This window comes from Stutzerimonas chloritidismutans (assembly GCF_020783375.1).
Lineage (GTDB): Bacteria > Pseudomonadota > Gammaproteobacteria > Pseudomonadales > Pseudomonadaceae > Stutzerimonas > Stutzerimonas kunmingensis.
In genome coordinates this window covers 4,288,884-4,404,226 of record NZ_CP086067.1, presented here as the reverse complement: position 1 = coordinate 4,404,226, position 115,343 = coordinate 4,288,884, and the positions used below count along the sequence as shown (strand labels likewise).

94 protein-coding genes, 1 tRNA gene and 1 pseudogene (2 of these 96 cut by a window edge) are annotated in these 115,343 nt (G+C 64.3%); 27 read left to right on the top strand and 69 right to left on the bottom strand.

Features of this window, described 5'->3' with window-relative positions; genetic code table 11:
* The 3 genes in view from znuB to zur are tightly spaced (at most 1 nt apart) and all read right to left on the bottom strand, a layout consistent with a single transcriptional unit that may run on beyond the window.
* Positions 1-715, bottom strand: partial view of a zinc ABC transporter permease subunit ZnuB gene (znuB, locus tag LLJ08_RS20655; protein ID WP_125897957.1) — the 5' portion only. It extends 71 nt beyond the left edge of the window; 715 of the gene's 786 nt are visible here — the first part of the coding sequence; it begins with the start codon at positions 713-715; the stop codon falls past the left edge of the window.
* A gap of 1 nt (position 716) precedes the next feature.
* Positions 717-1,487 (bottom strand): zinc ABC transporter ATP-binding protein ZnuC, encoded by a 771-nt coding sequence (znuC, locus tag LLJ08_RS20650; RefSeq protein ID WP_014822192.1) that lies wholly within the window; start codon positions 1,485-1,487, stop codon positions 717-719.
* Positions 1,484-1,969, bottom strand: a complete 486-nt coding sequence (zur, locus tag LLJ08_RS20645) for a zinc uptake transcriptional repressor Zur (protein WP_014822191.1) — start codon at positions 1,967-1,969, stop codon at positions 1,484-1,486. The genes znuC and zur overlap by 4 nt, the downstream gene beginning before the upstream one ends.
* Positions 1,970-2,033: 64 nt before the next feature.
* Between zur and LLJ08_RS20640 the strand changes: the two genes are divergently transcribed.
* Positions 2,034-3,104, top strand: a complete 1,071-nt coding sequence (locus tag LLJ08_RS20640; protein ID WP_228207862.1) for a zinc ABC transporter substrate-binding protein — start codon at positions 2,034-2,036, stop codon at positions 3,102-3,104.
* Between the two features lie 53 nt (positions 3,105-3,157).
* Here LLJ08_RS20640 and aptA read toward each other — a convergent pair whose 3' ends face one another.
* Entirely contained in the window at positions 3,158-4,483 is a 1,326-nt protein-coding gene (aptA, locus tag LLJ08_RS20635; RefSeq protein ID WP_228207861.1) for an omega-aminotransferase AptA, read from the bottom strand.
* A 191-nt stretch (positions 4,484-4,674) separates the two neighbouring features.
* On the opposite strand from aptA, the gene LLJ08_RS20630 reads away from it, so the two are divergent.
* The gene (locus LLJ08_RS20630) at positions 4,675-6,168 is read left to right on the top strand and encodes an aldehyde dehydrogenase (protein ID WP_228207860.1); all 1,494 of its coding nucleotides are present in this window, start codon (positions 4,675-4,677) and stop codon (positions 6,166-6,168) included.
* 104 nt (positions 6,169-6,272) lie between these two features.
* Here the strand turns inward: LLJ08_RS20630 and LLJ08_RS20625 are convergent, their stop codons facing one another.
* The 10 genes from LLJ08_RS20625 to LLJ08_RS20580 form a co-directional block, all read right to left on the bottom strand.
* Positions 6,273-7,676, bottom strand: a complete 1,404-nt coding sequence (locus tag LLJ08_RS20625; RefSeq protein ID WP_228207859.1) for a glycosyltransferase family 2 protein — start codon at positions 7,674-7,676, stop codon at positions 6,273-6,275.
* Positions 7,673-8,797 carry a HEAT repeat domain-containing protein gene (locus tag LLJ08_RS20620; RefSeq protein ID WP_228207858.1) on the bottom strand — a complete coding sequence of 375 codons (1,125 nt, stop codon included), beginning with the start codon at positions 8,795-8,797 and terminating at the stop codon, positions 7,673-7,675. Before LLJ08_RS20620 ends, LLJ08_RS20625 begins: the two co-directional genes overlap by 4 nt.
* Complete coding sequence (locus LLJ08_RS20615; RefSeq protein ID WP_228207857.1) at positions 8,787-9,923, bottom strand: YaiO family outer membrane beta-barrel protein; 1,137 nt, start codon at positions 9,921-9,923, stop codon at positions 8,787-8,789. The genes LLJ08_RS20620 and LLJ08_RS20615 overlap by 11 nt, the downstream gene beginning before the upstream one ends.
* The gene (locus LLJ08_RS20610; RefSeq protein ID WP_103457602.1) at positions 9,920-10,309 is read right to left on the bottom strand and encodes a response regulator transcription factor; all 390 of its coding nucleotides are present in this window, start codon (positions 10,307-10,309) and stop codon (positions 9,920-9,922) included. Before LLJ08_RS20610 ends, LLJ08_RS20615 begins: the two co-directional genes overlap by 4 nt.
* Positions 10,306-13,182 carry a CHASE3 domain-containing protein gene (locus tag LLJ08_RS20605; protein WP_228207856.1) on the bottom strand — a complete coding sequence of 959 codons (2,877 nt, stop codon included), beginning with the start codon at positions 13,180-13,182 and terminating at the stop codon, positions 10,306-10,308. Before LLJ08_RS20605 ends, LLJ08_RS20610 begins: the two co-directional genes overlap by 4 nt.
* A 132-nt stretch (positions 13,183-13,314) precedes the next feature.
* Positions 13,315-14,952, bottom strand: coding sequence for a diguanylate cyclase (locus LLJ08_RS20600; protein ID WP_228207855.1), 1,638 nt, complete (start codon positions 14,950-14,952; stop codon positions 13,315-13,317).
* Complete coding sequence (locus tag LLJ08_RS20595; protein WP_014822181.1) at positions 14,945-15,331, bottom strand: response regulator; 387 nt, start codon at positions 15,329-15,331, stop codon at positions 14,945-14,947. The genes LLJ08_RS20600 and LLJ08_RS20595 overlap by 8 nt, the downstream gene beginning before the upstream one ends.
* Positions 15,331-17,742, bottom strand: a complete 2,412-nt coding sequence (locus tag LLJ08_RS20590; protein ID WP_228207854.1) for a PAS domain S-box protein — start codon at positions 17,740-17,742, stop codon at positions 15,331-15,333. The genes LLJ08_RS20595 and LLJ08_RS20590 overlap by 1 nt, the downstream gene beginning before the upstream one ends.
* Positions 17,743-17,816: 74 nt before the next feature.
* Complete coding sequence (locus tag LLJ08_RS20585) at positions 17,817-18,203, bottom strand: response regulator (protein WP_014822179.1); 387 nt, start codon at positions 18,201-18,203, stop codon at positions 17,817-17,819.
* A gap of 46 nt (positions 18,204-18,249) precedes the next feature.
* Positions 18,250-21,213: a PAS domain S-box protein gene (locus LLJ08_RS20580; RefSeq protein WP_228207853.1), complete on the bottom strand. Its 2,964-nt coding sequence runs from the start codon at positions 21,211-21,213 to the stop codon at positions 18,250-18,252.
* Positions 21,214-21,529: 316 nt separating this feature from the next.
* On the opposite strand from LLJ08_RS20580, the gene desA reads away from it, so the two are divergent.
* Positions 21,530-22,720 carry a delta-9 fatty acid desaturase DesA gene (gene desA, locus LLJ08_RS20575; protein ID WP_125860732.1) on the top strand — a complete coding sequence of 397 codons (1,191 nt, stop codon included), beginning with the start codon at positions 21,530-21,532 and terminating at the stop codon, positions 22,718-22,720.
* A 124-nt stretch (positions 22,721-22,844) separates the two neighbouring features.
* Positions 22,845-23,843 carry a GGDEF domain-containing protein gene (locus LLJ08_RS20570; RefSeq protein ID WP_041015512.1) on the top strand — a complete coding sequence of 333 codons (999 nt, stop codon included), beginning with the start codon at positions 22,845-22,847 and terminating at the stop codon, positions 23,841-23,843.
* 44 nt (positions 23,844-23,887) lie between these two features.
* Here LLJ08_RS20570 and LLJ08_RS20565 read toward each other — a convergent pair whose 3' ends face one another.
* The 7 genes from LLJ08_RS20565 to LLJ08_RS20535 all read right to left on the bottom strand — a co-directional run bounded on the left by LLJ08_RS20565 (position 23,888) and on the right by LLJ08_RS20535 (position 30,085).
* Complete coding sequence (locus tag LLJ08_RS20565) at positions 23,888-24,268, bottom strand: hypothetical protein (protein ID WP_228207852.1); 381 nt, start codon at positions 24,266-24,268, stop codon at positions 23,888-23,890.
* Positions 24,269-24,348: 80 nt separating this feature from the next.
* The gene (locus LLJ08_RS20560; protein ID WP_228207851.1) at positions 24,349-24,948 is read right to left on the bottom strand and encodes a lytic murein transglycosylase; all 600 of its coding nucleotides are present in this window, start codon (positions 24,946-24,948) and stop codon (positions 24,349-24,351) included.
* 115 nt (positions 24,949-25,063) lie between these two features.
* On the bottom strand, positions 25,064-25,741 hold the full coding sequence (locus LLJ08_RS20555) for a hypothetical protein (protein WP_228207850.1): 678 nt from the start codon (positions 25,739-25,741) through the stop codon (positions 25,064-25,066).
* Between the two features lie 50 nt (positions 25,742-25,791).
* Positions 25,792-26,907, bottom strand: a complete 1,116-nt coding sequence (aguA, locus tag LLJ08_RS20550; protein ID WP_228207849.1) for an agmatine deiminase — start codon at positions 26,905-26,907, stop codon at positions 25,792-25,794.
* 65 nt (positions 26,908-26,972) lie between these two features.
* Entirely contained in the window at positions 26,973-27,854 is an 882-nt protein-coding gene (gene aguB, locus LLJ08_RS20545; protein WP_014822172.1) for an N-carbamoylputrescine amidase, read from the bottom strand.
* A 132-nt stretch (positions 27,855-27,986) separates the two neighbouring features.
* The gene (locus LLJ08_RS20540) at positions 27,987-28,637 is read right to left on the bottom strand and encodes a TetR/AcrR family transcriptional regulator (protein ID WP_228207848.1); all 651 of its coding nucleotides are present in this window, start codon (positions 28,635-28,637) and stop codon (positions 27,987-27,989) included.
* 74 nt (positions 28,638-28,711) lie between these two features.
* On the bottom strand, positions 28,712-30,085 hold the full coding sequence (locus LLJ08_RS20535; RefSeq protein WP_014822170.1) for a glutamine synthetase family protein: 1,374 nt from the start codon (positions 30,083-30,085) through the stop codon (positions 28,712-28,714).
* Between the two features lie 240 nt (positions 30,086-30,325).
* On the opposite strand from LLJ08_RS20535, the gene LLJ08_RS20530 reads away from it, so the two are divergent.
* From LLJ08_RS20530 to LLJ08_RS20495, 8 genes are all read left to right on the top strand, one after another.
* Positions 30,326-31,072, top strand: coding sequence for a gamma-glutamyl-gamma-aminobutyrate hydrolase family protein (locus LLJ08_RS20530; RefSeq protein ID WP_228207847.1), 747 nt, complete (start codon positions 30,326-30,328; stop codon positions 31,070-31,072).
* 42 nt (positions 31,073-31,114) lie between these two features.
* Positions 31,115-32,473, top strand: a complete 1,359-nt coding sequence (locus LLJ08_RS20525; RefSeq protein WP_041015505.1) for a glutamine synthetase family protein — start codon at positions 31,115-31,117, stop codon at positions 32,471-32,473.
* Between the two features lie 86 nt (positions 32,474-32,559).
* Entirely contained in the window at positions 32,560-33,918 is a 1,359-nt protein-coding gene (locus tag LLJ08_RS20520; protein WP_014822167.1) for an aspartate aminotransferase family protein, read from the top strand.
* Between the two features lie 218 nt (positions 33,919-34,136).
* Positions 34,137-35,234: a polyamine ABC transporter substrate-binding protein gene (locus LLJ08_RS20515; protein WP_228207846.1), complete on the top strand. Its 1,098-nt coding sequence runs from the start codon at positions 34,137-34,139 to the stop codon at positions 35,232-35,234.
* Between the two features lie 207 nt (positions 35,235-35,441).
* Complete coding sequence (locus tag LLJ08_RS20510; protein ID WP_023445772.1) at positions 35,442-36,527, top strand: polyamine ABC transporter substrate-binding protein; 1,086 nt, start codon at positions 35,442-35,444, stop codon at positions 36,525-36,527.
* 151 nt (positions 36,528-36,678) lie between these two features.
* The gene (potA, locus tag LLJ08_RS20505; protein WP_023445773.1) at positions 36,679-37,830 is read left to right on the top strand and encodes a polyamine ABC transporter ATP-binding protein; all 1,152 of its coding nucleotides are present in this window, start codon (positions 36,679-36,681) and stop codon (positions 37,828-37,830) included.
* Positions 37,827-38,723 (top strand): ABC transporter permease subunit, encoded by an 897-nt coding sequence (locus tag LLJ08_RS20500; RefSeq protein WP_023445774.1) that lies wholly within the window; start codon positions 37,827-37,829, stop codon positions 38,721-38,723. Before potA ends, LLJ08_RS20500 begins: the two co-directional genes overlap by 4 nt.
* Positions 38,720-39,622, top strand: coding sequence for an ABC transporter permease subunit (locus LLJ08_RS20495; protein WP_014822162.1), 903 nt, complete (start codon positions 38,720-38,722; stop codon positions 39,620-39,622). Before LLJ08_RS20500 ends, LLJ08_RS20495 begins: the two co-directional genes overlap by 4 nt.
* Before the next feature lie 201 nt (positions 39,623-39,823).
* On the opposite strand, the gene LLJ08_RS20490 is transcribed toward LLJ08_RS20495, so the two are convergent.
* From LLJ08_RS20490 to LLJ08_RS20465, 6 genes are all read right to left on the bottom strand, one after another.
* Positions 39,824-41,080, bottom strand: coding sequence for an NnrS family protein (locus tag LLJ08_RS20490; RefSeq protein ID WP_228207845.1), 1,257 nt, complete (start codon positions 41,078-41,080; stop codon positions 39,824-39,826).
* A complete protein-coding gene (locus tag LLJ08_RS20485) occupies positions 41,074-41,898 on the bottom strand; it encodes an ABC transporter ATP-binding protein (protein ID WP_228207844.1) in 825 nt (274 codons plus the stop codon). The genes LLJ08_RS20490 and LLJ08_RS20485 overlap by 7 nt, the downstream gene beginning before the upstream one ends.
* Positions 41,895-42,686 carry an ABC transporter permease gene (locus tag LLJ08_RS20480; RefSeq protein ID WP_228207843.1) on the bottom strand — a complete coding sequence of 264 codons (792 nt, stop codon included), beginning with the start codon at positions 42,684-42,686 and terminating at the stop codon, positions 41,895-41,897. The genes LLJ08_RS20485 and LLJ08_RS20480 overlap by 4 nt, the downstream gene beginning before the upstream one ends.
* Positions 42,683-43,675 (bottom strand): ABC transporter substrate-binding protein, encoded by a 993-nt coding sequence (locus LLJ08_RS20475; RefSeq protein ID WP_228207842.1) that lies wholly within the window; start codon positions 43,673-43,675, stop codon positions 42,683-42,685. Before LLJ08_RS20475 ends, LLJ08_RS20480 begins: the two co-directional genes overlap by 4 nt.
* Positions 43,675-45,738, bottom strand: coding sequence for a TonB-dependent receptor plug domain-containing protein (locus LLJ08_RS20470; RefSeq protein WP_228207841.1), 2,064 nt, complete (start codon positions 45,736-45,738; stop codon positions 43,675-43,677). The genes LLJ08_RS20475 and LLJ08_RS20470 overlap by 1 nt, the downstream gene beginning before the upstream one ends.
* A 115-nt stretch (positions 45,739-45,853) precedes the next feature.
* Positions 45,854-46,423 carry a DUF6436 domain-containing protein gene (locus LLJ08_RS20465; protein WP_041015499.1) on the bottom strand — a complete coding sequence of 190 codons (570 nt, stop codon included), beginning with the start codon at positions 46,421-46,423 and terminating at the stop codon, positions 45,854-45,856.
* A gap of 84 nt (positions 46,424-46,507) precedes the next feature.
* On the opposite strand from LLJ08_RS20465, the gene bipL reads away from it, so the two are divergent.
* Complete coding sequence (gene bipL / locus LLJ08_RS20460; RefSeq protein WP_104098309.1) at positions 46,508-47,446, top strand: phospholipase BipL; 939 nt, start codon at positions 46,508-46,510, stop codon at positions 47,444-47,446.
* 5 nt (positions 47,447-47,451) lie between these two features.
* Here the strand turns inward: bipL and LLJ08_RS20455 are convergent, their stop codons facing one another.
* Positions 47,452-48,216, bottom strand: a complete 765-nt coding sequence (locus LLJ08_RS20455; protein ID WP_023445782.1) for a hypothetical protein — start codon at positions 48,214-48,216, stop codon at positions 47,452-47,454.
* Positions 48,217-48,370: 154 nt separating this feature from the next.
* Here LLJ08_RS20455 and LLJ08_RS20450 point away from each other — a divergent pair, with 154 nt between their 5' ends.
* The gene (locus tag LLJ08_RS20450; protein ID WP_228207840.1) at positions 48,371-48,979 is read left to right on the top strand and encodes a 2OG-Fe(II) oxygenase; all 609 of its coding nucleotides are present in this window, start codon (positions 48,371-48,373) and stop codon (positions 48,977-48,979) included.
* Positions 48,980-49,055: 76 nt separating this feature from the next.
* Here LLJ08_RS20450 and dctM read toward each other — a convergent pair whose 3' ends face one another.
* The 31 genes from dctM to LLJ08_RS20295 form a co-directional block, all read right to left on the bottom strand.
* Entirely contained in the window at positions 49,056-50,336 is a 1,281-nt protein-coding gene (dctM, locus tag LLJ08_RS20445; protein ID WP_228207839.1) for a C4-dicarboxylate TRAP transporter large permease protein DctM, read from the bottom strand.
* On the bottom strand, positions 50,336-50,962 hold the full coding sequence (locus LLJ08_RS20440) for a TRAP transporter small permease (RefSeq protein ID WP_023445785.1): 627 nt from the start codon (positions 50,960-50,962) through the stop codon (positions 50,336-50,338). The genes dctM and LLJ08_RS20440 overlap by 1 nt, the downstream gene beginning before the upstream one ends.
* 265 nt (positions 50,963-51,227) lie before the next feature.
* On the bottom strand, positions 51,228-52,223 hold the full coding sequence (gene dctP / locus LLJ08_RS20435; protein WP_228207838.1) for a C4-dicarboxylate TRAP substrate-binding protein DctP: 996 nt from the start codon (positions 52,221-52,223) through the stop codon (positions 51,228-51,230).
* Positions 52,224-52,568: 345 nt separating this feature from the next.
* On the bottom strand, positions 52,569-53,963 hold the full coding sequence (locus LLJ08_RS20430) for a sigma-54-dependent transcriptional regulator (RefSeq protein ID WP_228207837.1): 1,395 nt from the start codon (positions 53,961-53,963) through the stop codon (positions 52,569-52,571).
* On the bottom strand, positions 53,960-55,768 hold the full coding sequence (locus LLJ08_RS20425) for a sensor histidine kinase (RefSeq protein ID WP_228207836.1): 1,809 nt from the start codon (positions 55,766-55,768) through the stop codon (positions 53,960-53,962). Before LLJ08_RS20425 ends, LLJ08_RS20430 begins: the two co-directional genes overlap by 4 nt.
* Before the next feature lie 125 nt (positions 55,769-55,893).
* On the bottom strand, positions 55,894-56,808 hold the full coding sequence (gene rfbD, locus LLJ08_RS20420) for a dTDP-4-dehydrorhamnose reductase (protein WP_101276559.1): 915 nt from the start codon (positions 56,806-56,808) through the stop codon (positions 55,894-55,896).
* Entirely contained in the window at positions 56,805-57,350 is a 546-nt protein-coding gene (gene rfbC, locus LLJ08_RS20415; protein ID WP_023445790.1) for a dTDP-4-dehydrorhamnose 3,5-epimerase, read from the bottom strand. Before rfbC ends, rfbD begins: the two co-directional genes overlap by 4 nt.
* Positions 57,347-58,219, bottom strand: a complete 873-nt coding sequence (gene rfbA, locus LLJ08_RS20410) for a glucose-1-phosphate thymidylyltransferase RfbA (protein ID WP_014822145.1) — start codon at positions 58,217-58,219, stop codon at positions 57,347-57,349. The genes rfbC and rfbA overlap by 4 nt, the downstream gene beginning before the upstream one ends.
* Positions 58,216-59,286: a dTDP-glucose 4,6-dehydratase gene (gene rfbB / locus LLJ08_RS20405; RefSeq protein ID WP_228207835.1), complete on the bottom strand. Its 1,071-nt coding sequence runs from the start codon at positions 59,284-59,286 to the stop codon at positions 58,216-58,218. The genes rfbA and rfbB overlap by 4 nt, the downstream gene beginning before the upstream one ends.
* 214 nt (positions 59,287-59,500) lie before the next feature.
* The gene (locus tag LLJ08_RS20400; RefSeq protein ID WP_228207834.1) at positions 59,501-60,628 is read right to left on the bottom strand and encodes an ABC transporter permease; all 1,128 of its coding nucleotides are present in this window, start codon (positions 60,626-60,628) and stop codon (positions 59,501-59,503) included.
* A gap of 1 nt (position 60,629) precedes the next feature.
* Positions 60,630-63,371 carry a ribosome-associated ATPase/putative transporter RbbA gene (gene rbbA, locus LLJ08_RS20395; protein ID WP_228207833.1) on the bottom strand — a complete coding sequence of 914 codons (2,742 nt, stop codon included), beginning with the start codon at positions 63,369-63,371 and terminating at the stop codon, positions 60,630-60,632.
* Positions 63,368-64,444: an HlyD family secretion protein gene (locus LLJ08_RS20390; protein WP_101276551.1), complete on the bottom strand. Its 1,077-nt coding sequence runs from the start codon at positions 64,442-64,444 to the stop codon at positions 63,368-63,370. Before LLJ08_RS20390 ends, rbbA begins: the two co-directional genes overlap by 4 nt.
* Before the next feature lie 117 nt (positions 64,445-64,561).
* On the bottom strand, positions 64,562-65,188 hold the full coding sequence (locus tag LLJ08_RS20385; RefSeq protein ID WP_228207832.1) for an ABC-type transport auxiliary lipoprotein family protein: 627 nt from the start codon (positions 65,186-65,188) through the stop codon (positions 64,562-64,564).
* Positions 65,185-66,123: an MlaD family protein gene (locus tag LLJ08_RS20380; RefSeq protein ID WP_041015484.1), complete on the bottom strand. Its 939-nt coding sequence runs from the start codon at positions 66,121-66,123 to the stop codon at positions 65,185-65,187. Before LLJ08_RS20380 ends, LLJ08_RS20385 begins: the two co-directional genes overlap by 4 nt.
* Before the next feature lies 1 nt (position 66,124).
* Complete coding sequence (locus LLJ08_RS20375) at positions 66,125-66,910, bottom strand: ABC transporter ATP-binding protein (RefSeq protein WP_228207831.1); 786 nt, start codon at positions 66,908-66,910, stop codon at positions 66,125-66,127.
* Positions 66,907-68,055, bottom strand: coding sequence for an MlaE family ABC transporter permease (locus LLJ08_RS20370; RefSeq protein WP_031297882.1), 1,149 nt, complete (start codon positions 68,053-68,055; stop codon positions 66,907-66,909). Before LLJ08_RS20370 ends, LLJ08_RS20375 begins: the two co-directional genes overlap by 4 nt.
* Positions 68,056-68,182: 127 nt before the next feature.
* Positions 68,183-69,319 (bottom strand): catalase family protein, encoded by a 1,137-nt coding sequence (locus tag LLJ08_RS20365; RefSeq protein WP_228207830.1) that lies wholly within the window; start codon positions 69,317-69,319, stop codon positions 68,183-68,185.
* Positions 69,320-69,345: 26 nt separating this feature from the next.
* Positions 69,346-71,217, bottom strand: coding sequence for a di-heme-cytochrome C peroxidase (locus LLJ08_RS20360; protein WP_228207829.1), 1,872 nt, complete (start codon positions 71,215-71,217; stop codon positions 69,346-69,348).
* A gap of 584 nt (positions 71,218-71,801) precedes the next feature.
* Entirely contained in the window at positions 71,802-72,467 is a 666-nt protein-coding gene (locus tag LLJ08_RS20355) for a hypothetical protein (protein WP_228207828.1), read from the bottom strand.
* A gap of 449 nt (positions 72,468-72,916) precedes the next feature.
* Positions 72,917-73,777: an XAC2610-related protein gene (locus LLJ08_RS20350; protein WP_141396800.1), complete on the bottom strand. Its 861-nt coding sequence runs from the start codon at positions 73,775-73,777 to the stop codon at positions 72,917-72,919.
* Positions 73,774-76,092, bottom strand: a complete 2,319-nt coding sequence (locus LLJ08_RS20345) for a hypothetical protein (RefSeq protein WP_228207827.1) — start codon at positions 76,090-76,092, stop codon at positions 73,774-73,776. The genes LLJ08_RS20350 and LLJ08_RS20345 overlap by 4 nt, the downstream gene beginning before the upstream one ends.
* A gap of 53 nt (positions 76,093-76,145) precedes the next feature.
* Positions 76,146-78,194 carry a type VI secretion system Vgr family protein gene (locus LLJ08_RS20340; protein WP_042928707.1) on the bottom strand — a complete coding sequence of 683 codons (2,049 nt, stop codon included), beginning with the start codon at positions 78,192-78,194 and terminating at the stop codon, positions 76,146-76,148.
* Positions 78,195-78,215: 21 nt separating this feature from the next.
* Entirely contained in the window at positions 78,216-79,193 is a 978-nt protein-coding gene (locus LLJ08_RS20335) for a serine/threonine-protein kinase (RefSeq protein WP_228207826.1), read from the bottom strand.
* Entirely contained in the window at positions 79,190-79,921 is a 732-nt protein-coding gene (locus LLJ08_RS20330; protein ID WP_228207825.1) for a PP2C family protein-serine/threonine phosphatase, read from the bottom strand. Before LLJ08_RS20330 ends, LLJ08_RS20335 begins: the two co-directional genes overlap by 4 nt.
* On the bottom strand, positions 79,921-83,460 hold the full coding sequence (gene tssM, locus LLJ08_RS20325; RefSeq protein WP_228207824.1) for a type VI secretion system membrane subunit TssM: 3,540 nt from the start codon (positions 83,458-83,460) through the stop codon (positions 79,921-79,923). Before tssM ends, LLJ08_RS20330 begins: the two co-directional genes overlap by 1 nt.
* 1 nt (position 83,461) lies before the next feature.
* Positions 83,462-84,343: a type IVB secretion system protein IcmH/DotU gene (gene icmH / locus LLJ08_RS20320; protein ID WP_103457645.1), complete on the bottom strand. Its 882-nt coding sequence runs from the start codon at positions 84,341-84,343 to the stop codon at positions 83,462-83,464.
* Positions 84,344-84,348: 5 nt separating this feature from the next.
* On the bottom strand, positions 84,349-85,680 hold the full coding sequence (gene tssK, locus LLJ08_RS20315; RefSeq protein ID WP_228207823.1) for a type VI secretion system baseplate subunit TssK: 1,332 nt from the start codon (positions 85,678-85,680) through the stop codon (positions 84,349-84,351).
* A gap of 2 nt (positions 85,681-85,682) precedes the next feature.
* Positions 85,683-86,165 carry a type VI secretion system lipoprotein TssJ gene (gene tssJ, locus LLJ08_RS20310; protein WP_228207822.1) on the bottom strand — a complete coding sequence of 161 codons (483 nt, stop codon included), beginning with the start codon at positions 86,163-86,165 and terminating at the stop codon, positions 85,683-85,685.
* Between the two features lie 4 nt (positions 86,166-86,169).
* Positions 86,170-87,366, bottom strand: coding sequence for a type VI secretion system-associated FHA domain protein TagH (tagH, locus tag LLJ08_RS20305; RefSeq protein ID WP_228207821.1), 1,197 nt, complete (start codon positions 87,364-87,366; stop codon positions 86,170-86,172).
* A 20-nt stretch (positions 87,367-87,386) separates the two neighbouring features.
* Positions 87,387-87,521, bottom strand: coding sequence for a type VI secretion protein (locus LLJ08_RS20300; RefSeq protein WP_221104304.1), 135 nt, complete (start codon positions 87,519-87,521; stop codon positions 87,387-87,389).
* Positions 87,522-87,867: 346 nt separating this feature from the next.
* A tRNA-Arg gene (locus tag LLJ08_RS20295) sits at positions 87,868-87,944 on the bottom strand.
* A gap of 168 nt (positions 87,945-88,112) precedes the next feature.
* Between LLJ08_RS20295 and LLJ08_RS20290 the strand changes: the two genes are divergently transcribed.
* Positions 88,113-88,808, top strand: coding sequence for a cytochrome b/b6 domain-containing protein (locus LLJ08_RS20290; protein WP_172602790.1), 696 nt, complete (start codon positions 88,113-88,115; stop codon positions 88,806-88,808).
* A gap of 37 nt (positions 88,809-88,845) precedes the next feature.
* Here the strand turns inward: LLJ08_RS20290 and LLJ08_RS20285 are convergent, their stop codons facing one another.
* Complete coding sequence (locus LLJ08_RS20285; RefSeq protein WP_228208967.1) at positions 88,846-89,298, bottom strand: c-type cytochrome; 453 nt, start codon at positions 89,296-89,298, stop codon at positions 88,846-88,848.
* Positions 89,299-89,611: 313 nt separating this feature from the next.
* Between LLJ08_RS20285 and gabD the strand changes: the two genes are divergently transcribed.
* The 5 genes from gabD (at position 89,612) to LLJ08_RS20260 (ending at position 97,156) form a co-directional block, all read left to right on the top strand.
* On the top strand, positions 89,612-91,060 hold the full coding sequence (gene gabD / locus LLJ08_RS20280; protein WP_003282461.1) for an NADP-dependent succinate-semialdehyde dehydrogenase: 1,449 nt from the start codon (positions 89,612-89,614) through the stop codon (positions 91,058-91,060).
* 155 nt (positions 91,061-91,215) lie between these two features.
* Positions 91,216-92,421 carry an HDOD domain-containing protein gene (locus LLJ08_RS20275; RefSeq protein WP_228207820.1) on the top strand — a complete coding sequence of 402 codons (1,206 nt, stop codon included), beginning with the start codon at positions 91,216-91,218 and terminating at the stop codon, positions 92,419-92,421.
* 234 nt (positions 92,422-92,655) lie between these two features.
* On the top strand, positions 92,656-94,761 hold the full coding sequence (locus LLJ08_RS20270) for a 3-hydroxyacyl-CoA dehydrogenase NAD-binding domain-containing protein (protein ID WP_228207819.1): 2,106 nt from the start codon (positions 92,656-92,658) through the stop codon (positions 94,759-94,761).
* 43 nt (positions 94,762-94,804) lie between these two features.
* Positions 94,805-96,001 carry an acyl-CoA dehydrogenase family protein gene (locus LLJ08_RS20265; protein WP_228207818.1) on the top strand — a complete coding sequence of 399 codons (1,197 nt, stop codon included), beginning with the start codon at positions 94,805-94,807 and terminating at the stop codon, positions 95,999-96,001.
* A 12-nt stretch (positions 96,002-96,013) separates the two neighbouring features.
* A complete protein-coding gene (locus LLJ08_RS20260; RefSeq protein ID WP_228207817.1) occupies positions 96,014-97,156 on the top strand; it encodes an acyl-CoA dehydrogenase family protein in 1,143 nt (380 codons plus the stop codon).
* 353 nt (positions 97,157-97,509) lie between these two features.
* Here LLJ08_RS20260 and LLJ08_RS20255 read toward each other — a convergent pair whose 3' ends face one another.
* The 5 genes from LLJ08_RS20255 to LLJ08_RS20235 all read right to left on the bottom strand — a co-directional run bounded on the left by LLJ08_RS20255 (position 97,510) and on the right by LLJ08_RS20235 (position 104,058).
* On the bottom strand, positions 97,510-98,553 hold the full coding sequence (locus LLJ08_RS20255) for a hypothetical protein (RefSeq protein WP_228207816.1): 1,044 nt from the start codon (positions 98,551-98,553) through the stop codon (positions 97,510-97,512).
* Positions 98,550-100,457, bottom strand: a complete 1,908-nt coding sequence (locus LLJ08_RS20250) for a hypothetical protein (RefSeq protein WP_228207815.1) — start codon at positions 100,455-100,457, stop codon at positions 98,550-98,552. Before LLJ08_RS20250 ends, LLJ08_RS20255 begins: the two co-directional genes overlap by 4 nt.
* Entirely contained in the window at positions 100,457-101,341 is an 885-nt protein-coding gene (locus tag LLJ08_RS20245; protein ID WP_041015460.1) for an SH3 domain-containing protein, read from the bottom strand. Before LLJ08_RS20245 ends, LLJ08_RS20250 begins: the two co-directional genes overlap by 1 nt.
* Positions 101,342-101,681: 340 nt before the next feature.
* Positions 101,682-103,028, bottom strand: coding sequence for a spinster family MFS transporter (locus LLJ08_RS20240; RefSeq protein WP_228207814.1), 1,347 nt, complete (start codon positions 103,026-103,028; stop codon positions 101,682-101,684).
* A gap of 145 nt (positions 103,029-103,173) precedes the next feature.
* Positions 103,174-104,058, bottom strand: a complete 885-nt coding sequence (locus tag LLJ08_RS20235) for an alpha/beta hydrolase family protein (RefSeq protein WP_228207813.1) — start codon at positions 104,056-104,058, stop codon at positions 103,174-103,176.
* Positions 104,059-104,157: 99 nt separating this feature from the next.
* Here LLJ08_RS20235 and LLJ08_RS20230 point away from each other — a divergent pair, with 99 nt between their 5' ends.
* The gene (locus LLJ08_RS20230; RefSeq protein ID WP_101276497.1) at positions 104,158-104,736 is read left to right on the top strand and encodes a TetR/AcrR family transcriptional regulator; all 579 of its coding nucleotides are present in this window, start codon (positions 104,158-104,160) and stop codon (positions 104,734-104,736) included.
* A 3-nt stretch (positions 104,737-104,739) separates the two neighbouring features.
* On the opposite strand, the gene LLJ08_RS20225 is transcribed toward LLJ08_RS20230, so the two are convergent.
* Positions 104,740-105,525: an IclR family transcriptional regulator gene (locus LLJ08_RS20225; RefSeq protein ID WP_101276495.1), complete on the bottom strand. Its 786-nt coding sequence runs from the start codon at positions 105,523-105,525 to the stop codon at positions 104,740-104,742.
* Positions 105,526-105,694: 169 nt separating this feature from the next.
* On the opposite strand from LLJ08_RS20225, the gene LLJ08_RS20220 reads away from it, so the two are divergent.
* The 6 genes and pseudogenes from LLJ08_RS20220 (at position 105,695) to LLJ08_RS20195 (ending at position 112,356) form a co-directional block, all read left to right on the top strand.
* Entirely contained in the window at positions 105,695-107,341 is a 1,647-nt protein-coding gene (locus tag LLJ08_RS20220; RefSeq protein ID WP_228207812.1) for an AMP-binding protein, read from the top strand.
* Positions 107,342-107,611: 270 nt separating this feature from the next.
* The gene (gene rpmB / locus LLJ08_RS20215) at positions 107,612-107,848 is read left to right on the top strand and encodes a 50S ribosomal protein L28 (RefSeq protein ID WP_003284186.1); all 237 of its coding nucleotides are present in this window, start codon (positions 107,612-107,614) and stop codon (positions 107,846-107,848) included.
* 11 nt (positions 107,849-107,859) lie between these two features.
* On the top strand, positions 107,860-108,015 hold the full coding sequence (rpmG, locus tag LLJ08_RS20210) for a 50S ribosomal protein L33 (RefSeq protein ID WP_003284185.1): 156 nt from the start codon (positions 107,860-107,862) through the stop codon (positions 108,013-108,015).
* Between the two features lie 193 nt (positions 108,016-108,208).
* The gene (locus LLJ08_RS20205; protein ID WP_228207811.1) at positions 108,209-110,359 is read left to right on the top strand and encodes an adenosylcobalamin-dependent ribonucleoside-diphosphate reductase; all 2,151 of its coding nucleotides are present in this window, start codon (positions 108,209-108,211) and stop codon (positions 110,357-110,359) included.
* A gap of 61 nt (positions 110,360-110,420) precedes the next feature.
* A complete protein-coding gene (locus LLJ08_RS20200; protein ID WP_003284183.1) occupies positions 110,421-111,128 on the top strand; it encodes a TSCPD domain-containing protein in 708 nt (235 codons plus the stop codon).
* Between the two features lie 359 nt (positions 111,129-111,487).
* Positions 111,488-112,356: pseudogene (locus LLJ08_RS20195) on the top strand (DMT family transporter).
* A 38-nt stretch (positions 112,357-112,394) separates the two neighbouring features.
* Here the strand turns inward: LLJ08_RS20195 and ppnN are convergent.
* From ppnN to LLJ08_RS20180, 3 genes are all read right to left on the bottom strand, one after another.
* Positions 112,395-113,768, bottom strand: a complete 1,374-nt coding sequence (gene ppnN / locus LLJ08_RS20190; RefSeq protein ID WP_014822111.1) for a nucleotide 5'-monophosphate nucleosidase PpnN — start codon at positions 113,766-113,768, stop codon at positions 112,395-112,397.
* Between the two features lie 202 nt (positions 113,769-113,970).
* Positions 113,971-114,900, bottom strand: a complete 930-nt coding sequence (locus LLJ08_RS20185; RefSeq protein WP_023444202.1) for a phosphatidate cytidylyltransferase — start codon at positions 114,898-114,900, stop codon at positions 113,971-113,973.
* Position 114,901: 1 nt separating this feature from the next.
* Positions 114,902-115,343, bottom strand: the 3' portion of a protein-coding gene (locus tag LLJ08_RS20180; protein WP_023444201.1) for a lysophospholipid acyltransferase family protein. Its footprint extends 179 nt past the window's final position; 442 of the gene's 621 nt are visible here — the last part of the coding sequence; its start codon lies beyond the right edge, outside the window; its stop codon occupies positions 114,902-114,904.

Sequence of the window (115,343 nt, the reverse complement as noted above, 5' to 3'; positions counted from 1 at the left end):
CGGGGGTGTCTTCGAACCAGGACAGCGTCAGACCCAGGCACACCGCGACGATGCCCAACACGCTGGCGCCAAAGGCCATCTGCTCCGGCGTGCGCGCATGGCGTTGCGCGGCGGCGGCGGGAATGATCAACAGCGAGGTGATTAGCAGCACGCCGACGATCTTCATCGCCACGGCGATCACCACGGCGATCAGCAGCATCAGCGCCAGGCGGATACCGGCCACCGGCAACCCTTCGACCTTGGCCAGCTCCTCGTGCACGGTGATCGCCAGCAACGGCCGCCACAGCGGAATCAGCATCAGCAGCACCAGGGCGCTGCCGCCGATGATCCAGGCCAGATCGCTCGGCCCGACGGCGAGCAGATCGCCGAACAGATAGCCCATCAGGTCGATGCGCACGTCATCCATGAAGCTCAGCGACACCAGGCCCAGCGACAGCGTGCTGTGCGCGAGAATGCCGAGCAGCGTGTCCGAGGCCAGCGGCTGGCGCTGCTGCAGGGTGACCAGCAAGAGCGCGAGCAGCACGCAGCCGACGGTCACCGCCAGGGTCAGGTTGACGTCGAGCATCAGCCCGAGGGCGACGCCGAACAGTGCGGCGTGGGACAGGGTGTCGCCGAAATAGGCCATGCGCCGCCAGACGACGAAAGAGCCGAGCGGGCCGGCGACCAGCGCCAGGGCGAGGCCGGCGAGCAGGGCGTTGAGAAGGAAATCGGGCATGTCAGTGCTTGCAGTTCGGGCCGTGGACGTGGGGTTTGCCGGTCACCACGCTGCCGTGCAGGTCGTGGCTGTGGTCGTGCTGGTGGTGGTAGATCGCCAGACTGCGCGCGTCCTGGCCGAACAGTTCGACGAAGGCCGGGTCGCTGCTGACCTGCTCCGGGTGCCCCGAGCAGCAAACGTGGCGATTGAGGCAGACCACCTGGTCGGTGGCGCTCATCACCAGGTGCAGGTCGTGGGAGACCATCAGCACGCCGCAGCCGTAGCGGTCGCGCAACACGCCGATCAACCGGTACAGCTCGGCCTGGCCGGCGACGTCGACGCCCTGCACCGGTTCGTCCAGCACCAGCAACTCCGGCTCGCGCAGCAGCGCGCGGGCGAGCAGCACACGCTGCATTTCGCCGCCGGAAATCTTCTGCAGCGGGCTGTCGATGACGTGTTCCGCACCGACTTCACCCAGCGCCGCCAGTGCGCGGGCACGATCGACGCCAGGTACCAGGCGCAGAAAGCGCAGCACCGACAAGGGCAGGGTGGCATCTACGTGCAGCTTCTGTGGCATGTAGCCGACGCGCAGCTTCGGCTTGCGCCAGACCTGCCCGCGATCAGGTTTCAGCAAGCCCAGCACGGCGCGGACCAGGGTGGTCTTGCCGGCCCCGTTGGGGCCGATCAGGGTGACGATCTCGCCGCGATGCACCTGCAGTTGCGCGCCTTCCAGCACATTCTGGTTGGCGAAGCGCACGTGGATGTCATCCAGCCGCAGCAGCACCTCGCTCATGCGGCTTCCCGGCAGTTCGAGCAGAGGCCGACCACTTCCACGGTCTGCCCCTCGACGGCGAAGCCGACGCTGCCGGCGGCGCTGTCGATGGCCTCGGCGATGGCGCGTTGCTCGAGTTCGATGGCGGTGTGGCAGTGCCGGCAGATGAGGAACTGGCCCTGGTGCGGATGCTCCGGATGGTTACAGCCGATGAAGGCGTTGAGCGACGCGATGCGATGCACCAGGCCGTTCTCCAGCAGGAAATCCAGCGCGCGGTAGACGGTGGGCGGCGCGGCGCGGCGGCCATCCTGCTCGCTCAGTACGGCGAGGATGTCGTAGGCGCCGAGCGGCCTGTGGCTTTGCCAGACCAGCTCCAGCACACGCTTGCGCAGGGCGGTCAGGCGCACGCCCTGGCGCGCGCAGAGGCTGTCGGCTTCGGCCAGCGCGTGGCTGACGCAATGGTCATGGTCGTGGGGCGTACAGGCCAGCGGGGTCTTGGACATGAGCGGCGACGTGTTGGGGTAGAGACGTTATTATGTACCAATTCCCTCCGTACGAGTGACGCCCGTGAATCGTCTTTTTTCCCTTCCCTTGCTCGCGGCGCTGGTTGCTGGCGCCGCGTCTGCCCACGCCGAAGTCCGCGTGCTGACCAGCATCAAGCCGCTGCAGCTGATCGCCGCGGCGGTTCAGGATGGCGTCGGTGAGACTGACGTTCTGCTGCCGGCCAGCGCTTCGGCGCATCATTACTCGCTGCGACCGTCCGACGTACGGCGTATCCGCGATGCGCAGCTGTTCTACTGGATCGGCCCGGATCTGGAGAGCTTCCTGCCGCGCGCACTGAGCGCTCGCGAAGGCACGACCGTGGCGGTGCAGGACCTGCCGCAGCTGACCCTGCGTCGTTTTGGTGATGCGCACGCGCACGACGGGGCTGAACATCACGATCACGACGATCACGACGATCACGACGATCACGACGATCACGACGATCACGACGATCACGACGATCACGACGATCACGACGATCACGACAGCCATGACCATGATGCTCACGAGCATGACGAAGCCGCACATGGCGAGACCGCCCATGCCGACGAGCACGACCACGACCATCGGCCGGGCACGCTCGATGCGCACCTGTGGCTGCTGCCAGCCAACGCACTGGTGATCGCCGAGCGCATGGCTGCGGACCTGGCCACCGCCGACCCGGCCAACGCACAGCGCTACCAGGCCAACTCGGCGGCCTTCGCCCAGCGTATCGAGGCGCTCGACGCCCGCCTCAAGCAGCGCTTCAGCAAGGTGCAGAACAAGCCGTTCTTCGTTTTCCACGAGGCCTACGACTACTTCGAGGCGGCCTACGGCCTGCGCCATGCCGGCGTGTTCAGTGCCGGTGGCGAGTCGCAACCCGGCGCCCGGCATGTCGCGGCGATGCGCGAGCGCTTGCAGCAGGCCGGGCCGAGCTGCGTGTTCAGCGAACCGCCGGCGCGTCCGCGACTGGCCGAAACGCTGACCGCCGGCTTGCCGGTGAAGATGGCGGAGCTGGATGTGCTCGGTGTCGGCCTGGCGACCGATGCGCAGGGCTACGAAAAGTTGCTGGAAGGCCTCGGCGACACCCTGGCCGGCTGCCTGGAATCGCTCTGATCCAGTGCCCGGCCTGATCCGTCAGGCCGGGCCACGCTTCTCGGGGCGCTGCGTCAGCCGGCCTTGCGAATACCGTCGGCGAGCAACTCCATCATCTGGTCGATCTCGGCCTTCTCGACGATCAGCGCCGGCGACAGCGCAATGGTGTCGCCGCTGGCGCGTACCAGCAGGCCCTTCTCGAAACACTCCCGGAACACCTCGTAACCGCGCTTGCCGACGCCATCGGCATGGGCAGCGAACTGGATACCCGCGACCAGCCCGACCGTGCGGATGTCGATCACGTTGGGCAGGTCCCTGAGGCTGAACAGTGCTTCCTGCCAGTAGGGCTCCAGGTCGATGGCCTTCTGGAACAGGTTTTCCTGCTGATAGATCTGCTGGGTCGCCAACGCCGCCGCGCAGGCCACCGGATGCCCGGAGTAGGTGTAGCCGTGGAAGAACTCGATGACGTTTTCCGGTCCCTTCATGAAGGCATCGAACAGGTGGTCGGCGACCAGCACCGCGCCCATGGGAATCGCGCCGTTGGTCAGGCCCTTGGCGCAGGTGAGGATGTCCGGCGTCACGCCCCAGCGCTGGGCGGCGAAGGCTTCGCCGACACGGCCGAAGCCGGTGATGACCTCATCGAAGATCAGCAGGATGCCGTGCTTGGCGGTGATCTCGCGCAGACGCTGCAGATAGCCCACCGGCGGCAGGATGACCCCGGCCGAGCCGGACATCGGCTCGACGATCACTGCGGCGATGTTCTCCGCGCCATGCAGCACCACCAGCCGCTCCAGTTCATCGGCGCGCTCCACGCCATGCTGCGGCAGGCCCTTGCTGAAGGCGTTGCGCTGCAGATCGAGGGTGTGCGGCAGGTGATCGACGCCCGGCAGCATCGGGCCGAAGGCGCGGCGGTTGTTGGCCATGCCGCCCACCGACATGCCGCCGAAACCGACGCCGTGATAGGCCAGCTCGCGGCCGATCAGCCGCGTACGCGAGCCCTGACCGATGGCGCGCTGATAGGCGAGGGCGATCTTCAGCGCGGTATCCGCCGACTCCGATCCGGAGTTGGTGAAGAACACCCGGTTCAGTCCTTCGGGGCTGATGGCGGCGAGTTTCTCGGCCAGCTCGAAAGGTAGCGGATGGCCCATCTGAAAGGTCGGCGCGAAGTCCATCCTGGCGATCTGCTTGCTCACCGCTTCGCTGATCTCGCGCCGGCCATGGCCGGCATTGCAGCACCAGAGCCCGGCCGTGCCGTCGAGTACCTGGCGGCCGTCGCTCGCCGTGTAATACATGCCCTCGGCGCTCTCCAGCAGGCGCGGCGTGGCCTTGAACTGGCGGTTGGCGGTGAAGGGCATCCAGAAGTGATCGGGCGAGGCGTCGGGGTGGAAATCCTGTGACATGGGGCTGGCTCCGGGTGGCGAGCGGCTATGCTGCGACGGCGAGCCGCAGGGTTTTCATCGAGTCTATGTTTAATAAAACGAACAAAACAAGGCGATAGACCGGCCGTTCGTAAAAAATATTGATAGGGTCCGCGCCGCTGGTTTAGGGTGCCTTTTCCACAGCCCGAAGACCTGACTAGAGAGGATGCACCATGCCCACCCTGACCCTCGCCGACTGGCAACAGCGTGCCCGCGACCTGCACATCGAAGGTCGCGCCTTTATCCAGGGTGAGTATTGCGCCGCGGCGGACGGCGGCCAGTTCGACTGCATCAGTCCGGTGGACGGGCGGGTGCTGGCGCAGGTCGCCAGCTGCGACCAGGCCGACGCCGAGCGCGCGGTGGCCAGTGCCCGTGCCGCATTCGATGCCGGCAGCTGGTCGCGTTTGGCACCGGCCAAGCGCAAGGCGGTGCTGATCCGCTTTGCCGGTCTGCTGGAAGCCCACCGCGAGGAGCTGGCGCTGCTGGAGACCCTCGACATGGGCAAGCCGATCGGCGACTCGCTGGCGGTGGACATCCCCGGGGCCGCGCGGGCGCTTCGCTGGAGCGGCGAGGCGATCGACAAGATCTACGACGAAGTGGCGGCCACGCCCCACGACCAGCTCGGCCTGGTCACCCGCGAGCCGGTCGGCGTGGTGGCGGCCATCGTGCCGTGGAATTTCCCGCTGATGATGGCCTGCTGGAAGCTCGGCCCGGCGCTGGCCACCGGCAATTCGGTGGTGCTCAAGCCGTCCGAGAAGTCGCCGCTGACCGCCATCCGCATTGCCCAGCTGGCGATCGACGCCGGCATTCCGGCCGGCGTGCTCAACGTGCTGCCGGGCTACGGCCACACCGTCGGCAAGGCGCTGGCGCTGCACATGGACGTCGATACCCTGGTGTTCACCGGTTCCACGCGGGTCGCCAAGCAGCTGATGATCTATGCCGGCGAATCGAACATGAAGCGCGTCTGGCTGGAGGCCGGAGGCAAGAGCCCGAACATCGTCTTTGCCGACGCGCCCGATCTCGAAGCAGCAGCGCAAGCCGCGGCCGGCGCCATTGCCTTCAACCAGGGCGAGGTCTGCACCGCCGGTTCGCGCCTGCTGGTGGAGCGCTCGATCAGGGAGCGCTTCCTGCCCATGGTGGTCGAGGCCCTCAAGGGCTGGAAGCCGGGCAACCCGCTGGACCCGGCGACCAATGTCGGCGCGCTGGTGGACAGCCAACAGCTCAACACCGTGCTTGGCTACATCGACGCCGGGCGCCAGGCCGGCGCGCAGGTGCTGATCGGCGGCCAGCGCACGCTTGAGGAGACTGGCGGACTGTATGTCGAGCCGACCATCTTCGATGGCGTCGACAACGCGATGAAGATCGCGCAGGAGGAAATTTTCGGTCCGGTGCTGTCGGTGATCACCTTCGACAGCGCCGAGGAAGCGGTGGCGATCGCCAACGACACGCCCTACGGCCTGGCCGCGGCCGTGTGGACCGCCGACCTGTCCAAGGCACACCGCACCGCGCGGGCGCTGCGCGCCGGCAGCGTGTGGGTCAATCAGTACGACGGCGGCGACATGACCGCGCCGTTCGGCGGCTTCAAGCAGTCCGGCAACGGTCGCGACAAGTCACTGCATGCCTTCGACAAGTACACCGAGCTGAAGGCGACCTGGATTCAGCTCTGACGGCATCCGTAGGGTGGATGTCGCCTTTTACATCCACCTTGTTGCACAGCCAGTGGATCGATGAAGCGTGATCCACCCTCCGATTTGGTTTTTTGAGCGTTCAGCTAGCTTTGCCCCCACTGCCCGCTGCGGCGCATCGCGCCCCAGTGGTGCTTGCGTCGCGAGAACCATTGCCAGAGGCCACGACAGCGCCAGACGGTGTTCAGCTGGCGGTAGCCGAAGTTCTCCAGCACGGCCATCAGAAACAGCTGCAGCATGTCGCGCCGACGGCTGTAGACGCGGAACGACATGGTTTCCAGCAGCAGGCCGTTGACCGACAGCAGGATGCCCATGCCGATCGCCACCAGCAGGAAGGCCGCCAGCGCCGCGTAGGACACCGCACCGAAGGCGAAGCCGGCGAGCATGAAGCCGTAGCCGACCAGCTCGATCAGCGGGCCGATCCATTCGAACAGCGCCATGAACGGCCAGGCCAGCCAGCCCGGCGTGCCGCCACGCAGGCTGAAGGCCAGCCGGGCATGCCGACTCAGGCTTTCGGCCAGGCCGCGTTGCCAGCGGCTGCGCTGGCGGCCCAGGGTGCCGAGGTCTTCCGGGCATTCGGTCCAGCAGATCGGATCGGGCAGGTAGCGGATGCGGTAGGGGATGCGCTTCTCGCGGTGATAACGGTGCAGCCGCACCACCAGCTCCATGTCCTCGCCGACGGTATCGGTGCGATAGCCGCCGACCGCCATCACCCGTTCGCGGTCGAACAGGCCAAAGGCGCCGGAGATGATCAGCACGGCGTTGAGCGGCGACCAGCCGAGACGGCCGAAGAGAAACGCACGCAGGTATTCGACGATCTGGAAGCGCGCCAGCCAGTTGCGTGGCAATCCGGCTTGGATAAGAAAGCCGCCGCGCACCTGCGAGCCATTGGCGATGCGCACGGTGCCGCCGGCGGCGATGGTGCGTTCGTCCTCGAGGAAGGGCTGCACCACGCGCAGCAGGCTGTCGCGCTGCAGGATCGAGTCGGCGTCGACACCGCAGAACAGGCCGTAGCGCGCGGCATTGATACCGGCATTCAACGCATCGGCCTTGCCGCCGTTGGCCTTGTCCACCACCCGCAGATTGGCGTAGCGCCGCGAACGATAGATGGCCTGCACCGGTTGGTGGGCCACGGCCTGGCGCAGCGGCTCGGGGTGCGGCACCAAGTCGAATTCCTCGATCAGCACGGCGAGGGTGTTGTCCTTCGAACCGTCGTTGATCACCACGATCTCGAACTCGGGGTACTGTAGCTGCAGCATCGAGCGCACCGAGGTGCGGATCGTCGCCTCCTCGTTGAAGGCCGGCATGAGCACCGACACCGGCGGTTCGACGCCGAGATAGGGCGCCAGCTCGCCGGTTTCCGCGCGCTGGCGGATGTAGCCCATCAGGCTTGCCATCGACAGCATGTTCAGCAGCAGGTACATGCCGTTGAGCAGCAGGAAATAGAGGATGAATGCGACCTGCAACCACCACAGCCAAGTATCGGTCACCGGCGCACCTCCGCGATGGCGCGGCGCAGGGCGTCCCTGCCGTAACGATCACGAACCTGTTCAAGCATATGCTGCAGCCCCTCCAGCGTTGCGCCCGGCATCGCCGCCAGGCTGTCGGCCGCCGCCTGGCGTACCCACCAGCTGCTGTCCGATAGCAGCGGCAGGAACAGTTCGCTGTCTTCGCGGCGTGCCTGTTTGTGCAGCGCCTGCAGCGCCGCCAGACGCACGGTGTCCTGTTCGTGCTGCAGGGCGCGTAGCAGGCGGTGGCGGTCGCGCGGGTCGCCGAGTTCGCACAGGCAGCGCAGCGCTACCTGCAGATATTCCGCCGGTGCGCCTTCGTCCAGCCGAGCTCGGGCCCAGGGCGCGGCGTGGCGGGGATCGCCCTGCACGAGCAGCGGTACCAGACGCTCGCGACGCGGATCTTCCGAGGAGGACAGCACGATCAGCAGCGGCGTGGTCACGGCCTGTTCGCCAGCCTGCTGGCAGAGGCTGATCAGCCGCGGCAGGGCCCAGTCGGGGCGATTCACCGCCGCCGGCAGGATCAGCTCCATGGCTTTGCTGGCGTCCATCGCCACCAGGGTCTGGGCGGCGGAGAGGGCGACGATGGAGTTGCGGCTGAGCAAGAGCGACTGTACTGCGTCCCAGTGTGTCGGTTCAGCCAGATGGCGCAGGCAGGTCAGGCCGATCAGCTTGCTGCGCACCCGCCCGCGCAGCAGGTTCAGGGCCTGGCGGTCCATGCCCAGGGCGATCAGGGCGCGGTTCATGCGCTCGCGGGCGGCGCCGCGCAGCTGCAGCTGGGTGCGGTTCCACTGCAGCAGGAACCACAGCTGCCGCCGCCTCGGCAGCGGTGCATGGCTGGGCGGGAGTTCGTCGCTCAAGCTGCAGAGGGCGAAGAAGGGCCGCCACTGTTCGTTGAACTGCTGCCGGCGTACGGTGCGCCGGCGTGATACCTCACCGAGCAGAAGCACCTGCAGCAACACCAGCACGGTCAGTGTGCCGAGGCCGAGGGCGCAGTACAGCGCCAGTTGCAGCATGCGGTCTTCCGGCCAGAGCTGCGTCCAGGCGTTGGCCAGTGCTTCGCACAGCCAGGGCGGACAGCGCGCCAGCCATTCAGAAAGCATGACGCAGGCCGAGCTGCAGCCATTGCCGGTCGTAGTAGCTGCCCTGCTGGTGATGGCCGATCTCCCAGCTCAGCGCCCAGCGGCTGTCGAACCAGTGGCGACCTTGCAGGCTGATGGCGCGCACGTCGCTGGTGATCAGCTGCTGTTCCTCCACCGCTTCTTCCTCGCCGACGGTCAGGCGCAGGCCGGCGTAGCTCAGGCCCTGGTAGTAGTAGTCCAGTGCCAGGTCATGGCCGATCGGCGTGCCGGCGTTGGCGACGTCGGTGACGTTCAGCGTGTAGCCGGCGCGCCAGGCATTCCAGTAGCGCTCGGCGCTCAGCGCCAGGCGGTCGACCCGGGTCGTCTCGTATTCGGTGCGACGGACACTGACGGCGCCGAGGTAGCCGCCCGGTAGCCGCCGCTGCAGGCGCAGATCGGCATGCCACTCGGGAAGGAAATAGGGCGACGGCTGGTAGCCGACCTCCGGTTGCAGGGTCCAGTTCTCGTCCAGCGCAATGACGGCGCCGGCTTCGACGCCTTCGTCCCACTCGCCGAAGCGTTGCTCGCGTGTCAGCGCGCCATACCAGCCGAGACTCTCCGGTTTCGTCGAGGCGTAGTCCAGGCGCTGGCTGCGCCAGTTGTCAAAGCCGCTGTCGAGCCAGTCCTGGCGAGCGGATATTTCCAGTTCGTGGCGTCGCCTGGTCGCGGCGTCGACCACCGGCACGGGCGCCGCTGCGGTGCTGGGCACGGTCAGCGCAGCACGGGCCTGCTGGATCACCTGCTGCACCTCGGCATAGTCCGGGGCGAGCTGGGCGGCGCGCTCGAGCGATTCCAGCGCCCGTTGCGGATGACCAGCCCAGAGTAGCGCCTGGCCCTCGCCGAGCAGATAGTCGGCGTTGTCCGGCTGTTGCTGCAGCAGGCGGCGATAGATCGGCAGCGCCTGTTCAGGGCGGCCTTGCCAGCTCAATACGCGGGCTAGCAGGAACTGCGCCGCGGTGTCGTCCGGCTGCCCGGCCAGATGCGCCTGCAGCGTGGCCTCGGCCGCGTCCAGTTGTTGCGCCTGGACCTGCCGCTCGGCGGTAGCGACGTCCGCCAGCGCCGCACTGCACGGCAGCGCCAGGGCAATCAGCATGGCCGCTCGCTTCATCGGCGGCCCCTCAGCAGTCGGCGGATGCGCGCCAGCAGTTCCTCCGGCTGGAAGGGCTTGGTCACGTAGTCGTCGGCGCCGAGTTCCAGCGCTCGGACGATGTCCACTTCACGGGCCTTGGCCGTCAGCATCAGCACCGGCACGCTGTCCCAGCCGGGCTGCGCCCGCAGCCGTTCGATCAGCTCGAGGCCGTCGTGGTAGGGCAGCATGATGTCCATCAGCGTCAGGTCCGGCGGTTCGGCCCGGGCGAAGTGCTCCAGGGCCTGGCGGCCATCGGCGGCGTGGTCGACCACGAAGCCGTGACGTTCGAGCATGTAGCGGATGAGAAAGGCGATGTCCTCTTCGTCTTCCACCATGAGAATGCGTTTGCTGGCGGATTCGCTCATGGGTGAGCCTCGTCGGTTTCGTGTGTGTGCCCCGGCGGCCAGTGTTGCAGCAGGTGCTGGATCAGCCTGGCCAGCTCGTCGCCGTCGTGACGGGATTTCACCAGTTGGCGCAGCGCCAGGCGGTTGTCCTGAATCGGGGTGTCGAGCGCGGAAAAGATGATCACCGGCGGCGGTGGGACGCTCTGCGCCAGCTGGTCGAACAGCTCGGTGCCCTGGCCGTCCGGCAGCATCAGGTCAATGATCGCCAGGTCGAAGGTTTGTGCCGCGATCAGCTCGCGCGCGTCGTGCAGCGTCGCGGCGCCGGAAAGATCGACATCGAGCGCGGCGATCTGCCTGGCCAGCAGCACCCGCAGGTCGTCGTCGTCCTCGACGTGCAGGATGCGCGGTTTGTGCCCGCCGAGCTGCAGACAGGCGCGGATCACGTCCATGACCCGCGAGGGGTCGATCGGTTTGTGCAGCCAGTCGATCACGCCTACCGCGCCGCCGCGCAGCGTGCCGTCGTCATCATCGCGGCGCTGCGGCTGCAGGCTGACGATCAGCACCGGCAGGTTGCGGTAGTTGTGCTGGCTGCGCAGGCTCTGCAGGAAGGCCGCGCTGTTTTCGTCATCCAGCGCCGGGCTGAGGGTCAGTGCCTCGACGTCGAACCGCTGCAACAGCTGACGCGCCTCGGCTGCGCTCCCGCTGATCAAGGTGGCGTAGCCATGTTGTTGCAGCGCTCTGGCCAACTGCTCGGCGGCCCGCGCATCCGGCTCGAGGATGAGGATCAATGGCGCGTCGTCACGCTGAGCGGCGCTGGCTGGCGCTGCGGCGGGTCGCTGCAGCGGCGTCGCTGGTTGCTCCTCCAGCGGCAGCTGCAGCCAGAAGCGCGAGCCGTGACCTTCCTGGGAGTCGAAACCGATCTGTCCGTGCATCTGCTGCACCAGCGAGCGGGTGATCGCCAGTCCCAGCCCGGTGCCGCCGCGCTGGCGGGCGTCGGAGGAATCGGCCTGGGCGAAGCGCTCGAAGATGCGCCCACGGAAAGCCTCGGGAATCCCCGGCCCCTGATCCTGTACGCCGAGTTCCAGCACGTTGTCATGGTGACGTAGATCGACCGTCACGCTGCCGCCGGCGGGGGAATGCTTGATCGCGTTGGACAGCAGGTTGGCCATCACCTGGGCGAAGCGGTCGGGGTCGACCATGGCGTCGCTCGACAGCGACTCATCGGCGCCCACCAGCCTGAGGTTGACGTCGTAGTCGCGGGCGTACGGCTGGATATCCGACAGCGCCTGCTGCACCAGCGCGCGCACGTCATGGTGGCCGAAGTTGAAGGCCAGGCGTCCGGCTTCGAGTTTTTCGATGTCGAGGATGTCGTTGATCAGGCGCACCAGGCGTTCGCTGTTCTTGTGAGCGATATCCAGCAGCGGGCGGGCGTCGTCGCCGATATGTCCGGCAATGCCTCCGATCAGCATACCGAGGGCGCCGCGGATGGCGGTCAGCGGCGTGCGCAGCTCGTGGCTGACGGTGGAGATGAATTCGGTCTTCATCTGCTCCATGCGTCGGCGCAGGGAGATGTCCACCGCCACCGTGACCACATGACAGGTACGTGTCGAGATCCGCAGCGGGCGCTTGACCACCTGGAACCAGTGCTCCGCTCCATGGGCGTCGGTCAGCGCGACCTCGGTGCTGCGCAGATCGCCGCTGCCTCCCGCCAGTTCGGCCAGCTCTTCGTCACCCAGCAGCAGCGGTTGCAGCCGCACGGCAGACGGCACCTCGTCGGGGCGGCGCTGCTCGATGTCCTGCGGGCGCACGTCCAGCAGGGCCGCGAGCGCCGAATTGCAGAGCAGGAAGCGGCCCTGGGCGTCGCGAACGAAGATCAGGTTATCGTCGGTGTCGACCACGCGGCGGAGAAAGACCTGCTGGTCGTGCAGGCTGTCGCGGTTGCGCTGCAGTTCGCTAACGTCGCGCGCGATGGCCAGATGATCGCCCAGCCCGGTGGGCATCAGACGAACCTCGAAGGTGCGCTGGGTCTGCAGCTCGCACCAGGTCTTCTGGCGCAGTGCGCCCTCGTCGGTCTGATAGAGCAGCTCGATGAGCAAGGGTTCGATCGCTTCCGGCGGCGGTGCGCGGCGCGGGGTGCCTCGCGAAATGCTCGACACCTGCTGCCGCTTATCGACCGCGTAGAGATGGTCCGGGATGGCCTGCAGCAGCGCCCCGAGGCGTGCCTCGCCGGCCTGGGCGCTGCGGGCGAGCTGCTGGCGAATCTGCAGATTCCGCTGCAAGGCCCAGAAGGCCGCCAGAAACAGCCCGATCACCACCAGCGTGCCGATCAGTGCCAGTTGCTGCGCGCGCTCGGTGGTGCGTGCCACGGCTGCGCTGGCGGCGGCCAGGTGGCTGCGCTCGTGCTGCTCGACGGCGTTGAGCAGTGCGCGCAGGCGGTCCATCAGCAGGTGCCCGCCGGCCTCGCGCAGACGCTCCACGGCAGCCTGCAGCCCGGCCTCGCGGCGGGTTTGCATGTTGCCGGCGGCAACTTCGAGGCGGTCGGCGATGGTCGCATCGAGGGTCCGGAACCAGCGTCGGTCGGGATAATCACGTCCTTCGACCTGGCGCTGCAGGCTGCGTCGGTTGCCTTCCAGTTGTCTGAGGCCACGTTCGTAGGGTTCGAGATAGGTGGGGTCGCCGGTGAGGATGAAACCGCGCGAACCGGTTTCGATGTCCTGTAACGAAGAAAAGATCGCCTGGACCGAGGTGATGATTTCCAGGCTGTGGCTGACCGAGCGATTGGTCTGCAACAGCGCTTCCTGCGTGCGCTTGCCTTGCCAGCCAAGCGCGACGAGCAACAGAAACGCAGCGAGAAAGGCGATTGAATGCCAACCGATCGCGAGTCTTGCGGGCAAATCGGACTCCTTCCGCCGGGGATGACTGCACAGAATCCCCAGTTGCCTCGCTACCGCGTGGTCACCGGGATGAACTCAGTGTAGTCAGACCTGCACGAACCACAGCGGTTCGCCGCCGAAAGGGCCGGGCGCTCAGCGCTGGGCGATCTGCACCTGGTTGCGGCCGTTGTGCTTGGCCACGTACAGCGCCTGGTCGGCATGCTCGAGCAGCAGGCCGGAGGCGCTGTGGCCGTCGGTCTCGCAGATGCCGGCACTGAAGGTCACGCGGAATTCCTGGTCGCCGGCATTGAAGCTCAGCGCGGCGAAGCGCACACGGATTTCGTCGAAGATGCGTCGGGCCTGCAGGGCCGCGCATTCGGGCAGCACGGCGACGAACTCCTCGCCCCCGTAGCGGCCGAGGCTGTCGATACGCCGCAGACGCTGACGCAGCAGGTTGGCCAGGGCGCGGATCACGTTGTCGCCGGCGGCGTGCCCGTAGGTGTCGTTGATCTGCTTGAAATGATCGAGGTCGAGCATCACCACGCTGGCGGGTTTGCCGGTGCGGGTGGTGCGCTGCACTTCCAACGCCAGCTGTTCCTTGATATCGGCGTGCTTGAGCAGGCCGGTCAGGCTGTCGCGGGCCAGCGCCGTACTCAGCGAGCGCGCACGCTGGGCGTGGGAATACACCGCGGCCACCAGCGCGGTATCGCTGATCGGCTTGGTGATGAAATCGTCGCCGGCCTTGAGCAGCGCCGCCATCTGCCGGTGGGTATCGGTCTCGGCGGAAAGGTAGATGATGGTCACCCGCAGCCATTCGTCATGCAGGCGGATCATCTGCGCCAGCTCTGGCCCCGAGCAGTCCGGCATGTTGACGTCCAGCAGCAACACCTCGGGGTTGAAGCTGCGCATGGTCTCCAGCACGCGGGTCGGTTCGGTAAGGATCTGCACCTGCATCTGCGCGTTGCGCAGCACCAGGCTGTAGCGTGCTGCCAGCTCGGCGTCGTCATCGACGATCAGCACGCGGAAGGGTTCGCCCTGCTGCCGATCGAGGCAGCGCTCCAGGCTGTTCTCCAGCTGGGTGATATCCAGCGGGCGGACGAAGAAGCCCTGGGCGCCGGCACGCACCGCGGCCAGCTGGCTGGCGAAATCGGCCCGGTCGTGGATGACCAGCAGCGGTAGTGGTTGCTCGAGGCCTTGCTGCAGAGCGGTCAGCGCCTCGAAATCGCCTTCTTGTTCCACGCTGACGATCAGCGCGTCGGGCAGTTCATCGGCCACGGCCTCTTGCAATGCGGCGAAGTTGGGCCACTGGCTGACCAGATAACCGAAGTTGCGCAGGGTCACCGCCATGCTGGCGCCCGCGACCGGATCGGCCTTCATCAGGTAGATGCGACAGCCGGGTGCAGGCTCCTCGTGGTGCTCGGGCAGTTCCGCCGCGCCGTCGCGTTCCTGGCCGGGGGTTTCGCTGGCCAACTGCAGCACCGCGCGGGCGAAGGCTTCGGCCGCGCGGCTGCCGGGCTTGGCCGAATCCAGCCAGCGATCGGCGCGCTGCTCCAGCTGCCTGGCGCGCTCCCCGAGCTTGGCGAAGCCGAAGGTGCCGGCGGCACCGGCCAGCCGATGCAGGCGCTCGCGGATGCTCAGCATCACCAGCCGACGGCTGGCGGTGGCACGGGTCTGCTGCAGGTCCTGGGCGAGCGCGGCGAGGTCGGTCAGGTCGGCCTGCAGGCGCTCGCCGAACTGCTGTTCCAGCTGCGCCAGCTGCTCCTGCAGCACCAGGCGGGTGCGATCATCCATGCTCGGCCTCCCAGATCTGCCGCAACTGGGTGGCAAGTTGCAGCGGGTCGAAGGGCTTGCCCAGCACCTGGCGCACGCCGAGCTGACGCAACTCCTGCAGCCGTTCGGGCTGCAGATGGCCGGTGAGAAACACCACCGGCGTCTGCTGCAGGTCGACCAGATCGGCCAGTTGGCGAACCAGCTCGATGCCGTCCATCTGCGGGAGCATCACATCGAGCAGGATCAGGTCCGGAGCGAAGGCCTGCACCTGGTCGAGCGCGGCTTGGCCGGACTGACAGCTGAGCACTTCGAAGCCGCCGAGCTTTTCCAGAGCAATGCGCGTCACTACCTGGATGGACGGTACGTCTTCGACGTGCAGGATGCGCTTGAGCTGTTTCATCACGGGCTCTCCTTGGCCTGGTCTTGTGCGGGTAGTTCGAACCAGAAGCAGGCGCCCTGGCCGGGCTCGGATTCGAAGCCGATCTGCCCGCCCATGTGCTCGATCAGCTCCTTGCTGATCGCCAGGCCCAGCCCGGTTCCGCCTTGCTGGCGGCTGTCGGACGAGTCGGCCTGGGCGAACTTCTGGAATACCCGCGCACGAAATTCATCGGAAATTCCCGGGCCCTGGTCTCGGACGCTGACCCGTACCCGGCCGTCACTGACCCGCGCCGACAGCTCGACCCGTTCTCCGGCAGGGGAAAACTTCGCTGCATTGGACAGCAGGTTGCTCAATACCTGCTGCAGGCGCATGGCATCGACCGTCACGCTCACTGCCGGGCAGGCGCCGAGGTGCAGCTGCACGCCATGCCGTTCGGCGTAGCTGCCGTTGCTGCGCAGGGCCAGCTCCAGCTGGGGTTGCAGCGCTTGTTCGAGCATGTCGAAGCGCATCTTGCCGGCGTGCAGCTTGTCCATGTCCAGCAGGTCGTCGATCAGCGCGCTCAGGCGCTGGCTGTTCTGCTGGGCGATCTCCAGCAGTTCGTGCATCGACTCGGGCACTTCGCCCATGACGTTCGAGCAGATCAGCGCCAGCGCGCCGGTGATGGAGGTCAGCGGCGTGCGCAGCTCATGACTGACGGTGGAGATGAACTCGCGCTGCAGGCGTTCGATGCGCTTGCGTTCGGTGATGTCGTGCAGCACGACGACCGCGCCCATTCGCTGGCCATCGGAGGTGTACAGCGGGTCGGCGTTGGACAGTACGTGCCGCGGTGCGCCATTGCTCAGCAGTACCATCTCGTGGTCGATGACGTGCTCGCCATTGAGGGCGCGGCGCAGCGGAATCTCTTCGGGTTCCAGCGGGGTGACGCCATCGGCGCGGTACAACCGGTAATGGCGGGCCCATTCGCTCGGCGATAACGGGGCGACATCGGCGCCATGCCACTGCTTGGCCTTCTCGTTGAACAGGGTCAGATTGCCCTCGGCATCACAGGCGATCACCGCTTCGCTCAGCGCCTCGAGCAAGCGCCGGTTCATTTCCTGCTGCTTGTCCAGCTCCAGCTGCTCGGCCTTGCGCGCGGTGATATCGGTAACGAAGCCGTGCCAGAGCACCGAGCCGTCGACCTGCTGCAGCGGGGTTGCCCGCGCCTCGACCCAGATCAGCCCCTTGTGCGGGTGCTCGACACGGTGCTCGCTGTGCCAGGGCGTGAGTTCACGAGCCGCCTGGCGGATGCTGAGCAACAGGGCGCTGCGGTCGGGGCCGTGGACCCGGCCGACGATCGGCGCAAAGCTGCTGGCCAGCTGCGCCGGGCTGAGCCCGTAGATCTGCTCGACCCCTTCACTGACATAGGGAAAGCACGCCGGCCCATCGGCGCGCCAGTGGAACTGGAAGAGCATGCCCGGGACCTGCGCGGCGATCTGCTGCAGGCGCAGTTGCAGCTGCTCCTGATAGGCCAGGTCGTAGGCGTTGATCAGGTAGCCGCGCAGGTGCTCCTGCTCGTCATGGATCGCAGTCACGCCCAGCAGCACCGGCACCTCGTTGCCGTTCTGGTGGCGCAGGCGCCATTCGGACATGTCGCGCCGCCCGCGGTGAAGCGGCGCGGTCAGCACCGAGAAATCGGCCTCGAGCGGCATCTGCAATTCGCTGGAAAGCAGCAGCGCCCGGCGCTGCAGTGCCTCCGGGCAGAACAGCGCGGCGGTCAGCGGATGGCCGACCAGCGCCTGTTCGCTGTAGCCGAGCAGACGCTCGGCGGTCGGGTTGACGCTGGTGACGACGCCGTCAGGTCGGGTCACCAGTACCGCGCTGGAGGCACTGTCGAGGATGGCCTGTTGCAGCGCCGCCTGCTCGGCGTGGCGGTGCGCCAGCAGATGCTGTTCGAACAGGCGGATCACCTGGCGTCCGAGGCGCTCCAGGGTCTCGCGCTGTTCCGCGCTGAGCCGCCGCGGCTGGCGGTCGATCACGCACAGGGTGCCGAGGTTGTAGCCATCCGGCGAGGTCAGCGGCGTGCCGGCGTAGAAGCGGATCTGCGGGTCGCCGAGCACCAGCGGGTTGTTGCAAAAACGCGGGTCCTGCAGCGTATCCGGTACCTCGAAGATCTCGTCGCCGGCGATGGTGAAGGTGCAGAAGGAGATCTCCCGCGAGGTCTCGCTGACGTCGAGGCCGACCCGGCTCTTGAACCACTGGCGGCGGTCGTCGACCAGCGAGATCAGCGCGATCGGCGTGTCGCACATCTGCGCGGCAAGCGCTGTGAAGTCATCGAAGGCGCTGTCCTCGGGCGTGTCGAGGATTTCGTAGCGCAGCAACGCTGCCAGGCGTGACAGCTCGCGCGGCTGGGCGGTCGATGGCATCGGCGTCGTGCTTTGTTGCGGTGACTCCATCGTCGCGCCTTGCTGGTTCGGTGGGGGGCGTCCGGTCGGCAGCGTTTCACGACCGGGGGATTAAGCAGTTCTGCCTAGTATCGGCCACTCAGCCAGATGCTGCGAATCTGCTCGGCCAGCTGCATCGGGTCGAACGGCTTGACGATCACGTCGCGCGCGCCCAGCTTGCGCAGGTGCTCGATCTCGCTCGGCTGCACCTTGGCGGTCATGAATGTTACCGGAATCCGTTCCAGGTCGATGCGCTCGCGCAGCCTGAGCAGCGTCTGCGGGCCGTCCATGCCCGGCATCATCACGTCCAGCAGGATGAAGTCGGGGGCGAAGGCTTCGACTTCCTCCAGCGCCTGTGCGCCAGAGGAGCAGGACAGCACCTCGTATCCGCCAACGGCCTCCAGGGCCAGTTTGGTCACCGCCTGAATCGACGGATCGTCTTCAACGTGCAGGATGCGCCTTAGCTCGGCCATTGTGCCTCCGGGGGTCGTTTGCGTGCGCGTCCGCTTAACGGAAGCATCAGGATCGATCTTGCGCCAGCGGCGCGACTGGTAATTCGCACCAGAAACAGGCGCCTTCGCCAGGCTCGGAATCGAAACCGATCCGGCCGTGCATGTGTTCGATCAGTTCCTTGCTGATGGCCAGGCCCAGGCCGGTGCCTTCCTTCTGGCGGCTGTCGGAGGAATCGGCCTGGGAGAATTTCTGGAAGATTCGTGTGTGGAATTCAGGGGCGATGCCCGGTCCCTGATCGCGTACCGAGATTCGCACCCAGTCATCGCGTCGCTCGCTGCCGAGCGTAACGGTGCCACCCTGCGGCGAGAATTTGACCGCATTGGAGATGAGATTGGCCAGTACCTGCTGCAACCGGTCGTCGTCTGCCATCAGCTGCACGTCCGGCGCGGGCAGCAGCTCCAGCGTGACGCCATGCTTGCTGGCGTAGCCCTGATTGGCGGCGATTGCCTGTTGCAGCTGCGCCGGCAGCGCATGCGCGCGCAGGTCGAGGGTCATCTTGCCGGCGACCAGCTTGTCCATGTCCAGCAGGTCGTCCACCAGGCGCCCCAGGCGCAGGCTGTTCTGGTGGGCGATGCTTATCATCTGGCGCATGTTTGGCGAGGGTTCGCCCAAGGCACCGCCGACGATCAGGCCGAGGGCACCGGAGATCGAGGTCAGTGGCGTACGCAGCTCGTGGCTGACGATGGACACCAGTTCGCTCTTCATCCGCTCGATGCGCTTGCGTTCGGTGATGTCGCGCACCAGGCCGATGAATCGGCGCTCGCCGTGGTGGTTGATCTGCGACACGCGCAACTCGATGGTGAAGGTTTCGCCGGTACGCCGCAGGGCGGTGAGTTCGCGGTTCTGTTCCAGCGCGCGAGGAATGCCGCGTCTTTCGTAGGTCTCCAGATAGCCGTCGTGGGCGGAGCGGTCCGGTTCGGGCATGAGCATCGACAGGTTGCGGCCGATGACCTCCGCGGCGCTGTAGCCGAAGATCTGTTCGGCGGCATGGTTGAAGGTTTCGATGATGCCGCGGGCGTCGATGATGATGATGGCGTCGATCACGTTGTCGATCAGCATGCTCAGGTAGCGCTCGCGCTCCTGCATCTCTTCCTTGGCCAGCGCCTGATCGGTGACATCCCAGATGAAACCGTCGCACCAGCCCACCGGGTCGTCACGCTCGTGCAGGACGCGGGCTTTTTCCCGCACGTAGACGGTGCGGCCTTCGGCATTGGTGAGTCGGTAGATGCCCTCGAAGGTGTCCTGCTCGGCGTGTTGCCGGGCCAGCTCGAGGTCGTCTGGGTGGATCAGGCTGGCGTAGCTGCGCACGCGGTCGCCGACGAAATCGCTGGCCGGGTAGCCGGTCAGGCGTTCGATGCCGTCGCTCAGGTAGCTCATGCGCCGGCGGCCGTCGTTGCGGCAGCGGTAGACCACGCCCGGGAGGTTGCTGACCATGGCGCGGTAACGGCTCTCGCTCTTCTGCAGCGCGCGGGTGGCTTCCATCAGTTCGGTGATCTCGGTGACGAAGCCGTGCCAGAGCACGGTGCCGTCAGGGCGTCGCTCGGCGGTGGCACGTCCCTCGGCCCAGAGCAGACCGCGTTGCGGATGCTGGATGCGGAACTCCACCGAGCCGGTTGTCGACCCAGCAGCCACACGCAGCAGCGCGGCTTTCAGGCGTGGCAGGTCCTGCGGGTGAACGTGCACCAGGGCCTGGGAAGCATCTTCCAGTAGCCGCTGCGGGTCGATGCCGTAGAGGTCGCGTGCGCCCTCGCTGGCATAGAGAAAGGCATAGCGGCCGTTGGCGAAGCGCTTGAGCTGGAAAACCACACCGGGCAGCAGGCTGGCGATCTTCTGTGCGCGGTCGAGCAGGCGCTGGCGGCGTCGGCCCTGCTGTTGCTGGCTGAACTGATGCTGCAGCTGCGCGCCGATGCGCCGTTGCAGCAGTACCGCCAGGGTCAACAGCAGCGCCTCGGCGATCAGCCAGGCCAGACTCCATTTGATCAGCAGCCGGCGCTCGGCCTGTTGGTGCTCCTGCTGCATCGCGGTGATGTCGCGCCAGACCAGCGCCGCTGCCAGCAGCGGCGCCGATGGCTGGGCCCGACGGTCGCTGTGCAGGGGAATCTGATTGAGCATATAGGTGCGGCCGTCGGCACTCAGCAGGCGCAAGGCCAGGCCGCTCTCCGGCTCGGGCAGCATGCTCTGCTGCGCCCAGTGCAGAATCTGTGTCGCCGAATGTTCGATCAGCAGCCAGTCGCCGTCGCTGCGCAGTTGCACGCCGCTGGGGGCTTCCACGTCTGCCGCCTGCAGTGCCTGGCGATTGACCACCAGCGCCAGTCCGGCAGCCAGCTGATCGCCCAGCTCGGGCAATTCCGGCAGCACGTTGTAGCCGACTTCCAGGGCGCCGATGATCTCGCCGGACTCGCTGTCGGTGGCACGCAAAGGAACGATGGCGCGACTGCTGGCGCCGAGCGCATTGACCTCCATGCCGTACTGCATGCTGCCTTCGCTCATCGCGCGGCGCAGCATCGGGCGCTGCGCCGCCATTGCGTCACCGAAGCGCTCCGGTTGCTGCATGCGCAGCAGGGCGACCCCAGCGTCGCTCCAGAAGATCTGCAACTGCAACGCGCCGTGGCGTTGCATGGCGCTCCAGGCCGGGCTCAACGCGGCGCGCAGACGCTGACGTGCCAGCTCGATACGTGCATCGTCCATGGCCCGGCCATCACGTAGCGCCGTATCGATCTGGCGTACCTGGCGCAGCACTTCGGCATTGCCGGCCAGCGCCGTGGCGACCATGTCGGCCTGCCGCCGCTGATTGAGCTGCGCGCTCTGCAGTGCCAGGCTCTGCAGTTCGCCGTGGGTGTCGATTTCCAGGTGCCAGGCGGCATCGCGCGCGCGGTAGTCATTGAATGCCAGGCTACCGAACAGCAGCACGAGCAGCAGGCTGCCGAGCGTGAAGATCCAGTGGGGTGTGGTGATGCCGGCGTTCGTCATCGGCGGGCCGGCCAGAGGCGCGAGGTGCTGCGCTCGACGTACGACGTTTGCATGAGCCGCAACTTTCCAAGGCAAAAAAGAAACAATGATAGCTCTATGCCAGTACGGCCGATAGCGTCTTTCGGGAATGCACGTCAGCATGGCGCCACGTACCGAAGCGTAGCGATTGCAGCCGAATCTGGCTAAAAAATCACCAGCTTTTAGACGGTCGGTCGGGCTGTTTCCTAGACTCGCCGACGCCTGGTGTTAGGCTGAAGGCAGGTGGACGCCAGCGGACGTCGCTGGTGCACCGTTCTGCAAGAGGCACCCCGTTATCATGTGGCACACCGGTTTACTCGACCTGTCGGTCTGGCAACTCATCGCGACCACGCTGCTGCTGACTCACGTCACCATCGTCAGCGTCACGGTCTACCTGCACCGTTACTCGGCGCACCGCTCGCTGGAGCTGAATCCGGCACTCAAGCATTTCTTCCGCTTCTGGCTGTGGCTGACCACGGCGATGAACACCCGCGAGTGGACTGCCATCCATCGCAAGCACCACGCCAAATGCGAGACCCCCGACGATCCGCACAGCCCGGTACACAAGGGGCTGACTACGGTCGTGCGCAAGGGCGCCGAGCTGTACATGGAGGAGGCAAAGAACGAGGAAACCCTGCGTATCTATGGCAAGAACTGCCCGGACGACTGGATCGAGCGCAACCTCTATTCGCGTTTTCCCAATACCGGCATCGTGCTGATGCTGCTGATCGACCTGGCGCTGTTCGGCGCGCTCGGCCTCACTGTGTGGGCCGTGCAGATGATCTGGATTCCGTTTTGGGCCGCCGGTGTGGTCAATGGTCTCGGTCACGCGGTCGGCTATCGCAACTTCGAATGCCGTGATGCGGCGACCAACCTCGTGCCCTGGGGCATCCTCATCGGCGGCGAAGAGCTGCACAACAACCACCACACCTATCCGAACTCGGCCAAGCTGTCGGTGCGCAAATGGGAGTTCGACATGGGCTGGGCCTGGATTCGCCTGTTCAGCCTGCTGCGGCTGGCAAAGGTCAACCGTACTGCGCCGATCGCCCACCGCATCGAGGGCAAGCAGCAGCTGGACATGGACAGCGCCATGGCGATCCTCAACAACCGTTTCCAGATCATGGCGCAGTACCGAAAGCTGGTCATCGTGCCGCTGGTGCGCCAGGAACTGGGCCGCGCCGACGCCACGCTGCGTCATCAACTGCGCCGGGCCAAGCGTCTGCTGGCGCGGGAGCCGAGTCTGCTGCAGCAGGAACAGCAGGCGCACATCGACGACATGCTGGCGCAGAGCCAGTCGCTCAAGGTGATCTACGAGAAGCGTCTGGCGCTGCAGCAGATCTGGACGCGAACTAGCTCGAACGGCCACGAAATGCTGGCGGCGATCAAGCAGTGGGTGCACGAAGCGGAAGCCAGCGGCATCCAGTCGCTGCGCGAGTTCGCCGAGCATCTGCGCACCTATTCACTGCGCCCGTCGGTCGCCATCGCCTGACCTTCCATCGGCTCAAGCACAAGGCCTGCAGCCGGCCGGAACTTTGCTTCTGGCCGGCTCTCTGAACAGCATTCTCAACATGCAGTACCGTCGCAATCGCGACGGTCGTTTCAGGAAGAAGGCTATGCGGCTGGCGAGTAATCAGGGTGATTCGGGTATGGGCATGCTACCGGGCGGCGATGCGCAGACATTGCTGGCACTGATGCATGCGCGCGCGGAGGCTGCCCGCCTGGGCGAGCGCGAGCAACTGTTCAGCACCCTGCTGGGCGGCGTCAACGCCGTGCTCTGGGCGTTCGACTGGCAGGCGCAGCGGATGATCTACGTCAGCCCGGCCTACGAGCGCATCTTCGGTCGCTCGCCGGCCCTGCTGCTGGCCGATTACGGCGAGTGGCGCAATGCGATCTATCCGGATGACGTCGAGTTCGCGCAGAAGAGCATGCTCGCTGTGCTCGACGAGGGCGCGGTGGAAACCCGCGAGTACCGCATCATCCGTGGCGACGGGCAGTTGCGCTGGTTGAGCGACAAGTGTTTCCTCGGCCGCCGCGCCGATCGTGGCCAGGGCCCGATCATCGTGGGTATCGCCGAAGACATCACTGAGAAGAAGCAGCTCGAAGGCGAACTGCAGCGCCTGGCCACTACCGATGTGCTGACCCAGAGCAGCAACCGCCGGCACTTCTTCGAATGCGCCCGCGGCGAGTTCGAGCGGGCGCGGCAGTTTGCTTCCTCGCTGGCGTTTCTGCTGCTGGATATCGATGACTTCAAGCGCATCAACGACACCCACGGCCACCAGATGGGCGATCAGGTGCTGCAGAAGGTGGCCCGCTGCGGCGCCGCCGTGCTGCGCCAGAGCGACCTGTTCGGGCGTATCGGCGGTGAGGAATTCGCCGCGGTGCTGCCAGGCTGTCAGCCGGATCTGGCCGAACAGATCGCCGAACGCCTGCAGCGCGAGATCGAACGGGTGGTGTTCACCGCCGACAACGGCGAGCGTTTCCGCGTCACTGCCAGCCTGGGCCTGACCTACCTGAAAGCCAGCGATCCCGAGCTGAGCAGCGTGTTCGCCCGCGCCGACGCGGCGATGTACACCGCCAAGCGCCTGGGCAAGAACCAGGTCATCGTCGGCTAATTTCGGCGGGCTGGCCGGGCTGGCTTGCCCGGCGCGCTCTGCCGTCACTGGCCAAGTTGCTGCCCGAAGCTCTCCATCTGCTGCTTGAACTCGGTGCATTTGGCCTGACGCTCGGACGCGGGGACATCCGTCCACTTTGCCTCGCTCTCCTTGACGCCGTCGGCAAAGGCCGTATCGAAAGTTGCCGGGTCCATCCCGGCGCGGGTCGCCTGGGTTTTTTGCTGCTCTCTATGCTCGGCAAGTTTCTCGTCGGTGTAGTCGTCGCAGACTTTAGCTGTCACATGCATGGCGCCACCAAACTTGGCCAGCTGCGCGTGCATGTTGGTCATCATCTGTTGATTCGGCTCCTGCGCCTGAGTGGTCGAGCTGATCAGCGTGAGCGCTGCGGCGAGCGCCAGGGATGGCAGGTGGATGGCTGAAGACATGATTGCTCCTATGATCAGTACTTGTTTATTCGGTGCGTGGCGAGGCCTCAGTGGTTTCGGCCTGATGGTTGTGATTCGACTCAGCGAAGCATTCGGTGAATGGCAATGGCTGCCTCGATCGCCTGGTCGTTGGTGATGTACTCCATGCTCTCCACTTTCTGCAGGGCGATACCGGCAGCCGTAGCGGTGACGGTGACCCGGCCGACGACCACCTGAGGGCCGATGATCCCCAGCTGAGCGCTGGGGTCCATACGCTTGCTGACATCTACCACAAAGCCGCCGATGTCCTCGGCGCGGGCGTCGTCATGGACCATGCCCAGTTTGCGAAGCATCTGTTCGTCCGAGGGGGTTTCGTCGACAGAAATGGCGATGGAAAGGCCGCCGCCTTTGACTTGCTGGGAGATATCGCCTCTCTGCATATCCCGAGAAAGCCAGGAGCAGCTGATGCCATAGACGGTCACGTTGTCGTAACGGCCCCCATCGTCCTGATCCACTAGGGCCAGACCATCCAAAAGCGGCGTGAGTCGTGCCGCGATCCGTTCACACTTGGGCAGCTGCTCCAGCGTCGGAGCGGCATTAGCGGCCTTGGAAATGGATGCTGAGCCCTCTTCTTCGCTGCAGCCACTGGCTGCAAGGGCGAGCGACAGCAGCACGAACTGGACTGAACGGGGGATCGACAAGAGGTGTTTCCTGACGGGGCACTGGGATGTGTGACCGCACCAACGGTCAAGCGAACCCCAAATGTAGACCAGATCGACAGGGCTTCAAGTCAGCGGGGGCCTGCCGGCTCTGGCATCAGCGCGACTTGCGGTATACGTCGTCGAAACGCACGTTGAGCCCGCCGCAGCGGCTGTTATCGGTCACCACCAGATTGCCGGCGACATGCTGCAGGGTCACCTGGCAGTCGTACTCGTCATCGCCTTCGCTGATCTTCAGCAGGTCGTCGGAGGGACGACCATGGCCGGAGAATGCCCCGACATGAACGATTGGCTCTCCGTAGCTGTTGAGGCCGCCTTGCCACATGGCCTCGCCTTCAACGGCGAAGGGCCCGTCGGGGGAGGGCTGGGTAATGAGGATGCTGTTGCTACCCGCGATGGGGTGCCAGCGGCCGATCCAGTCGCCGGCCTTGGGTACCGGCGTAGCGTGGTCGGTACGGACGTGGTGCGCGGGCAGCCAGCCGACGAACTCGCGCTTGCTGGAGAAATACCAGGCGCAGGCCCAGCCATTCGTCTCCTTGCCGACCAGCAGCTTGTCACCATTCACCAGATAGGCGCGTCGGATGCAGTATTCCTGCTCCGGGCAGCCAACCGCGTCATCGCGAAAATGCACGGGTTGATCTGCATTGGCCACAACCTCCGCATGCCTTACCGCGCCGGCGAAGGCCGGAAAGAAGCCATTGCGGCAGGAATACGGCTCGATGGCCTGCGCTGATGGCGCCAGTAGCATGCATAGCAGGAAGGCTCTGATTCGCACGGTGCGCGGTCTCCTCATTACCGCCATGTTGACCCGCCCAGGGGGATCAACTACATGGCTGATCGGTTCAGCGGTGCCGGCTGCTGCTGGGTGATGCAGTGGATGTTGCCGCCGCCGAGGAGAATCTCGCGGCCAGGCACCATGACGACCCGGTGCTCCGGAAAGACCTGCGTCAGGATGCGCTCGGCTTCGGCGTCCAGCTGGTCGCCGAAGGCTGGGGCGATGATGCCTCCGTTGACGATGAGGAAGTTCACGTAGCTGCCCGCCAGACGTATCGACGGGTCGCGCGGCTGGCTGCCGTCCAGCGCGAGCACCCCGGCGCATTCTTCGGTGGTCGCGTGCAGCGGGCCGGGGATTGGCATCTTGTGCACCGTCAGCGTGCGGCCCTTGGCGTCGCGAACGCTCTGCAGCACGGCCATGGCCGCCTGACAGCGCTCGAAGTTGGGGTCGTTCGCATCGTCGGTCCAGGCCAGCAGTACTTCGCCCGGGCGCACGAAGCAGCAGAAGTTGTCGACGTGGCCGTCGGTTTCATCGTTGAACAGGCCGTGCGGCAGCCAGATGATGCTGTCGACCGCCAGCTGTTCCCGCAGCACGCTCTCGATCTGCTCGCGGGACAGATGCGGGTTGCGATTGCGATTGAGCAGGCATTCCTCGGTGGTGATCAGCGTGCCCTCGCCGTCGACGTGGATCGAGCCGCCCTCGAGCACGAAGCCCTCGGTGCGGTAGCGGTCGCAGTATTCGAGTTCGAGGATCTTGCGCGCCACTTCGTCGTCGCGCTGCCAGTCGGCATAGAGGCCGCCGTCTTCACCGCCCCAGGCGTTGAACGTCCAGTCGACGCCGCGCAGGCCGCCTTGGTCGTCGATGACGAAGGTCGGCCCGGTATCGCGCACCCAGGCGTCGTCGGTGCTCAGTTCCACCACGCGGATGCGCGGATCGTCCAGTGCCGCGCGGGCTGCGAGGTACTGCTCGGCGCTGGCGCAGACGGTAACCGGCTCGAAGCGTGCAATGGCCTTGGCGACAGCGGTGAACGCGGCCTGCGCGGGCGCGCCGTTGTTACGCCAGTTGTCCGGGCGTTGCGGCCAGACCATCCAGGTCTGGCTGTGCGGTGCCCATTCGGCGGGCATGAAGTAGCCATCGGTACGCGGCGTGGTGGTCAGGGTGGTCATCTGCATCTCTCATGAAGCGGGAAAGGACAGGCCTTTCCCGTGGTTCGTAGCGGCGGGCGCGCGGCTCACTCTGAAGGCTGCGAGCCGTCCAGGGTCCGGATCGAGCCGTAGAGATTCGGCCGGCGATCGCGGAACACGCCCCAGGCGCTGCGGATGTGTTCGAGCTGGTCGAGATCGAACTGGTGCACCAGCACGCCCTCGCTGGTTTCGTCCATTTCCTCGACCTTGGCCCCGAACTGGTCGGCGATGAACGACGAGCCGTAGAAGGTGATGTCGTAGCCGTCCTGCTCTTCGCGGCCGATGCGGTTGCTGGCGATCAGCGGCATCAGGTTGGCGCCGGCATGGCCCTGCTGCACGCGCTGCCAGTGGTCGCGCGAGGTGATGTTCGGGTCGTGCGGCTCGCTGCCGATGGCGGTCGGGTAGAACAGCAGTTCGGCGCCCATCAGCGCCATGCTGCGCGCGGTTTCGGGGAACCACTGATCCCAGCAGATGGCCACGCCGATTTTGGCGTAGCGGGTGTTCCACACCTTGAAGCCGGTGTCGCCCGGGTTGAAGTAGTACTTCTCGTGGTAGCCGGGGCCATCCGGAATGTGGCTCTTGCGGTAGACGCCGAGCAGCTTGCCGTCGGCATCGATGATGGCGATGGAATTGAAGCGGGCGCGTCCGGCCAGCTCGAAGAAGCTGATCGGCAGCACCACCTGCAGCTCGGCGGCGACCTTCTGGAAATGCTGGATGGCCGGGTTTTCCTCGACCGGCGTCGCCAGCTGCAGGTACTCGGCATTGGGCTTCTGGCAAAAGTAGGGCGTCTCGAACAGCTCCTGAATGAGGATGATCTGCGCGCCCTTGGCGGCGGCCTCGCGCACCAGCTTGTCGGCATTGGCGATGTTGGCCTGGCTATCCCAGGAACAGGCCATCTGGGTGGCGGCAACGGTAACGACTCGGGACATGGAAACCTCGCGGCTGCAGTTGAAAGGGCGACGGCTATCGAAAGCGCAAATTTATTCGATAGTTATCTGGATTGATAGGGGGCTGAACGCCGATGGAAAAGAAAGGGCTGACCGTTTATCGATATTTATCGGTCAGTGGCTCGGTGTTTCCCGCTTAGGCAGGCATGGCGGCAGATACAGGCCGAGATAGGCATCGAATACACGCAGGCCTTCCTCGGCCATGCGTGGCGTCAGGCTGCCGTACAGCTGTATGGATCGAGCATAGACGCGGTCGCCGAGTTCCACGGCCATGGCGAACACATCGATGTCCTGCGGCAGAGGCGGCAGGGCGAAATGTCGCTCGAACACGGCCTGCATCGCCTGGCCGAGTTCCAGGTCCAGGCGCTGATCGGTCTGCGTCACCTCGCCGAAGCCGTGCTGCACCAGGATCAGCTGGCGGGCGGCGCTGTCCTGTTCGTAGACCCCGAGCATGCGCTGTTCGATCAGCCGCGACAGGTCGCGCCAGCTGCTCAGGCTCTGGTGATCGATGGGCTGCTCGAGGCTGGCCCTGAACGTCGCGTGCACATCGGCCGTGAGCGCCGCGAGCAATGCCGGCACGCCGGAGAAGAAGTGGTAGACGGAGGAGGGCGGAATGCCGGCGCGCTCCGCCACCGCGTACACCGATAGCGTCGCGGCACCCTGCTCGGCGAGCAGTTCACGGGCGCTGGAGAGAATCTGGCGGATGCGCGCCTGGCTGCTGGCGCGCGGGCGGCGACTGGGCGTCGCGGGGCTGGGCTTGGTCATCGGCCTATTTGAAGCCAGCACGGCGGCGGATGCAAACCGCCGTGGCGGTCGCCCCGCTGCACGCGGGCCTGCGGCTAGACGGTATGCAGATACCAGTTGTACTCAAGGTCCGAGATCGAGTGCTCGAACTCGGCCAGTTCGCTTTCCTTGCAGGCGACGAAGATGTCGATGTAGTCCGGGCTGATGTAGCGCGCCATGATCTCGCTGTCGTCCAGCTCGCGCAGGGCGTCGCGCAGGTTGGTCGGCAGGCTCTGCTCGACCTGCTCGTAGGAGTTGCCCTCGATGGGGTCGTCCGGCTCGATCTTGTTGGTCAGGCCGTGGTGCACCCCGGCGAGGATGCCGGCGAGCAGCAGGTAGGGGTTAGCGTCGGCGCCGGCGACCCGATGTTCCACACGCACGGCGTCGGGGCTGTCGGTCGGCACGCGCAGCGCCACGGTGCGGTTGTCCATGCCCCAGCACGGCGCATTGGGCACGTAGAACTGGGCGCCGAAACGGCGATAGGAATTCACGTTGGGGCAGAGGAAGGCCATCGAGGCCGCCATGGTCTGCTGCAGGCCGCCGATGGCGTGACGCAGCGGCTCGCTGTCCAGCGGATTCTCTGTGGCGAATATGTTGTTGCCATTCTTGTCGAGCAGCGAGATATGCACGTGCAGCCCGTTGCCGGCCTGGCCCGGATAGGGCTTGGCCATGAAGGTGGTGTCCATCTCGTGGTCGTAGGCGATGTTCTTGATCAGGCGCTTGAGCAGCACCGCGTAATCGCACGCCTTGATCGGATCGGCGACGTGATGCAGGTTGACCTCGAACTGCGCCGGGGCGCTTTCCTTGACGATGGCGTCGGCCGGAATGCCCTGTTCCTTGGCGCCTTCGAGAATGTCCTGCAGGCAATCGACGTACTCGTCGAGATCGTCGATCAGATAGACCTGGGTCGAGTGCGGGCGCTTGCCGGAGATCGGCGAGCGCGGTGGCTGCGGCCGGCCGTTGATGTTCTCCTGATCGATCAGATAGAACTCGAGCTCGAAGGCGGCGCAGATGGTCAGGCCCAGCTCGTCGAACTTGCTCACCACCTGGCGCAAGACCTCGCGCGGGTCGGCGAAGAAGGGGTCGCCGTCGCGCTCGTGCATGGTCATCAGCAGCTGCGCAGTGGGACGCTTCTGCCAGGGTTCCTTGCACAGCGTGTTGGGGATCGGGAAACAGGTGCGGTCGGAGTCGCCGATATCCATGCCAAGGCCGGTGCTTTCAACGGTGATTCCGTTGATGTCGAGGGCGAACAGCGAAGCGGGGAGGTTGATGCCCTTTTCGTAGACCTTGTGCAGGCTGGCGCGCTCGATGCGCTTGCCGCGCACGACTCCATTCATGTCGGTGATCAGCAGATCGACGTACTGAACCTCCGGATGTTCCTTGAGAAATGCGTTAGCTTCGTTGAGCTGAACGGCACGCGGCGGGGCCATGATGAATTACCTTAATTGTTAAAAATTTCAATCATCAGATGCTTGTCTGGGAGTCAATCGAAAAGCCTGTTCACTGTCAATAGTAGCCCGCCAGCGCCCCATGAGTGCCCACAATGGGCCTTTTTTGGGGCATCTCCGGTGCGCTGAATCCATCGCGCGCCGGGCTAATGCTCGGGCTATTGTCTATAAAAATGAACAAGACTACTCTCCGGTATGCCCCATTCGAACGACGAGTATCCCATGCCTCGCAAGCCCCTGATCGGCGTTTCGGCCTGTACCAAGCAGATCGGACATCACAGCTTCCACATCGCCGGTGACAAGTACCTGCGTGCCGCGGCGATTGCCGGCGTGCCGCTGGTGATTCCGGCGCTGGATGAGCTGATCGATCCGGCATCGCTGCTTGAAACCTTCGATGGCCTGCTGTTCACCGGCTCGCCGTCGAACGTCGAGCCACATCACTATGGCGGCCCGGCGAGCGAGACGGGCACCCATCACGATCCGCTGCGTGACCGTCTCACCCTGCCGCTGATTCGCGCGGCTGTCGAGGCGGGCATCCCGGTGTTCGGCATCTGCCGTGGGTTTCAGGAAATGAACGTAGCCTTTGGCGGCAGCCTGCACCAGAAGGTTCACGAAGCCGGCCCCTACCAGGACCACCGCGAACGTCCGGACGATCCATTGGAGGTGCAGTACGGACTCAGCCATCCGCTGCACGTGCAGCCGGGCGGGCTACTCGAGCAGCTGGGCCTGCCGGCGCAGATCCAGGTCAACTCGGTGCATGGCCAGGGCGTCGAGCGGCTTGGAGCCGGTCTGCGCATCGAGGCGCTGGCGCCGGATGGGCTGATCGAGGCGTTCTCCGTCGAGCAGGCGCGCAGCTTCGCCCTCGGCGTGCAGTGGCACCCGGAGTGGAAGGTTCACGAGCATCCGCATTATCTGACGCTGTTCCGCGGCTTCGCCGAAGCCTGCGAGGCGCGCGCCCGACAACGCTGACGGCCGACCCAGGCGGCCCTCCCCAGCAACCCCGAGGTCAACATGAGTATCCAACTCGACCAGCTCACCGGCTGGCTGAAAGAACGCAAGATCACCGAAGTGGAATGCCTGATCAGCGACCTGACCGGGATCGCCCGCGGCAAGATTTCACCCACCAACAAGTTTCTCGACGAAAAGGGCATGCGCCTGCCGGAAAGCGTGCTGCTGCAGACCGTGACCGGCGATTACGTCGAGGACGACATCTACTACGAACTGCTCGACCCGGCCGATATCGACATGTTCTGCCGACCCGACCCGAACGCGGTGTTCCTCGTGCCCTGGGCCATCGAGCCCACCGCTCAGGTGATCCACGACACCTACGACAAGATGGGCAACCCCATCGAGTTGTCGCCGCGCAACATCTTGAAGCGCGTGCTGAAAATGTACGCTGACCGCGGTTGGCAGCCCATCGTCGCGCCGGAGATGGAGTTCTACCTGACCAAGCGCTGCGAAGACCCGGACCTGCCGTTCCAGCCGCCGATCGGCCGCTCAGGCCGCCAGGAAACCGGCCGCCAGTCGTTCTCCATCGACGCCGCCAACGAGTTCGACCCGCTGTTCGAGGACATGTACGACTGGTGCGAAGCGCAGGGCCTGGATCTGGATACGCTGATCCACGAGGAAGGCACCGCGCAGATGGAGATCAACTTCCGTCACGGCGAAGCACTGCACCTGGCCGACCAGATCCTGGTGTTCAAGCGCACCATGCGCGAGGCGGCGCTCAAGCACAACGTTGCCGCCACCTTCATGGCCAAGCCGATGACCGGCGAGCCAGGCAGCGCGATGCACCTGCACCAGAGCGTCATCGACCTGCAGACCGGGCGCAACATCTTCTCCAACGAAGACGGCTCCATGAGCCAGCTGTTCCTGCACCACGTCGGCGGCCTGCAGAAGTACATCCCCGAGCTGCTGCCGATGTTCGCGCCGAACGTCAATTCGTTCCGCCGCTTCCTGCCCGACACCTCGGCGCCGGTGAACGTCGAGTGGGGTGAGGAAAACCGCACCGTGGGCCTGCGCGTGCCGGACTCCGACCCGCAGAACCGCCGCGTCGAGAACCGTCTGCCGGGTGCCGATGCCAATCCTTATCTCGCCATCGCCGCCAGCCTGCTGTGCGGCTACATCGGCATGGTCGAACAGCTGCCGCCGAGCCAGCCGGTCAAGGGCCGTGGCTATGAACGGCGCAACCTGCGCCTGCCGCTGACCCTGGAAGCAGCGTTGGAGCGGATGGAAACCTGTCGCGAGCTGGAGAAATACCTGAGCCCGAAATTCATCACCGGCTACGTCGCGGTCAAACGCGCCGAGCAGGAGAACTACCACCGCGTGATCAGCTCATGGGAGCGGGAATTCCTGATGCTGTCGGTGTAGGGCCGCTTCCGCCGGAGCCGGTCGTAGGGTGGATGACGCTTTTCTCGTCCACCGAACATGCACGAACTTTTATCGAGAGGTGACTGATGAGCGATTCGCAAACCCTGCACTGGCAAGCGCTGAGCCGCGACCATCATCTGCCGCCGTTCACCGATTACAAGGCGCTGAACGCCAAAGGCACGCGCATCATCACCAAGGCGTCAGGCGTCTATCTGTGGGACAGCGAAGGCCACAAGATCCTCGACGCCATGGCCGGGCTCTGGTGCGTCAACCTGGGCTATGGCCGCGAGGAGCTGGTCGAGGCCGCGACCAGGCAGATGCGCGAGCTGCCGTACTACAACCTGTTCTTCCAGACCGCCCACCCGCCGGCCGTGGCGCTGGCCAAGGCGATTGCCGACATCGCGCCGGCCGGGATGAACCACGTGTTCTTCACCGGCTCCGGCTCGGAGGCCAACGACACCGTGCTGCGCATGGTGCGCCATTACTGGGCGATCAAGGGCCAGCCGGCGAAGAAGGTGGTCATCGGCCGCTGGAATGGCTATCACGGCTCGACCATCGCCGGCGCCAGCCTCGGTGGCATGAAGGCCATGCACGAGCAGGGCGACGGCCCGATCCCCGGCATCGAGCATATCGACCAGCCCTACTGGTTCGGCGAGGGCGGCGACATGAGCCCGGAAGAGTTCGGCGTGCGCATCGCCGACCAGCTGGAGCAGAAGATCCTTGAGGTCGGCGAGGACAAGGTCGCCGCCTTCATCGCCGAACCGATCCAGGGCGCCGGCGGCGTGATCATCCCGCCCGAGAGCTACTGGCCGCGGGTCAAGGAAATCCTTGCGCGCTACGACATCCTCTTCATCGCCGACGAGGTCATCTGCGGCTTCGGCCGTACCGGTGAGTGGTTCGGTAGCGACTACTACGGCCTCGAGCCGGATCTGATGCCGATCGCCAAGGGCCTGACCTCCGGCTACATCCCCATGGGCGGCGTGGTGGTGCGCGACGAAGTGGTGCACACGCTCAACGAAGGCGGCGAGTTCTACCACGGCTTCACCTATTCGGGGCACCCGGTGGCCGCCGCGGTGGCGCTGGAGAACATCCGCATCCTGCGCGAGGAGAAGATCGTCGAGCGGGTGAAGACGAAGACGGCACCCTATTTGCAATCCCGTTGGCAGGAACTGCTCGAGCATCCGCTGGTAGGCGAGGCGCGTGGAGTCGGCCTGCTCGGCGCGCTCGAGTTGGTGAAGAACAAGAAGACCCGCGAACGCTTTGCCGATCCCGGTGTGGGCATGCTCTGTCGCGAGCACTGCTTCCGCAACGGCCTGGTGATGCGTGCGGTTGGCGACACCATGATCATCTCGCCGCCGCTGGTGATCAGCGAAGAGCAGATCGACGAGCTGGTTGGCAAGGTGCGGTTGTGCCTCGACGCCACGGCCAAGGATGCGCTGGGCTGAGCCGTGCGGCGGCCCGCGCCAGCTGAGCTAAGGTTGTCGTTTGCACCGCTGTGCGTTCGGCTTGTTGAAAAGAGGGTCCTGACCTTGCCAGACTGCGCGCGTGCTGGAGGCCAGACCTGCCGAGGGGTGTGTCGATGCCGCCACACCGCCAGGCCGCCGCGTTGTTCATGGCCTGTTCCACTGCCCCGACATTAATGATGACAATAGGAGCTGCACGGATGAATCCCTTCGCCAAGACACTACTTGCCATGACGCTGGCCGGCACCGTTGCCGGGGCTGCGCAGGCCCAGGAAAAGGTTCTGCACGTCTACAACTGGTCCGACTACATCGCCGAAGACACCCTGGAGAACTTCACCAAGGAAACCGGCATCAAGGTCGTCTACGACGTCTTCGACAGCAACGAAGTGCTGGAAGCCAAGCTGCTGGCCGGCAGCTCCGGTTATGACGTGGTGGTGCCGTCCAACCCCTTCCTCGCCAAGCAGATCAAGGCCGGCGTCTTCCAGAAGCTGGACAAGTCCAAGCTGCCGAATTGGGAAAACCTCGACAAGGACCTGCTCAAGGCGCTGAATCCGAGCGATCCGGGCAACCAGTATTCCGTTCCCTACATGTGGGGCACCATTGGCATCGGCTACAACGTCGACAAGGTCAAGGCCGTGTTGGGTGACAACGCGCCGGTGGATTCCTGGGACCTGGTGTTCAAGCCGGAAAACATCGAGAAGCTGAAGTCCTGCGGCGTTTCCTTCCTCGATTCGCCGACCGAAATCCTGCCCGCCGCCCTGCATTATCTGGGCTACGCCCCGGACAGCGGCAAGGCCGACGAGCTGAAGAAGGCCGAAGAGCTGTTCATGCAGATCCGTCCGCATGTGGCCTACTTCCACTCTTCCAAGTACATCTCCGACCTGGCCAATGGCGAGTCCTGCGTGGCGATCGGCTATTCGGGTGACATCTATCAGGCCAAGGCGCGCGCCGAGGAAGCCGGCAACGGCGTCAACGTCGGCTACAAGATTCCCAAGGAAGGTGCCGGCAGCTTCTTCGACATGCTGGCCGTACCGGCTGACGCGAAGAACGTCGAGAGCGCCCACGTCTTCATCAACTACCTGATGAAGCCGGAAGTCATGGCGTCGATCACCGACTACGTGCAGTTCCCCAACGGCAACGCCGCGGCCACCCCGCTGGTGGATGAAGCGATCCGCACCGACCCGGGCATCTACCCGAGCCAGGACGTGCTGAAGAAGCTGTACACCTTCCCTGACCTCGATCCGAAAACCCAGCGCGCCATGACCCGCAGCTGGACCAAGATCAAGTCGGGCCGCTAATACGACCGATCCGTTGCCGGGCCGCATGGAGCATGCGTACCGGCACCGGAGCCCGGTTGAGCGCAGCTCGTCGCGTAGCCACGTTCCCTGTCTTTTGTGATGCACCGACATTTGCATCAAATCTGTTGATTTTCAGAGGTTTTTCCAATAAACAGCCCGCCTTTCCCGCCGGGATCACGCGCGGCCTGTAACAAGAGGACTCATCCCATGCGCTCGACACTCAAGTCGTTGATCGTCGCCGCCGCCGTAGCCGGTGCGGCCACCGCCCAGGCCGCCTCCGTGCATATCTACAACTGGTCGGATTACATCGGCGAAACGACGCTGGAGGAGTTCGAGAAGGAGACTGGCATCAAGCCCGTCTACGATGTCTTCGATTCCAACGAAACCCTTGAAGGCAAGCTGCTGGCCGGCCGTAGCGGCTACGACGTGGTGGTGCCTTCCAACCATTTTCTCGGCAAGCAGATTCGCGCCGGTGCCTTCCAGCCGCTGGACAAGAGCAAGCTGCCGAACTGGGAAAACATCGATCCGGCACTGCTCAAGCAGCTGCAGAAGAACGATCCCGACAATGCCCATGCGGCGCCCTATCTGTGGGGCACCAACGGCATCGGCTACAACGTCGAGAAGGTCAAGGCCGCACTGGGCGTTGACACGATCGACTCGTGGGCGGTGATCTTCGAACCGGAGAACGCCGAGAAGCTGGCCAGTTGCGGCATCGCCTTCCTCGATTCGGCCGATGAGATGATCCCGGCCATGCTCAATTACCTGGGGCTCGACCCCAACAGCGAGAACGCTGCGGACTATCAGAAGGCCGAGGAGAAGCTCCTGGCCGTGCGGCCGCATGTACGTTATTTCCACTCGTCCAAGTACATTTCCGATCTGGCCAATGGCAATATCTGCGTCGCCGCCGGGTTCTCCGGTGATGTGTTCCAGGCCGCCGCCCGCGCCGAGGAAGCCGGCAAGGGTGTCGAGATCGCCTATGCCATTCCCAAGGAGGGCGCGAACCTCTGGTTCGACATGCTCGCCATCCCCGCGGATGCCAGCAATGTCGAAGAAGCCCATGCCTTCATCAACTACCTGCTGCGCCCAGAGGTGATTGCCGCGGTGAGCGACTACGTCGGTTACGCCAACCCCAATCTCAAGGCGGGCGAGCTGATGGACCAGGAAGTGCGTGGCGATGCGTCGGTGTATCCGCCGCAGGAAGTGCTCGACCGGCTGTACGTCTCCGCTGAGCTGCCGCCGAAGATTCAACGTCTTTCGACGCGCTCCTGGACCAAGGTGAAATCCGGCAAGTGAACTCCATGGCCTGTTCCCGTTTCGTCTGCGGCATTGCCGGTGACGAATCGGAACCGGCCGATCGGGAGCATGTCAGGCGACGCGCTCTCTGCAACGACCATTAGATCCCCGGCGCAGGCCGGCCAACCTTTTTCATTTCGGGAGTTCGCGCATGGCCGTTGCCTCCAGCGCCTACAAGAAAGCCCTCAGTGGCGAAAGCAAGAACAAGCAGGTGCTGCTGAAGATCGACCGCGTCACCAAGAAGTTCGACGAAACGGTGGCGGTCGATGATGTCTCGCTGAGCATCCATCAGGGCGAAATCTTCGCCCTGCTCGGTGGCTCGGGTTCGGGCAAGTCGACCTTGCTGCGCATGCTCGCCGGCTTCGAGCGGCCCACCGAGGGGCGCATCTTCCTCGATGGCCAGGACATCACCGATATGCCGCCCTACGAGCGGCCGATCAACATGATGTTCCAGTCCTACGCGCTGTTCCCGCACATGACGGTGGAGCAGAACATCGCCTTCGGCCTGAAGCAGGATGGCCTGCCGAAACAGGAAGTCGAGGCGCGGGTGAAGGAGATGCTCGGCCTGGTGCAGATGACCCAGTACGCCAAACGCAAGCCGCATCAGCTGTCGGGCGGGCAGCGCCAGCGTGTCGCCCTGGCGCGTTCGCTGGCCAAGCGGCCGAAGCTGCTGCTGCTCGATGAGCCTATGGGCGCGCTGGACAAGAAGCTGCGCTCGCAGATGCAGCTCGAGCTGGTGCAGATCATCGAGCGCGTCGGCGTGACCTGCGTGATGGTCACCCATGACCAGGAAGAGGCCATGACCATGGCCGAACGCATCGCCATCATGCATCTGGGCTGGATCGCCCAGGTCGGCAGCCCGATGGATATCTACGAGACCCCGGCAAGCCGCCTGGTCTGCGAATTCATCGGCAACGTCAACCTGTTCGACGGCGAGCTGATCGAGGACATGGGCGACCACGCCGTCATCGCCAGCCCAGGCCTTGAGAACCCGATCTACGTCGGCCACGGCATCAGTACCCGCGCGCAGGACAAACAGATCACCTACGCGATCCGCCCGGAAAAGCTGCTGATCGGCACCGAACTTCCGGAACTGGAGCGCCCCGGCTACAACTGGGCCAAAGGCGTCGTGCACGACATCGCCTATCTTGGCGGCCACTCGGTGTATTACATCAAGCTGCCGTCCGGCGGTGTGCTGCAGGCCTTCATGGCCAACGCCGAACGTCACGTGAAGCTGCCGACCTGGGAGGAAGAGGTGTACGTGTACTGGTGGGATGACAGCGGCGTGGTGTTGCAGGCATGAAGCGCTCGCCCCTGAATACCGGGCGCCGACTGGTCATCAGCGTGCCCTTCCTGTGGCTGATGCTGTTCTTTCTGCTGCCCTTCGCCATCGTCCTGAAGATCAGCTTTGCCGAAGCGGATGTGGCCATTCCGCCGTACACCGACATCTTCGCCTACGCCGACCAGCAGCTGCAGGTGCTGATCAACCTGGGCAACTACATCTTCCTCAGCGAAGACGAGCTGTATCTGGCGGCCTATCTGGGCTCGCTGCGGATCGCCTTCTTCAGCACGCTGCTCTGCCTGCTGATCGGCTATCCGATGGCCTACGCCATTGCCCGTGCGCGCAAGGATCTGCAGACGGTTCTGCTGCTGCTGATCATGATGCCGACCTGGACCGCCATCCTGATTCGCGTCTACGCCTGGATGGGCATCCTCAGCAGCAACGGCATCCTCAACGGACTGTTGCAGGGCCTCGGCCTGATCGACGCGCCGTTGCAGATACTCAATACCGACGCTGCGGTATACATCGGCGTGGTCTATTCCTACCTGCCGTTCATGATCCTGCCGCTCTACGCCAACCTGGTGAAGCACGACCCCAGCCTGCTCGAGGCTGCGTCCGACCTCGGCGCGCGCAACCTCTCCAGCTTCTGGAAGATCACCGTGCCGCTGTCGAAGAACGGCATCATCGCCGGCTGCATGCTGGTGTTCATTCCGGTGGTGGGTGAATTCGTCATCCCCGAGCTGCTCGGCGGTCCGGAGACGCTGATGATCGGCAAGGTGCTCTGGCAGGAATTCTTCAACAACCGTGACTGGCCGGTGGCCTCGGCGCTGGCGGTGGTGATGCTGGCGATCCTGCTGGTGCCGATCATTCTGTTCAATCGGAACCAAGCCAAGGAACTGGAGGGCAAGCTATGAAGCGCTGGAGCTTTTCCAACCTGATCCTGGTGCTCGGGCTGCTGTTCATCTACCTGCCGATGGTCATCCTGGTCATCTACTCGTTCAATGCCTCGCGGCTGGTTACGGTGTGGGGTGGCTGGTCGCTGAAATGGTACGCCGGCCTGCTCGACAACTCCCAGTTGATGGGCGCGGTAATGCGCTCGCTGGAAGTCGCGGCCTATACCGCGATTGCCGCGGTGGCTCTGGGCACGATGGCGGCTTTCGTCCTCACCCGTATCCCGGTGTTCCGCGGCCGTACGCTGTTCGGTGGCCTGGTCACCGCACCGCTGGTGATGCCGGAAGTGATCACCGGTCTCTCCCTGCTGCTGCTGTTCGTCGCCATGGCGCAACTGATCGGCTGGCCGGCGCAACGCGGGCTGGTGACCATCTGGATCGCCCACACCACGTTCTGCTCGGCCTACGTCGCGGTAGTGGTGATGGCGCGCCTGCGCGAGCTGGACCTGTCCATCGAGGAAGCGGCGATGGACCTCGGAGCGCGGCCGTGGAAGGTGTTCTTCCTGATCACCATGCCGATGATCGCGCCCTCGCTGGCGGCCGGCGGCATGCTCTCCTTTGCTCTTTCGCTGGACGATCTGGTGCTCGCCAGCTTCGTCTCCGGTCCTGGTTCGACCACGCTGCCGATGGAGATCTTTTCCGCCGTGCGCCTGGGCGTGAAACCGGAGATCAACGCGGTGGCGAGTCTGATCCTGCTCAGCGTGTCGCTGGCGACCTTTCTCGCCTGGTACCTCAGCCGCCGGGCCGAGAAGCGCCGTATTCGCGCGATGCAGCAGGCGATGGATGAAACCGCTGGCAATCCCACCTGGCGTCAGGTGATCGACAGCCGCAAGGTGCTGGTGCCGCCCTCGGCGCATACCTGATGATGGTTTGAGCAGCAAAACGAAAAGGGCGCATCGATGCGCCCTTTTCGTTTCAGATGGAGTGTCCCCTGCCGCAGAGCGGTAGGGTGAATAACGCGAAGCTTATGCACAGCCGCGCCTTCTCCGTCCCCGAGCCCGCATTCACGGCCCGGGTTGTCTGTTCGCCTGCAGCGAATACCGCGTCCAGTTGCAGATCACCGCTCAGGTCCGGCAGCCCGAACCCGTGCTGTGTTTATCCATCGGTTCTTCACATCCCGTACCACCGTCCGGGCGCGGGCGCAGCCAGATCGGTGCCAGGTAGCGCAATGCCAGGCCAAAGACTGTCAGCCAACCGAGCCCGGCGAGCATGTTCAGCAGCGGCACGGGAGCGCCCGGCAGCCCCGCACTGGCACGCAGCAGCGCGGCGAGCACCAGCAGGCAGGTTGCGATCGGCACCCAGCGCCGCTGATCCAGTGCATAGCCACTGTGGGTACGCCCGGCGATGCACAGCACCGCGAGAATCGAGACGCCCATGGCCCCGAGTGTCAGTAGATGGCGGCCGGCGCTGCTGGCAAAGCCGTCGGCTAGCAGCGAGACACCCAGTGCGCCATAGCCCAGCGCCATCAGCCAATAGACGCTGTAGAGCATCAGCGACCAGCGCTCCAGCAGCGCTCGGCCGATGTGCCAGTCGTTGAGCAGATTGAACATGGCGGCGGCTGTGGCCAGGGCCAGCCAGCCGTTCAGCGGGGCCGGCAGTGCCAGCCATTCGGCGAGAGTGAACAGGCTGATGCAGAAGATCGCCAGGTTGCGTCGTGGCGGACGCGCGCGGTAGTCGTCGTCCACTTCATGGCCGGCATCCCGGCGTGCCTGAATGGCATCGTTGAGGATGCGCATGGAGATTCGGCTCATGGCCACCACGATCAGCACCATCATCACGCCGATGCCAGCGTACAGCCAGCGCATCGGGTATCGGCCGCCGACGGCATCGAAATGAAAGCCCACGGTCACCAGCGCCAGCGCGCCGAGTCCGCCGAAGAAGCCGTACTGCCGGCGCAGCGGGTCGCCCAGCAGTCGCGGTGCGAGCAGCACAAGCAGGGCGATGGCGAAGGCACTGTTGAACACCGCCGCCGGCCACGGCCCCATAACGCCGGAAAGCCAGAAGCTCAGCCTGGCGGCAAGCCACAGCAGTAGAAAGCCGAAACCTACCTGCCGACCGAATGCCGCGGTGGCGGTAAATTCCGGCACCGCGGTGAGAACGAAGCCGGCGACTGCCGCCAGGCCGAAGCCGAGCAGCATTTCGTGGGCATGCCAGACCATTGGTCCACCCGGCACGCCTGGCAGCGGCAACCCGAACCCGAGAAAGCCCAGCCAGAGTGCGATGCCGGCCACGGCCAGCAGCACGGTGGCGAGAAACAGCGGACGGAAGCTGCACAGCAGCAGCGGCCAGTTGGCGAGTCGCGGCGATAAGGTTTTCAGCATCGTGAGCGCGCTCTGCTGGCGGAGGGTAAGGGGGCCTCCTCGCGAATGGCGACTTTGGCGGCGCCAGGCAAGGTCTGCGGCGCGCGGCTGGCCAGGCCGAAACTTTCCCGCACGGCCGGCAACTGCAGCAACTCGGCGGTGTGTTGGTAGATCCAGGCATCGCTGCGCTGCACGGCTGGCAGATCCAGCTCAAGGTGGCTGACGATGCGTCCCGGCGCTGCCGCCATGACCAGGATACGGTCGGCCAGACGCACGGCTTCCATCAGATCGTGGGTAATCATCAGCACACCCATGCCGCGTGCGGCCTGTTCGGCCAGCAGCAGGGCATAGAGGTCTTCCTTGAGGCCGATATCCAGCGCGGCGAAGGGTTCGTCGAGCAGCAGCAGATCCGGCTGCAGCACCAGCGCCCGCGCCAGGGACACGCGGCTTTGCATGCCGCCGGAAAGCTGGTGCGGAAACTTGCCGAGATCGCCTGCGGCCAGCCCCAGGCGCAGCGCGAGGGAACTGGCCTGCTGCAGGCGTTGCTGTCGCGCCATGCCTGCCGCCTTGAGCCCCAGGGCGATGTTGTCGAGCGTGGTTTTCCACGGCAGCAGCCGCGGTTGCTGGAACATGCTGGCGGGGTTGCCGAAACTGTTGTCGATACGACCTTCCTGCACGTCCAGTAGCCCCGCGCAAAGATGCAGCAGGGTGGTCTTGCCGCAGCCGGAGGGGCCGACCAGGGCGACCACTTCGCCCGCCGCCAGGTTGAAGTTGATGCCGCTGAAGATCTCATCGCGGCCGAAGGCGTGGGCCAGGCCGTGGATGTGCAATTGCGTCATGATGCCACCTCGCGCCAGCGCTCGACTTCGCGCTTGATCGGTTCCAGCAGCAGGTACTCCACCGCCAGCAGCAGACCGACCACCGCGGTGATCCAGGCCATGGTCGCGCTGGTATCCAGGTGCGAGCGTGATACCGCCAGCGCGGCGCCGACGCCGTCCTGGGTGGCGAGCAATTCGGCCATCACCACGATCTTCCACGCCATGGCGAGCGCGGTGATCCAGGCGGGAAACAGGTAGGAGACGACGTGCGGCAAATAGACATCGAGCAACAGCATCCGCCGCGGCAGACGGAATGCCAGGGCCATGTCCTTGAGCTGGTTATCCAGCGTGCGGGTGCCTTGCAGTGCGCCGATGAACACCAGCGGAAAGCTGGCGATGAACACGGTGAACACCGGGGTGCCGTCGCTGGCGCCGAACCAGAGCATCGCCAGTACCAGCCACGCGATTGGCGGCATGCCCATGAGCACGGTGACCAGCGGCCGCGCCATCATCGAGGCAGTCATGGAGACACCGGCGGCAAGCCCGAGCACGCTGCCGACTGCCACGGACAGGGCAAAGCCGAGCAGCGCCCGGCGACTGGTGGCCAGCAGCTCCGGCCAGGCGGCACCTTCATCGATCAGCTGGAGCAGGCGGGCAAAGGTCTCCAGCGGCGCCGGCAGCACCAGCGCGCCATAGTGACTGGCCGCTGCCTCCCAGGCGGCCAGCAACAGAAACAGGCTGGCCAGCGCGCCCCAGCCGCTCCACAGATAGCCGGGCAGGCTGGTTAGCCAGCTGCGCAGGAGGCTCATCGCTGATCGCTGACTGGCGAGTAGAAGTCATCGGCCGGCAGCTTGCCGCCGATCAGCGCCGGATTCTTTTGCAACAGCAGCTCGAACAGATACTCCACTTCCGCCCGCGCCTCAGCGGCGGGCACGGCCTCCATCTGCGCCACGGCCAACGAATCGGTCACCGCTTCGGCGCTGAGCATCGGCAGATGCGTGGCGACCAGCTGCCCGCAGCGCTCGGCGTTGGCGCTGCACCATTGCAGCGAGTCGGCGTAGGCCTGGGCGATCCGTGCGGCGATCTGCGGCTGGTCCTTCACGCTGGCCATCAGCGCGATGCCCGCCTGCGGGATGCGTGCTTCGCGTTGCAGCAGGCGGCCCCACTCCTGTTGCAGGTCGACACTGCGATACAGATCCGGCGCAACCAGCCCCAGCGGCCCTTCGCTGGCCTTGCGCAGGGCCATGGAGATGGCCGGCTCGGCCAGCAGGGCATGGTCGGTACGACGCATCAGCAGCAGCTGCATGGCGTCGATCGGGGTGGCGACGTAGCGCAAACGCAGGTCCTTGCGCACATCGATGCCGGTACGCTCGGCCAGCAGGCCGAATAGGATGTCCGGCATGTCGCCGCGGAACGGCATGGCGATTTCCTTGCCGCGCAGGTCGTCGAGGGTGCTCAGGCCCTGCTCGCGGGATACCAGCCAGAGCAAGCCCCAGGTCGAAACGTTGAGCATGCGCAGCTTGGCGCCGCGGTTGTACAGGTTGGCGGCGACGTTGACCGGCATGGCCAGCACGTCCGCCTGCTGGTTAAGCGCCAGCAGGCGCAGCTGGTCGGGATCGCGCCAGCTGACGAATTCCACCTTGTCCGCTAGGTCGTCCAGTGCGCCGGATTCGACCATGTGGATCAGCGGGTTCGATACCGACGAGGAAGGGCCGGCCAGGACCAGGCGCGGCAGCTTGTCCGCCAGCGCTGGTGCTCCAGCCGCCAGCAGAATGACCATCAGCAGATGGCGCAGCATCAGAAGCTCCCGCTCAGCGCGACGGTGATGCCGCGCCCGGGTGCTTCCAGCTCGTTGCCGCTGATGCCGTCAGCCAGATGCTCGTGGTAGGCCTTGTCGAACAGGTTGCTAAGGCGCGCGTCGAGGTTAGCGGTCTGCAGCACGCCGATCTTGCCGAAGCCCCAGCCGAGGCTGGCATCGGCAGTAACGAAGCCTGCGGTACGATCCTCGCCACCGCGGGTGAACTCGGTCGCCACACGATCCTGCTCGGCGACCGCACGCAGCTGGGCATGCCAGTAGAGACCGCGCTCGGCTGGCTGGCCGATGCCCAGGGTCAGCTCATGGGCCGGCATCTGGTGCAGTGGTTCGTCGTCCTGTTTGTTCTCGCCGCGCAGCCAGGTGAAGCTGCCGTCCACCACGAAGGCGCCGACGGCCTTGCTGGCGCTGCCTTCAAGGCCGTAGATCACCACCTTGTCGAGATTCTCGGTGCGCTTGATCGGCAGCCCGTTCGGGGCGTTGGTGCCGGTCACGCGGCCGGCGATGTAGTCGTCGATGCGGGTGTGGAAGGCCGCCAGCTGATAGGTGAAATCGCCATCGTTACCCTTGAGGCCAAGCTCGAAGCTGGTGGAACGCTCCGGGTCCAGCTGCGGGTTGCCGACGTGGAAGTAGCCGTCGCCGCGCGGCGCGTCGTCGTAGCGCTCGCGCATGTCGGCGGCGCGGTAGGCCTGGCCGACGTTGGCGTAGAGGTTCAGGGTGTCAGTCAGCGGATGCAGCGCGCCCAGCGACCACGACAGGTTGTGGTCGGTGCTGTCCAGGCCGCTGGTTGTAAATGAAGGACCGTTGCCCTTGGCTCGGGCGTCGGCGCTGATGCGGTCGTAGCGGGCGCCGGCGGTGAGGCGCGTTTGGCCCAGGTCGAATTCATCCTGCACGAACAGCCCGTAGGATTCGATCTCGGCGTCCTTGAAGGGGTCGTTGCGCTGGTTGTTGTTGAAGGTCGGCGGGCCATCCACGTAGCGCTCCGGATCGCCGGTCATCTTCCAGCCGTCGACGCCCACCGTCAGCAGGTGATCGGCTACTGGCACCACCCAGCTCGAGCGCAGCCCGTGAGTAATGAAGCTGACGTCGTTGCGAACGTAGTCGCGATCGAGCCGCTCGGAGTAGGCACGGATCTCCCGGTAGACCTCCTGACGATAGAGCTCGGTGGTCAGAGTGCCTTCACCGAGGCCGTTTTCCAGGCCGATCTGGAACAGCTCGCGCTGCTGTTCCGGCGAATGGATGGTCGCGGTGCCGAGTGGTACCGGGATGCCGGCGCCGCCCGGCTGCCCGCCGGTACGCGCCGAGCCCGGGTACCAGACGTCGCGGTCGGTGTGGCGCTGGATGTTCAGGTTGACGCTGACATCCTCGGCCAGCCGTTGCTTGTACTTGAGCAGCAGGGTATCGGAGCTGTAGCCGGTGTTCTCTTCGGTACCGTTGGGGCTCTTGTAATCGTTGACCTTGCGCCCGGCAACGCCCAGCACCAGGGCATGATCGGAGCTGGAGTCGCGCAGCAGCGTAGCGCCGGTAAAGCCCTTGTCGACGCTGCTGGCGCTGGTGGAGAAGCGTCCGCTGCGTTCGTCCTGCTCGGTGAAGCGTGCCTGTGGCGTGATCAGGTTGACCACCCCGCCCATGGCGCCGCTGCCGTACAGCACCGAGCCCGGACCCTTGACCACTTCGGCGCGTTCCAGCAGGCCGAGATCGAGCATGGAGGCCAGCGAGCCCTGCGGCTGGCCGGAATTGACCCGCACGCCGTCGACCATCAGCACCACGCTTTCCTTCTTCATGCCGCGCAACACCGGGTTCTGTCCCCAGGCGCCGTCGCTATGCACGGCGAGCCCGGGCTTTCCGCGGAACAGGCTGCCGGCCGGCGCTGCCGTTTCGGTTGGCTGAGCCTGCAGCACCTCGATGGCTTGCGGAATGTCCTGCGTTGCGGCCTCGTAGCCCTTGGCGGTGACGACGGTTTCCTGCAGCTCCAGCGGAGCGGCGAAGGCGGACGCGCTGCTGACGGCCAGGCAGGCCAGGGCGAGTGGGTGAAGGCGGAGAATCATCGAAGGGCTCCCGGATAATTCGTCGGCGGTGATGCCGACTTGGATGGGAGCAATTCTCGTTTAACTGATAATAATTATCATTTGATCGCGATCAAGTTTACCTGTCGCAAGCGCGCTACTGCTGCCAGTCGCAGAAACAGGCCACCGCCAGCGAATGGGTGGCGCGCACCTTGCGCCCGGCCAGCACGGCATCGAGGATAGGCTCGACGAAGCTGTTGTCCGAACTGCACACCGCACCCTCGCTGTAGGGGCCGATATAGACCAGCTCCCCGCTTTGATCCCAGATGCCTACAGCGGGGCTGGCCGGTAGTTGCTCGGAGCCGGGCGGGGCGCTCAGCGGTTTCAGTGCTGCCAGCGGCTGCGGCAAGCGGCCCTTGCTGCCCGGCTTGCGTACTTCGTAGAAGTCCACGGGTTGTCCGGCAAAGCGCTTGAGCAGTTCTTCCAGGTGCTGCTGATTGCCGACGTTGCACGGGCATCCCGGATCCCAGAAATGCACGAAGCGCACTGGTCCTGGGCCCTGCAGCTCGGCCGGCAGGCGAAGGGCGTCGCCGGAGAACAGCTCGGCGCGCTCGCCGTCGAAGGTGCGCAGGTAGCGCGCCTCGAACCACCAGAACGCAGCCAGCATGGCGCCGCCCCAGAGCAGGGCGATCAGTGCGGCGATCAGGTATTTGCGACGAGCGCTCATGGCGGGCTCCGATGTGGGTGCGCAAGCTTGCCATGGGGCGGCGCAGAGCTGAATATCCCAGGTCAACGCAATCGAAGAATTTCCATGCCCTCGCGTATCGATCCCGAGCGCCTGCGTAACAGCCTGCCCGCCCTGTCCGAGGCGGTCGCCGCAAGCGCCGAAACTCTCCAGTACCAGACCTATTACGGGCTCGACCTGCCGCATCGCACGCAGGTCCAGCGTCGCCTGGGGCGCTTTCGCGTGCATGACTACGATGTCGTCGCCCAGGCCTGGTGGCCGGAGCAGCCCCACGCCAGCCTGCTGATCCTGCACGGCTACTACGACCACATGGGCCTGTATCGCCATGTGGTCGACTGGGGACTGGAGATGGGGTTCGCCGTGCTCGCCTGCGACCTGCCGGGCCATGGGCTGTCCAGCGGTCCCCGGGCGAGCATCAACGAGTTTGCCGAATACCAGGCGGTGCTGAGCGGTCTGTTCGAACAGGCACGCCAGCTCGATCTGCCGCGTCCCTGGCACCTACTTGGCCAGAGTACCGGCGGTGCCATCGCACTGGATCACCTGCTGCATCAGGCCGAAAACCCCGACCTGGGGCGCACCATCCTGCTGGCGCCGTTGGTTCGCCCGCGCGCCTGGCTGCGCTCGCGCATCAGCTACGAGTTGCTGCGACGCTTCGTTCAGCAGATCCCACGAACGTTCAGCGAGAACTCCGGCGACCCGGCCTTCCTCGAATTCGTCCAGAGCCAGGACCCGCTGCAGCCGGACATCCTGCCCACGGCCTGGGTCGGCGCCCTGTCACGCTGGATTCCCCGTATCGAGGGTGCGGCTGACAGCAGGCACGCGCCGTTGATCATTCAGGGCGAGGCGGACATGACCGTGGATTGGCAGTACAACCTGCCGATTCTGCAGCGCAAGTTCCCAAGTGCTGAGGTGCTGCGACTGCCCGAGGCGCGCCACCATCTGGTGAACGAGCGCGAGGAATTGCGCCAGGCGTACTTCGACTTCCTGCGCGAGCGCCTCAGATAGCGGGATCAGATGCCCTGCTGCGGCTCCAGCTCGGCGCCGCTCATGCCCACCGCCAGGCCGGCGCGTAGCGCCTGCAGCGCGGCCTGGTAATAGGCCTTGCCTTCGTCCGACTGGGCGAATGTCACATATTCCTCCAGTTCGGCATCGGACAGGTCGCGATAGACGTACAGCAGCGTGTTGTCGAGATCGGCCTCTATCTGCTCGATCATGCGTTGGCGCTGGCTGCTCAGCAGGCTCTGCGCCTGATTTCCACCGAGCAGGCCGGGAATCATCTGGCTGAGACTGTCGGCGGCGACGCCGGCCAGTGCCAGGCTGACTTCCGCGCCCGCTTCGCTGGCTGGCAGCGCCTGGGCCAGGTGGCGGATCAGCAGTTGTCGGTTGCTGCCGGCTTCCACCCGCGGCAGGCCGGCGGCGTGCTTGGCCAGCTGTTCGCGCCGTGCGGCGAGCACTTCGGCCGAGACGATCTTGCGTCCCAGGGTCGACTGGAAGAATTCCAGCGCCGGCTGCGGCTCGGCCAGGTTGCCGCGCAATGCCTGCTGCGCGCGCTGGTCGATGGCATGGGCGGCGAAGCGGCGGTTGCTGTTGGTCACCAGTGCCTGGAATACCGCCGGTGGCAGGGTGTCCTTGTAGCGTTGCTGGGCCGCGGTCAGGGCATCGCCGAAATTGGCGCGCTGTTCGGTCCAGCCGGCGGTTTCGTAGAGTTCCTGATAGGTGTCGGCGAAGCTGCTGAAGCTCAAGGTCAGCAGTACACAGGTCAAGAGGGCGCGCATGGAAGCTCCTGTCTGGCGGGCGGTTCATTTTCCGTGCGTCGACGCGTGCTTGTCGAGGCGCATGGTTACTGCTGCCATTTGGCGCAGCGACGCAGCTTGTAGCGGAGTCTCAACAGACCCTAGACTCCTGCGGTATCCCTTCGGAGTCACTTCCTTGCCGTTCTCTTCGATCATCGACGACCTGGCCGAGCGCGGCTGGTCGGTGCAGAGTTCTTTCCTTCCCAGTGATGTGACCCACAAGCTGGCCGACGAGTGCCGCAGGCGGGAAGCCGAGGGTGCACTGGCACCGGCAGGGGTCGGCCGCGGCGAGGCGCAGGCGGTGCGCGAAGGCATTCGCAGCGACCATATTCAGTGGCTCGAACCGGGCCAGTCTGCAGTCTGCGACGACTACCTCGAGCTCATGGACGGCTTGCGCCAGCAGCTTAACCGCGAGTTGTTCCTCGGGCTGGAAGAGTTCGAGTGCCATTTCGCCTTCTACCCGCCGGGCGCCTTCTATCAGACGCACCTGGACCGCTTTCGCGATGACGACAGCCGCTCGGTGACCGCCGTGCTCTATCTGAACCCGGACTGGCAGCCCGGCCATGCCGGCGAACTGCGCATGCACATGCCCGACGGCTCGCAACTGGACGTGCCGCCGCTGGTCGGCAATCTGGTGGTCTTTCTCTCCGGCGATTTCCCCCACGAAGTGCTGGTCACCCAGGCCGACCGTCTGTCGCTGACCGGCTGGTTCCGTCGGCGGCCGGCTGATGTGCTGGCGCTCTGACGAGCCCGCGTCGACATTCGCGCGGACGAAAAAAAGCCCGGCGCAGGCCGGGCTAAAGGGAAGTTTCTGCTTCGGGCTACATGCCGAGCATGTTCGGCAGCGCCAGAGAGATCGACGGCACATAGGTGATCACCACCAGGAAGCTCAGCATCAGTGCCAGCCATGGCAGCACTGCGCGGATCACCTGGGTCACCGGCATGCCCGTCACCGCGGAGGCCACGAACAGGTTCAAGCCCACCGGTGGCGTTATCAATCCGATCTCCATGTTCACCACCATGATGATGCCAAGGTGGATCGGGTCGATGCCCAGCTGTATGGCAATCGGGAACAGGATCGGCGCCAGGATCAGGATGATCGCCGACGGCTCCATGAAGGCGCCGGCCACCAGCAGCACGATGTTCACCACCAGCAGGAACATCCACGGCTGCAGACCTGCCTCGATGACCCAGGCAGTGATCGCCTGCGGAATCTGCTCGGTGGTCAGCACGTGGGCGAAGAGCATGGCGTTGGCGATGATGAACATCAGCATGATGCTCAGCTTGCCCGACTCCAGCAGTACCTTCGGGCATTCGCGCAGCTTGAGGTCCTTGTAGACGAAGATCGCGACGAAGGCCGAATACACCGCCGCGACGGCCGCCGCTTCAGTGGGCGTGAACATGCCCGAGTAGATGCCGCCGAGGATGACTACCATCAGCAGCAGGCCCCAGACCGCCTTGCGCGCGGCGGACAGCCACTCGCGGAAGCTGGCGCGCGGCAGTGCCGGCAAGTTCTTCTTCACCGCGATGATGTAGATCGCCACCATCAGCGCAACGCCGAGCAGGATGCCCGGCACGACACCGGCCATGAACAGCTTGCCGACCGAGGTCTCGGTAGCCGCGGCGTAGACCACCATGACCACCGACGGCGGGATCAGGATGCCCAGGGTACCAGCGTTACAGACGATGCCAGCGCCGAAGGCCTGCGGATAACCGGAGCGCACCATGCCGGCGATGGCGATGGAACCCACCGCGGCCACGGTGGCTGGCGACGAGCCGGACAGCGCTGCGAAGAGCATGCACGCCAGCACCGCACCGATCGCCAGCCCGCCACGGATGTGGCCGACACAGGCGTTGGCGAAGTCGATCAGGCGACGCGCCACGCCGCCGGTGGTCATGAAGGCGCCGGCCAGGAGGAAGAACGGGATCGCCAGCAGGGTGTAGTGCTCGGAGGTCTCGAACAGCTTGATCGCCAGCGAGCGCACCGAGTCCTGGCTGAAGATCATGATGGTCAGCGAACCGGCCAGACCGAGGGATACGGCCACCGGCACGCCGATGAACATCAGCACGAAGAGGGCGACGAACAGGAACAGGATGGTCATTACTTGGGCTCCTCTTCGCCGTGCTTGAGCGCATCGGCCGCTTCATCGGCGAGGCCGAGGCCGGTCTGCTCGTTGCGCAGGATACGCACGAAGATTTCGGCGAAACGGATGAACACCATGGCGAAGCCGAACGGCACGATCATGCCGATGTGCCACTGCTTGACGCCGACATGGCCCAGGTCTTCCGCGCCGATGTTGGCAACGAACAGCGCCTGGATCCATTCGAAGCTGGCCACGGTCAGCAGACCGGCGTAACCCAGGCAGAGCAGGCAGGCGATGATGCCGATGACGCGCTGGATGTGTCGCGGCGCCAGCTTCACCAGTGCATCGACGCCGATGTGGCCGGCGGTGCGCACGCCATAGGCGAGGCCGGAGAAGATCAGCCAGGCGAACAGCGCCTTGGTCAGCGCGGTGCTCCAGGTCATGGACTGGGCCAGGCCGATGATGAAGTCACCGATGGCGAACCAGAAGTCGGCGCTTCCCTCGAACCGGTCGCCCAGGTCGTAGAAAAGTGTGTAGAGGTTGTTGAGGATCACGTAGACGAAGGTCACCAGTGTCATGGCGGCCAACAGAAAGGCGATGAAACCTTCCTCGAAGTGGTCCCAGACGCGCCAGAGGGCGTTCATGGATGACATCTCCCGATGGACTGCTTGTTGTATCGAAGGCAGCACGGAGGTGCGCCGTGAACCAGCCGGGGCAGGCTGGGAGACAGAGCAATGAAAAACTCTTGTTGTCGCCATCGAAGCGGCTGGGCCCGGGATCGCCTTGGCCTGACCTGTCTGCCCTTGGTGCGGGCTTCGTCTTCGCTAGCTGCTTTGTTTTTTCACTGAGCTGTCGGGTATCACTGGGTGGTGCAGCAAAGGGGCGGGGTGTCCGCCCCCCGGCAAAGGCTTATTTAGCCTGGTTGGCAGCTTCGGCGGCCTTGATCAGGTCTGCACCGATTTCGCCTTCGAACTTCTTCCACACCGGCTTCATGGCTTCGCGCCACTTGGCACGCTCTTCCGGGGTCAGCACCAGAATTTCGGTGGTGCCGGCGGCAAGAATGTCAGCCTTGGCCTTCTGGTTCAGGGCGTCGGCTTGCTTGTTCACTTCAACAGTGACTTCTTCCACGATCTTTTGCAGCTCGCCACGTACATCGGCAGGCAGGCCGTCCCAGAACTTGGTGTTGGTGATCAGCATGTAGTCCAGCAGGCCATGGTCGGACTCGGTGATGTGCTTCTGCACTTCGTGCATCTTCTGCGAGTAGATGTTCGAGTAGGGGTTCTCGGCACCGTTGACCACGCCGGTCTGCAGGCCCTGGTAAACCTCGGCGAAGCTCATCTTGCGCGGGTTGGCGCGCAGCGCCTTGAACTGCTCGTCCAGCACTGCAGAAGCCTGTACGCGGAACTTCAGGCCGCGCGCGTCTTTCGGCTCACGCAGTTCCTTGTTGGCCGACAGCTGCTTCATGCCGTTGTGCCAGTAGCCCAGGCCGGTGATGTTCTTGTCTTCCATGGAACGCAGCAGGCCCTGGCCAGCCTCGCTCTTCTGGAAGCGGTCGACTGCCGCGATGTCGTCGAACAGGAACGGCAGGTCATAGACCTGAACGCCCTTGGAGTAGTGTTCGAACTTGGCCAGCGACGGAGCGATCAGCTGAACGTCACCCAGCAGCAGGGCTTCCATTTCCTTGCCATCACCGAACAGCGAGGAGTTCGGGTAAACCTGTACCTCGACCTTGCCGGCCAGACGCTCTTCCACCAGTTTCTTGAACATCAGGGCGCCCTGGCCTTTCGGCGTGTTTTCGGCGACCACGTGGGAGAACTTGATGGTGATCGGGTCAGCCGCGTGGGCCAGACCAGCGATGCTCAGCGACAGGGCGCATGCCAGCGCCTTGGCAGTCAGTTTGAACATTGATGTTTCCTCTTGTTGTGGGTGGGAGGCCACACGGCATCCCGGCAGTAACCAGCTGGACAAGTCTAGGCGCTGAAGCCCGGGTGCGATGCTCTATCGCGACTCGTTCCGTCCGGTTCATTGAGTTTCAGGAGCAATGCCTGTGCCAAGAGCTGGCAGAGCCGCCTGAGGGCAGCGAGTTTACCCAGCAATAGATGAAGGTTTGAATGGCCAATTGCCAACAAGCGCGTCTAGGTCGCACCTTTGCGCGGGATCGCCGGTGCTGGCGCGGGCCACGCACGTGCCGTGGTCTGTGCCGGCGAGTTCGACCCCTGGTCAGCATCGAAGATGGCGGATTTCCGCCATCTAGTCGTTTTCATCGGGCGAGCTTCCGCCAGCATCGGTAAAACTCAGCCCGTGCTTGCGCAGCTTGTCGTGCAGCGTCTTGCGTGGCAGGCCCAGGGCTTCGGCGACGCTGCGCAGCGAGCCATGCGGGCGATTCAGCTCATCGGCGATCAGTGCGCGCTCGAAGGCCTCGACCTGCTCGCTCAGATTGCCACCTCCGGCTATCCCGGCAGCCGGTTCGCCGGCCGACTGGTCGAGCCCCAGGCCAAGGCCCAGGGCGAAGCGCTCGGCGGTGTTCTGCAGCTCGCGCACGTTGCCCGGCCAGGCGTGACGTAGCAGTGCAGCGCGTTGTTCCGGCTGCAGCTCGCGGATTGGCAGGCCATGGCGCTGGGCGGCGGCTTCGGCGAAATGCTGGAACAACAGCAGGATGTCCTCGTTGCGCTCGCGCAGCGACGGAATTCGCAGCGGCGCGACGTTGAGCCGGTAATACAGGTCGGCACGGAACCGGCCCTGATCCGCGGCCACCCGCAGGTCCTCCTTGGTCGCGGCGATGACCCGGATATCCAGGGCGATCGACTGGTTGCCGCCGAGCCGTTCGACCACCCGCTCCTGCAGTAGGCGCAGCAGCTTGACCTGCACATCCAGGCTCATGCTCTCGATCTCGTCGAGGAACAGCGTGCCGCCGTTGGCGAATTCGAACTTGCCGATGCGCCGCTTCTGCGCGCCGGTGAAGGCGCCCGGCTCGTGGCCGAACAGTTCGCTTTCCACCACCGATTCGGCGAGCGCCCCGGCGTTGATCGCGACGAAGGGGCCGCTGCGCCGGCTGGACAGGTCGTGCAGCGCCCGGGCGACCACCTCCTTGCCGGCGCCTGTTTCGCCGAGAATCAGTACATCGGCCTGGGTCCCGGCCAGCGCGCCGATCTGTTCGCGCAGACGCAGCATCGCCTGGGATTGTCCGAGCAGGCGCGCCGAGAGCTGCTGCCGGTCGGCCAGGGCCAGGCGCAGGGAGCGGTTGTCCAGTACCAGTTGGCGTAGCGCCAGGGCACGACGCACGCTGTCCAGCAGCGCTTCGCTGGGGAAGGGTTTTTCCAGGAAATCGTAAGCGCCGGCGCGCATCGCCTGCACCGCCAGCTGAATATCACCGTGCCCGGTGATGAGGATCACCGGCATCTCGCTGTCGCGCGTGCGCAGTTGTTGCAGCAGCTCCAAGCCATCGATGCCGGGCATGCGAATGTCGCTGACCACCACGCCTGGCCAGTCCGCTGGCAGCCGCGCGGCCAGGTCGCGGGCATCGCCCAGGCTGACGACCTTGAGACCGGCCAGGTCGAGGGTCTGGCTCAATGCCTGACGCAGGTGCGGATCGTCGTCGATCAGCAGCACCTGCGCCTGGGCGCTGATCGGCTGGTCACTGCTCATTGAAAATGGTCCTCGGTGGGGAAGGCGACGCCGGGCTCGGCGCAGCGCAGAAACAGGCCGAGCTGCGCGCCACCTTCGGGATGGTTGCTCATGCGCAGCTCACCGCCCAGGGCGCGGGTGAGGGTATCGCAGATCGCCAGGCCGAGGCCCAGCCCCTGCGCGCTGGTCTTGGTGGTGAAGAACGGCTCGCGGGCTCGCTGCAGCGCTTCCTCGCTGAAGCCGGGGCCGTTGTCGCGCAGGCTGAGCAACACGCCGTCACCCTGCTGTTCGGCGCGCAGCCAGATGCGTCGCGGTTGCGGCCGCTCGGCCAGCGCATCGAGGGCGTTGGCCAGCAGGTTGGCGAGGATCTGCCGCAGCCGCGTCTCGCCGGCCTGCACCCACAGGGTGGCCTCCGGCAGGTCGCGGATCAGCTCCACGCCCATGGCCTGGCGGCGCTTGGCGAGCAGGGCCAGGGCGTCGTCCAGCGCCGGCTGCAGCGCGACCCGCTCCGGCGCGTGCTGGTCGCGACGGGCGAAGGCGCGCAGGTGGGCGATGATCGACGCCATGCGCGCGGTCAGTTCACTGATCAGCCGCAGGTTGTCGCGGGCTTCGGCGTTGCGCTGCTGGTCGAGCAGCACCCCGGCGTTGTCGGCATAGCTGCGGATCGCCGCCAGCGGCTGATTGAGTTCGTGGCTGATGCTCGCCGACATGGTGCCCAGCGCCGACAGCTTGCCGGCCTGCAGCAGTTCGTCCTGGGCGCGCACCAGTTCCTGCTGCGCCTGCTCGCGCTCCAGTACCTCGACCTTGAGCCGGCTGTTCAGCGCTTCCAGGTCGCGCGTGCGTTCCAGCACGCGCTGTTCGAGCTGCTGGCGCGCCTGGCTGTCCAGCGCCAGACGTTCGATGAAGTGCCGGCGGCGCTGCATCAGCAGGCCGATCCAGAGCAGCAGCGCCAGCAGTGTGGCGGCGCCGATGGCGACCACGGTGCGCACCGGTCGCTCGATCAGGTTGATCGGCGCGAGGATGCGCACCGTCCAGCCGGTCTCCTTGAGCTCACGGCTCTGGATCAGCCAGGCATCGATGTCCAGCGTCAGGTCCTGCGGATAGAGGGTTGGATAGGGCTGATCGAAGGCGATCTGTTCGCGCTCGTCGACGCCCAGCCCGCGGGTCGCGCGGAAACGCCATTCCGGGCGCGAGGTGAGAATCACCACGCCGAAGTTGTCGGTCACCAGCAGCTGCTCCGGGGTGTTGCCCCAGAGCGTCTCGGTATGGTCGAGGTCGACCTTGACCACCAGCACGCCGAGGATGCCGCGCTCGTCGCGCACGGCGGCGCCGAAGTAGTAACCGCGCTTGCCGGAGGTGGTGCCTAGGCCGAAGAAACGCCCCAGGCGACCTTCCATGGCCTGGCGGAAATAGGGGCGGAAGGCGAAGTTGCGGTCGACGAAGCTGTCTTCCTCGTCCCAGTTGGAGGCCGCCAGGGTATTGCCGTCCGTGTTCATCAGATAGATCACGTCGGCCCCGGTCTGGTTGCGCAGGCGTTTGAGCAGGCGATTGGCATTGTCCCGCACGGCCGGCGCTTCGGCCTGCTGCAGGACGGCGCGCAAAGCCGGCAGGTCGCCGAGGATGCGCGGCAGCACCTCGTAGCGGTTCAGCGTGCCGAGCAGGTTGGCGACGTAGAGGTCGAGGGTCTGACGATTCTGCTCGGTCAGCTCGTTGCGGTAGTAGCGCTCGGCGAGCTGCTGCAGCGGCCAGAGCAGAGGCGCAAGCAGCAAGGCCAGCAGGGCGAGGTTGCGCCAGCGAGGGCGGCGGGGTGGATGCAGTGCAGTCATGCGTGGGCGCCTGGATGTCGGGCGCATTATGCACGCAGAGCGTGCCGGCGTTCAGCGTCGCTTATCGAGCTGGCCGGATCGGAGCAGAGTGGCAGAGGCAGCCGTGAGGCCTAGCCGCTGTTGCCTCAGCGACCGGCTGCAGCGGTCTGGGGCGCGTTCGCCGCATCGAAGTGCCGGGATTGGGCAATACATTCGTGCAGCGCGGTTTCCCAGTCCGGCAGGCGGATGCCCCAGTCCTGTTGCAGGCGTGCGCAGTTCAGGCGGGAATTGAGCGGACGCTGGGCGGCGGTCGGGTAGTCCTTGGACAGGATCGGCGTGATCTCGGCGCGCAGGCGGCCCTGCTGGCGAAGCTGCTCGGCAATGCTGCAGGCGAAGCCGTACCAGGAGGTCTCGCCGCTGGCGGTGAGGTGATACAGACCGCTGGGGCCCGCTTCGCCTGCACTTCGCTTGCGTACCATTTCTGCCGTGGTGCGGGCGATGGTGGCGGCCCAGGTCGGCGCGCCGATCTCGTCGCTGACCACTGACAGCGCATCGCGCTCCTGCAGCAGGCGCTGCATGGTCAGCAGGAAGTTCTTGCCGTGCTGCGAGTAAACCCAGCTGGTACGCAGGATCAGGTATTCGCCGCCGACCGCCTGAATCGCTTGTTCGCCGGCCAGCTTGCTCGCGCCGTAGACGCTAAGCGGTTGCGGTACGTCCGCTTCGCAGTAGGGTTCGGCCTTGCGACCGTCGAACACATAGTCGGTGGAATAGTGGATCAGCGGCACGCCAAGACGTGCAGCCTCTTCGGCGAGCACCTGTGGCCCGCGTGCGTTGACCGCGAAGGCCAGTTCACGGTGGCTTTCCGCCGGATCGACGGCGGTGTAGGCCGCCGCATTGATGATCAGATCCGGCCGCAACAGGCGTACTTGTTCGCGAACCTGATCCGAGTCGGACAGGTCCAGTGCGTTGTGCCCAAGCGCCAGCAGCTTGCCGGCGCCCGCCAGCTCCAACTGCAGCTCACGGGCGAGTTGCCCCTTGCTGCCGGTGATCAGGATTTTCATGGAAACAGCTCCGCATCGCTGAGGCGCTTGCCAGCCTGGTCCTTCGCGGACAGTTGTGGTGCTTCGTCGAACGGCCATTCGATGCCGAGCTCCGGATCGTTCCACAACAGGCTGCGCTCATGCTCCGGCGCGTAGTAGTCGGTGGTCTTGTAAAGGAACTCGGCAGTTTCGCTGAGCACCACGAAGCCATGCGCGAAACCTTCGGGGATCCACAGCTGGTGCTGGTTCTGCGCACTCAGGTGAGTGCCGAACCAGCGACCGAAGCTCGGTGAGCTCTTGCGCAGATCGACAGCGACGTCGAACACCTCGCCGGCCACCACGCGCACCAGTTTCCCCTGCGGCTGCTGGATCTGGTAGTGCAGACCGCGCAGCACGCCGCGCTGGGACTTGGAGTGGTTGTCCTGGACGAACTGGCGCTTGAGCCCCGTGGCCGCTTCGAAAGCGGCCGCGTTGAAGCTCTCGTAGAAGAAACCGCGTTCGTCGCCGAAGACCTTGGGCTCGATGATCAGTACGTCGGGAATGCTGGTTTCGACGACCTTCATGCGTCTTCACCCGCCAGTTTGAACAGGTACTGCCCGTAACCGGTCTTGCCCAGAGCGTCGGCGCGGCGCAGCAGCTGCTCGCGATCGATCCACTTGTTCTGGTAGGCGATCTCTTCCAGACAGGCGACCTTCAGACCCTGGCGATGCTCGATGGTCTGCACATACTGCGAGGCTTCCAGCAGGCTGTCGTGGGTACCGGTGTCGAGCCAGGCGAAGCCACGGCCGAAGCGCTCGACGTTGAGGTCGCCACGTTCGAGGTAGGCCATGTTGACGTCGGTTATCTCCAGCTCGCCGCGTGGCGAGGGCTTGATCGACTTGGCGATCTCGATGACGTCGTTGTCGTAGAAGTACAGGCCGGTCACCGCGTAGCTGGACTTCGGCTTCTTCGGCTTCTCTTCGATGGACAGTGCCTTGCCGCTCTCATCGAAGTCGATGACGCCGAAGCGCTCCGGGTCCTTGACCCAGTAGCCGAATACGGTAGCGCCGCTTGGCTGGGCGGCGGCGCGCTGCAGCTTCTCGGTGAAGTGCTGGCCGTGGAAGATGTTGTCGCCGAGGATCAGGCACACCGAATCGTCACCGATGAACTCTTCACCGATCAGGAACGCCTGGGCCAGGCCATCCGGCGAGGGCTGCTCGGCATAGCTGAAGTTGACCCCGAACTGGCTACCGTCGCCCAGCAGGTTCTTGTACTGAGGCAGGTCCTGCGGGGTGGAAATCAGCAGGATGTCGCGGATGCCAGCGAGCATCAGCACCGAAATCGGGTAGTAGGCCATCGGCTTGTCGTAGATCGGCAAGAGCTGCTTGGATACGCCAAGGGTGATGGGGTGCAGACGGGTGCCGGAGCCTCCGGCGAGGATGATTCCTTTCATGCGTTCTCCAGGGCGCCAAGGCGCTCGCGTTGATAGCTGCCGTCCTGAACACGACGGCACCATTCGAGGTTTTCCAGGTACCACTGCACGGTCTTGCGCAGGCCGGTCTGGAAGGTTTCCTGCGGCACCCAGCCGAGTTCACGCTCGATCTTGCTGGCGTCGATGGCGTAGCGCAGGTCGTGGCCCGGGCGATCCTTGACGAAGGTGATCAGGTCTTCATAGCGAGCAAGCCCGGCAGGCTTGCTCGGCGCCAGCTCTTCCAGCAGTGCGCAGATACCGCGCACTACCTCGATGTTCTTCTGCTCATTGTGGCCGCCGATGTTGTAGGTCTCGCCGACCACACCTTCGCTGACCACCTTGAACAACGCGCGGGCGTGATCCTCGACGAACAGCCAATCGCGGATCTGCGAGCCATCGCCGTAGACCGGCAGTGGCTTGCCATCGAGGGCATTGAGGATCACCAGCGGGATCAGCTTCTCGGGGAAGTGATACGGGCCATAGTTGTTCGAGCAGTTGGTGATCAGCACCGGCAGCCCGTAGGTACGCTGCCAGGCGCGGACCAGGTGATCCGACGAGGCCTTGCTGGCCGAGTAGGGCGAGCTGGGCGCGTAGGGTGTGGTCTCGGTGAACAGGTCGTCGACGCCATGCAGGTCGCCGTAGACCTCGTCGGTGGAAATGTGGTGGAAGCGGAAGGCCTCGCGCCGCTCGACCGGCAGGCTCTGCCAGTAGGCGCGGGTGGCCTCGAGCAGTTGATAGGTGCCGACGATGTTGGTCTGGATGAATTCGGCCGGGCCGTCGATGGAGCGGTCGACGTGGGACTCGGCGGCCAGATGCATGATGGCGTCCGGCTGGAACTCCAGCAGCGCCTCGCTGACCCGCTCACGATCGGCGATGTCGGCCTGGATGAACTGATAGCGCGGGTTGTCTTCCACGGCTGCCAGTGACTCCAGGTTGCCGGCATAGGTCAGTTTGTCCAGGTTGAGCACGCTGTGCTCGGTATCGAGAATGAGATGGCGGATCAGTGCGGAGCCGATGAATCCGGCTCCGCCAGTAACGAGAATGCGCATAGTGATGGGGCTTCCTTGGCGCGCTGTCGAGCGTCAGGCTCTTAGCATGTCGGCACGATAGACCGGCCACTGATACAAAAATTCCCGAGCGCTTCGGGGCGTTGGGTAACCGTGTAGTTACCAACATAAACACAGGATGCTGGCGTGATGCCATAAAGCTCTGGGCTAGAGCGGTTGGCCTGGCGACGCGAGCGTATTGAAGGAAGCGTAGCCGCTAGCGCAACGACACCCGTAGTCGCGATAGCGCGCCAAGAAAGAACACCGTACCGATCACGCCCAGCGCGAGCAGCTGTGGCCAGACGATGGACGGGCCGGCGCTGCGGAACAGGATCGCCTGCGCCAGTTCGACGAAATGCGTGGTGGGCGCCACCAGCATGATGTTCTGCACCAGCTCGGGCATGCTCTCGCGCGGCGTCACCCCGCCGGAGAGGATTTGCAGCGGGATCAGCGTGAGGATCACCAGCAGGCCCAGCTGCGGCATGGAGCGCGCCACCGTGCCGAAGAAGATGCCCATGGAGGTGGCGGCGAACAGGTGCAGCGCCGCGCCGCCGGCGAACAGCCACAGCGAACCCTGAATCGGAATATCCAGCCAGCCTTCCACCACGAAGCGCAGGGCGAACGCCGCTGCGGCCAGCACCACCAGGCCCATCGCCCAGACCTTGCCGAGCATGATTTCGAATGGGGTCACCGGCATCACCAGTAGGTGTTCGATGGTGCCGTGCTCGCGTTCGCGGATCAGCGCCGCGCCGGTAAGGATGATCGCCAGCATGGTGATCTGGTTGATCACCTCGTTCACCGCGCCGAACCAGGCGCGGCTGAGGTTGGGGTTGAACGCGGTGCGCACCACCGCTTCGACCGGCAGTGCGTCGCTGCTGCGGTAGCGACGGACGAACTCGGCGGTCTCGCTGGCGATGATCTGCTGGATATGCCCGGCGCCGGTGAACGCCTGGCTGACCTGGGTGGCATCGACGTTGAGCTGGATGGTCGGCTGGCGGCCGGCGAGCAGGTCCTGCTGGAAGCGCGGCGGAATGTTCAGGGTGAAGGTGTAGAGGCCATCGTCCATGCCGCTGTCCATTTCCTGCAGGCTGATCGCTTTCGGCTCGATGAAATAGGGCAGTTGAAAGGCGTTGATGATGCGCAGTGAGGCTTGCGAGCGATCCTCGTCGACCACCGCGATGCTCGCCCGGTGCGGTGCCTCAGGCACAGCGGTGGCACCTTCGTAGATGGCCAGGGTGAACGAATAGATGATCAGCACCAGCATCGCCGGGTCGCGGTAGAGGCTGCGCAGCTCCTTGAGGCCGAGCTGGAAGATGTTGCCGAGTTTGCGTCGCAGGCCGCCCATGTCATTTCTCCTGCTTGCGCAGGCCGGCGACGCTGAGCAGGGTCAGCAGCGGGATCGCCAGCAGCATGGGAATGAAATAGGGGTACAGCTCGGCCAGCCCGAGCGACTTGGAGAATACCCCGCGGCTGATGATCAGGAAGTGGCTGGTCGGGTAGAGCTTGCCGATGAACGCGCCGGCGCCCTCCATCGCCGAAACCGGGTGGATCAGTCCGGAGAACTGGATGGCCGGCAGCAGGGTGACGATTGTGGTGCCGAAGATCGCCGCGATCTGGCTGTTCAGGATCGACGACATCAGCAGGCCCAGGCCGGTGGCGCAGGTGACGTAGAGCAGCGCGCCAAGGCAGAGGGTGAGGATGCTGCCCTTGATCGGAATACCGAAGACGAACACCGCCAGCAGCGCCAGGGTGGCGAAATTGAACATGCCCAGAGCGATATAGGGCAGTTGCTTGCCGAGCAGGAATTCCAGGCGGGTGGTCGGCGTGACGTAGAAATTGGTGATCGAGCCCAGTTCCTTTTCGCGCACCACGCCGAGGGCGGTGAGCATCGCCGGGATCATCATCAGGAGCAGCGGGATCATCGCCGGTGCCATGGCTGGCAGGCTCTGCACGTCCGGGTTGTAGCGATAACGAATGGCCACGTCAGCCGGTGCCAGCTGCCCGTCGACGCCCGCCTCGCGGGCCAGCTGCTGCAGGTAACTCAGGTGGATGCCTTGCACATAGCCCTTGATGGTGTCGGCGCGCATCGGCATGGCGCCATCGATCCAGAACGCGACTTGCGGCACGGCGCCGCGCTTGAGGTCGCGGCCGAAATTCGGCGGAATCTCCACGGCCAGGCTGATGTCGTTGCTGCGCATGCGCTGATCGAGCTCGGCATGGCTGGCCAGCGGCGCCTGCTCGATGAAGTAGCGCGAGCCGGCCATGTTCAGCAGGTAGTGCTGGCTGGTGGTGGTCTGGTCGCGGTCGAGCACGGCGTAGGTCAGGTTCTCCACGTCGAAGCTGACCCCGTAGCCCATGATGAACATCAGCAGCACGCTGCCGAGCATCGCCAGCGTCGCCCGAATCGGGTCGCGGCGCAGCTCCATGGCTTCGCGGCGGGTGTAGCTGAGCAGGCGGCGCATGCTGAAGCGGGCCGGGCGGCCGCTATTGCCTGTCGGCTGGGTGGGATTTCCCGTTGCGGCGGTTGTCGCTGCCGGCTGGTCGGCGGCATGTGCGGCGGCGGCCTCTTCAAGGTAGGCGATGAAGGTCTCTTCCAGCGTCGGCAGGCCGCGCTTGGCCATCAGCGCCTGCGGCGTGTCGCTATCGAGCACCCGTCCGGCATGCATCAGCGATATGCGGTCGCAGCGCAATGCCTCGTTCATGAAGTGGGTGGAGATGAAGATGGTCACGCCGTCCTCGCGCGACAGCTGCACCAGCAACTCCCAGAAGCCATCGCGGGCCACCGGATCGACCCCGGAGGTGGGCTCGTCGAGGATGAGGATTTCCGGGTTGTGGATCAACGCCACGGCCAGCGACAGGCGCTGGCGCACGCCCAGCGGCAGGCTGCTCGGCAGGCTATCGGCATCGCCGGTGAGGTCGAAGCGGGTGAGCATCTCCTGCACGCGCGGCCCGCGCCTTTCGGCCGGCAGGTGAAACAGTCGTGCATGCAGGTCGAGGTTCTGCCGCACCGTCAGCTCGCTGTACAGCGAGAAGGCCTGGGACATGTAGCCGACGCGTTGGCGGGTCTGCATGTCGTGCGGGTCCACCGGTTTGCCGAACAGCAGCGCCTCGCCCTCGCTGGCCGGCAGCAGGCCGGTGAGCATCTTCATGGTGGTGGTCTTGCCGCAGCCGTTGGAGCCTAGAAAGCCGAATATTTCGCCGCGGGAGATGCGGAAATTGACCTGGTCCACCGCGACGAAATCGCCGAAGCGCATGGTCAGCCCGTGGGCCTCGATGGCAATGCTGTCACTGTGCGGCTGTGGCGGAATGACCAGTTCGCGATGCTGGCTGCGCTTGGCTTCCGGCAGGAGGCGGATAAAGGCTTGCTCCAGCGAGTCGCTGCCGGTGCGCGCCAGGAGCTCGGCCGGTGTGCCGGTGGCCAGCACCTGGCCGGCGTCCATCGCCACCAGGTGATCGAAACGTTGCGCCTCATCCATGTAGGCGGTGGCGACCAGTACGCTCATCTGCGGGCGCTCGGAACGGATGCGCTCGATCAGCTCCCAGAATTGCGCGCGCGACAGCGGGTCGACGCCGGTGGTGGGCTCGTCGAGGATCAGCAGGTCGGGGTCGTGGATCAGCGCGCAGCAGAGGCCGAGCTTCTGCTTCATGCCGCCGGAGAGCTTTCCCGCCGGGCGCTCGACGAACGGCGCGAGGCCCGTGCTGCGGGTCAATTCGGCGATGCGCCAGTGGCGCTCTTCGGCGTCCTGGCCGAACAGCCGGCCGAAGAACTCGAGGTTCTCGAACACCGTCAGCGTAGGGTAGAGGTTCTTGCCCAGCCCCTGGGGCATGTAGGCGATGCGCGGGCAGACCGCGCGGCGGTGGCCGGCATCGCCCATGTCGCCGTCGAGTACCTGCACATGGCCCTGTTGCAGCTTGCGCGCACCGGCGATCAGCGCCAGCAGGCTCGACTTGCCGACCCCGTCCGGGCCGATCAGGCCGACCATGCAGCGCGCCGGCAGCGACAGGCTGAGGTTGTCCAGCGCGCGGGTCTTGCCGTACTGCAGGCTGACTCCGCTGATCTCGGCGACCGGGGCAGGGGACTGGTTCATTGGCCGACATTGATCTGCAGGTGCGCCGGCCATTCGGCGTCAGCGTCAAGCTTCAGATAGGCCATTCCGGGCAGCCCGGTCTTGACCTGCTCCATATGTTTTCTCAGGAGTTCCGGGTCGATCCGCGCCTTGACCCGGAACATCAGCTTCTCGCGCTCGCTCTCGGTTTCCACTGTCTTCGGCGTGAACTGCGCGACGCTGGCGACATAAGTGACCTTGGCGGGAATCACGTACTGTGGCGCCGCATCGATCACCAGGCGCACCTCGCTGCCCATCGCCACCCGGCCGGCCTGGCGCTCGGGGAGGAAGAAGGTCATGTAGACGTCGGCCAGGTCGACCAGATTGAGCAGCTTGCCGCCGGCGCCGAGTACCTCGCCCGGTTGCGCCACGCGGTACTGCACGCGCGCCACGCGATCGGTCTTCAGTTCGCTATCCGTGATGTCCGCCTGCAGCCGCACCACGCTGGCCTGTGCCGCCTCCAGCGCAGATTGCGCTTCGATGACCTGGGACCTGGCGGCGGCGATGCCGGCATCGGCCGAGAGCACCTGCGAGCGCGAAGCAGCCAGCGCAGCCTGCGCGCTTTGCATGGCGGCGAGGTCGTCGTCCAACTGCTGGCGCGGCAGGGCGTTGCGGCCGACGAGGGTAGCGGTGCGCTGGTGGCGTTTCTGCGCCGCGGTCAGTTCGGCGCGCCGCTGCAATACCACTGCCTCGGCGGTGGCCTTCTCGCTCTCGCGCTGGGTGACCAGCGCCTGGGCGGTGAGGATGGCGTTTTCCGCCTGGCGCACCTGGGCGCGGGCCTGGTTGAGCTGGGCGTCGAGCACTTCGGTATCCATGCGCGCGATGACCTGGCCCGGCTGGACGAAGTCGCCCTCGTCGACGGTGATCTCGCGGATGCGCCCACCGAGCTTGGTCGCCACATCGATCTCGGTGGCCTCGATCCGGCCGTTGCCGCTGGCAAAGCCCTCGCCCAAGCCATCCGTGCGCAACTCCGACCATGCCAGCAGGCCGATTACCACGAGCGCGACGAGCGCGAACAGCACCCGTCGAAGATTTTTCTGGGCTGGCGCTTTCATGGGCGTTCCTTACGTGAAGCGATAGTTCGCATGCTAAGCGATTGCCCTGAAGGTTACGCTTAGCCTGAGTCAATAAAACTGCGGTTCAGCGCCTTTAATCGACTTTTTCGCCGGTTTTCACTGCGCGGGATGGCTTTTTGCTACCGCCACGACCCAGCCTTGCAACTGCTGACTCAGCTCGTCGCTGGCCTGGGCGAAGGCATCTACGACGCTTTCCAGTTGTGGGCTGTGGGCGGGCTGGAGAATGTCGAAGCGGCGGCTGGCGAGAATCCGCTGGTCAGCGGTCGAGGCGAGCTGCGCGTCGAGACGGATCCGCACATGAGGGCGGCCGTCGATGTACTCGCTTTGAAACGCCCTCAGATCGCTGAACAGCTCCAGCTCGGCGAACAGGTTGCTTTCCTCGTTGCTCACTGCCGCTGCCTGCCCGCCTTGCCTGAACTGCTCGACCAAGCGGTCGCGCAGTAGCGTCGGTGCCGCATCGCCCCAGCGCGCGCCCTGATAGCTGCTGATCTGGTTGCCGTTCGGCACCACGGCGATGCGTGGCCCGGCAAGGATGCGGCTTGCATGGGGGGTATGAATACGCAGTGCCTGGCGCAAGGTGCCAGTGGACTGATTTGCCGGCACGTCGCCGGTCGGCAGCAGAAACACCCGGATTGGTTCGGCGTCGGGCAGCAAGGTGCAGGCCGAAAGCGTGCCGAACAGCGTCGCGAGGGCGAGGGGGCGGAACAGCGCTAGGCGGCTCATGGGGTGAACTCCTGAATCTTCTCGCGGCCGAGGAGGAAACCGCTCGGATTGTCTTCGAGGCGCTGGGTGACGCGACGCAGCGCGCCGAGGGTGCCGCGCAGTTCGTTGATCGCCGGGCCCAGATCGCTGAAGCCTTGCAGGCCGTTGTTCAGCGCGCCCTGGTTGTCGGACAGCAGCGAGTCCAAGCGCGAGGTGGCACGCTCCAGCGCGCCCATCGATTCACCCGCGCTGCTCAGCAGTTGGCGTCCTTCATCGTCGATCAGGCCGTTGGCGTTCTGGGTCAGGCGGGTGATTTCCTCCAGCGCAGTGTTGGTCCGCTGGCCCAGTTGGGCGAGCTGGGTCAACGCTTCGCTCAGATCGCCACGCTGTTCGGCCAGCACGCTGGTCGCCTGCTCCAGATTGGCCAGGGTGCGACCGATGCGACCGGCATTGTCTTCGGAGAGCATCAGGTTGGCGCTGCGCAGCAGGTTGTTGATGTTGGTCATCAGGTCTTCGCCGTTCTCCAGCAGCGCGCTCAGCGGCGATGGGTCGGCGATGATCAGCGGCGGCTCGCCGCGCTTGCCCTCCAGCGGCGGACTCTGCGGCGTGCCGCTGTGCAGCTGGATGATCATGCTGCCGGTGATGTTGGCCAGCGCCAGGCGGGCGCGGGTGTCCTGCTTGATCGGCGTGCCGGAATAGACGCGGATGCGCGCCCGCACCTTGCGCGGGTCGTCCGGCTCGAGCCACAGCGCTTCGACGTCGCCGACCTTGATGCCGCTGTACTCCACAGAGCTGCCGTTGGACAGCCCGCTGACCGCGCGATTGAAGCTGATCTCGTAATAGTTGTATTCGCGATCCATGCTCGACTTACCCAGCCAGAGGGCGAACAGCAGGGCGCCGCCGACTGCCAGGACGGTGAACAGGCCGATCAGCACGTGATGGGCGCGGGTTTCCATGTCAGTTCTCCTGCAAGTCGGCAGCCTGTTGAGCCGCCCGGCCACGTGGGCCGTGGAAGTAGTCGCGAATCCAGGCGTCGTCGGTGGCTTCCACCACCTCCAGGCGATCGGCCACCAGCACGCGCTTGCGCGACAGCACGGCGACCCGGTCGCAGATGGTATAGAGCGTATCCAGATCGTGGGTCACCAGAAACACGCTGAGGCCCAGCGCGTCTCGCAGGGTCAGGATCAGCTGGTCGAAGGCTGCCGCGCCGATGGGGTCGAGGCCGGCGGTGGGCTCGTCGAGAAACAGTACTTCCGGGTCCAGCGCCAGCGCGCGCGCCAGGGCGGCGCGTTTGATCATGCCGCCGGACAGCTCGTCGGGGTACTTGCAGGTGGCGTCCGCCGGTAGGCCGGCCAGCGCCAGCTTCAGCCGCGCCAGGTGCTCGGCATCCTTGCGTTCGAGGCCGGCGTGCTCGATCAGCGGCAGGGCGACGTTCTCCTGCAGATTCAGCGAGGTGAACAGTGCGCCACGCTGGAACAGCACGCCGAAGCGTCGTTCCAGCTGTGAGCGGCGCTCGGCCGACAGTTCCAGCAGGTTCTCGCCAAATACCGTTACGCTGCCGGCGTTGGGCCGGCGCAGGCCGACGATGCTGCGCAGCAACACCGACTTGCCGGTGCCAGAACCGCCGACCACGCCGAGAATCTCGCCACGGCGGATGTCCAGGTCGAGATTCTCGTGCACGGTCTGGCTGCCAAAACGATTGACCAGTCCGCGTACCTGAATCAGCGAGTCGTTGCTCGTCACCAACCCATCTCCATGAAGAACAGCGCGGCGATGGCGTCCAGCAGGATCACCATGAAGATTGCCTGGACCACGCTGGAGGTGGTGTGCTCGCCCACCGACTGCGCACTGCCGCTGACCTTGAAGCCTTCCAGACAGCCGATCACCGCGATGATGAAGGCGAATACCGGGGCCTTGCCCAGCCCGACCAGGAAATGGCTGACGGCGATATCGCGCGCCATGATGTTGAAGAACATCGTCGGCGAGATGTCCAGCGCCAGCACGCACACCACCAGCCCGCCGGCGATGCCGCTGAGCATGCCGACGAAGGTCAGGATCGGCAGCGTGATCAGCATCGCCAGCACCCGTGGCAGCACCAGCAGCTCGATCGGGCTCAGGCCGAGGGTGCGGATCGCGTCGATCTCTTCATTGGATTTCATCGAGCCGATCTGCGCGGCAAAGGCGCTGGCGCTGCGTCCGGCGAGCAGGATCGCCGCCAGCAGCACGCCGAACTCGCGCAGGAAGGAAAAGCCCACCAGATTGACGGTGTAGATAGTCGCCCCGAAGTCGGCGAGCACGGTCGCGCCGAGAAAGGCCACCACCGCGCCGACCAGAAAGGTCAGCAATGCGACGATCGGCACCGCGTCCAGCCCGGTCTGTTCGATATGCACGGCCAGTGAGGTCAGCCGCCAGCGCCGCGGTCGCGGCAGGGTCAGCAGCAGCGTCTGCAGGGTCAGGCCGATAAAGCCGAGCAGCATGCGCTGCTGCTTCCATACCGCAGCGACGGTGCGACCGACGTGGGCCAGTATGTCGCCGAAGGCATAGCCACGCGGCGGCTCGGCGGCATCCGGTTGATCCAGGGCGCTGGCAACGGTGCGCAGCAGCGCCAGGCGTTCGGCCGGCAATTGCGGCGCCCAGGCTTCAATGGCGGCGATCCGCTCGGGTCCCAGCAGTTCCACCAGCAGGCCGGCGCCTGCCGTATCCAGTGCACCCAGCCCGCTCAGCTCGATCTGGCTGCGCTCGTCGATCCGCGCCCTGAGCCGCTGCACCTCACGACGCAGCGCTGCGTAATGGGCGAGGGTCCAGTCACCGACGATGTGCGCCCGCAATGGTGAAGCCCCTGGATCGAGGGTCACCGAACCGGGAGACGAGGACAGGGTGGCGCTCATCTTCTGCAAACGGGTGCCTATGTCGGGCGATGGAGTCCCGATTGATGCTAGCAGGGCTCTGCCCGGCAAGACAGGACCGGGTGGCCCGTGGTCGGCAACGGCCGGCGGATGAACCACGACGGTCGCGTCAAAGTGCGCCGTTACGCTCGAGCCGATAGCTGCTGATCGCCTCGTACACCGCCTTGCGCAGCCGATTGATGCCGCCGATGGGGCGATGCTCCGGCAGTGCGTGCCAGGGGTTGAAGCTGAGGTTGTCGCAGGCGAGATTCTGCTCGGGGCTGTCGAAGTCCTGCGGCGGCAGGCGGATGTCGGCGACCGTCTCGAATGGCGCGATGGCTTCGTCCCACTCGATGCTGGTGTCCTCAATGGGCATGTAGTGCTCGGCGTTCTGCCGCTGCACCTGCAGGGCGAAGCAGGCGGGCGCGCGGTCGAGGGACAGCTGCTGGTAGAGCGCACTGCGCAGGAAATTCGGCAGGTCGCGGTTCTGCTCGGGCAGCTGGTAGGTCGGGCAGTTCTCCGGCGTCGGGATGACCCGGTACTTGATGTTATGCGGGCCGAACTTGTAGGGCGCCACCGAGCTGTAGGTGGTGGCAACCGGGCTTTGCGGTGCAGGCGCCAGGGTCTGCAACGCGATAAACAGATGGCGCAGCTCCCAGCTGCGCGGATCAACGCTCGGGAAGAACGCCAGCGCCTTCTTGCCCTGCGCCTGGGCGGCGAAGTTGCTGCGGTATTCGGCAACGTCGCGGACGAAGAACACCGGGTGGTTGAACATCACGAAGTCCTGCTCACTGGCGTGGCGCGGGTCGCGGCTGAGCTTTTCCCCCGGCACGTCGAGCAGCTTGATCGCCATACCACGCGCGTCCCGGATGCGGTCGAACTGCGGATAGGCGTTGCCGTTGGACAGTCGCACCCAGGCCTGCCAGGTCTTGCCCGGTTCGCTGAAAACGCCCTGGCGCAGCGTCGGCTCTAGGTCAGCGCGCACGCTAACCTCGGCGCGCACGCAGCCGTGGGCCTTGGCATGGGCGTCGCGCAGCACACGGGTGTTCTCGCTGTGCTGCTCCACCACGGCAATGGCGTCGGCGATGATCGCCTGGGTGTCGGCCGCTTCGCTCGGCGCGATGACTTCTCCGCTGGAGACGGGGCCACGATGGGTGAGGTGAAAGTGGACGGCGGCAATCGCCCAGCCTGCCAGGCCCACGGCGGTGGCGGCGAGCAGCAGCCGGCCCAGCAGGCGACCGATCCAGAGCCAGAGTCTTGTCAGCATGAAACAGATCCTTGTGCGGGGGCAGGTCAGGGGCAGCTTGGGCCGGGGTTGTGGGGGCGCGCCGGCAATTCCTCGAGGCGCGGTTCGACGCGGGGGTCGCCGAGCACCTTGAGGTACTCGACCAGCGCCCAGCGCTCGTGCGGTGCCAGTGCCCGCCCGATCACGCCGTTGCCACGGCAGCCGGCGCGGAATTCATGGCCGCGGTTGCTGTTGCCGGTGATCGCGGTATCCAGCAGAAAGCCACCGTCGAAGCGCTCGGTGCGGATACCTACGTGCTGCGGATCGTATTCGCGACTACCCACCCAGAACTGCTTCTGCCGTTCGGCGACCGGCGACAGCAGCTGGAACAGGGTGGGGACCGAGCCGTTGTGCAGGAACGGCGGCGTCGCCCAGATGCCGTCCAGCGGACGTGCCTTGTAGCTGCGCAGTTCCTGCACGCCAATCGGCAGGCCGAAGCCGTCGAATTCCGCGCGTTCGGCCTCGCCGATGCCGGCGTCACGGTAGGCGCGCTCTTCGACGTAGGCCGTGATATAGGCCAGCCCCTTGGCGCTGGACAGGCTGGCGAGATCGAGCGGGCCGGCTGGCGCGCCATACAGCTGCACATCCAGACGATCCAGCTCGTCCTGAGTCCAGCCCAGACGGGTCAGGTCGAAGCGGTGGTCGGCGATATTGTCGGCCGTGGTCGGATCGGTACCGACGAAGGAGGTGGGGATCACCTTCATGCGCCACTCCGGGTCGCGCTCGGCAGCGAAACGCTTGTCGACCGGCTTGGGCCTGGCGTCGTGGCAATGCGCGCAGTTTTCCTTGTACAGCGCGCGACCGAGGCTGGCCTGCGTGAGATCGATCGCGCCCAGCACGTCTTCGGGCCAGCGGGGCGGGGCCAGCTGCATGAGCGTGGTTTCCAGCCTGTGCAGGTCGCGTACGCGAACGCCCGATGCGTAGCGCTCGGCTTCGGCGACGGGCTGGCCGTTCTCATGCAGCAGCCGCAGCGTGGCGCCAACACCCAGCGCCTCGCCGATATTGCGCGCCATCGGCTGCATGGCCGAGCCGTTCCACTGCACCCAGTCGAACTTCCAGATATCCCACAGATGCGGGTAGCTCACCGGCGCGTTGGCCACGCGGTAATTCGCCGGATCGATGGTGTCGCCGAACACGCTGTTGGCGATGCGACCGAACGCATCGGTACGACCGAAGCCTTCTTCGGTAGGGTAGAGCCCGCGGTGCCAGTCGTTGTAGGCGGTGCCGAGCAGACGGTTGAGCACCTGCTTGAAGTCGTGGCGCAACTGCGCGCGGTCCTGCTCGTAGCGCTCGCCCAGCACCTGCTCGGCGAAGCGACGGAACTTGAGCGGGTTGTAATAGGTGAAGGCCATGCTCATGCCCAGCGCCTGGCCAAAGGCTCCACCGCGCAAGGTCGGCACGGTGGAGGCCAGCGAATGCATCGCCGCGCCGCCGTCGATACGAATGGCCTGATCCCCATAGCGCAGCTCGCCGGTGTGGCAGGCCGCGCAGGTCACATCCAGATAGGCGCGACCGGTCTCATCATCCTCGTGGCGGGCAAAGCCGACTGGCAGGTTGCCGGGGTTCAGCGCGGTGGCTTGCTGTGCGGGATCGACCAGAAAGCCGAAGCGCGCGAGGTAGTCGGGCGTGGCGAACCTGTCCCGGCTGAAGGGCAGCTCCAGCGCACGGAACCAGTCGTACTCCAGTCCTTTAACCTGGGTGCCTTGCGGCGTGTAGTAATAGGTCTGCCGCTGCGTGGTGTCCCACTGCTCCAGATAATGCAGCGCTTCGGGCGCTTCGTATTCTGGAAGGTTCGGGTAGGCCACAAAATACAGCCCGACACCCACGGCCAGCACAGCCAACAACAAGACAGCCCCCAGGGCTCGGCGCAGCAATCGCATCGGTACATCCTTGTAGCGTCATGGCGAGTGCGCTTTTATGGCAGGGTTGTGGGGTGATGGCAATAAGATGTCGTATGTTTTGCACCACAGGCAACAAGTGGTCGCCGCTTTAGGCAATTATTCAACGTCCAGCAGGTTTCCGCGCACGGAGGCTGGAATGCATGAGATATAACTTAGGTATTTTGAGTTTTTCTTCACTAGGATGCCGTGCTCGGGTATTTGGACGTCAGTCACTCTGTTAATTGTGGATATAACCGTATACGAGTAGGAGCTATTGGTGAACGTGACAGAGTTACTCAGTTCGCTGCCGGTCGCGTTACCTATTGATATGTAAACCTCATCCACCAATCTATTTAATTCAAGGTCGGGTGTGCGGCCCGGATGCCCAAATTTATAGCTGATCGTATTGTTCTGTTTATATAACTCTAGGGTTTTGTCGGATTTCGATTTGCAGTAAAAAAATGGTGGTAGACGTTCCGTTGCTGCGGTAAGTGGGACAGTCAGCACCGCTATAATAGTATAGGTTATGGCGTGTATGAATCTAAGCATGAATAATGGGTGGGTGCATCAGGCGGTGAGAAAATTTAGTTTTTCTTAATAGCTTGCAATAGCTCTGTAGCTGTCAGGCGCTTCAATGAATGTGCTACAGGGTCCGTTTCCACATCCAGCGCTGATGCTGTAACACCATCGACGTCATACACCAAATAAGCGTTACCGATGGTCACTACATAAGTTTTCCCGGCTACTGAAGCTATGGTTTTCGGAGTAGCAGACATTAGATCTTCAATCGAGTCGTAGCGCAGCCCAACAAGCACATCGCCTAGCTTGCCGAGGGGTGTTACAGCGGCTTCAGCAGGCTCGGCCATAACAGATTGTAGGGACACTCTATTAGATTCCTCAATCCAGGCGTCTGTGTAACGGAAAGCTGTATCCTGGTAATCGCTCGATAATATTTTTTTAAGGTTGCAAACAGCTTTTCGAATGGAGGCACCATTCTGCCCGGTGCGAATATTGCTGTATATGCAGTCGATAAGAGGGATATTATCTTTGACTTTTAGGGTATAAAAGACTTCGAAATGTGTATTCGATCCAGAGTTTTCATAGCTCAGTGCGGGCCCGCCATTGAACCGTACCAACGTTCTGGCTGTCTGCCCTGCGTAGCCAACTATATCGGTGATAATTGTCGTTTCCGTTCCCTGCTTGATCGTCAGAGTGCCCGCTTCCATGTCTGCTGTATAGATGTCCGGCACCCCGTCGTCGTTGGATGAAATGGTGTAAGTGCTTGCGTGTGCGCTGGTAGTCATCGTTAGTGAGATAAGCAGAGCTAAAAACCGTACGTGTCTCATGGAGCGAAGCTTTTCTTTGCCGAGGACGTTTTTCTTAGGATGGATTCAAGCTTTCTTGCATAGCCGGCTATAAGTTGATGCTGATCAGAGCCGTTGATTATTCTGCGAGCCTCTACATAATCTACCTCAACAGAATTAATATAGTCGCTTAGTTTTTTTCCGGTAAAAATTACCTTCTTTCATATCTTAGATCATAATCGGACAGAATGTTCGGGCTCGGCTGCTTTATCCGGTTGGCTTACGAAATTGGCATCGGCTTGTAGAGTGCGGGCGGATCGTAAGGAGAACTAGAAGATTGATCGTTATGTTCTCCGTCCACCAATCCTTGTTCTGCTTTTTTGAAGATGGAGTACCTATAAGCCATCAGCTCCCATGGGAGTAAGATATTTTCGCTCGAAGTATTTCTGGCTTATTAATCTAGTTGTGGTTGTATTTGTTTTTAAATCAGTTACGCGTTCAACCCCTGTAAGCTTCTCATACTCGAATTCGGCAGAGTGCTTTTCGTGGCCCGCTGATTTGGAGGCGATGTAACGACAACAGCCATCTCGAGATAAGGATAGTATTGCCCTTTCGCTATGCAGGACCTTAGGGCTCGACAGCATTGACATTTCCTCAGAGTATTCAAATGCTTTTTTGCTTGGCTCGTAAGTCCATGCAATGTAAGTTGTATTGGAACCAGTGCTGCTCTCGAGTACTCTCAAATCAGGGAAGCCGTCGAAGTTGTAGTCCTCGAACACGATCGATGTGGTATCCGTTAGGGTCTCTATTTCAAGATTTTGGGTTCTGCCGTCTATAAATTTAATTGCTATATTAGTACTTGGGTGATTTTTTGAAATGTCTATTCCGTTAATGAGATTTTTGTAGCTTTTGCTGAGGGCGCTGGCATGAATACTGTGGCTAATCCTGTCACCTTTCCAGGTGCCCTTCATCAATTGATTGTCAAGCTCGGCACTTATCTTTGCCTTGCCTAAGGTGGACTTTTCCATCAATATTATATGGTTGTTTTCAATTGAGCCTCGCAGCGGTATGGCTGTGCCATATTTTTTATAATGGTAGCCTCCTACAATATCGCCGTCAGTTTCCGATAGCGTCATAAAAATTTCGCTTCCAGCGACCTTGCCTTCATAGGCTATTATCTCTGTCACAGATGCAGTTTCAGCATGGCATACGTGCAGATAAGCTAATGAAAGAACTGCAGTGATAACTCTCTTCATAAAATTCCCAAAGCTCGCTTTGCTCGTTCCAGCATTTGCGCGCGGTGATGCATGTTGTTAGGTTCTTTGCTTCTGTTTGGGTAGAATGGTCTGTCCTGCCTTGCCCATCCATTCACGTAGACTGATACCCAGAATAAGTCATCGCTATCAGCGGCTGCATTTAAGTTAGGTTTCAGCTTAGCCCAGTAGTAGCCGGATGCGAGTGCTGCTAGCTTTGGATTGCACGCCAGCTGCTCTGCGCGCTCAGTGGAACTTGTAATATCGAGGTTTTCGAACTCTTTTATGTTTTTTAGAAAGGCTTCGCAGGCTTCGTAATTGCTTCGCCCAGTTATTTGCAAGAGTCCGCGCCCCTTAAATTTTTGCCCGTCGCCTGCTTGGGTGTTGCCTAGGTCTGAACGACCTTCGTATTGTTTGCCAGAGCTGAGTTCCGCAGAGTACCGCAGCTCTCCGGTTTCATGCCCTATTTGAGACAAAAAATGTGCTATACGAAGAGGTGTATTTATTTCAAATGCTTCAAGCGTATTGTTGATCGGAAGAAGGTACTTATCGAGTATCTCGTCGGAAGCTGAGTTCATGATATACGCAAGCGCTGCTCTAGAAACCAGAAGAGCCCTGTTGGCGAAGCTTGATAAGAAACCGTTTGGTGAAATATTCCACATTATTCCGCTCGTAGGAATCCCATGTCTCCCAGCCAGATCGTTCCACCAACTCAACGTCTTGATTCGCTGCTTTTCCACCTCCCAAACAAGGTTCGGTTTTCCGGGCTCCTCCGCTAACAAGGGATCAAGCTCATCCCACTTGCCCTTGTTCCAGAACCACTCGCTTTCATATTTGGCGACCAATTGGCCAAGCACTTGGGCGTGCCAAGGCCTGGTCAGCGCGGCTTGGATTTCAGCGCTGGTCAATACGCCATCCTTGTTGGTATCGGCGATATCGTAGAGTCGAGCGAGCGTTACGATTGGACCGCCATCGGCTTTGCTGATCTGCGCCCGGTAGTTGTGCTGTTCGTCTGCGCTTAGCAGGCCTCTGGCATTGAAGGCGTAGGCGAGCTTTTCGATGGGCGTTCCGGTTTCCTCGAAGCACTGGAAGCCTTCCCATTCCCAAGGGCTGTGACGAGTAGTGATCAGCTCCTGTTCGGCGAGCCAGCCGTCGATGGGATTGCCGTTGGCGTCGGCGAACAGGCCGTCCAGCTGCCACCAGCGCATAATGTTGTCAGCACCATCCTTGACCTGGATTTTTCTCGAAGCGGAGAGTCCATCCAGCAAGGACTGCGGAATGATCAGGTCGACGCCGATCTGCGTGCCATCGTCGTCCAATTTGGGCGGGTTCTCGGCATTGATGTCGTTCCGGTGCGGGATCAGCTTGCTTGCGCCTTGATAGACCTTGAGCAGGGTCTTCTGGTCGTCGGGCAAGCGGCTCGCCCAGGCGCGGCTCCGGGCGATGAATGCAGGCACATCGTCGCAGCTGAATAGTTCGACATGGACCATGTGCTGAGCGGCGCTGTCGTGGTTCTGGTACAGGCCGGGATGGCCAATAAGTTCACCCGCCTTGATCGACACTCCGCTGTCGAGAACGACGACCTTGCCGCACTCCGCTGGCTCGCTGTGCGGTTTGAGCCAGTCGGAGGATACATAGCCGGGCAGTTGCCCCTCGTCGTCAGCTGATAGGGCGGGTTGTGCCGTCCCGCTGATCAGACTGACCAGCTTGCTGAATTCGCCCTCCGCTCTGCCGATGGTGATCTCGGCACCCTTGGACAGCTCCGACAGCTTAGTGGTGTTCTTGCTCGGCCCGGAGCGGACGCTCAGCCCATCCTGCTGCGTATTCACGGTGTAGCGTTTGGTTTCCCAAAAGGTGGGGCGCGGCAGGTCCGGTTGCGCTTGGTAGCCCGCCCAATCCAGCAGGTGCATGTACAGGCTGTAAAGAGTGAGGCTTGGAGGAGTTTGCCCTTCGGCGATGCTGCCGTCAGCGTTCTTCAGTGGCGGCGGCTGCAGGCTGTGCTTGACCAGAACGAACCCCGTGGAAAAGGGTGCACGTTGGACCAGGGGGATGTCGTCGGTGAATTCGCTGACTGGGTAGCGCTCGTCGATGCGGTAGGCAATCACCTCTCCGTCGGCGATACAGCGCACGCTCGACTGGTCGAATGCAGCGGCCGTGCCTTCGTCGAAGTGGACGCCGCCATGCCATAAGCCGTTCTCGCCGGTGGGGTAGAACCCGCCCTTGGCCTGGGCCATATGCGTAAGCAGCTGCAGCGGATTGTTGCTGCTGTCCTTGCCAGGAAACGGGTATGCCCAGCTGATCGGGTTGGATTGGTTCATGTTCGATGCATCCTTGCGTTCGAGCCGGCGGGGCAGCCGGCTCTGTCCTTTTCTTAGCCTGAAAAATTGAGCGAGCGCTTGCGTTTGCTGAGCAGGCTGTCCGCCTCAGCCGGCATTGCCTGCTCCAGTAGGCTTCCGGCCTTGTCGCTATCGGCCATTCCCGGCAGTACCGGTGATTTGATCTTGATCCCCGAGCCCTTGCCCGGCGAGCCGCCGGCGTTTATTCGTGCCAGCGGGCCGGAGACGGTGATGCCGCCCGGGTCGAGCTTGATGAAGCTGCCGCCGGCCTTGAGGGTCAGTTCGATGCCGGCTTCGATGACCATTTTCTGCCCGGCCTTGAGGTGGATCTCGCGGCCGGCCTTGGTCAGATGGGCAGTGCCGAGCTTGATGTGCTGGGTCTGGCCGACAGTGAGGTGGTCGTCGGGTTTGACTTCGACCTTGCGGTCGCCGGCAACGGTCAGGTGCTCCTCGGCGCGGAATTCGCTGTAGCTGTTGGCTTCCACGGTGTCGTGGCGCTCGTGGCCGACGCGGATCTTCTGATCGTGCTCGATGTTTTCGTCCCAGTCGCGCTGGGCGTGGAGGTAGATCTGTTCGGCGCCCTTGCGGTCTTCGATGCGCAGTTCGTTGTAGCCGCCACCACCTGGTGAGCTGAGGGTCTTGAACACCGTGCGGGTCTTGTTCGCCGGCAGGTCGTAGGGAACCTGGTGTTCCTTGTGGTACAGGCAGCCGGTCACCAGCGGTTGATCTGGGTCGCCTTCGAGGAAGGTCACCAGTACTTCCATGCCGACCCGCGGGATCGCGATGCCGCCATAGCGGTCGCCGGCCCAGCTGGAGGAGACGCGCAGCCAGCAGCTGGTCTTGTCGTCGGCCTGGCCGTGGCGGTCCCAGTGGAACTGGACGCGCACGCGGCCGTATTCATCGCAGTGGATTTCTTCGCCGGCCGGGCCGGTAACTACGGCGGTCTGGCTGCCGAGCACCTTCGGCTTCGGATGGTTCAATGGTGGACGGAAAGGAATGTCCCAGGGCGTGGCGCTGAAACGGTTGCGGTAGCCCTGGGCAAAGCCGTCACCGGTATCGACGTTATTGGTGATCGACTCTTCCAACACCTGCGGCTGCTTGCCTTCATGCAGCACCTCGGTGAGCAGCCAGAGGTCATTCCATTCCCGGCGTGGATGGTCGGATATCTCCAGCAGATGACCGCTGACCAGGCTGGGCTGATCGCTGCTGCCCTCGGCGAGGTGGCAATCGCTGCGAAGGCGCTCCAGAGCGCGTTGCGACAGGTGCTTGCCACGGGCGCGCTCGGTGAAGCGACCCGGATAGTCGTAGTCTTCGAGGTCTGGTTGCGAGTTGGAGGCCTGTGCTGGCTCGGCGCGATAGGCCGCTTCCATCAGTAATCTGGGCTGCTCGAAATCATAGTCACGACGGCTGACGCGGCTGGTGCGTGTCGCGACACGCACGGCGAAGCGCTTGATCACCGGCTCGTCGGCCGTCATGCCGTTGTCCTGCAGGTAGGCGGTCGGCTGGCCGAGTCTGGCGAAGCTGGTCTGGTCATCGCCGAAAACCAGCACATGACCTCTGGTGCTGTGCTCGAAGTGGTAATGGATACCTTCTTCCTCACACAGGCGCTGGATGAAGTGCAGGTCGGTTTCGTCGTACTGCACGCAATACTCGCGCGGCGGGTAGATCACCGGGCCGAGCTGGAAGCGGTAGGCATCGGCCTGGATGCCATGCTCCTTGAGCACCTGGGCGATGATCTGCGGCACGCTGAGGTGCTGGAAGATGCGCTGGTTGATGCGATGCGCGAGATAGGCCAGTTGCGGTACGAGCGTAAGGCGATAGCGGGTCAGGCGTTTGCCCGATTCGCCCTGGGCGATGCGGTGGACCAGGCCGTGAATGCCCATGCCGGCGGGGTCGAAAGCGAGAAAGGCGGGCTTATGCAGCAGCGCCTGCAGATCCAGATCAGGCAGCTCGCTGATCAGCTCGAGGTCGAAGCGGTACGGTTGGCTGATGGCTTCCCGACCACTGAAGGCTAGGACCTGCAGATCGTGCTCCACGCCTTCGAGCGTCAGGCTGAAGTGGGTTTCATTGGCCGCGTTGAACATGGGGCTTTCCTTGTCCTGATGTCATCCATGGGAGTGGCCGAACCAGCGCTGCAAGCGGCTCGGTGCGGGGCGGCTGAAGGCGTGCAACAGACCTGCCGCATCGATGCTGCGCTGCGCTTCGTCGAATGCCAGCGCCAGACGCAGTGCCGGCCAGCAGTGCGCGGGCAGCTGAGGCGGCCGTTGCAGGGCGCGGTCCAGTTCCATCGCCTTGGCCTGGCGGGCGCTGAGCCGACGATATGGGTGGCTGCCGCTGGCCAGTTCGTAGAGCACGCAAGCCAGCGCATAGATATCGGCGCTGGCGGTCAGCTCGCCGCCATCGAGCAACTCCAGTGCCGCATAGCGCGGCGTCCAGGCCGCAAAACGCGTGCGACACAGGCGCGGCAGACCGGGAAGCAGCCCTTCCAGCGGCTGGCCGAGGCCGTAGTCGAACAGGCGCAGGCCGTCCTCGGCGAGCATCACGTTGCTCGGCTTCAGGTCGCCATGCAGCACGCCCAGGCTGTGGGAATAGCTCAGCGCTTCCAGCAGCGGTAGCGCGATGCCCTGCAGTTCGCTCCAGGCCATGCCCTGCGGGCGTTCGCACAGCAGTTGGTCGAGGGTTGGCCCCTTGAGCAGTTCCAGGGTGATGAAGGCGCGCTGGCTGGCCGGGTCGATATCGAAGTTGTACAGGCGCACCACATGCCGATGGCTTAGGCGTGTCGTCAGTGCGTACTCGCTGTAGAGCAGCGCGCTGGCGTCGGGGTATTCGGCGAAATCCTCGCTGAGCGTCTTCAGCGCCACGTAAGGTTCCGGATCACCAAACTGTTCGCGCAGCAGATCGCGCGCGCGATAGACCGCACCCATGCCGCCGACGCCGAGTAGGCGCTCGATCCGGTAGCGGCCACCGAGCACGTCCGGCAGCTCGCCAGGGGCTGTCTTCGGTTTGACCGCTGCTGGCGTGGCCGCGGTGGACGCCAGGGCAAAGTAGGTGAGGTCGCTGGCCTGCAATTGCGGTGCGTTCATCGGCGGATCACCACGGCGCTGAGGTTGTCCCGTGCCGGCCCCTTCAATGCCTGGCGAAACAGCCGCTCCAGCGCCAGGTGTGTGGATGGCAGGCTAAGTGCCGCACCGAGGGCGTCGGCGGACATGCTCTGGTAGAGGCCATCGCTGCATAGCAGCAGCGTGTCCCCGGGAAACACGTCGAACTCGAGGATATCCAGCTCCAGCTCTTCACGGGCCCCGATGGCGCGGGTCAGCGCATGGGCCGCAGGATGCCTGGCTGCTTGTTCGGGGGTCAGTTGTTGCTCGTCGAGCAGCTGCTGCAACAACGAATGATCCCGCGATAGCTGATAAAGCCGCCCGCTGCGCCACAGATAACAGCGGCTGTCGCCCGCCCAGATGCATGCCGCGCGGTCATCCTCCACGAGCAGGGCGACCACGGTGCTGCCGATCACCGGGTCAGGGCGTTCGGCGGTGACCGTCAGTTCCTGGCTGAGCCGGCGATTCAGCTCGTGCAGGCAGCACCGCAGCGCCAGCATCCGCTCAGGCAGGTCGCCCGTAGTGGAAAGATCGGCAAGCTGCTCGACGATCAGGCGACTCGCCAGTGCGCCGTTCTGGTGTCCGCCCATGCCGTCGGCCACGGCCCACAACCCGGCCTGCGGCAGGTCGAGGAAGGCATCCTCGTTGCGCGCCCGCACCTTGCCGGTGTCGGTGCGCGCCGTGCTGCGCCAGCTACACGCCGTCGCGCTCATCACAGCGTCGCCGGCAGCTTGAAGCCGCGCAGCAGCGCGAGGTCGAAAGGATTCGGCGAGCGCTGCGCGTGCAGCAGGTAGTTGGCGCGCAGGCCGCCGAGATCGGCCTTGAGCATCAACACGTCGCGGCCGCTGTGATAGTCGACCTGCATCAGGTCGATCAGGCGGAACAGCGACCAGGGGCCGGTGTTCTTCTCGATGCCGACGCGAAGCCCGCCCAATTCTTCCACCACCAGGCTGGTGCGTCCGTCGTCGGCTTCGGCCGGCCAGCGGAACGCGGTCTGCACGATTGGACCGTGGCGATACTCCATCTGCTGGTTGCCGAAGCGGAAGTCGGCACGACCGAGGCTCGAATCCAGCGAATAGGGCTCCAGCTTGAACAGGATCAGCGGCTCGTTGGGGTTCTCGGCGAAGAAGCTGCGGCGAATGGTCTGCGCCCGGCTCATCTGCGCGAGGAACTGCTCGGACAGTGGCATGCCGCGACCGTCGACCCGGCGCAGTTGGTACTGACCGGCGCTGCCGCTGACGAAGGGTTTGAGGTAGCGCTCGAAGAAGCTGTCTGCCAGACCCTGGGCCTTGAAGAACTCGCGGAAGTCAGCGAGGGCGACGTCGCTGGCGCTGTGTGCGCTGAACGGATAACGCTCGCGCAGCGAACCGCGGTAGCTGGCGTAGAGCTCGTTGCGATAGCGCTGGTTGAGGTAGTGATAGGCGTCGCTGAGCACCAGCGACCAGCTGTCCTCGGCCAGCAGACCAAGCCACTTGCCGACTGGTTGCGGGAGCCGTGAAGCACTGCTGCGCAGCTGGTTGATGGCGTCGCGCTGACCGCCCATGCGCGCCTTGGCCATCTCGAATGCGGCCTGTTCCGGTGCGCTGGCGTGGGCCAGTGAGGCCAGCTGCAATTGCAGGGCGTCGAGCGCCTGCAGGCTTGCCGTCAGCTCCGGCCCAGCCGCGCCGTTTTCGTCGAGCAGCTGGTGCAGCGGCGCGAAGCGGCGTTCGAGGGTCTTGCGTGCGGTGTCCGGTACGTTCTTCAGCAATGCAGCCTGTGCCTGCTCCGCCGCGGCGGTGGCAAGCTTGGCCGCCTTGCCAAGCTTGCCGCCAGCGTTCTGGGCGGCATCGGCCAGTTCGCCGGCCTCCGCAGTCGCTTCCGCGAGACCGGCGAAGCGGGTGTTGTCGCGCACCGCCAGCAGTAGTTGCAGCAGCGGCGAGTTGGCTGCGGTGAGCCCGGCGAGCTGCGCGGCACCCTGCGCCGCACTACCGGCCGGGAGGACGTTCAGCTGGGCGATTGCTTCGCTCCAGTGCGTGGCGTAGTCACGGAAGTAAAGCTGCTCCATTTCCACCAGCAGGCGGCCGAGGTCCTTGGCACTGAGGCTGTCACCTTCGCCCAGCACCCAGTTGTCGCGCAGGATTTCGCTGACCAGCTCGGCGCCTTGGGCGGCGAACAGCTTCTGATAGCCACGCTGGGTATAGAAGCCGGGAATCGCATAGTTGCCGCCGACGAACAGTGACGCCTGCGGGCCGAGCTGCGTGTTCAGACGGTAGTCGGGAAGGTTGCGCGCCTGATCGCGCAGCATGCGGTAGACCACTGCTGCCAACGATTCGCTGCGCAGCTGGGCGCGGGCCTTGGCCACCAGATTGTCGTTCAGCTGATAGGGCGCGAACGACTCCTCCAGCAGACGAGCAAAATGGGTGTTCAGGCCTTGCTGGGCAACTGCGTTGCCGCTATGGCGCAGCGACCAGTCGGCGGCCAGCCAGTCCTTGAGAAACGCCGCATCACGGCGCTCGGCCAGGTTCAACATGAGGTACGCGCGCAGGCTGCCGAGCAGCTGTTCGCGGTCGTTCAGGTTGGCGCGAATCTGCGCTTCCAGCTGCCGACCGACCCGTGGCAGCAGCAGCGTTTCCAGATTGCGACGGTAGGCGTCGTGCAATGTCGGGTCGACTGCCTCGCCTTGGTACAGGCCGCCACGGCGTAGCCAGGACACATCGTCCCTGGGCGGAAATATCTGGGTCGCCACGTAGCTCGCGTCCAGCGCCTTGAGGGTGCGCAGTGCCTCGTCTTCCGCTTCGATGGTCTTGCGTTCGCCACCCAGCGTCTGGGCGATGCCGCGCAGCTGTTCGAGGCGCTCGTGGTTGCTGGAGAAGTTCAGTGCCCAGGCGCCGCCGAACAGCACCAGGCAACCGAAGGCGCCTGCATAAAGCGCGCGCTGGCCCCAGTCGATGCGGCGAACCTCGCGCTGATCGAGGCCCGCCAGTTCGGCTTCGGGAAAGATCACCCGGCTGAGCAGTTGATTGATGAAGCGTGCACGGCCGCTGCGGAAGGTCGGCAGTGCGCTGCTGGCCAGGCCGAGCTGGCGGCCGATGCCGGCAGTGAGCGGGTCGAGACCTTCGCGTAGCTGCGGCGCGCTGGTCAGGTAGAAGCCACGTAGCTGGCTGGCACGCTGATAGCGGTTGCCGGCAAACGCGAGTTCGATGAACAGGCTCAGGCGCTCGCCGATCTGCCCCAGCTGATGCGGAAAGTCGAGGATGCGTCCGCGGCGCTGGGTGTCACGTTCCTGGTGCATGCGCATGATTACCTGGCTGTTCAGCCGGCGCAGCAGTTCCTCGAACTCCTCGCGTACCACCTGCGCATCGCTGCCGTTCTGCTCCTTACGGAAGCTGGCGCCGAGCACCTGATCGCTTTCCTCGCGGGACAGCTGATCGAAGAACTCGTCGAAACCGAGAATCCGATCGGCCTTGCTCAGCACCAGATAGACGGGGACATCGACGCCCAGGCGCTGGTGGATCTCATGCAGGCGCTGGCGAGCCTGACGGGCAAGGTTCTCCAGCTCCAGTTCATTGCCGCCTAGCAGCTGATCCACCGGCAGGTTGACCAGTACGCCGTTGAGCGGTCGGGCACGGCGCTTGCGCAGCAGGCCGAGCAGAGTGTCCCAGGCGCTACCGTCGACGGCGGCGTCGGGCTGGGTCAGATAGCGGCCGGCGGTATCGATCAGCACGGCATGATCGGCGAAGTACCAGTCGGCGTAGCGAGTGCCGGAGACGTCCTTGGTCAGGCGCTGCTGCTCGCTGCGATTGAGCGGGAAATCCAGCCCGGAGAAATCCAGCAGGCTGGTCTTGCCGCTGCCCTGCGAGCCGATCAGCAAGTACCAGGGCAGCTCGCTGCGCCATTTCTCGCTGCGCCCGCGGTAGAGGCTGGAGGTTTTCAGGGTGCGCAGCGCCTGTTTGAAGCGATGGCGCAGTTCCTGTTGCTCCTCGCCGATCAGACCGTCGCGGCGCAGCTGCTCCTGAATGTCCTGGTCCTCGGCATCGCGCTTCTTGCGCGCGCTGGCGCGCCAGCTGGCGAAGACCATGGCCAGGCCCCAGCCGAGGAACAGGACGCTGATGCTCAGCAGTCGGCTGCTGGATGACTCCCAGAAGCGGTGGTCATTCACCGCCAGCAGCGGCCCGACGAACCACACCAGAACCGCCAGCAGCAGGACCAGCAGCAGGCTCCAGACCCAGGTTCGGCGCAGCACGGCGCCGACTTTGCCGAAGAACGTCTTCATCTCATTTCATCCCTGAAAAGGTGGAATCGCCGGCATCCATGTCCAGCGAGCGATAGGGTTGCAGCACGCTCTCGCGTTGTTCGCCCAGCACCCAGGCGAAACCGCCGTAGATCACCCCGAGGCACATCAGGGTGAACAGCGCGACCATCCACCAGGGCACGATGCGCACCAGGCGCCGGCGGGTGTCCTTGAGGCCCTCCCAGTGCGGCGACAGCTCGCGCGGTATGTCGCCACGCATCTGCCTGATCTGCCGGTAGAGGCTGTCGCGCACCGCTTCCAGCTCGAGCATGCCGCGCGGCAACACGCGGTACTTGCCCTCGAAGCCGAGGGACAGGCACAGGTACATCAGCTCGAGCATCGGCAGGTGCTTGACCGGGTTGCGCGATAGCCGCTCGAGCAGCTGGAAGAACTTCTCGCCGCCGAAGGTTTCGTTGTGGAAGGAGGACAGCAGGCTCATCTGCGACCATTCGCTCTCGTTGCCCCAGGGCGTGGTCACTACGGCCTCGTCGAGAATGGTGCAGAGCACGTAGCGTGCCGCCATCACCTGACTGCTCTCGGCGCCGTCGTGCAGTGCGCGGTGCTCGAACAGCTTGATCGCGCTGCTCAATTGCCGGTGCAGTGCCTGCAGGTCTTCGCTGTCCAGGCTGTGCTTGAGCCGTACCACTTCCGAGAGCAGCGGCGAGGCGGCGGCCACCAGCGGATTGAGACTGATGTTGAAGGTTTCCGCCGGGCGCAGGCGGGCGGCGTAGATCATCCGCTCCTCCAGCTGCTCGAAGCGCGGCGGGGTGTCGAAGTCGGTCAACGGGCTCTGTGCCGGGGCCTCGCCGGCGCGGTTGACGATGACCGTGTGGTCGTTCTGTCCGTAATCCATTTCCTTGATCATGTCGCTCAGTCCCTGACCGCCCAGAATTTCAGTTCGAGCCCGGTGAAGTCACCGGACACATGGAAGGCAAAGCCGCCGGAGCGCTCCAGCTGCGCCTGGTCTTCGGCGCTGAGTTCCAGCGAGAAATAGGTCTTGCCGGCATGGAAGGGGATCTGCCGCGGCGCCACCGGCAGCGGCTTGATGCGGATGCCCGGCAGATGCAGGTTGACCAGCTGGCGGATGCGCTCCACCGGGCCGATCTTCAGGTGCGCCGGCAGGCGGGTGCGCAGGGTTTCCGAATCGCACTGGGCGCTGGCGGCGAGCACGAAGGACGCCGTGCCGAGCAGCTTGTGATCGTGCAGTGGCGATACCTGGATGCCGTACTGGCGCTGCTGCAGCAGCAGTTCGATGGCGTGCTGTTCGAGCACCATCGACAGCACCTGGCGGATCGCGTCCATCAGCTTGCGGAAGCTCGCGCCCTGGTCACTGTGCTGGTAACGACCCTCCAGGCGCGGACGCTTGCTCTCGCTGGAGAAGGTCGCCAGCTCGCCGAGCAGGCCAAGCAGGTCGCGGTAGATCTGCTCCGGGTGCACCTGCTCCACGCCCAGGTAGTGGCGCAGCACCGGTTCGTGGCGGTTGATCAGCTGCAGCATCATGAAGTCGCCGACCTCGGCGCCACCGACCTTGCCGGTGGCGCTGATGCGCTCGGCGAGGGTATCGCCGCGGTGGGCGAGCATGCTGATCACTTCCTTCAGGCAGGACAGCAGATAGCCTGAGGCCTGGAAGTTGACGTAGGTCGGAATGAACTCGGGGTCGAGGCTGATGACCCCGTCCGGCGTGGTGTCGAGCACCTCGCACAGCTGCAGTTTCACGTAGGCCTGGTCGCTCTGCTGCTCGCCCAGCAGCAGGCGGAAATCCGGCAGCCCGGTGCTGACCTGGCTGGTGCTGCTGTCGCCGGCATTGGAGTCGGCGACATCCAGCTCATGGGCGGTGTAGCGGGCCAGCACGTCCTTCTGTTCGGGACGACGCGTTTCGATGTGGTTGCCGGTAACCAGTGGCAGCGCGAGGTATACCGGTGTACTGCCGGTGTTCGGCGGAATGTCCAGCGCCAGTGGCTCGCGCTCGCTGCCCAGCTCGAACAGCGTACCGTCCGGCAGGATGCCGCTGGCCTGGCTGAGCACCAGCTTGCCCATGTTGAGGAACTGGCGGTCGATCTCCAAATTGAAGAAACCCCAGGCATAGCTGCCCAGCTTCTGGGTGCGCGCCTTGAGTTGGTGATCGTAGTAGCGATCGTTCTGCTGGAAGTGTTGCGGACGCAGCAGCATGCCTTCCTGCCAGACAACCTTGTGCAGGCTCATGCTTATTTTCCTTCTTCGGCGAGCGGGTCGAACAGCGCGATGCCGCGCTCATCCAGGCTTAGGGCGACACGGGTGCGCTCTTGCGGCGGCACGGCGATGACGTAGCGCCAGCTGGCTTCCGGCAGGTCGCGGTAGGCGGCCAACACGCCGACATAGCGGCTGCCCTCCTGCACCGATAGCTTCAACTCGCGGCTTTCGCCGGGACGCAGTTCCACTTCCTCGGAGGTCACCAGGTCTGGCGCCAGGGCTTCCTTGGGCCGCTGGTAGAGGGCGAAGAAGTCGCCGTTTTCGAACGCCACCGGATGCTTGAGCTCCAGCAGGCGCAGCACGATCGGCGACGGCCGGCCGTTGAGGTCGGGATTGAGACGGTCGCTGCCGTGCAGTTCGAGGTCGAGCTTGGTCAGCTTGGAGTATGGCGACAGCGCCGAGCAGCCGCCCAGCACGAGCAGCGATGCCAGCATGGCCAGGGTGATGCGACGAGGCATGGGATCATCCTTGATGGGTTGAATCGAGCGTGGCGATCAGGCGCACCTGCTCCTCATAGGTCTTGGCGAAGTCGCGGGCGAACAGCCGTTCGCTCCAGTCGGCGTCCTGGCCGAGGCTGTGATGCAACCGGCGGTAGGCGCGCCAGCGACTGCCGGCGGTGGCGATCAGTGGCTTGCGGCCCTCGCGTTCGAAACGCAGTGCCAGCTGCTCCGGTGCCAGCTGTTCGAACATGGCGTGAACGGCGGCGCGGCTGGCCGCTAGCAGTGCCACCTGATGCGCCTGCAGGTCGCGGAAGGCGCGGCCGATGGCCTGTTCGGCCGGTAGCTGACCGGGTTTGCCACCGCGCAGCAGGGCGCTCAACGCTTCGCCGGCATCTGTGCTGTGCTTGAGCGGGTTGTTGCCGGCGCTCTGCACGGTGGTCAACGCCAGGCGCAGCTCGTTCTTCAGCTCGCTGCGGGTGCGCAGGCTCTGCTGCAGCCCGCCGACGCTCTGCTTGAGCAGCCGTGCGGCGTTCAACGCCAGGGCTTGGCGCTGTTCCTCGTCGAGATCGTCGAGATCGATGCCCAGCGCCTCGCCGAAACGCGCCCAGAATCCCTGCGGCAGTCGTTCGGGCTCGGCTTCGCGCTTGGCTTCCGGCGCTGCCTGCGGCATGACCAGCTCCGGCAACGGCAGGCTTTCCATGTCGATGCGCGCGTAGTCGCGCTGCTGCGCCTGGCGCTGTGGCGCCACCAGTGCAAGGTCGAGGTCGTCTACCTCGGCATAGGCGCGCTCCTGCTGATCCATGGCAACCAGCGGATCGAGGTCGAGGAAGGCGTCGTCGGGGATGATGCTGCCGGCCGGCTGCGGGCGGCCGATGTCGCCTTCGAACAGTGCCGGGTCCTGAATCAGCCGGGCGCGTATCTCGAAGTCGCCCAGGCAGTAGACGCTGCCATGCTCGATGCGCTGCGGCTGGCCCTTGACCAGGCTGGCGCCGCTGTCCTTGAGCTGAATGCCGTTGCTGCTGGTGTCGGTGAGAAAGAAGGCGCCGTCGCGGTAGCTGATCACCGCGTGACGCCCGGAGAGGACGCGCTTGCGATCCGGGATCACCCAATCGCAGCCTTCGGCCCGGCCGATCACGCCGCCGGCCTGCTTGAAGGTTTTGGTGGTCAGCAGCCCCGGCACGAATTGCTGGGCACCCACCATATCGAAGACCAGTTCCATGGTCGTGTCGCTCCTTGCGGTCACTGGCCGCGATTCAAAGCCTGCGGGTCGCCCAGCGGACGATATTGGTCATCGTTGAATTTGTAGTTGCCGTTGCAGCCGGTGAGCAGGGCCGCGGCGAAGAGCGAAACGAGGGCGTAATAGCGCACGGGCACGCGATTTCCTCCTTGAAGTCGTGTGTGGGGGCAAGGTGCGCATGGCGCGACCTGGTCGGCGCATTGAAGTTCAGTTGTCCTGCAGGCTCGGTGATCGGGTTCACAGAACACCCGTTGGATGCGTCTAAAACGAGCGTGAGGTCAGGTTGGCGCAGGCCGATGGCGCCGCATGGCAGGTTTCCCTTGCATCAGCATCCCGATGCAGGCAAGGAGACCTGCACTTGCCTGTGTTGGCTTTTGGCCGATCGAGGGCAACGGTCTGAAGATGGTGCGCAGAAACGACAAAGCCCGCAGTGAGCGGGCTTTGTCGGAGCGCTTCGAGCGGGACTCGAAACGACTATCTATATGGCGCATCCGGCGGGATTCGAACCCACGACCCCTGCCTTCGGAGGGCAGTACTCTATCCAGCTGAGCTACGGATGCGTTGCGGGGCGCAATCATACGCATGTCGTTGACGGGCGTCCATGCTGGTGCGGCCGGACGGATACGGTCCAAGTGCGGCTTTTTCGCAGCTGCCCGAGGCTGGTCCGGCTGGTACCCTTGCGTGTCGCGGCCGGGGGCCGTGGGTGTTCGAATGGCGAGGGGATGGAGATGTCGGGCCATATCAAACTCTGGGATGCGCCGCTGCGGCTGTTTCACTGGTTGTTCGCCGGTACGGTGATCGCAGCCGTCGTCACCGGCTGGGTGGGCGGCAATCTGATGCCCTGGCATGGCCGGCTCGGTCTGCTGGTGCTGGGGCTGCTGGTATTTCGTCTGGTGTGGGGCTTCGTCGGGTCGACCTACGCACGCTGGTCGCGGATCTTCGCGGCAACCGTCGGTGTGAAGGACTATCTGCAGGGCAACTGGCGCGAGGCCGGGCACAACCCGCTCGGTGCTTTTTCGGTGCTAGCCATGCTGCTGCTGGTGAGCTTTCAGGTGACCAGCGGCTTGATGGCAACCGATGACATCGCCTTCCAGGGCCCGCTTTATGCGTTGGTCAGCAGCGAAACCGGCAGCGCGCTGAGCGGCCTGCATCGGCAGGCAAAGTGGCTACTGCTGGTGCTGATCGGCATGCACATCGGGGCCATCATCTATTACACGCTGGTGATGCGCCGTCCGCTGGTGCGCGCGATGATTGCAGGAAGAACGCAGCGCGAGCACCCGACCCAGCAGGATGCCCGCGGTGGCTCGCTGTTTGCGGCGGTGCTGGCGATTGCGCTGGGTGCGGCCTGCGTATGGGGTGTGCAAGCGGTAGGGGATTGGCTGGAGCCGGAACCCGCCGCGGTCGCACCGAGCCTGGACTGGTAAGCCAGCCGACTGGCAGGTATCGGCTGGCTGCGCCGGGTCAGTCGGCGCGGAACTTGTCGTGGCAGGACTTGCAGCTGCCGCCGACATCGCCGAAGGCTTTCTTGATGGCGGCCTGATCACCTTCCGCTGCAACCTTGGCGAGCTGGTTGGCGGCGGCGGTGAACTTGCGGCCGATCTGCCCGGCTTCGTCGAGGTTCTGGAAGAACTCAGGCTTCAGGCGGGTGGCCTTGCCCAGTTGCTCGGTGGTGGTATCCGGGCTGTACAGGCTGCCCATGCCGGAATTGGCGATGGCGGCGATGGCATTGGCGGCGGCGGCGACCTTGGCCTGGTCGTAGGGCTCCTTACCGTCGACCACCTGGGCCTTGATCTTGCCCATGTTCCAGGAAATGAACTGGTAGCCTGCCTGGCGGGTTTCGACCATCTCTTCCGGCTTCATCTGCGCCTGGACGGCAGTGCTGGCCAGCAGGGCGGCGGCCACGGCGCCTGTCATCAATGCTTTCACGGTAACTCCTTATCGATCCTTGGTTATCGGCGGCCGAGGCCGCTCGCGCGCAACTATACCCCGGCCAGTAGTAGGGTTTGGGTAACAAGTCGTGACAGGCGGTGCGATGTATCAGGCTGGTCAATGGCGCGACAACGTCATGCGTCATGAGCTTGCCGGGCCAGTGGCTGCGGTCCTAGCATGGCCGTTCGCAGTGCAATGCGGCGACAGGAACCGGGCGGCGAAGGACGGTTCAGATGATCGTCGTATCAGCCAAACTTTCCGCAGCGGGCCTGCCGCTACGATGCCCGAGGAGACTGCCATGCAACTCAAAGACACCGCTCTGTTCCGTCAGCAGGCCTATATCGATGGCGCCTGGGTCGATGCCGACAGCGGCCAGACCATCAGCGTGAACAACCCGGCCACCGGCGAAACGCTTGGCACGGTGCCGAAGATGGGCGCCGCGGAAACCCGTCGCGCCGTCGATGCCGCCGAGCGTGCGCTGCCGGCCTGGCGTGATCTGACCGCCAAGGAGCGTTCGCAGAAGCTGCGCCGCTGGTTCGAGCTTTTGATGGAGAACCAGGACGATCTGGGCCGCCTGATGACCTTGGAGCAGGGCAAGCCGCTGGCCGAGGCCAAGGGCGAGATCGCCTACGCCGCCTCCTTCATCGAGTGGTTCGCCGAGGAAGCCAAGCGCATCTACGGCGATACCATTCCCGGCCATCAGAAAGACAAACGTATCATCGTCATCAAGCAGCCGATCGGCGTGACCGCGGCGATCACCCCGTGGAATTTCCCGGCAGCGATGATCACCCGCAAGGCCGGCCCGGCACTCGCAGCTGGCTGCACCATGGTGATCAAACCCGCTTCGCAGACGCCGTTCTCGGCACTGGCGATGGTCGAGCTGGCCGAACGCGCCGGGATTCCCAAGGGCGTGCTCAGCGTCGTGACCGGCTCGGCCGGCGACATCGGCAACGAGCTGACCGCCAACCCCAAGGTCCGCAAGATTTCCTTCACCGGCTCCACCGAAGTGGGTGCCAAGCTGATGGAGCAGTGCGCGCCGGGGATCAAGAAGGTGTCCCTCGAGCTGGGCGGCAATGCGCCGTTCATCGTCTTCGACGACGCCGATCTGGACGAGGCGGTGAAGGGTGCCGTGCAGTCCAAGTATCGCAATGCCGGGCAGACCTGTGTCTGCGTCAATCGCATCTATGTGCAGGATGGCGTGTATGACGCCTTCGCCGAGAAGTTTCAGGCGGCGGTGGCCAGGCTGCGGGTCGGTAATGGCCTGGAGGAGGGCACGGATCTCGGCCCGCTGATCGATGATCGCGCTGCCGCCAAGGTCCGCGAGCATATCGAGGATGCCGTCGCCCAGGGCGCGCGACTGGTGGCGGGCGGCCAGGCCCATGCGCTTGGCGGCAGCTATTTCGAGCCGACCGTGCTGGTCGACGTGCCGGACAGCGCCAAGGTGGCCAAGGAAGAGACCTTCGGCCCGTTGGCACCGCTGTTCCGCTTCAAGGACGAGGCCGATGCGATCGCCAAGGCCAACGACACCGAGTTCGGCCTGGCCTCCTACTTCTACGCGCGCGATCTGGGCCGGGTGTTCCGCGTCGCCGAGGCGCTGGAGTACGGCATGGTCGGCATCAATACCGGGCTGATCTCTACCGAAGTGGCGCCGTTCGGCGGCGTGAAGTCCTCCGGTCTCGGCCGCGAGGGCTCGAAGTACGGCATCGAGGATTACCTGGAAATCAAGTATCTCTGCATGGGCATCTGAGCCACCTGCGACAGCTGGCCTCAGGGGGCGAGGCTGGCTGTTTGCTATAGGTCCGTGCAGAATCCCGCCCCCACTGGCGCTATCCCCCTCAAGGATCTTTCGCCATCTACCTACACCGTCGCTAGGCTGTGGTGACATCTCCAGCGAGCAGTGCAGTGAGCATCTCCGCCCAAGTTTCATTCGTTCTGGTTGCCTACAACGAGCCCTGGCGCGCGGATCAGCTTTGTCAGCTGGTGCGCGAACTGCGCCCCGGCATGCGCGTGCAGCCAGCGGCCGATGGGCATGCCGCGCTGGAACTGTGCAAGCGTCAGGTGCCCAGCCTGTTGATTGTCGATGGTGAGCTGGATGGCCTTGATGGCCGCCAACTGCTGCGCGAACTGCGTCGCCACGGTCCGACCCAGCGCCTGCCCTGCGTGCTGATCAGCGCGCGCACCGATACCGCCAGCGTACGCACCGTGCTGCCGCTGGCACCCGCCGCCTACCTGGGCAAACCCTATGATCTCGACGACCTGCGCCAGCGCCTGGACAAACTGTTGCCGCGTTCGGCCGGTCGTGCAGGGATAACGACGCCCGCATCGACAGACAGCGTGGATAGTTTTCTCGAGCGCATGCGCCCGCATAACCGCGGCGCGCCGCTGCAGGAGGGGGTGCTGGTGGCACTGCAGCGTCTGCAGAGCGGCGATCAGGATTTCGCCGAGCTCGAAGAGCTGTTGACCCGCGACCCGCAGGTGACCGCGCGGCTGATCAGCGTCGCCAGCAGCGGTACGCAACAGGCCGCACCATGCCTCAGCCTGGGCGAGGCACAGCGCCGACTCGGCGCTGCGCGCAGTCTCCAGCTGGTGACCGAGCTCGCCCTGCAGCACAACGCCCGACTGATCGAGCCACGTCTGGCCGAACTGGGTGCGCAGCTTGGCGCGCAAGCGCTGCGCACCGCACGTCTGGCCAGCTGGTTGGCGCGGCAGCTGAAGCTGGACAGAGAGCTCTGCTTCAGCGCCGGCCTCCTGAGGAACATCGGAGAACTGGCGCTATTACGCAGCCTTCAGGACTGGCTCGACAGTGGCGGTGAGCTGGATGAGTCGAGTCTTCAACGCTGCCTGCGGGAATGGGCCGCAGGCTTTGGCTCGGCGTTGCGCGCGCAATGGGCGCTGCCGCTGGAGTTGCGCCAGGTGATCGCGGCCTACTACGCACTGGGCGCCGGCGCACTCAGCCGCGAAGCGCTGGTGCTCAACCTGACGCGGCTGCTGATCGATCTGCCGGAAGGCCGCGAGCCCGCCTCCCTTTCCTGCGAGCGGACGGTGCGTTTGCTGCGTATCGACCCCGACCTGCTCGCTCGCGCACCGCGGCATGCCGTTTCCGGCTGAAGCCGCCGCGCCCGCTTTGGCGGCGACATTCCTCTGACTGATAGTGCTGTCCGACGCCGGTCCGGCTGCCGGCAATATCAAGCGCTGACGCGCATTACGCGCCTTTGCCCCGCCTGATTGCTGGGCAATGCCTGCCTATCGACATGCGTAACGTGACTCCTTTATTCTGCTGTGCGAAACATGATTCCGTGAAATTACAATTCCAATCAGCATTTCACTCAGCGGAGGCCAGTCATGACAGATGTCGTACGGCTCGAAATTCAGGGCGATATCGCGCTGATCACGGTCAACAACCCGCCGGTTAACGCCCTCGGCCAGGCAGTGCGTGAAGGCCTGCTCAATGCCTTTCAGCAGGCCGAAGTGGACCAGCAGGTCCGTGCCGTGGCGCTGGTCTGCGAGGGCACTACCTTTATTGCCGGCGCTGACATCAAGGAGTTCGGCAAGCCGACGCAAGCGCCGAACCTGCCGGAGGTGATCGAAGCTATCGAAGGCTGCAGCAAGCCTAGCGTCGCCGTCATCCATGGCACCGCGCTCGGTGGAGGGCTGGAAGTCGCGCTGGGTTGTCATTACCGCATCGCCCGCAAAGACGCCAAGGTCGGTCTGCCGGAAGTGAAGCTGGGCCTGTTACCCGGTGCCGGTGGTACCCAGCGCTTGCCGCGTCTGGCAGGGGTTGAGAAGGCGCTGGACATGATTGTCAGCGGCACACCCATCGGTGCGGCGGAGGCGGTCGAGCACCACATCGTCGACGAGCTGTTCGAGGGTGATCTGCGCGAGGCCGGCCTGGCTTATGCGCGTCGGCTGGTAGACGAAGGCCGCGGCCCGCGCCGCACGGGCGAGCATACCCAAGGCCTTGAAGGCGCCGACAACGAGGCACTGATCCGCGCCAAGCACGCCGAGGTGGCCAAGCGCATGCCTGGGCTGTTCTCGCCGCTGCGTTGCATCGCTGCAGTCGAGGCGGCAACCAAGCTGCCATTGGCCGAAGGCCTCAAGCGTGAGCGCGAACTCTTCGCCGAGTGCCTGAACTCGCCACAGCGTGGTGCCTTGGTCCATTCATTCTTCTCAGAACGCCAGGCCGGCAAGATCAATGATCTGCCATCCGATGTGAAACCTCGCTCGATCAAGACCGCCGCGGTGATCGGCGGCGGCACCATGGGTGTCGGTATCGCCTTGAGCTGCGCCAATGCCGGGGTTCCGGTGAAGCTGCTGGAAATAAATGACGAAGCGCTGCAACGCGGCCTGCAGCGTGCCCGGGATACCTATGCAGCCAGCGTCAAGCGCGGCAGCCTGACCGAGGAGGCGATGGAGAAGCGCCTGGCGCTGGTCGAAGGCGTCACCGAGTACGCCGCGCTGGCCGATGCCGACGTGGTGGTCGAAGCGGTGTTCGAAGAGATGACCGTGAAGCAGCAGGTCTTCGAACAGCTGGATGCCGTCTGCAAGCCAGGCGCCATTCTTGCCTCCAATACCTCGTCACTCGATTTAAACGCCATCGCCGCCTTCACCAAACGTCCCGAGGACGTGGTCGGCCTGCATTTCTTCAGCCCCGCCAACGTTATGCGTTTGCTGGAAGTGGTGCGCGGTGAGAAGACCAGCAATGAGGTGCTTGCCACCGCCATGGCCATCGGCAAGCAGCTGAAGAAGGTCTCAGTGGTGGTCGGCGTTTGCGACGGCTTCGTCGGCAACCGTATGGTCTTCCAGTACGGCCGCGAGGCGGAGTTCCTCTTGGAGGAGGGCGCCACGCCGCAGCAGGTCGACGCTGCCCTGCGCAATTTCGGCATGGCCATGGGGCCGTTCGCCATGCGCGATCTGTCGGGCCTCGACATCGGCCAGGCGATCCGCAAGCGCCAGCGCGCGACGCTGCCGGCGCACCTGGATTTCCCCACCGTCTCCGACAAGCTCTGCGTCGCTGGCATGCTCGGGCAGAAGACCGGCGCCGGCTACTACCGCTACGAGCCGGGCAACCGCACGCCGCTGGAGAACCCCGAACTCGTGCCTATGCTGGAAGCAGCGTCGCAGGAGAAAGGCATCGAGCGAAAGGCGCTGGACGAGCAGTACATCGTCGAGCGCTGCATCTTCGCGCTGGTCAACGAGGGCGCGAAGATTCTCGAAGAGGGCATCGCTCAGCGTTCCAGCGATATCGACGTCATCTACCTCAACGGCTACGGCTTCCCGGCCTTCCGCGGCGGGCCGATGTTCTATGCCGACAGCGTCGGCCTGGACCGGGTGCTGGCGCGGGTCAAGGAACTGCACGCACGTTGCGGCGACTGGTGGAAGCCAGCGCCGCTGCTGGAAAAACTGGCCGCCGAAGGCCGCACCTTCACCGAATGGCAGGCCGGGCAATGAACGCGACCCGCCTGCAATCCGAACGCACCATGAGGACATTCCCATGAACGTCAACTACACGGCCGAAGAGCTCGCCTTTCGCGATGAAGTGCGCGTCTTCCTGAAAAGCGAGCTGCCGGCGGACATCGCCGCCAAGGTCAAGCTCGGCAAGCACATGTCCAAACAGGATCACGAGCGCTGGCAGCAGATTCTGGTCAAGCGCGGCTGGTACGCGCCGGGCTGGCCGGTGGAGCTGGGCGGCACCACCTGGGGCCCGGTGGAAAAGCACATCTTCGATGAGGAGTGCTCGGCCTTCGGCGCGCCGCGTACCGTGCCCTTTGGGGTCAACATGGTCGCCCCGGTGATCATCAAGTTTGGCACCCAGCAGCAGATCGACCATTACCTGCCGCGCATTCTTTCTGGCGAGGACTGGTGGTGCCAGGGCTATTCCGAGCCGGGCGCAGGTTCCGACCTGGCGAGCCTGAAGACCCGCGCCGTGCGCGACGGCGACCACTACGTGGTCAACGGCCAGAAGACCTGGACCACCCTCGGCCAGCACGCCAACATGATCTTCTGCCTGGTGCGCACCGACCCCGAGGCGCAGCAGCAACGCGGTATCAGCTTCCTCTTGATCGATATGAAAAGCCCCGGCATCAGCGTGCGGCCGATCATCACCCTGGACGGCGACCACGAGGTCAACGAGGTCTTCTTCGACAACGTCCGCGTGCCGGTGGAGAACCTGGTCGGCGAGGAAAACCAGGGTTGGACCTGCGCCAAGTACCTGCTGACCCACGAGCGCACGGGCCTGGCCGGCATCGGCTCGTCCAAGGCGGTGTTGGCGCATCTGAAGCGCATCGCGATGAAGGAAGTCTGCGATGGCAAGCCAATGCTCGAAGACCCGCTGTTCCGCGCCCAGGTCGCGGAAGTGGAAATGCAGCTGATGGCCATCGAGATGAGCACCCTGCGCATCCTCGCCGCGGCGAAGGAGGGCGGCGTGCCCGGCGCGGAGTCCTCGATCCTCAAGGTCAAGGGCACCGAGATTCGCCAAGCGATTACTCACCTCTTGCGCAAGGTCATCGGCCCCTACGCGTTGCCATTCCTCGAAGAGGAAATGCAGCTGGACTACGACGGCGAGCTCCTGCACGCCGACTACAGCGCGTCGCTGGCCGGCGACTACTTCAACATGCGCAAGCTGTCGATCTTCGGCGGCTCCAACGAAATCCAGAAGAACATCGTCTCGAAGATGATTCTCGAGCTGTAAGGGGGCACCGCAATGGACTTCAAACTGACTGAAGAGCAGCAAATGCTGCAAGACACCGCGGCGCGCCTGGTGCGCGACGCCTACCCGTTCGAGCAGCGCGAGAAATTCAGCGAGTCGGAACTGGGCTTTTCTGCCGAGTTCTGGGGCCAGCTGGGCGAGCTGGGCCTGACCGCCGTACCGTTCGCCGAAGAGATCGGCGGCTTTGGCGGCGGCGGCGTGGAAACCATGTTGGTGATGACCGAGCTGGGCCGCGGCCTGACGCTTGAGCCCTACCTGCAATCGGTTATCTATGGCGGCGGCCTGCTTAACCAGCTGGGCAGCGACGCGCAGAAAGAAGATCTGCTGCCGCAGGTCGCGGCCGGTTCGCTGCAACTGGCGGTGGCCTTCGATGAGCCGCAGAGCCACTACAACCTCCACGACGTACAGACCAAAGCCGAGGCGGTCGACGGCGGTTATCGCCTGTCCGGACGCAAGGCAGTTGTCATCGGTGGACACAGCGCCGGGCAGATCATCGTCTCCGCGCGCACCGCCGGCGACAGTCGCGACGAAGCCGGCATCAGCCTGTTCCTGGTCGATCCGAATGCTTCGGGCGTGAGCCGCCGGGTCTACCCGACCATCGACGGGCGGAAGGGCTGCGAGCTGTTCCTCGACAACGTGCAGGTCGGTGCTGACGCCGTGCTCGGCGAAATCGGCAACGCGCTCCCAGCGCTGCGCTACCAGCAGGGCCGCGCCATCGCCGCGCAGTGCGCTGATGCGCTGGGCAGCATGGACGAAGCCTGCAAGCTGACCCTGGACTACCTGAAGACGCGCAAGCAGTTCGGCGTACCGATCGGCAAATTCCAGGTCTTGCAGCACCGCATGGTGGACATGCAGACCGAGCTGGAGCAGGCCACCAGCATGGCGATCCTCGCCGCGACCTTTGCCGACGGCGAAGACAACGACGACCGCCGTCGCATCATCGCCGCCGCCAAATACATCTGCGCCCGCGCCGCACGCAAGGTGGCCGAGGAAGCGATCCAGCTGCACGGCGGCATCGGCATGACCTGGGAATACAACCTCGCCCACCACGCCAAGCGCCTGGTGATGATCGCCCACCAGTTTGGGGACGATGATCATCACCTGAAGGCCTATACCAAGTTGATGCAGGTGGCGTGACGCGCCAATCGCGACACACGACCGGGCCCCTGTGGCCCGGTTTTGCTTTGCAGAGATAGGGTCAGGTGCTTAGCCGACTGCGGGCAGGTGTGGCGGAGGCATCGTCTTCACTTTCGTAGGGCTTCAGCTCGCGCCAGCAACCAAACGGTGGGCTGAAGCCCACCCTACGGCGCTGCGCGCAAGGTGGCAGTCTCGTAGGGTAGACGTCGCCTTTATATCCACGCGAAGCAACTTGGGTTGCGTTTTGGTGGGTTACCCAGTGGGCGGTGATCGCACCGGGTGTTAGTCATTTGATCTGGACGTAAAAAAGCCGGGCAATTGCCCGGCCTTTCTGCGACGCGATCAGCTAGCGATCAGATGCTGTCGAGTTGCGGGTTCAGGCGGTCCAGCAGGCGCTTGCTGCGGCGGCCGTTCTGCAGGTCGCCCAGATCCGTCAGGCGCACGCGATCCTTCGGCTCGACCTTCAACTCCACGCCGCTGACGTCGCCGAGCAGAGCCTTCCTGAGCAGTTCGCAACTGTCTTCCATGCCCTTTGGCAGGTCCTTGAATTCACGGCTGCAGTCCTTTTCGGTCTGTTCAACGACCTTCTCATAATGCGCCTTGCGCTGTTTTTCGGCGCTGCCTTCGGTGGGGTTCATCGGGGTGTTGTAGCGCTGATACAGAGCAATGCTGCGCTCGGCCATGCCGCGATCCTTGACGCTGAACGAGGCGCTTTGCAATTCGGCGCGCTCGACGCTCGATGCCAACTCACCCAGCTCGCTCATGAATGCCCGCTGCCCCCGGTCGTCGCCACCGAAGCTTTCGCTCAGGCGCTGCAGCTTGCGATTCAAATCGCGCAGGTTGCTCAGGCGGTAGCTGACACGTGAATCGAACAGTTCTGGCAGATCGACCGCCAGCTCTGTCTCCAGGGTGCCGGCATCGTCATCGATATCCACGTAGATCTCGACGTCGTAGGGCTTGAGCTCGGCCAGGCCGCTGATCAGTGCGGGTTCGAAGCCGCGAGCGCTAGCCATGCCTCGGCCGAAGCCGCCGCCGGCCATCGCGCCGAGGCTGCTCAGGCCACCGAGTGCGCGAGTGTCGGCCTCGACGCCGTTGAAGCGCAGGCGCAAGCGGGTCCGCTCGTCGTTGATGGAGCGGTCGCTGATGATGACTTCAGCCACCTGCAGGCTTGGCTCGCGTCCACCGGCTTCCACTTGCAGCTCGGAGATTGTCACGCGGCCGCCGAAGGGGCTGGACGAAACCGACTTCCAACGCAGGGTGTCCTCAAGCTCGTGCTCGTAAACCCAGTCTTCGATCAGCTTTTCTGCCTGGCTGCTGCTGTAGGCGCTCAGGCCAAAGTAGCCGGCCACCAGTACGGCAACGGCAGCGCCGGCGATCAGGGGTAGGCGCTTGCTCATTCGTCATCTCCTTGGGGCTCGGCACGTTCGGGCCAGGCTTGTTGTATCAGCGACTTGGCCTCTTCCGGCGTCCAGTCCGGGTCACCGATTTCATGGCGTGCAAGTTTCAGCGGGTCGCGCAGATCGGCGCAGCCCTTTTCGCTGCAGGCTTGCAGCGTGGTCGCGCTGATCAGCGTCAGCGGCAGGTTTTGCTCATCCTTGCGCGACGCGTCCAGCCGAGCCTCGCCCTTGACCAGGAACCAGCCCTTGTCGGCGCTTTGCTCGCTGTCTTTGGTATCCAGTACGGCGGCGTACGGATAGTCGACCTCCCAGCCACCATCGGTCTTGCCATCGATATGCACGATCTGGCTGTAGCCCTGTGCGCGGCCTTGCATCATCGCGGCATAGCCACCGCCACTGAACGGCGAGTAGCTGGCATCGCTGAGGATGCGTCCATAGAGCTCTTCGGGTTTGCGAGTTTCGCGGCGCAGTTGACGATACAGCTGCAGCTGTTGCTCTGCCTGGCGGGCCAGCAGCTCGCGCTGACGCTGGGCTTCACGCTCGCGCTCCAGCTCGGCTCGGCGCTGCAGTTCAGCTTCCTTGCGCTCGTACGCGAACAGGTGGTTATCGGCCCGAGCCGGGTCGTATTCCCACTTCTGCGTACGGTAGTGACGTGACAGCGATATGTCGTAAAGCCAGAAATCGCGGTCGCCTTTGTGCAGCCCTTTTTCCAGATCCCGCATGCCGTAGAAATGGATCGCCCTGATCTTCGGCGCGCTCTTGTCTAGGTGTGCGGTGGCGAGGTCGATTGTCCGGCGAATGCTTTCCAGGTCGCGGAAAAGGTCACGGGTTTCGGTCAGAGCGATCAGCGTGACGCTACCGGCATTCCAGTGGCCGTTATAGCTATGGCCCATGCGCAGCAGGTAATGCACCTTGCTGGCAGGTTCGCTATGCAACAGCAGCAACAGGTTCTTGCGCTGGTCGATGCCCACTACCGGAAGCTGCGGCGCGTCGCCGTAGATTTCCAGGCCATCCAGGAAGCTGCCTTTGAACTGATGCAGACGCACGCCATCGCGGCGGTTGAGCGTCAGCGAGCCGGTGCCCTGCGCGTAGCCGTCCGGGCCGCATGTCACGCCGCTGGATGTCGCGGAGATATTCGCCATGTCGTCCTCCGGCTTGAACCCCAGGCGGAAGCGGCAGCCGTTCTGATCGGTGATCTCTGTGATGAAGTCGGCCTTGGCAAAAACATCCCGGGCCAGCGGCGGTTGCCAGCCGTTGACGCTGAACTCTTTGGCGATAACCGGGGCGGGGGCCACGGCCTGCTCAACCGGGGCTGGCCTTTCTGCCGGCTCAGCGGGTTGGGCGTCCGCTAAAGGTGCTGTCGGCGCTGGGGATGCGGCTGGGGGTTGTGGTGCTTCGGCTTCGGCTTGCGTCGGTTTGGCCGGTTCCGGCTCTGCGGTGGCCGGAGCGGTCTCGCGCGCAGCAGGTGCAGCGGAAGCGGGGGCTTCAGCAGGCGCTTGGGCGACGGTTGGCGCAGGGGCTTGCTCGGCTGCAGGCTGCGGAGCTGCCGGGGCAGTATCTGCTGCTTGCGCCAACCAGCCGGCGGCCTGGCTGGCGCTACCGCTGGCCTGGGTCTTGCCGGTGCTGTCTACACTGGTCCAGCTCAGTTGCGTGGCGCTCGAGCACTGAGTGGCGAACAGGCCGCCAAGTTTTGGTAGCAAGCGGTTGATGGAGTCTTGGTCTGCTGGGCCGGCAAATGCGAAACGAAGCTTCAGGTTATCGCTGCACCAAGGCTGGCCATCGGCGTGGTCGACAAAGACTTCGACGTTTTCCGCCTTCGAATAGGCCAGCCGGTGGCTGGCTGCCTGGGCCGAAGCCGCTACGGCCAGGCTTAAGGCCAGCAGGGAAATGTGGCGTACGTTCATCAGATCAGCTCCCAGGCACCGTCGGCCGCCTGACAGGCCTTGGCAGTCTGCTGCTCATTGCTGCCCTGGGCTGTCACGTCGTACTTGATCGTTCGGCACGTGGCCTGGGCCGTCATGGCCTGCTCGACCGGAACAGCATCCAGATCGATGGCGTCCAGATCGATGCCCTTGGAGGCTGCGCTGGCGAGATCGAGGCTGTCGAGATCGGTCGCCGTTTCGGCTGCGGCGGTCTGGGTCGACTGGGCAGGCTTTTTAACCTGAGCCACCAACGGCGCGTAAACATAGCCGATGGTTACGCCGCGGCGGCCCACCATGATCCAGTCATTGTCGGTGCGGCCAATCGCGGTAAAGGTGGTACCGGTTGGCAACCCTGCAACCTTTTCGGCTTTGAGGTCAGGCGCATTGCGTACGTTCGCCGATTTAACCGCCTGGTAGGGCTGGTTGATGAGGGTCATGTTCGCTACCGGCTGCACTTTGGGAGTGCGCTTGACTGCGACTTCACGTTGTACGGTTTCGGTCTTGATCGGGGTAATGGTGGCTTTGGCATCGCTGTGGCTCGACGACCACTGAGTGGCCTGGCCATCCTGGGTGTACTGCAGCGCTTGCTGGGTCTGCAGCGCAAGCGCCTCGCGATCTCGCACGTCAAGCTTCGCGCCGATAGTCTTGCCCAGGTAACCGCCGGCCAGTGCGCCTGCGATCATCGCTGCGGTGCGACCGCTACCGTTCCCAACCTGGCTACCGATGAGAATGCCTGCTGCGGTGCCGACCAGGGTGCCGATGTTCTCTTTGTTCGCCCACTCGTTCTCGGCCATGTTGGCGCAACCGGCGCTGAACACGATGGCGCTGCTGAGCAACAGCACGCTGGTTTTTTTTGCGAAGCCCATGAGGTAGTCCTTATCTGAATGGCTGGCAGGTAGCATTCAGGACTGACGCGACGGCCGTTGCAGTGCCGACGGGGCTGCCGTTTCAATCCCTGAAATGGCCGGCAATTACACACAAATATGGCCTGCATCACAAACTCAAAAGCGTCTAGGACGGCAATCCGAGTGCGAACGGCTGAAGCTGCAGGGGTTTGGCAGTGTCGTGGCGGTCGGCTTTCAGCTCAACTGGCCGACAATCCGACGGGCTGAAGTTGACGCCGTACAAGGCTTATTGGGCAGTAACGATCTGACCGCCGGCGACCAGTGCACGCAATGAATGTACTGGCCGCCATGCGTCGATCTGTCACGCCGGGGCTGGTGTGGCTACACCCTGCGGCTTCCACTCCTGCAAACGATCCAGGCTGCCGCGATAATGCTTGAGCCCCATTCCGAGCAGGATGATGGCGCCGACCAGCGCAACGCCGGTTACGATCAGCAGCGAGTAACGCAGGGCGTTGTCGTCGCCGAAGACGAAATCGGTGCCCAGCGCCACCGCGGTCGGGCCGATGCCGAGGCCGACCATGGTAATGACGAACAGGTACACCGCCGACGCCTGGCCGCGCATGGAGTTGGGCATGATCTCCTGGATCGCCGCCGGGCCGACGCCGAAGGGCATGGCGATGGTGAAGACGTGCAGGGCGATCAGCGCCAGCGCCAGTTCGCCGGTGCCGGCCATGTAGGCGAGATTGAGTGGCAGGGTCAGCGCGGCGGAGATGATGCCGACGCGCAGCGGTGCGTCGCGATAACCGCGGCGGTGCAGCAGGTCGGAGAGCCGCCCGCCGGCAATGATGCCGATCGAGCCCGCCACCGCCACCACCGAGCCGTAGAGCACGCCGACGTCGCTGGCCGACCAGCCGTAGGTGCGGATGAAGAACGTCGGAATCCACGCCGAACTGCCGTAGGCGGCGAAAGCCAGGCAGGCGAAGCCGAAGTTGTGGCAGAGCACGGTGCGGCGGTTCTGGCGAATGTAGCCGGCCACCTCGCTGAGTGGCACCTCGACGCCGGCGCCGACGCCCTTGCGCGACGGCTCGCGGATCAGCAAGAGCACGGCTGTGAACAGCACGCCGGCCGCGCCGAGTACGAGGAAGATCAGCTGCCAGGGGCGTACCATGCCGAGCACCGGTAGCTCCACATCACCTTGGGCCGAGGCGAACTTGACCACCAGCCCGCCGAGCAGAAAGGCCAGACCGGAGCCGATGTAGATGCCCATCGAATAGACGCTCATCGCGGTGCCGCGCAGCTTGGGCGGGAAGCTGTCGGCGATCAGCGAGTAGGCCGAGGGCGACAGCGCGGCCTCGCCGACACCGACGCCGATGCGGAACACGAGAAACTGCCAGAAGGTGCGCGCCGTGCCGCACAGGGCGGTCATCAAGCTCCACACCAGCACGCCGATGGCGATGATGCCGCGGCGGCTCTTGCGGTCGGCCAGGCGCCCGATGGGCACGCCGCAGATGGTGTAGAACACCGCGAAGGAGAAGCCCATCAGCAGGCTCATGTGGGTGTCGGTGATGTCCAGGTCACGGCGGATCGGCTCGACCAGCAGGTTGAGGATCTGCCGATCGACGAAGGACAGCACGTAGGCGAGCATGAGGATGGCGACCGTGACCCAGGCGCGGGTTTGCGAGGGGTAGCCGTTATTGTTGTTGTGCATGGCAAGGCTCCATTGGCGAGGAGGGCTGTAACCAGCCCATCCTCACTTTTGTCGGAGATCCGCCATCCGGCAAGGTGAATAACCCCTGCATATGTTTCGAAATATGCTAGCAGTGTTCCGCTCTGCGAAATTAATGCGCTTGGAGTCAGGCCACCGTTTGTTGTTGGCTCGGCATCAGCTCCGGCAACAAGCGCGGCGTCCACAGGTTGTCGGCGAAGCCGCGACGGAAGAAGCCGAAGTGGCCGATCCGTGTGGCGCCGATTTCCGCGGGCGCGATGCGCTGCATGGTTTTCGGTGCCGAGCTGTAGAAGCCATGCAGGGATTCAGTGTTGCGCGCCGACATCATTTCGTCGTCGCTGAAGGACAGCGAGGTCAGGGGTGTGCGCACCGCCGCGAAGGCCTGGCGTACGGGCTCGCCCTCGACACCGACCAGGTAGTCCGGATGCAGGCACCAGCGCCGCCACTGGCGAATCACCCCGGCGGGCAGGTCGCCGACCGCCCCGATGCGACCGCCCGGGAAGTAGCCGGCCACGGCGGTCAGCACGGGCGCCAGACCATGCCAGAGCAGCCAGGCCTTGTTGCGGATCTGCGGGCTGTTCTCGCGCCAGTAGCCGCTGCCGGCGGCAATGGTGACGATGCGGGTCAGGCGCTCATGGCCTTTGACCAGCGGCAGGATCTGCGCGCCGACACTGTGGCCGATCCAGTACAGCGGCAGCTCACCGGCAACCTCGGCCGCCGCGGCGAGCACCGCGCTGCAGTCGTGGCGCGCCCAGTCGAGGATGTCGACGTTCAACTGGCGGAGCGGCACCCGCCGCGAGCGGCCCATGCCCAGGTAATCGAAGGTCACCGCCAAGTAGCCTTGGCCGGCCAGCCAGTTGGCGAAGTCGGTGTAGAAGCGCTGCGGCACGCCCATCGCCGGCGCGATCAGCACGACGCCGCATGGCAGGCTGCTCGGCTGATACCAATGGCTGGACAGGGCATGGCCGTTGCCGTTGTCGATGGAGCGTTCTTCAACCTGTATCGTCGCCATCTTGTTGTTCTCCGCGCTTCTGCGATTGCTGCGATCGGTGCAGTATACGAAGTGTAGAAGATAATTCTAGAAAAATATTCTAGTCAGACTGGAGGCCGGATGGCCCGTAGTAGCCGCAAGCAGGAAATCCTTCAGGCCGCACTCGCCTGTTTCACCGAGTTCAGCGTGGAGGCGACCACCATCGAGATGATTCGTGATCGCTCCGGCGCCAGCATCGGCAGCCTCTATCACCACTTCGGCAATCGCGAGCGGATCATCGCCGCGCTGTATCTGGAAGGCATCGGAGAGTACGCCGCGCTGCTGGAAGCCGGGCTGATCGAGACGCTGGATGCCGAGGCCTGCGTCCGGCTGTTCGTCACCAGCTACATCGACTGGGTGGTTGCGAACCCGGATTGGGCGCGCTTCGTCCTGCACAACCGCGGGCGGGTCGAGGCGGGCGAGATGGGCGAGCAGCTGCGCGAGGTCAATCGCACCCACGGCGAGCGGGTTGGGGCAATTCTGCGGCGCCATCGCGAAAGCGGAGCCTTTCGGCGTATGCCCGGCGACTGCTTTCTCGCGGTGGTGATCGGACCCTGCCACGACATGGCGCGCAACTGGCTGGCGGGGCGTTCCCGCACCGCGCTGGCCGACTGCCGCGAGCTGCTCGCGGACATCGCCTGGGCCAGCGTCAGGGCCTGACGATCAGACGCCGAGGCTTTCGATATCCCGAGCGAGCATTTCCAGCTGGTGGGCCAGCGAGTTCTTCAGGGTTTCCTCGCTGAGCTGGAATGACGGCGCGCCGCAGGTAAGCGCCATGATGCTGCCGTCGGCCAGGTGCAGCGGCACACCGGCGGCCATCACGTTGCGGTCCCAGTCGCCGAGCGACAGGCAGAAGCCGTGCTGCACGAACTCCTCGAACGAGGCGTGCAGTGAAGCCTCGATGGCGGCCCAGTTATCACCGTACTTGCTGGCCAGAGCGGCCATCAGATGCTCGCGTTCCTTCTCCGGGGTGGCGGCGAGAAAGGCGCGGCCAGCGGCGGTGGTGGCCAGCGGCAGACGCACGCCGGCGTCCATGCGCAGGGTGGTGACCTCGGCCGGGCGGCAATTCTCCACGTAGATCATCGACAGCCGGTCGCGGCAGGTCAGGCCCACGGTGGTGTTGGTGCGGCGGGCGAACTCGTCCATGTACGGTTTGGCCAGCTGGCGCACACGCAGATTGGATACGTAGGCGTAGCCGAGCGCCAGCACGCCGGAATCGAGCTGGTACTTCTCCAGCTGCTGCGAATAGCTGAGGTAGCCGAGCTTGGTCAGGGTGTAGGTCATGCGCGACACGGTGGGCTTTGGCAGCCCGGTGATGCGTGCGATGTCCTGATTACCCATCACCACCGAGCCATGGGTGAAGGCACGCAGCACGTCCAGCCCGCGGGCGAGGGCCTCGACGAACTTGCGATCCTTGGGTGTGCCGGTGTCTTCGATGTCGTCGCTCATGGTCTCGGTCTGTCTGGCTAGTGGGCAGCGGTGGCGAACGATAGCAGATCGCCCGACGCCGGGCAGTGCGGCCATTGACGATCATTGCGACGGAAAAAGCGATCTACTACTATCGGATTCGACATCCAGTTTCGCACAGTAAAACAATAATTTATTTTGGAGAATGTCGATGTCCGCTTCCGTGCAAGGCTACGTGGCTACCGAACTCGCCCGTGGCGGCTACCAGAACGTCCATGACCTGCTGGCTCAGGCCTGCGCGAAGCATCCGCAGCGCGCGGCATTTTCCTGTGGCGACGACCAGCTCACCTACGCCGAGCTGGGCAGTCTTGCCGATGCGTTCGCGCGCTACCTGCGGCATCACGCCGGCCTGCAACCCGGTGACCGGCTGGCGCTGCAGTTGCCCAATTCGTTGCAATATCCCATCGCCGTGTTTGGCGCACTCAAGGCCGGGCTGGTGATCGTCAATACCAATCCGCAGTACACGGCCGCCGAAGCCCGCCATCAGTTCCGCGATTCCGGCGCCAGGGCGATCCTTGTGCTCGATCGGCTGCTGCCGCTGGTACGCGCGGTGCAGGCGGACACCGAGCTGGAGCACGTAATGCTCACCAGCGTCGAGGATCTGCAGGCGCCTGTCTATGACAGCCAGGAGCCGGGAACAGAGCGCTTCATGCAGGCCCTGCGGCTGGGGGCGGAAAGCCCGCCGCTGGAGCGCGAGGCAGGCCTCGACCGGCTGGCGCTGCTGCAATACACCGGCGGCACCACCGGTGTGTCCAAGGGCGCGATGCTCAGTCACCGCAATCTGCTAGCCAACGTGCTGCAGACCATCGAGCTGTTCGACAAGCCGGGTCTGCTGGAGCCTGAAAAGGACGTGCGCATCGCACCGCTGCCGCTGTATCACATCATGGCCTTTGCCACGAACTGCCTGAGTTCGGTGGGCATGGGTCTGCACACCGTATTCATCCGCGACGGGCGCAATCTGGACGAAACCATCGGTGCCATGCAGCGCTATCCGTTCAGTCTGCTCAGCGGCATCAATACGCTGTTCGTCGGGCTGATGAATCACCCGGAGTTTCGCAGCATCGATTTCTCCAATCTGAAGTGGGCGACGTCCGGCGGCGCGCCGCTCAACAGTGAAGTCGGGCGTCGCTGGCAGGAACTGACCGGGGCGCCGATCCGCGAAGGTTTCGGCCTGACCGAGGCCTCGCCTGTTGTGGCGACCGGTACACAGCTGAGCCCTTACCGCGAGGGCTACATCGGCCAGGCGCTGATCGAAACCGAGCTGCGCACCGTGGATGACGAGGGCAACGACGTAGCACCGGAAATGCCGGGCGAGCTATGGCTGCGCGGCCCGCAGGTGATGCAGGGCTACTGGCAGCGACCGGACGAGACGGCCAAGGTGCTCACGCCCGAGGGATGGCTGAAGACCGGCGACATCGCCTTGCTGGATGCCGCGGGCTTCGTGAAGATCGTCGATCGCAAGAAGGACATGATCCTGGTCTCCGGCTTCAACGTCTTTCCCAACGAGATCGAGGATGTGCTGATGCAGCATCCATCCGTGCGTGAATGCGTGGCGGTCGGCGTACCGGATGCGCGCAAGGGTGAGGCAGTGAAGGTCTTCGTCAGCCTCAAGGACGATGCAGCCGACGAGCAGGCGTTGCTCGAGCATTGCCGGCAGTACCTCACCGGCTACAAGATGCCGAGCTATCTCGAGCTGCGCGACGAGCTGCCGAAGACAGCCGTGGGCAAGTTGCTGCGTCGGCAGTTGCGCGACGAGGCGCGGGGGGCAGGTTGCTTGCCACCTATATATAGAAGGTGAGCTGACGAACGGGTAGCGGCGCTCAGGCCCCGGTCGGCATCGAACAGCAACTCTCGAAGGCACGGCAGTCGGGCGGAAATTTCAATCCGCGCTTGTTGCCCTAGGGGGTTTCTGATATAAAGCAGCGCTCTTTTCTAGGGGCCCGGTATCTTCGTTCGCAACGTGGCCGGTAAGACCCCCATGAAACGTGGCGCTGAGCGCCGAACTGACAAGTGAATTCAAGCGGCCAACCCATGCCGGGTTGGGCATGTGGTTTTAGAGGGCTGAGGCATGTCGAGAGTCTGTCAAGTTACCGGTAAGGGTCCGGTAACCGGGAACAACGTTTCCCACGCAATGAACAAAACCCGTCGTCGTTTCCTGCCGAACCTGCAGCATCATCGCTTCTGGGTCGAGTCGGAGAACCGCTTCGTCCGTCTGCGCCTGAGTGCCAAAGGCATGCGCATCATCGACAAGCGCGGCATTGACGTCGTTCTGTCCGAGCTGCGCGCCCGCGGCGAAAAGGTTTAAGGAGAGCAATCATGCGTGACCTGATCCGTTTGGTGTCCAGCGCCGGTACCGGCCACTTCTACACCACCGACAAGAACAAGCGCACCACCCCCGACAAGATCGAAATCAAGAAATTCGATCCGGTCGTACGCAAGCACGTGATCTACAAGGAAGCCAAGATCAAGTAATTGATCGGCCCTTGAAGAAAGAACCCGCCTCTCGGCGGGTTTTTTCGTTTCTGGCGAACGCTTGGTGTCGGTGCCTGACACCAGTCGTCGTTCGCGTTGCCTAGTTTGATATGCATCATGTACGGCGCCTGTCGAATTCGCCTATCGTGCGAGCTTTCTTTTCTCCCACTTTCGGCACGAGGATGCGCAGCGCATGGCGAAGACGGACGGGCCCATCGCGGCAGACAGCAAGAGCACTTCCAGCATCGCCCTGCAGGCGGCTTCCGAAGATATCTGGGCACAGAAATACCGTCTGACCAGCAAGGACGGCACGCCGATCGATGACAGCGTCGACGCCACCTGGCAGCGCGTCGCCCGGGCCCTGGCTGACGTCGAGCCGGCCAAGCAGCGCGAGCACTGGCACGAGCGTTTCCTCTGGGCGCTGCGCAACGGCGCCATCCCGGCCGGACGGATCATCTCCAACGCCGGCGCGCAGGATTACAAGCCGGCTACCTCGACCATCAACTGCACTGTCTCGGGTTCGATCACCGACTCGATGGATGACATCCTCGGCAAGGTCCACGAGGCCGGTCTGACGCTCAAGGCCGGGTGCGGCATCGGCTACGAGTTCAGCACCCTGCGTCCGCGCGGCTCCTTCGTCTCGGGTGCTGGTGCGCACACCAGCGGCCCGCTGTCGTTCATGGATATCTTCGACAAGATGTGCTTCACCGTGAGTTCGGCCGGCGGCCGCCGCGGCGCGCAAATGGGCACCTTTGATGTCGGCCATCCGGATGTGCGCGAGTTCATCCGCGCCAAGCGCGAAGACGGCCGACTGCGCCAGTTCAACCTGAGCCTGTTGATCACCGATGAATTCATGCAGGCGGTGGAGGTCGACGGCGAGTGGCCGCTGATCTTCCCGGTGCACGCCAAGGAAGCCGCCGAGCTTGACCTGGCGGACGCCGAGCATGTGCTCTGGCGCGAATGGCCGGTGCATGACGGCTACATCGTGCGTGACGACGGCCTGGTGGCCTGCAAGATATACGGGCGGGTCAAGGCGCGGCATCTGTGGGACATGATCATGGTCTCCACCTATGACTACGCCGAGCCGGGCTTCATCCTCATCGACCGCGTCAACCAGCTGAACAACAACTGGTGGTGCGAAGCGATCCGTGCGACCAACCCCTGTGGTGAGCAGCCGCTGCCGCCGTACGGGTCGTGTCTACTGGGCTCGATCAACCTGACCCACTTCGTCATCGACCCGTTCGGTGCGGACGCGCGCTTCGACTGGGACAAGTACCGCGAGGTGGTGCGCGTCTTCACCCGCATGCTCGATAACGTCGTCGAGATCAACGGCCTGCCGCTGGAGCAGCAGCGCCACGAGATCGAAAGCAAGCGCCGCCATGGTATGGGTTTCCTCGGTCTCGGCTCGACCTTGACACTGCTCAAGCTGCGCTATGGCAGCCCGGAAGCCTGCGTGTTTACCGAGGAAGTCGCCCGCGAGATGGCGCTGGTCGGCTGGGAGCAGGCGCTGGAACTGTCCAAGGAGAAGGGTCCGGCACCGTTGCTGAGCCAGACCTTCGAAGTCACCGCCGAAATGCTGCGCAAGCGTCCGGAGATGACCAAGGACGGTTACAAGGTCGGCGACCAGATTGCCGGTCGCGTGCTGCACGCCAAGTATTCGCGTTACATGCAGAAGATCGCCGAGTACGCGCCTGAGCTGATCGAGGCGCTGGCCGAGCAGGGCGCGCGCTTCACCCACCACAGCTCGATCGCGCCTACCGGCACTATCAGCCTGAGCCTGGCCAACAACGCCTCCAACGGCATCGAGCCGAGCTTCGCCCATCACTACTCGCGCAACCTGATCCGTCCGGGCCGCAAGGCCAAGGAGAAGATCGAGGTGTTCAGCTACGAGCTGCTGGCCTATCGCACGCTGATCAACGAGCGCGCCAAGCCGGGCTCCGACGAGCCGGGCGAGAAGCTGCCGGACTACTTCATCACCGCCGATGACGTCAGCCCGACCCAGCACGTGGATATCCAGGCCGCCGCGCAGCGCTGGGTCGATTCGTCGATCTCCAAGACCGCCAACGTGCCGACCGATTATCCGTTCGAGGCGTTCAAGGACATCTACCGCTACGCCTGGCGCCAGGGCCTCAAGGGCTGCACCACCTTCCGCTTCAATCCGGCGGCCTTCCAGGGCGTGCTGGTCAAGGAAGCCGATCTTGAAAAGACCCTGTATCGCTTCACCCTCGAGGACGGCAGCGTGGTCGAGCTCAAGGGTAACCAGGAAGTCGAGTACGACGGCGAGGTGAACACCGCCGCCAACCTGTTCGACGCCCTCAAAGAAGGCTATTACGGCAAGTACTGAACCGGACTGCCAATCGTATAAGCGCCGGGCCATCGCTGCGCCCGGCAGGAGAATCTGCACAATGACCGTAAAGATCACCCAGCGCATCAAGGGCTTCAAGGTCGTCGACGAGGCCCTCGAACGCCCCGCGGCCGCTGCCGCCAGTACCGATAACAAGGCGAGCAAGGCCGTCAATGTGGTGGAGATGGACGAGAGCCTGCAGCGTCCGGAAACCCTGATCGGCATGACCTACAAGATCAAGTCGCCGCTGTTCGAACACGCGCTGTACGTCACCGTGAACGACATCGTGCTCAACGCCGGCACCCCGCACGAGCAGCGTCGGCCGTTCGAGATATTCATCAATTCGAAGAACATGGACCACTTCCAGTGGATCGTGGCGCTGACCCGCATCATGTCTGCGGTGTTCCGCAAGGGTGGCGACTGCACCTTCCTGGTCGAGGAGCTGAAGGCGGTGTTCGATCCGCGCGGCGGCTACCTGAAGAAGGGCGGCGTCTACATGCCGTCGATCGTGGCCGAGATCGGTGCGGTGCTGGAGCGCCATCTGATCGCCATCGGCATGCTCGAAGGTCATGCGCTGGACGAAACCCAGCTCAAGTACCTGGCCGAGAAGCGCGCCGCCTACGAAGCCAGCCAGGGCGCGGTGGCGGTCGAGCCGGGCGAGGGTTTCCCGGCCGGCGCGCAGCTGTGCAACAAGTGCAACACCCAGGCCGTGGTGCAGATGGACGGCTGCGCCACCTGCCTGAACTGCGGCAACTCCAAGTGCGGCTAAACGGCTTGCGCTGATTTCGCCTGCCGTGACGCTCGTCAGGCCCGCTTTACCCGGCGGGCCTGGCTCTGCTAGTTTTCGTTCTCCATACCGCCGTCCGGCCGTTGAACCAATGTCTTCCACTGCTCGCAGCCTGTTACTCCTGAAGCCCGTCGATCTCGGCGCGGCCCGGTTGTGCGCACTCGCTCCACCTCCCTCTGTCGTTGCCGATCCGGCAATCGCGCCACCACCTCCACAGGCGGTTGCGCTGGGCTGATCCGCCCACACTTCGCAGCTCCGGTTTTCGCTTCCGATCCTTCTGGGTCGGTGTGCGCGCGCTTCGGCGTCGCTGGAGCCTGTTTCGCTTCGACAGGTAATCACTGATGACTTTCAACAAATCGTTGTGGACGTCCTACGGCGTCATGACCGTGTTCGTGCTGCTGTGGGGCAGCGCGGCAATCTTCACCCGCTGGGGGCTGGACCACGGCACCCCGTTTGCCCTGCTGATCGTGCGCTTCGCGCTGGCGCTGGGTGCCGTTCTGTTGATCGGCCTCTACCGCCGACGCTGGCGGTCGGCGCCTGGTACTGTCTGGCAGACGGCGGCCACCGGACTGCTGATGATCGGCTGCTATTCGATCTGCTATTTCCAGACCATGGCCCATGGCGTGACGCCGGGTGTGATCGCGACGCTGCTTGGCGTGCAGCCGATTCTCACCCTGTTGCTCCTCGAACGACGCTTCTCGCCGCTGCGTCTGCTGGGATTACTGGTGGCACTGGCCGGATTGGCCGCGGTGGTCAGAGTCTGGTGCTGGCGCGCTTCTCGCTCGCCGGGATGCTCTTCGCCCTCGGCGCGCTGCTGTGCATGACAGTGGGCGCGATCCTGCAGCAGCGCGTTCGCCAGAGCCCGGTGGAGGTGCTGCCGACCCAGTACGGGGTCAGCCTGCTGCTGTGCCTGGCGTTCGTGCCGTTCCAGCCGATGCGCCTGGAAGCGGTGACGGGCTTCATCATTCCGGTGCTGTGGTTGGGTCTGGTGATCTCGGTGGCGGCGCAGCTGCTGCTGTACCGCATGATCCAGACCGGCAATCTGGTGAACGTCACCAGTCTGTTCTACCTGGTGCCGGTGGTGACCGTGGGGATGGATTACCTGTTCCTCGGCAATCAGCTGTCGCGCACCGGCTTGCTGGGAATGGGGGCGATTCTGCTGGGGTTGGCACTGGTGTTCAGGGCGGCGCCGCAGCCGCATCGCGTATGAACAAAGGCCGGGCGTTGCCGCCCGGCCTTTCGGCAGCTTCAGCTGACCACGCGGTAGCACGGGGTGTAGGGCACGCCGCCGGGCAGTTTCATGCGGTGCTGCTCGACGAAGGCCTGCAGCAGCTTGTCCAGCGGTTGCATGATCGCCGTGTCACCGTGGATCTCGTAACGGCCGTATTGCTCGATGCGGCGGATGCCCTTGTCCTTGACGTTGCCGGCGACGATGCCGGAAAACGCGCGGCGCAGGTTGGCGGCCAGCTCGTGGGGCGGCAGGTCGCGGCGCAGCGGCAGGCTGGCCATGGCCTCGTGGGTCGGATCGAAGGGTCGCTGGAAACCTTCCTCGATCTTCAGCAGCCAGTTGAAGTGGAAGGCATCGTTGCGCTCGCGGCGGAACCGTCGTACTTCGCGCAGGCCCTCGGTCATCTGCCGGGCCACTTCGGTAGGGTCGTTGAAGACGATCTGGTAGCGCTTCTGGGCTTCCTCGCCAAGGGTCGCGCCGACGAAATCGTGCAGCTGCTGCAGATAATCCGCCGCATCGCTAGGCCCAGTGAGAATGACCGGGAACGGCACTTCACGATTGGCCGGGTGCAACAGAATACCGAGCAGGTAGAGGAACTCCTCGGCCGTGCCGACGCCGCCGGGGAAGATGATGATGCCGTGACCGACGCGGACGAAGGCTTCCAGACGTTTCTCGATGTCCGGCAGGATCACCAGCTCGTTGACGATCGGGTTCGGCGCCTCGGCGGCGATGATGCCCGGCTCGGTCAGCCCCAAATAGCGGCTGCCAACGCGGCGCTGTTTGGCGTGGGCAATGGTGGCGCCCTTCATCGGCCCCTTCATCACGCCCGGACCGCAGCCGGTGCAGACATCCAGGCTGCGCAGGCCCAGCTCATGGCCGACGCGCTTGCTGTACTTGTACTCTTCGGTGCTGATCGAGTGGCCGCCCCAGCACACCACCATGTTCGGCTCGATGCCCGGACGCAGCGTGCGGGCGTTGCGCAGCAGATGAAAGACGTAGTCGGTAATGCCCTGGGAAGTGCTCAGATCGATGCGCGCGCTGCTCAGTTCGCTCTCGGTATAGACGATGTCCCGCAGCGCGCTGAAGAGCATCTCGCGGGTGCTGGCGATCATCTCGCCATCGACGAAGGCGTCGGCCGGCGCATTGAACAGCTCGAGGCGTACGCCGCGATCCTGCTGCAGGATTCGCACCTCGAAGTCCTCATAGGCTTCGAGGATGGTCTTGGCGTTATCGATGCGCGTGCCGGTGTTGAGGATTGCCAGGGCACACTGGCGGAACAGCTTGTGCGTGCTGCCGGAACCGACTTCGCTCAGTTGCTGTACTTCGCGTTGCGACAGGGTTTCCAGGCTGCCTTTGGGGGTAACCGAGGCGTTGATTACGTTGCGTTGGGTCATTGGTGATTCCTGAATTCGATGGCGACACCATCGCGGAGCTGGTGCACCGAAACGGCGGCTGCGTGCTGCCATCTTAACGCGGTGGCGCAGCGGCGGTGGGCGATCCGTTCGGTAGGCGAGAGGCAAATCGCTCCGAGAGCCGTGGCAGGTTCGACCCTCGGGGCGATCGGCGGTTCGCCGGGCAGCGCAAGTGCCAGGCTGGTCAGGTCCAGCCGTAGCGCACCAGGTGGAAGAAGATCGGCGCGGCGAAGCAGACCGAATCGAGCCGGTCGAGCATGCCGCCGTGGCCCTCGATCATGTGCCCCCAGTCCTTGACGCCACGGTCGCGTTTGATCGCCGACATCACCAGGCCGCCGAAGAAGCCCAGCAGGTTCAGCAGCAGCGCCATCAGCGCCGCCTGCCACCAGGCGAACGGGGTGATCCAGAACAGCGCCGCGCCGATCAGTGTCGCGAGGAAGATCCCGCCGACGAAGCCTTCGACGGTCTTGGACGGCGACAGACGCGGCGCGATCTTGCGCTTGCCGGCCAGCTTGCCGCAGACGTACTGCAACACGTCGGAGAGCTGCACGACGATGATCAGCCAGGCGATCAGCAGCAGGTTGCGACCTTCGTAGCCGGCAATTTCCAGGGTGAGCAGGGCAGGGACGTGGGAGACGCAGAAGACTGCGATCATCAGGCCCCATTGCACCTTCGAGGCACGTTCGAGAAAGCGCGTGGTGTCGCCACCCAGCGACGCCAGGATCGGCAGCAACAGGAACACGTAGACCGGAATGAAGATGGCGAACAGGCCGTACCAGCCGACCGCTACCAGCAGATACTGTAGCGGCAGCACCAGGTAGAATGCCGCGACCAAGGCCGGATAGTCGCTGCTGCGTGTCGGCGTCAGCGTCATGAATTCGCGCAACGCGAAGAACGACACCAGGTAGAAGAGGATCACCACGGCGGTGTGGCCGAGCCAGAAGGCGATACCGATCAGCGCTACCATCACCCACCAGGCATTGATGCGGGCGTTGAGGTTGTCGATCACCGGACTCTCGCCGCCGCTGCGACGCTTGAGGACGAAGCCGATCAGCGATGCCAGGGCGAGCAGGGCACCGATACCGGCGAACAGCAGCAGGGTATTGCGATCCATGTCAGTCTTCCTTCGGGGCCAGTTCTAGCAGAGCCAGGCGAGCGCGCTGCAGAAACGCGTCTTTGTCCTCGTCCTTTTCGATACTCATTGGTGCACCGAAGCTGACGCTGCACAGCAGGGGCAGCGGCAGGCTGCGGCCCTTGGGCATCACCCGATTGAGGTTGGCGATCCACACCGGCACCAGCTCCACGTCCGGACACGCCAGGCCCAGGCGATACAGCCCGCTCTTGAACGGCAGCAGGCCTTCTTCCAGATTGCGCGTGCCCTCGGGGAAGAGGATCAGTGAATCGCCGCCGGCCAGGGCGTCGAGCATTGGTTGCAGCGGATTCGACTCCGGGCCGCTGCGCTCGCGCTCCACCAGCACACCGTTGAACAGGCGATGGATGACGAAGCGGCGCAGCGCGCTGCTCTGCCAGTAATCGGCGCCGGCGACGGGCCGGGTC

Coding starts and splice junctions, on each gene's coding strand:
- znuC (WP_014822192.1), bottom strand. CDS start 1,487: ATGAGCGAGGTGCTGCTGCGGCTGGATGACATCCACGTGCGCTTCGCC.
- zur (WP_014822191.1), bottom strand. CDS start 1,969: ATGTCCAAGACCCCGCTGGCCTGTACGCCCCACGACCATGACCATTGC.
- aptA (WP_228207861.1), bottom strand. CDS start 4,483: ATGTCACAGGATTTCCACCCCGACGCCTCGCCCGATCACTTCTGGATG.
- LLJ08_RS20630 (WP_228207860.1), top strand. CDS start 4,675: ATGCCCACCCTGACCCTCGCCGACTGGCAACAGCGTGCCCGCGACCTG.
- LLJ08_RS20620 (WP_228207858.1), bottom strand. CDS start 8,797: ATGCTTTCTGAATGGCTGGCGCGCTGTCCGCCCTGGCTGTGCGAAGCA.
- LLJ08_RS20615 (WP_228207857.1), bottom strand. CDS start 9,923: ATGAAGCGAGCGGCCATGCTGATTGCCCTGGCGCTGCCGTGCAGTGCG.
- LLJ08_RS20610 (WP_103457602.1), bottom strand. CDS start 10,309: ATGAGCGAATCCGCCAGCAAACGCATTCTCATGGTGGAAGACGAAGAG.
- LLJ08_RS20600 (WP_228207855.1), bottom strand. CDS start 14,952: ATGGATGATCGCACCCGCCTGGTGCTGCAGGAGCAGCTGGCGCAGCTG.
- LLJ08_RS20595 (WP_014822181.1), bottom strand. CDS start 15,331: ATGAAACAGCTCAAGCGCATCCTGCACGTCGAAGACGTACCGTCCATC.
- LLJ08_RS20590 (WP_228207854.1), bottom strand. CDS start 17,742: ATGGAGTCACCGCAACAAAGCACGACGCCGATGCCATCGACCGCCCAG.
- LLJ08_RS20585 (WP_014822179.1), bottom strand. CDS start 18,203: ATGGCCGAGCTAAGGCGCATCCTGCACGTTGAAGACGATCCGTCGATT.
- LLJ08_RS20580 (WP_228207853.1), bottom strand. CDS start 21,213: ATGACGAACGCCGGCATCACCACACCCCACTGGATCTTCACGCTCGGC.
- desA (WP_125860732.1), top strand. CDS start 21,530: ATGTGGCACACCGGTTTACTCGACCTGTCGGTCTGGCAACTCATCGCG.
- LLJ08_RS20570 (WP_041015512.1), top strand. CDS start 22,845: ATGCGGCTGGCGAGTAATCAGGGTGATTCGGGTATGGGCATGCTACCG.
- LLJ08_RS20565 (WP_228207852.1), bottom strand. CDS start 24,268: ATGTCTTCAGCCATCCACCTGCCATCCCTGGCGCTCGCCGCAGCGCTC.
- aguA (WP_228207849.1), bottom strand. CDS start 26,907: ATGACCACCCTGACCACCACGCCGCGTACCGATGGCTACTTCATGCCC.
- aguB (WP_014822172.1), bottom strand. CDS start 27,854: ATGTCCCGAGTCGTTACCGTTGCCGCCACCCAGATGGCCTGTTCCTGG.
- LLJ08_RS20540 (WP_228207848.1), bottom strand. CDS start 28,637: ATGACCAAGCCCAGCCCCGCGACGCCCAGTCGCCGCCCGCGCGCCAGC.
- LLJ08_RS20535 (WP_014822170.1), bottom strand. CDS start 30,085: ATGGCCCCGCCGCGTGCCGTTCAGCTCAACGAAGCTAACGCATTTCTC.
- LLJ08_RS20530 (WP_228207847.1), top strand. CDS start 30,326: ATGCCTCGCAAGCCCCTGATCGGCGTTTCGGCCTGTACCAAGCAGATC.
- LLJ08_RS20525 (WP_041015505.1), top strand. CDS start 31,115: ATGAGTATCCAACTCGACCAGCTCACCGGCTGGCTGAAAGAACGCAAG.
- LLJ08_RS20520 (WP_014822167.1), top strand. CDS start 32,560: ATGAGCGATTCGCAAACCCTGCACTGGCAAGCGCTGAGCCGCGACCAT.
- LLJ08_RS20515 (WP_228207846.1), top strand. CDS start 34,137: ATGAATCCCTTCGCCAAGACACTACTTGCCATGACGCTGGCCGGCACC.
- LLJ08_RS20510 (WP_023445772.1), top strand. CDS start 35,442: ATGCGCTCGACACTCAAGTCGTTGATCGTCGCCGCCGCCGTAGCCGGT.
- potA (WP_023445773.1), top strand. CDS start 36,679: ATGGCCGTTGCCTCCAGCGCCTACAAGAAAGCCCTCAGTGGCGAAAGC.
- LLJ08_RS20500 (WP_023445774.1), top strand. CDS start 37,827: ATGAAGCGCTCGCCCCTGAATACCGGGCGCCGACTGGTCATCAGCGTG.
- LLJ08_RS20495 (WP_014822162.1), top strand. CDS start 38,720: ATGAAGCGCTGGAGCTTTTCCAACCTGATCCTGGTGCTCGGGCTGCTG.
- LLJ08_RS20490 (WP_228207845.1), bottom strand. CDS start 41,080: ATGCTGAAAACCTTATCGCCGCGACTCGCCAACTGGCCGCTGCTGCTG.
- LLJ08_RS20485 (WP_228207844.1), bottom strand. CDS start 41,898: ATGACGCAATTGCACATCCACGGCCTGGCCCACGCCTTCGGCCGCGAT.
- LLJ08_RS20480 (WP_228207843.1), bottom strand. CDS start 42,686: ATGAGCCTCCTGCGCAGCTGGCTAACCAGCCTGCCCGGCTATCTGTGG.
- LLJ08_RS20475 (WP_228207842.1), bottom strand. CDS start 43,675: ATGCTGCGCCATCTGCTGATGGTCATTCTGCTGGCGGCTGGAGCACCA.
- LLJ08_RS20470 (WP_228207841.1), bottom strand. CDS start 45,738: ATGATTCTCCGCCTTCACCCACTCGCCCTGGCCTGCCTGGCCGTCAGC.
- LLJ08_RS20465 (WP_041015499.1), bottom strand. CDS start 46,423: ATGAGCGCTCGTCGCAAATACCTGATCGCCGCACTGATCGCCCTGCTC.
- bipL (WP_104098309.1), top strand. CDS start 46,508: ATGCCCTCGCGTATCGATCCCGAGCGCCTGCGTAACAGCCTGCCCGCC.
- LLJ08_RS20455 (WP_023445782.1), bottom strand. CDS start 48,216: ATGCGCGCCCTCTTGACCTGTGTACTGCTGACCTTGAGCTTCAGCAGC.
- dctM (WP_228207839.1), bottom strand. CDS start 50,336: ATGACCATCCTGTTCCTGTTCGTCGCCCTCTTCGTGCTGATGTTCATC.
- LLJ08_RS20440 (WP_023445785.1), bottom strand. CDS start 50,962: ATGAACGCCCTCTGGCGCGTCTGGGACCACTTCGAGGAAGGTTTCATC.
- dctP (WP_228207838.1), bottom strand. CDS start 52,223: ATGTTCAAACTGACTGCCAAGGCGCTGGCATGCGCCCTGTCGCTGAGC.
- LLJ08_RS20430 (WP_228207837.1), bottom strand. CDS start 53,963: ATGAGCAGTGACCAGCCGATCAGCGCCCAGGCGCAGGTGCTGCTGATC.
- LLJ08_RS20425 (WP_228207836.1), bottom strand. CDS start 55,768: ATGACTGCACTGCATCCACCCCGCCGCCCTCGCTGGCGCAACCTCGCC.
- rfbD (WP_101276559.1), bottom strand. CDS start 56,808: ATGAAAATCCTGATCACCGGCAGCAAGGGGCAACTCGCCCGTGAGCTG.
- rfbC (WP_023445790.1), bottom strand. CDS start 57,350: ATGAAGGTCGTCGAAACCAGCATTCCCGACGTACTGATCATCGAGCCC.
- rfbA (WP_014822145.1), bottom strand. CDS start 58,219: ATGAAAGGAATCATCCTCGCCGGAGGCTCCGGCACCCGTCTGCACCCC.
- rfbB (WP_228207835.1), bottom strand. CDS start 59,286: ATGCGCATTCTCGTTACTGGCGGAGCCGGATTCATCGGCTCCGCACTG.
- LLJ08_RS20400 (WP_228207834.1), bottom strand. CDS start 60,628: ATGGGCGGCCTGCGACGCAAACTCGGCAACATCTTCCAGCTCGGCCTC.
- rbbA (WP_228207833.1), bottom strand. CDS start 63,371: ATGAACCAGTCCCCTGCCCCGGTCGCCGAGATCAGCGGAGTCAGCCTG.
- LLJ08_RS20390 (WP_101276551.1), bottom strand. CDS start 64,444: ATGAAAGCGCCAGCCCAGAAAAATCTTCGACGGGTGCTGTTCGCGCTC.
- LLJ08_RS20385 (WP_228207832.1), bottom strand. CDS start 65,188: ATGAGCCGCCTAGCGCTGTTCCGCCCCCTCGCCCTCGCGACGCTGTTC.
- LLJ08_RS20380 (WP_041015484.1), bottom strand. CDS start 66,123: ATGGAAACCCGCGCCCATCACGTGCTGATCGGCCTGTTCACCGTCCTG.
- LLJ08_RS20370 (WP_031297882.1), bottom strand. CDS start 68,055: ATGAGCGCCACCCTGTCCTCGTCTCCCGGTTCGGTGACCCTCGATCCA.
- LLJ08_RS20365 (WP_228207830.1), bottom strand. CDS start 69,319: ATGCTGACAAGACTCTGGCTCTGGATCGGTCGCCTGCTGGGCCGGCTG.
- LLJ08_RS20360 (WP_228207829.1), bottom strand. CDS start 71,217: ATGCGATTGCTGCGCCGAGCCCTGGGGGCTGTCTTGTTGTTGGCTGTG.
- LLJ08_RS20350 (WP_141396800.1), bottom strand. CDS start 73,777: ATGAAGAGAGTTATCACTGCAGTTCTTTCATTAGCTTATCTGCACGTA.
- LLJ08_RS20345 (WP_228207827.1), bottom strand. CDS start 76,092: ATGAACCAATCCAACCCGATCAGCTGGGCATACCCGTTTCCTGGCAAG.
- LLJ08_RS20340 (WP_042928707.1), bottom strand. CDS start 78,194: ATGTTCAACGCGGCCAATGAAACCCACTTCAGCCTGACGCTCGAAGGC.
- LLJ08_RS20335 (WP_228207826.1), bottom strand. CDS start 79,193: ATGAACGCACCGCAATTGCAGGCCAGCGACCTCACCTACTTTGCCCTG.
- LLJ08_RS20330 (WP_228207825.1), bottom strand. CDS start 79,921: ATGAGCGCGACGGCGTGTAGCTGGCGCAGCACGGCGCGCACCGACACC.
- tssM (WP_228207824.1), bottom strand. CDS start 83,460: ATGAAGACGTTCTTCGGCAAAGTCGGCGCCGTGCTGCGCCGAACCTGG.
- icmH (WP_103457645.1), bottom strand. CDS start 84,343: ATGATCAAGGAAATGGATTACGGACAGAACGACCACACGGTCATCGTC.
- tssK (WP_228207823.1), bottom strand. CDS start 85,680: ATGAGCCTGCACAAGGTTGTCTGGCAGGAAGGCATGCTGCTGCGTCCG.
- tssJ (WP_228207822.1), bottom strand. CDS start 86,165: ATGCCTCGTCGCATCACCCTGGCCATGCTGGCATCGCTGCTCGTGCTG.
- tagH (WP_228207821.1), bottom strand. CDS start 87,366: ATGGAACTGGTCTTCGATATGGTGGGTGCCCAGCAATTCGTGCCGGGG.
- LLJ08_RS20290 (WP_172602790.1), top strand. CDS start 88,113: ATGTCGGGCCATATCAAACTCTGGGATGCGCCGCTGCGGCTGTTTCAC.
- LLJ08_RS20285 (WP_228208967.1), bottom strand. CDS start 89,298: ATGACAGGCGCCGTGGCCGCCGCCCTGCTGGCCAGCACTGCCGTCCAG.
- gabD (WP_003282461.1), top strand. CDS start 89,612: ATGCAACTCAAAGACACCGCTCTGTTCCGTCAGCAGGCCTATATCGAT.
- LLJ08_RS20270 (WP_228207819.1), top strand. CDS start 92,656: ATGACAGATGTCGTACGGCTCGAAATTCAGGGCGATATCGCGCTGATC.
- LLJ08_RS20265 (WP_228207818.1), top strand. CDS start 94,805: ATGAACGTCAACTACACGGCCGAAGAGCTCGCCTTTCGCGATGAAGTG.
- LLJ08_RS20260 (WP_228207817.1), top strand. CDS start 96,014: ATGGACTTCAAACTGACTGAAGAGCAGCAAATGCTGCAAGACACCGCG.
- LLJ08_RS20255 (WP_228207816.1), bottom strand. CDS start 98,553: ATGAGCAAGCGCCTACCCCTGATCGCCGGCGCTGCCGTTGCCGTACTG.
- LLJ08_RS20250 (WP_228207815.1), bottom strand. CDS start 100,457: ATGAACGTACGCCACATTTCCCTGCTGGCCTTAAGCCTGGCCGTAGCG.
- LLJ08_RS20245 (WP_041015460.1), bottom strand. CDS start 101,341: ATGGGCTTCGCAAAAAAAACCAGCGTGCTGTTGCTCAGCAGCGCCATC.
- LLJ08_RS20240 (WP_228207814.1), bottom strand. CDS start 103,028: ATGCACAACAACAATAACGGCTACCCCTCGCAAACCCGCGCCTGGGTC.
- LLJ08_RS20235 (WP_228207813.1), bottom strand. CDS start 104,058: ATGGCGACGATACAGGTTGAAGAACGCTCCATCGACAACGGCAACGGC.
- LLJ08_RS20230 (WP_101276497.1), top strand. CDS start 104,158: ATGGCCCGTAGTAGCCGCAAGCAGGAAATCCTTCAGGCCGCACTCGCC.
- LLJ08_RS20225 (WP_101276495.1), bottom strand. CDS start 105,525: ATGAGCGACGACATCGAAGACACCGGCACACCCAAGGATCGCAAGTTC.
- LLJ08_RS20220 (WP_228207812.1), top strand. CDS start 105,695: ATGTCCGCTTCCGTGCAAGGCTACGTGGCTACCGAACTCGCCCGTGGC.
- rpmB (WP_003284186.1), top strand. CDS start 107,612: ATGTCGAGAGTCTGTCAAGTTACCGGTAAGGGTCCGGTAACCGGGAAC.
- rpmG (WP_003284185.1), top strand. CDS start 107,860: ATGCGTGACCTGATCCGTTTGGTGTCCAGCGCCGGTACCGGCCACTTC.
- LLJ08_RS20205 (WP_228207811.1), top strand. CDS start 108,209: ATGGCGAAGACGGACGGGCCCATCGCGGCAGACAGCAAGAGCACTTCC.
- LLJ08_RS20200 (WP_003284183.1), top strand. CDS start 110,421: ATGACCGTAAAGATCACCCAGCGCATCAAGGGCTTCAAGGTCGTCGAC.
- ppnN (WP_014822111.1), bottom strand. CDS start 113,768: ATGACCCAACGCAACGTAATCAACGCCTCGGTTACCCCCAAAGGCAGC.
- LLJ08_RS20185 (WP_023444202.1), bottom strand. CDS start 114,900: ATGGATCGCAATACCCTGCTGCTGTTCGCCGGTATCGGTGCCCTGCTC.